The organism is Castellaniella denitrificans (assembly GCF_042653765.1).
Lineage (GTDB): Bacteria > Pseudomonadota > Gammaproteobacteria > Burkholderiales > Burkholderiaceae_B > Castellaniella > Castellaniella denitrificans.
Window position 1 is genome coordinate 166,072 of the sequence record NZ_JBHSEZ010000001.1, and the last position, 113,030, is coordinate 279,101.

Here is a 113,030-nt window from a genome sequence, read left to right on the forward strand (position 1 = left end):
CGGGGCGACCCAGGCGCTGGACATCGTCATCCGCACCCTGCTGCGCCCGGGCGACCACGTGGCCGCCGAGGCGCCCTGCTACGCCAACCTGCTGCAGATCCTGGCCCTGAACCGCATCACGGTCCACGCGGTGCCCAGGACGGCGGAAGGCGTCCACGAAGAAACGCTCGAAGACCTGGCGCGCAGGCATCCGATCCGCGCGATGTTCGTGACGACGGTGCTGCAGAATCCGACCGGCGCCAGTTTCTCGATGGCCGGGGCATTCCGGCTGCTGCGGCTGGCCGAGCGCCATGCCTTCCTGGTCGTGGAGGACGACACGTCCCGCGATCTCCTGCCCGAACCCGCGCCCATGCTCGCCGCGCTGGCGGGTCCCAGCCGGGTGATCTACGTCTCCGGCTTCTCGAAGAGCGTGGCGCCCTCCATCCGCGTGGGCTACCTAGCCTGCGCCAGGCCCCTGGCGGACCCATGCGCCCGCACCAAGATGTCGCTCGGCCTGACCTCGGCCGAAGTGATGGAGCGGGCTGTCCATCACGTCCTGCGGGACGGCCGCCATGTCACCTACCTGCGCGGCATCCGCGAACGCCTGCGCCTGGCCCACGACCAGGTCGCCGCGGCCATGCGCGCCCACGGATTCGAGATCTGGGGGGAACCGGGCGCCGGGCTGTTCCTGTGGGCCAGGCCGCCATCCCCGCGCGCGTCGGGGGACGGCATGATCGAACTGACCTCGCAGGCGCTGAAGGCCGGCATCTGGCTGGCCCCCGGCAGCTACTTCGACCCGGACGGCCGTGAGGAAGGCTGGCTGCGCTTCAATGTCGCGTACTCCGGCGATCCTCGCCTGTGGAGTTTCTTCCGGGAAGCGCTGGGTCTCCCCGCTCCCGGGGCATAGCCTCGAAGCGGCCGGCCGACGCGCCCGGCGAGGAATCCGGCGGAATCCGGGCGCTCCCGGGCCACCATGCGTTAATGTTATGGCTCACGCACATTCACCCATGGATTTTCCTGAGACCATGTCCCGGCTGAAACCCCTGCTCTTCCCGCTTCTCGCCTTCTGCCTGCTGACGGCGCCGATCCCGCCCCACGCCGCGCACGCCGCGCCGGCGGCAGCCTCCCCGGCCGCAACCGCCTCCGGCCCCGCCCTCGCTCCCGCAACCGCCCCCTCCCCCGCCCTGCCCGCGGGCGTGCGCCAGGTCGTCATGATCGAGGGCGTGGCCGAATACCGCCTGGACAACGGCCTGCAGGTGCTGCTGGCCCCGGACGATTCGCGCGCCCAGACCACGGTGAACATGAGCTACCGCGTCGGCTCGCGCAACGAGGGACCGGGCGAGACCGGCATGGCGCACCTGCTGGAGCACCTGCTGTTTCGCGGCAGCCCGAAGTACCCGGACGCCCTGGCCGAATTCGCGCGCCGGGGGCTGGCGGCCAACGGCTCGACCACCGCCGACCTGACGAACTACTACGCGACCTTCGCCAGCGACCCGGAGACGCTGCGCTGGTACCTGGCCTGGCAGGCCGACGCCATGCTGAACGCGCGCATCGCCCGCGCGGACCTGGACGCGGAAATGCCGGTGGTGCGCAACGAGATGGAGCGCGGCGAGAACAGCCCGTTCAGCATGCTGATGCAGCAGGTCGCCTCGGCCGCCTACGTCTGGCACCCCTACGGCCGCAGCGTCATCGGCGCGCGCTCCGACGTGGAGCACGTCGGCATCGAGCCGCTGCGCGCGTTCTACCATCGCTACTACCAGCCCGACAACGCCACGCTGATCGTCACCGGCCGCTTCGACGCGCGGCAGGCGCTGCAATGGATCGCACGGGAGTTCGGCCCCATCGCCCGGCCGGCCCGCGCGCTGCCGCCCGAATACACGGTCGAGCCCGTCCAGCAGGGCGCGCGCAGCGTCACCCTGCGGCGCATCGGCGGCAGCCCCATCGCCCTGGCGCAATACCACCTGCCGGAGGCCGCCAGCGATGCCTACACGGCCCTGTCCATCGGCAGCGCCATGCTGGCCGACACTCCGGCCGGCCCGCTCTACCAGGCCCTGGTGGCCAAGGGTCTGGCCAGCAGCGTGTTCGGCTTCGCACGGCCCATGAAGCAGCCCGGCTACGCGGTATTCGGCGCGCAGGTCCAGCCCGGCGCGGATCCGCACGCGGCGCTGTCCGCCCTGGAACACGTGCTGGAAGCCGGGGGGATCGGCCAACTGGACCAGGCCGCCCTGGACCGCATCCGCACCGCCTGGCTGAACGACTGGAAGCAGACCTTCAACCAGTCCGGCGCGCTGGCCCAGGCCCTGTCCGACGCGGTCGCCTGGGGAGACTGGCGCCTGTTCTTCATCGAACGCCTGCGGGTCCGGGCGCTGACGCTGGACACGGTCCGCGCGCAACTGGGCGCCTGGCTGCTGCCCAGCAACCGGACCAGCGGGCTGTACCTGCCGACGCCCGACCCGAAGGACGCGCCCGCGCCCGCTCCGGCCGATCTCCAGCCCTGGATCGGGCGGCTCGACACCGGCACGGAACGTCCCGCCGTGGCCGCCTTCGACACCCGCCCCCTGGCCATCGACGCCGCCACCCGGCGCAGCGTCCTGGCCCTGCCCAACGGGCCGGTCGACCTGGCCCTGCTGCCCAAGGCAACCGCTGGAGAGCAGGTCCATGCCGTGCTGCGCATGGGCTTCGGCGACGCCGACGAGTTGCGCGGCCAGGGCCTGACGCCCTTCGCCACCGGCGCCATGCTGCTGCGCGGCGCCCGCGACATGAGCCGCCAGCAGATCGAGGACCGCCTGAACGAACTGGACTCCGAACTGTCGTTCGGCACCGACGGCAACGTCCTGAACGTCTCCCTGCGCAGTTCCCGCGAGCACCTGTCCGACGCGCTGGACCTGGTCTTCCACCTGCTGCGCGCGCCCGCGTTCCCGGAAAACGAGCTGGAACGGCTCAAGCGCAGCCTGCGCACCCGCGTGGAGGACGACGCCTCGAGCCCGGCCTACCTGGTGCGCAACACGCTGCGGCGCCACGACCAGCCCTGGGCTCCGGACGACATCCGCTACACCCCCACGACCGCCGAGGTCCTGGCCCAGGTCGGGGACCTGAGCCGCGACCGGCTGCGGAAGTTCCACGACCGGTTCTACGGCGCGGGCCATCTATCCCTGGCGGTGGTCGGGGACTTCGATCCCGCAGACGTGGAACGGCGCCTGCGCGCCGGGCTGGATGGCTGGCGCGCGGCGCCGGCCTACGAGCGCCTGCCGGACCCCTGGTACGCCATGAAGCCCGAACTCTTCCGCATCCCCGCTCCCGGCAAGGCCAATGCGGAATACCGGGCCGTCCTGCCCCTGAAGCTGCGCGACACCGATCCGCGCTGGCCCGCGCTGATGCTGGCCAACTACCTGATCGGGGGTTCGGAGGATTCCAGGCTGTGGCAGGGCATCCGGGTGCGCGGCGGCCTGTCCTACGGCGTGGGCAGCGCCGTGAGCGCCTCGCCCTTCGAGGACTCCGGCGCCTGGACGCTGTTCGCCAGCACGGCCGCCCGCAACGCCGGGGCGCTGCGGGACGCGATGCGCACGGTCCTGGACGAAACCCTGAAGACCGGCTTCACCCAGGCCGAGGTCGACCAGGGCGTCCAGTCCCTGGTGAACTACCTGGAGCTGGGACGTTCCGACGACGCCTACCTGGCCGGCCGCTGGATCGACTACCTGGACACGGACCGCAGCTTCGCCTGGCAGCAGCGCGTCATCGACCAGTTGCGCGGCCTGAAGGCCGGACAGGTCAACGCCGCGATGCGCGACCTGCTGAAACCCGACGCGCTCAGCATCGCCGTGGCCGCGGATCCCGATCCGAAGCCTTGAACGGACCGCTGGCGCAAAAAACCCCGCGGCCGGCCGATGCCGGGGCGCGGGGTCGCGAGCGGAAGCCGGGCCGGCGTCAGGAGAAGAAGTTCTTCACCTTGTCGGTCCAGGATTCGCTCTTGGGCGAATGGCGGTCGCCGCCGCTGTTCAGGGAGGCTTCGAACTGGCGCAGCAGCGCCTTCTGCTCATCGTTCAGGCGCACCGGGGTTTCCACCACGATGTGACAGTACAGGTCGCCGGGGTAGCTGGAACGCACGCCCTTGATGCCCTTGCCGCGCAGCCGGAAAGTCTTGCCGGTCTGGGTGCCTTCGGGGATGGTGATTTCCCCGCGCCCCGACAATGTCGGGACTTCCTGCACGCCGCCCAGCGCCGCCTTGGTGAAGGGGATGGTCAGCTCGCAGTGCAGGTCCTCGCCCTGGCGCTCGAAGATGCCGTGCGGCTTGATGCGAATTTCGACGTACAGGTCGCCCGGAGGGCCGCCGTTCAGGCCCGGCTCGCCGTTGCCGGTGGAACGGATGCGCATGCCGTCGTCGATCCCGGCCGGGATCTTGACCTGCAGGGTCTTGTTCTTGCGCACGCGGCCCACGCCGTCGCAATCGCCGCAAGGATCGGTGATTTCCTGGCCGGTGCCGTGGCAGGTCGGGCAGGTCTGCTGGACGCTGAAGAAGCCCTGCTGCATGCGCACGGCGCCGCTGCCGCCGCAGGAGCGGCAGGTGCGCGGCGAGGTGCCGGGCTTGGCGCCCGAGCCATGGCAGGTGTCGCAGGATTCCCAGCTGGGGATGCGGATCTCGGTGTCGAAGCCGTTGGCCGCCTGTTCCAAACTGATTTCCAGGGAATATTTCAGGTCGGCGCCGCGATAGACCTGCGGACCGCCACCGCCCCGGCGGCCCGCGGCGCCGCCGAAGATTTCCCCGAAGATGTCGCCGAAGGCATCGGCGAAACCGCCCGCCCCGCCGTTCATGCCCGCGCCGGCCGCCGCGTTCGGATCCACGCCCGCGTGGCCGAAGCGGTCATAGGCCGCGCGCTTCTCCGCGTCGGACAGTATCTCGTAGGCTTCCTTGGCCTCCTTGAACTTGTCCTCGGCCTCCTTGCTGTCCGGATTGCGGTCCGGATGGTATTTCATGGCCAGCTTGCGGTAGGCCTTGCGGATGTCGTCGTCCGAGGCGTTCTTGGCTACGCCCAGGACGTCGTAAAAATCTCGTTTTGCCATGGATTCGGGTTGCCTGTGCTAGGCGCTGCAGATTGAAGGACGCATGCCCGGCCCGGCGAAAGACCGGTTCCGGGCAAGCTTGCTGTTCCACCGGGCGGCTTGCAAGCCGCCCCCCGGACTCGCCACACGGCGCGGCCCCTGGAGGCCGTTCCGTGTCCTGGCTCATCCGGCGGAGGCTCAGTCGCGCTTCACTTCCTTGAAGTCGGCATCGACGACATCGTCTTCCGCCGGCTTGGCGCCATCGGCCGCGGCCGCGCCCTCGGCCGCCTGCTTGGCCTGCATGTCGGCGTACATCTTCTCGCCGAGCTTCTGCGAGGCGGTGGACAGGGCCTCGACCTTGGCGTCGATGGCGGCCTTGTCATCGCCCTTGATGGCTTCTTCCAGGTCCTTGATGGCCGACTCGATCGCTTCCTTTTCGGCGGCTTCGAGCTTGTCGCCGTATTCCGTCAGGGACTTGCGCGTGGCGTGGACCAGGCCGTCGGCCTGGTTGCGCGCCTGCGCCAGTTCCGCGATGCGGTGGTCTTCCTCGGCATTGGCCTCGGCGTCCTTCACCATGCGTTCGATCTCGTCCTCGGTCAGGCCGGAGCTGGCCTTGATCGTGATCTTGTTTTCCTTGCCGGTGCCCTTGTCCTTGGCCGACACGTGCAGGATGCCGTTGGCGTCGATGTCGAAAGTGACCTCGATCTGCGGCAGGCCGCGCGGGGCCGGCGGGATGCCTTCCAGGTTGAACTCGCCCAGGGCCTTGTTGCCCGCGGCGACCTCGCGCTCGCCCTGGTAGACCTTGATGGTCACCGCCGGCTGGTTGTCGTCCGCCGTGGAGAACACCTGCGAGAAGCGCGTCGGGATGGTGGTGTTCTTCTTGATCATCTTGGTCATGACGCCGCCCAGGGTCTCGATCCCCAGCGACAGCGGCGTCACGTCCAGCAGCAGCACGTCCTTGCGGTCGCCCGACAGCACGGAGCCCTGGATGGCGGCGCCGGCGGCGACGGCCTCGTCGGGGTTCACGTCCTTGCGCGGTTCGCGGCCGAAGAATTCCTTGACCTTTTCCTGCACCTTGGGCATGCGGGTCATGCCGCCGACCAGGATCACGTCGTCGATGTCGGAGACCTTGACGCCGGCGTCCTTGATCGCCACGCGGCAGGGCTCGATCGTGCGTTCGATCAGTTCCTCGACCAGCGCTTCCAGCTTGGAGCGGGTGATCTTCAGGTTCAGGTGCTTGGGACCGGAGGCATCGGCCGTGATGTAAGGCAGGTTGATCTCGGTCTGCTGCGTGGAGGACAGCTCGATCTTGGCCTTTTCGGCGGCTTCCTTCAGGCGCTGCAGGGCGAGCACGTCCTTGGAGAGATCAACGCCGGATTCCTTCTTGAACTCGGCGATGATGTACTCGATGATGCGCTGGTCGAAGTCCTCGCCGCCCAGGAAGGTGTCGCCGTTGGTCGACAGCACCTCAAACTGCTTTTCGCCGTCCACGTCCGCGATTTCGATGATGGACACGTCGAAGGTCCCGCCGCCCAGGTCATAGACGACGATCTTGCGGTCGCCGCGCTCGGACTTGTCCAGGCCGAAGGCCAGGGCCGCCGCAGTGGGCTCGTTGATGATGCGCTTGACTTCCAGGCCGGCGATGCGGCCGGCGTCCTTGGTCGCCTGGCGCTGACTGTCGTTGAAGTAGGCCGGCACCGTGATCACGGCCTCGGTGACTTCCTCGCCCAGGTAATCCTCGGCGGTCTTCTTCATCTTGCGCAGGATGTCGGCGGACACTTGCGGGGGGGCGAGCTTCTTGTCCTGGGCTTCGACCCAGGCGTCGCCGTTGTCGGCCTTGATGATCCTGTAGGGCATCAGGTCGATGTCCTTCTGCACGGCCTTTTCCTCGAACTTGCGGCCGATCAGGCGCTTGACCGCGAAGATGGTGTTCTTCGGATTGGTGACGGCCTGGCGCTTGGCCGGGGCGCCCACCAGGATTTCGCCGTCCTGCATGTAGGCGACGATGGAAGGCGTGGTGCGCGCGCCTTCGGAATTCTCGATGATCTTCACCTTGGAGCCGTCCAGCACTGCGACGCAGCTGTTGGTCGTACCCAGGTCGATGCCGATGATCTTGCTCATGTTGGATCCTGTCGATGTTTGAATGAGTGGACGGGCCTCGCGCCCGCCGATGAGTCGAATATGGGGCCGCCGGACCCGGTTTCAAGGTCCGGGCGGGCGCTTCAGGCCGGGCCGGCCGACACCATGACCAGCGCCGGACGCAGCACGCGGTCGGCGATCAGGTAGCCCTTCTGCAGCGTCTGGGCGACGGCGCCCTGGGGATGTTCGGAGGGCACGTTGGAAATCGCCTGGTGGCGGTGCGGGTCGAAGGGGTCGCCGGGCACCGGGGCGATCTCGCTCATCTGGTTGCGCTCGAAGGCGCTGTTCAGCTGCCGCAGGGTGGCCTCGACACCCAGGCGCCAGTCCTCGGCGGTCTGGTTTTCCTGGGCCAGCGCGGCCTCCAGGCTGTCGCGCACGGGAATCAGGCTCTCGGCGAAGGCTTCCGTGCCGAACTTGCGGGCCTTGGCCACGTCTTCCTGGGCGCGGCGGCGGACGTTCTCGACCTCCGCATGGGCGCGCAGCAACTGGTCGTGATATTCGGCGACCTGCTTCTGGGCCTCGTCGAGCAGCGCGGCGAGGTCTTCGCCCGGCTGGGCGGCGGCGGGTTCGGCGCCATCGGCCGCGCCCTGGCTGGCGGGTTGATTTTCGGCGCTCGGCGCGGCTTGCGGATCCAAGTCTTCCTGGGGTGCCGACATGGTGAAATCTCCAATGCTGAAATAGGTGAACAAGTTGGTAAATGGGGATGGCGGGGGCGTTCTTCAAGGCCCCAGGCGGCGGACCGGGAAGGCCGGATCCCGGCCCCGGACGGCGGGCCGCCCGGGTGGATGAGTCCGTCCGGCGGCTACGTCCAGCCGGCCAGGTTGTCGGCGATCAGTCCGGCGAAATCCCGCGCCCAGTCCGGGTCGGCGTTCAGGCAGGGAATATAGCGGAACGCCCGCCCGCCCGCCGCCAGGAAGGCCTCGCGGCAGCCCATGTCGATTTCTTCCAGCGTCTCCAGGCAGTCGGCCAGGAAGCCGGGGCACATCAGGTCCACCGTGCCAACGCCTTCCCTGCCCCAGGCCTCCAGCGTGGGCTGGGTGTAGGGCTGCAGCCAGGGCGCCGCCCCGAAGCGGCTCTGGAAGGTCACGTGCAGGCGCGCGCCGTCGGCGCCCAGGCGGTCGCGCAGGGCTCGCGCGGTCTGCTGGCAATCGCGGAAATAGGGATCGCCCTGGCGCACCGACCGCTGGGGCAGGCCGTGGAAGCTGAGGAGCAGCCGGTCGGGCTTGCCCGACCGTTCCCAATGCGCGCGCACCGCGCGGTGCAGCGCCTCTATATAGGCGTCGGACGTATGGAAGCGGTCCAGGAAGCGCAGCGTGGGCTGGTGACGCAGCCGCGCCAGGCGCGCGGCCACCGCGTCCACGGCCGTGGCCGTGGTGCTGGCGGCGTATTGGGGGTACATCGGCACCGCCAGGATGCGGCCGCAGCCGGCCGCGCGCAGTGCATCCAGGGCGCCGTCCAGGGCCGGACGGCCGTAGCGCATGCCCAGCTCGACCCGGACGTCCAGGCCGCGGCCGCGCAGGGACGCCGCCACGGCGTCGGCCAGGTCCTGGCTGTGCACCAGCAGGGGCGAGCCCCGATCGAGCCAGATCTGGGCGTATTTCGGGGCGATGGCGGCCGGCCGCCGCGTCAGCACGAACAGGCGCAGGATGAGCTGCCACAGCGCGGCGGGCAGTTCCACCACGCGTGGGTCGGACAGGAACTCGCCCAGGTAGCGGCGGACCGCCGCCGGGGTCGGCGCATCGGGCGTGCCCAGGTTGATCAGCAGGACGCCCAGCGGCCCGCGGCCGGGCCCGGGCGCGTCCGGGTCGAGCGCCCGGGGATCGGGCGCTTCGGGGAGGAAACGGCTCATGGTCGGGACACAGGAAAAGGCGGCATCAGGACGCCGCCTGGCCGAGGACGTTGGAGAGCATGCGTGCGGTGATGTCGACGATGGGGATGACCCGGTCATAGGCCATGCGGCTGGGGCCGATGACGCCCAGCGTGCCGATCACCTGGCCGTCGACCCCGTAGGGGGCGGTGATGACCGACACGTCCTCCAGCGGCACCAGGCGGGAATCGCCGCCGATGTAGATCTGCACGCCCTGGGCGCGGCTGGAGACGTCCAGCAGGTGCAGCAGGTCGGTCTTCTGCTCGAACAGCTGGAACAGGCGGCGCAGCCGGTCCATGTCGGCCGTCATCTCGGACACGCCCAGCAGCTTGCCCTCGCCGGAGATGACCACGGCCTCGTCGTCCGTGTCCGGCGAATCCAGGCCGGCGTCCACGGCCTGCTGCATCAGGCGGGAGATGTCGGTGCGCAGCGAGGCGAGCTCGTCGGTCAGCGCCAGGCGGACCGCGTGGAAGGACTTGCCGGAGAAATGCCGGTTGAAGAAATTGGAGGCTTCCAGCAGCTCGGCTTCCGAGTATTCGCGCGGGACGAACAGGATGCGGTTCTGCACGTCGCCGTTGGGCGTGACGATGATCAGCAGCACGCGCCGGTCCGACAGGCGGATGAATTCGATGTGGCGGAACACCTGGGTGCGCTTGGGCGTGAGCACCACGCCCGCGAATTGCGACAGGTTCGACAACAGCGAGGCCGCCGCGGTCACGGCGCGGCCGGGTTCGGCCGCCGGCAGGCAATCCTCGATCCGCAGGTCGGGGCTGAGTTCGTAGGGACGCGCGGTCAGCAGGCTGTCGACGAACATGCGGTAGCCGCGCGGCGTGGGCACGCGGCCCGCCGAGGTGTGCGGGCTGTGGATCAGGCCCAGGTCTTCCAGGTCGGCCATGACGTTGCGGATCGTGGCCGGAGAGAGATCAAAGACCTTTGACAGCGTGCGCGACCCCACGGGCTGGCCGTCCGCGATATAGCGTTCGACCAGCGCCTTCAGCAACGTCTTGGCTCGATCATCCATGTCCATTTCATCCAGCATGCGGGATGGAAACGGCCCGCCCGCATCGGCAGCCGCGCCCTCCTCCCCTATAATCGGATACGCCTATTATTCCATTAATTCCGGGAGACCCCCCGCCCATGCACTTCAAGACCGTCGCCCTGATCGGCCGCCACCAGGACAGCGGCATGGACGCGCCCCTGCGCCGATTGGGCCAGGTCCTGTCCGCGGCGGGATGCGACGTCCTGATCGAGGCCGACACGGGCCGCAACACCGGCGTCGCCGATTTCCCTCTGGCCTCCTACGAGGACATCGGCGCGCGCGCCGACCTGGCCATCATCATGGGCGGCGACGGCACCATGCTGGCGGCCGCTCGCCAGTTGGCCACGTCCGGCGTGGCCATGATCGGCATCAACCACGGCCGCCTGGGCTTCATCACCGACATCCCCCTGGGCAGCGCCGACGAGGCCATCACCCGCGTCCTGAACGGCGCCTTCGTCCAGGACGAACGCATCCTCCTCGAAGGCCGCGTCATGCGCGGCGAAGAAACGATCTTCTCCGGCATGGCCCTGAACGACGTGATCATCAACCGCGCCGGCCGCGGCGGCATGATCGAACTGCGCGTCGAATGCAACGGCGCCTTTATGCACAGCCAGCGCGCCGACGGCCTGATCATCGCCACGCCCACGGGATCGACGGCCTACGCCCTGTCGGCCGGCGGGCCGATCCTGCACCCCCAGGTCGACGCCCTGGTGCTGGTGCCCGTCGCGCCGCAGACCCTGTCTAACCGGCCCATCACCCTGCCCGACGACAGCGTGCTGAACATCACCATCAGCGCCCTGGGCCGGGTGGAATCGGGCGCCAGCGTGCACTTCGACATGCAGGCCCTGTCCAACTGCCAGGAAGGCGACCGCATCGACGTGCGCCGCAGCCCCCACCGCGTCCGTTTCCTGCACCCCCAGGGCTACAGCTATTTCGCCACCCTGCGCAGCAAGCTGAACTGGAACCGCATGCTGCACCCCTGGGACGAACCCGACCAATAGGGCCGACGGCCCCAGCCACCATACTAGCCATGCTGCGCGCGCTGCACATCCGCGACTTCGTCATCGTCGACCAGGCCGACATCGCCTTCGACGCCGGCTTCACCGTGTTCTCCGGCGAGACCGGGGCCGGCAAGTCGATCCTGATCGACGCCCTGGCGCTGGCCCTGGGCGGCCGGGGCGACGCCGCGCTGATCCGCCAGGACGCCCCGCGCGCCGACATCAGCGCCGTCTTCGACGCGCCCGAGGCCGCCGCCGGCTGGCTGGCCGAGCAGGCGCTGGAAGGCCCGGAACTGATCCTGCGCCGCGTCATCGACCCCCAGGGCCGCAGCAAGGCCTGGATCAACGGCGTACCGGCCACCCTGGGCCAGTTGCGCGACCTGGGCGCCCTGCTGGTGGACATCCACGGCCAGCACGCCCACCAGAGCCTGCTGCAGCCCGCCAGCCAGCGCGAACTGCTGGATACCCAGGGGGGCCACGCCGACCAGGCGCGCGCCCTGCAGCAGGCCTGGGCCGACTGGCGCCAAGCGCAGGCCGCGCTGGACGCCGCCCGCAGCGACGCGGCCGGCCAGGCGGCCCGGCTGGAACAACTGGCCGCGGACGTGGCCTGGCTGGACGAACTGGCGCCCGAGCCCGGCGAATGGCCGGACCTGTGCGCCCGCCAATCCCGCCTCGCGCACGCGCAGGCCCTGCTGGCCGGCGCCGGCCAGGCCGTCGAGGCGCTGGACGGCGAATCCGGCTCGGCGGCCCAGGCCCTGCACGCCGCGATCCAGTCCCTGCAGTCCCTGGTGCGCCACGATCCCTCTCTGGAAGAACACTGCCAGGCGCTGGAATCGGCCCGCATCCTGTGCGCGGAAACCGTGTCCGGCCTGAACGCCTATGCCGATCGGCTGGAGCCCGACCCGGACGCCCTGGCACAGGCCGACGCCCGCATGGGCCGCATGTTCGAAGCGGCCCGCCGCTTCCACGTCGAGCCCGACGCCCTGGCCGAGCACCACGAAACGCTGCGCGCCCGGCTGCGCCAGGCCGAGGCCGGCCAGGACCTGAAGGCGCTGGAACAGGCCTGCCGCCAGGCCGAATCGCATTACATGGAACTGGCCCGCGTCCTGAGCGCCGCGCGGCGCGCCACGGCCGTCCAGCTCGCGGCGCAGGTCACGGCCGCCATGCAGACCCTGTCCATGGACGGCGGCGTCTTCGACATCGCCCTGGCGGACTGCAAGCCTTCCGCGCATGGACTGGAAACCGTGGAATTCCTGGTGGCCGGCCATGCCGGCGTCCCGCCCCGGCCGCTGTCGCGCGTGGCCTCCGGCGGTGAACTGGCGCGCATTTCCCTGGCCCTGTCGGTGATCGCCAGCCAGGCGGCCCGGGTGCCGACCCTGATCTTCGACGAGGTGGACGCCGGCATCGGCGGCGCCGTGGCCGAGGTCGTCGGCCGCCTGCTGCGCGAACTGGGCGCGCGCCACCAGGTCCTGTGCGTCACCCACCTGCCCCAGGTCGCGGCCTGCGCCGCCCGGCATTTCCGGGTCAGCAAGGCCACCCGCGCCGGCCGCACGCTGTCGGCCATCCGGCCGCTGGACGAGGAATCCCGCACGGAGGAAATCGCCCGCATGCTGGGCGGGCTGAAGATGACCGACGCCACGCGCACGCACGCCCGCGAGATGCTGGCGTCCGGGCAGACTGGCTAAGGGGCCGGCCGGCGCGCCGCCCCGACGGCCGGCGCGCGGCGGATCAGGTCCGTTTGGCGGCCGAGCACTTCGGGCAGATGCCGTAGAGCATCATGTTGTGGCTTTCCAGGGTGAAGCCATTGTCCTTGGCCACCCGGTGCTGGCGCTTTTCGATTTCCGCGTCGGAAAATTCCACCACCCGGCCGCAGTTGGTGCAGATCAGGTGATCGTGATGATCGCCGTCGTTCAGCTCGAACACCGCCTTGCCGCCGTCGAACTGGCTGCGCAGCAGGATGCCCGCCTGCTCGAACTGGGTCAGCACGCGATACACGGTGGCCAGGCCGATGTCCACGTCTTCGGCGATCAGGGCGCGATAGACGTCTTCGGCGCTGTGGTGACGGGTTTCCGCCTTGCGGAATACATCGAGGATCTTCAGGCGCGGAAAAGTCGCCTTCAGGCCCATGGTCTTGAGTTCGATCTGGTCGTTCATGATTGAAGTATCCCGGGGAATGCGGCGAAAGGCAAGCGGGCCGGAACCCCCCGCATTCAGCCGCGCGCATGCGCAAATCCGAATTCCCTTTATGATAGCGGTTTTAGCGGCCGCGGACTGCGCGGCCATCGAATCCACCACGAGGGGCTTTCGTGCACATCCGATCCAGCGCTCATTCCCACAGGCTGACCTTATGCCTGGCCGCCAGCGTCATGGCGCTGGGCCTCGCGGGCTGCGGCTCGACCAATTGGGGCTTCCCCTACCGGGCCACCATCCAGCAAGGCAACTGGATCACCGCCGAGCAGGTCGCCAAGCTCGAAACCGGCATGACCCGCGACCAGGTGCGCTTCATCCTGGGCACGCCCACGCTGCAGGACATCTTCCACGCCGAGCGCTGGGACTACCCCTACTACAACCAGCCCGGCTACGGCCAGGACGAACTGCGCAAGTTCACCGTCTGGTTCGAGAACGACCGGCTGACGCGCTGGACGGGCGACGAGCAGCCCGACCGCCAGCCCTTCCAGAAGGCCGACAGCGGCAAGGAAGCCATCCAGTCGGTCGACGCCGAACGCGCCGCGCAACGGTCGGCTTCCCCCGGCCTGGGCTCGTCCGCCTCCCCCAGCGGCCAGAACGTCGTGCCGCAGGCCACCATCGAGACCGCCCCCATCGGCACGTCCAGCCAGGAAGAGCGGAAATAATGCGCATCGCCATCGCGGGCGCCTCGGGCCGCATGGGGCGCATGCTGATCCAGGCCGTCCTGGAATCCCAGGACCTGACCCTGGCCGTCGCGCTGGACCGCCCCGGCAACGAGGCCATCGGCCAGGACGCCGGCGCGCCCCTGGGCATCGACACGGGCGTGCGCATCACCGACAGCCTGGATGCCCTGGCCGGCGCCGATTGCCTGATCGACTTCACCCGTCCCGAAGGCACCCTGGCCCACCTGGACGCCTGCGTCGCGCACCACGTCAAATGCGTCATCGGCACCACCGGCTTCGACGCCGAGGGCAAGCAGGCCATCCGCGCCGCCGCCCAGAAGACCGCCATCGTCTTCGCCCCCAACATGAGCGTGGGCGTCAACGCGACGCTCAAGCTGCTGGACATGGCCGCCCGGCTGCTGAACAGCGGCTACGACGTCGAAGTCTTCGAGGCCCATCACCGCAACAAGGTCGACGCGCCCTCCGGCACCGCCCTGGCCATGGGCGAGGCCGTGGCGCGCGCCTGGGGCAAGCCGCTCGACGAGATCGCCGACTGGGCGCGCCACGGCGACACCGGCCCGCGCGAAACCGGCCACATCGGCTTTTCCGTGCTGCGCGGCGGCGACATCGTCGGCGACCACACCGTGTACTTCTGCGGCACGGGCGAGCGCATCGAGATCAGCCACCGGTCCAGCAGCCGCGCCACCTACGCCCAGGGCAGCCTGCGCGCCGCCCGCTACCTGGCGCGCCGCGAGTTCGGCCTGTTCGACATGCAGGACGTGCTGGCGACCTGAACACGGCGCCGTCCGAATGGCGAGAAGGGCCTCCGCTCAATCCGGAGGCCCTTCGTCTTTTCATGCCGCATACCGGCCTGAACGGCCCGGCCGCGCTCAGTCCAGCACCACGGGCTCCCGCTCCAGGTCCACCCCGAATCTTTTTTCCACGTCGGCGCGCACGGCCCCGGCCAGCGCCAGGACATCCGCCGCCTGCGCACCGCCGTGGTTCACCAGCACCAGCGCCTGGCGCTCGTGCATGCCCACGGGGCCCAGGCGCCGCCCCTTCCAGCCCGCCTGCTCGATCAGCCAGCCCGCCGCCAGCTTGACCCGGCCATCGGCCTGGGGATAGGTCCGCAGGCCCGGAAACCGCCGCGCGAGTTCAGCCGCCTGGCTGGCGCCGATCACGGGATTCTTGAAGAAACTGCCCGCGTTGCCCAGCACCGCCGGATCCGGCAGCTTGCGGCGGCGGATGTCGCACACGGCGTCGAAGATCCGGCGCGGGGACGGCGTCCTCGGCGCTCCGCGCGCCGCGCCGCCAGCGCCGAATCCCCCGCCCTCGTCCCGCAGCCCAGGATGATCGCGCAGGTCCGGATAGCCCAGGCGTGGCGTCCAGGCCTTGGGCAGCGCGAAACGCACCCGCACGATCAGCCAGCGCCCCGCCCCGTCGCGCTTGAACAGGCTGTCGCGGTAGGCGAAGCCGCACTCGTCCGGACGCAGTTCGTATTCGCGGCCCGCCCGCAGGTCCCAGGCCACCACCGAATGCAGGCGCTGGTCCAGTTCCAGCCCGTAGGCGCCGATGTTCTGCACCGGCGCCGCCCCCACCGTCCCGGGAATCAGGGCCAGGTTCTCCAGCCCCGGCCAGCCCTGCGACAGGCAATGATCCACGAAACCGTGCCAGGGTTCCCCCGCCGCCGCCTCGACGATCCAGTGGCCGGCGGTTTCATCCCACAGGCGGATGCCGCGCAGCGCCACGCGCAGGATGCGATGATGCGGCCGGGCCTCGATGACGACGTTGCTGCCGCCGCCCAGGACGAACAGCGGCGCATCGGCTTCCCGACCTTCCGGGCCGTTCCGGCCGGCAGCTAGGGCCTCGCACAGGGCCGGAATGGCGGATTCGTCTTCCAGCACCGCCACGGCCGCCCGCGCCGGCAGGCCCAGGGTGTTGCGGGCTTGCAGGTCCTGATCGGAAAAGACGGGGGGCTGGGCGGGCATGGGGCGAGAGGGTCGGACAAGAAGGCGTAAGCATACCGCGCGAGGTGCCGGCAGGCGCGCGGAACGGTTTCAGGGTTGGCATTTGAGTGGGCCCCAACAGGACCCCAGGCCGATTTGACAGCCTTCGATGTCATGTTTTATAGTTTCGCCTCTTGCTTGATTGCGTATCGGCAACAGCGCCCTGACGGGCCTGAAGTCCAGGCGGAAAGATCCGATGATTTGACAGCCTGAAAAATACACAATACAATGCATGGCTTAGCTGAACAGCTAAACAACGCGGGAATAGCTCAGTTGGTAGAGCGCAACCTTGCCAAGGTTGAGGTCGCGAGTTCGAGACTCGTTTCCCGCTCCAGGTTTTAAAAAGGCCCAAGCTTCGGTTTGGGCCTTTTTGCGTTCGCGCCCACGTCAAGCTCGGCGCATCACACGGGCTACGACATAGTCAAAAAGAAAGCCCAGGGATAGGTTCTTTACCTTCCCGTCCATAAATTTCGCTATACCCATCAGATCTCATTGCCCTGTCTATTGCAGACAGGTGCTTTCTTATGATCCCAACAAAAGGTCTTTTGGGGTTAATTTTCGGCCCCGGCCTCAATGTGATAGCCTCAAATTTTTTAATGTACGGAGCCTGAGTAATTTCCCATACCAGACCGAACATATCGGCAAGAAAAAATAACACTCTTCCATATTCGTCGAATCGCGGTTGCGCATGCAACACCTTAACCTGCTCATCCTCGATAGTTATAAACTCAAAATGACTCGAGTAGTCAATATGAGTTTTTTTGCTCAGAAACCCATACATCCTACCAACACGACTATCTAATGACTTTAACTGAGATATGGCCTGGGTCGCTCCAAGTTTTGAAACAACATCCAGATCGTCGTGCTCATATGCCGCATAAGCCCATGCAATTTGTTCCAAAACCAATCTTGCAACAGCATGCCCCTCATAATTATTTCCGAGCCGATACAATATATTCACCGCAAAAAAACTGGCCAGCAAGCGCTCTAAAGCCAAAGATGCACCATATGCGCCATTACTCGGATCAGGGCACCCTTCCGAGTTGAACTTTTCCATCATACCAACTACATATTTTTTTGTTTCTTGATAAGCAGATAGATAAGCGCCAAGAGCTTTTTTTCGCCCCCTGATCTGGCTGTTATCTTTGCCGTATCTCTTTTTTGCGTAGTCCACACTTTTAAGCCCCAGTGTGGAGGCGATAGCTGCTGCCCGGACATCCTCACGAAAGCCTTCCATATGAGCACCTCTCGGAACCATTGCCACATGCAATTGCGTAGTCCACACTTTTAAGCCCCAGTATGGAGGCGATAGCTGCTGCCCGGACATCCTCACGAAAGCCTTCCATATGAGCACCTCTCGGAACCATTGCCACATGCAAGTGAGCAACTAGTTCGAAATTTTCGAGCAATGCGCGCGCAGCCCATGTAGCATTGGATAAAGAATCAACCATTAGAGCCTTCCAGGAAAACTAAAAATTAAATAATCCTCACATAGCCCCACCAAAAAGACCATGCAATCCCACTAATATTCTGAATAGACACTCTAATATCTACAGACCATGCGGCCACGCTGACAAGTCAATAGCCTATCAGGAGGCGAAGACCCTACGTTTTTCGACGCAGTCCTAGCAGCTCCGACCTTCCAATCACCTCTCGCCCCCTCTCTACCTTCTCAGGTTCCGAAAACCCCGCCTGCGCAATCGCCTCATCCAACCCGCTGAAGGCAACCGAACGCTTCGGACTGCGCAACGAACCCATCCCCTCATTCCAGGCATACACCATCTGCTTGGCAACGGTATGCCAGCGCGGCTCATTCTTGGCGGCCTCGATCACTTCCCGCCCCACCGCCACCGCCGACTCGCACAAGCGTTCCACCATCTCCGCATACCGCTTCGGCGCAATTCCCAACCTGGCCTTGAAGAACCGCTCCAAGGTTTTTCCCACCGCCCAAGTCTGCCGTCCCTCCACCGACAAGCCCGGCGGATTGGACGCATAGCGTGGATACGCCTGAGTCGTGACGAGGTCATAAACCGGCGTATAAGCGACATCTTTCAAACTGGTGTAATGGAGCGCAATGTTCTTGGCATGGCAATCGGCATTGCGCACCACATAGTTGGTCAGCAAGTGCCAACCGAACTGCTCCAACTGCCTCCGCATCGCCGGAGCAGACACATACGCACAGGTCGCATTCAGCACGCGCTCGGTCGTCGTCGCATATTTCTCATGCGGCGGCAGACCCAGCAGGCCGCAAGCATCTTCGACTCCATGCGTGGCAACACCCTGCGTATCCACGTCGAACCGGTCCACGACTAGGACACGTCCGTCCTCCGACATTCGTGTCTTGGCGACTGGCACGACATTCAGGCGCTCCAGGACCCGCATGGTGTAGAACTCGTTGAACCCGAGATAAGGCGTACTGTCGTCCGAGCCCTTGATGATGTGCAGACTGGTGCGCAGTGTCGGTTTGCCCAGAACCAGGGCAAACTCATCCGCCCCCTCTTCCGGCGCAATGAACTTGGGCACCATGCCGGAGATGGACGCGCGGGCATATCGACGCACCAGGCTGGCAAAATGCGCTGTGGTGTTCTCGGCTTTGAGCAAAGTCTCGATCTGCAACGGCTCCAGGTCACCGACCGGTCCACCGCTCTCCGGCGTAACGGTGACACGTCCAATCCCCATCCCGCCGACGATCGCCAATAAAGAAAGATCCGTACCATCCAGCAAAGGCCCGAATTCTTCACGGATGATGCTCAGGAGATAGCCTTCAGGCAGGTTCTGCCGAAAGAAAGGATGGAGGTCGCGCGGCCAACGCCAGGGGTCCGCACGCACCGGCATCGTCAGGCTGACGAAATCGGCGGGATCGGTATCCGGCAGATAGCTCAGGACATACTCGTCACGCTCCCGATAGAGCGTGGCGACCGCTCTTCCGCACACACGTACATCGAGCTTCATGACGCTTCACCCCGACGCTGCTCGGCCAGGATATCCTCAATCGTCCGGGCATGGCCCTGCTTGACGGGCTTGAGATCATAGCCTGCAGCCTCCAGCAGTCGCAGCAAGGCAGAGACACTCATATCGCCTTTGGCAAGCGTTTCCATGCGGGCAACGGTCGTACGGGAAACCCCGGCTCGTCGAGCCAAAGCATCCTGGCTCAGGCCAGCTTCCCGGCGCACGTTACGCAGCAGATCTGCGACGTCAGCAAGTGTTGTCACTGTATCTCCTGGGCATCAAAAAACCACTTTAATACTAAAAATGTATCCCATAAGACACATCACTACAACAGAGGCATTCGAACACCCCTGTCCCAATCGACAGAAATCGCTATCCCAGAGTATTTTGTAGCCCATAAGCATCAAATCAGCCCATACCGACTCGGTCTGGTGCTTAAGGGCCACAGGCGGATGATGTTGCCGAGGGCGAAGAACAAGGCTACAGTTGAGGAGCCTGTAGCTCATTGCGGTCAAGGAAGTATTTTCGAAACAACCACTTAAGGCACTAAGTCGAGTCCCGTTTCCCGCTCCAGATTCCAACAAGGCCCAAACTTCGGTTTGGGCCTTGTTGCTTTCTGCGCCGGAACCAACGACAGTCCGAAGACCGGATCAACAGGCCAGCCGATGGCATCGATGAGCACCCGGACGGCTACTTCGCCGCGAATCGCTCGAAGACCTGCTTTCCCGTCATCTTCCGCGTCTGGTTCTTCAGTTCGTAGAAAGCAGGCTTCTCGTCGGTGAAGATCTCATCGACGAGCCGGAACGACCGGTCCTGGAAGAGCCCGGCGGGCAGGATGTATTCGTTGCCGGACACCAGGCGATAGAACAGATGGGTGCCGCACGTCGGGCAGAAACCGCGCTCGGCCCAATCGGACGAACGGTAAACCTGCGCCTTGCCGCCGGAGAACTCGACGCCGGTGCCGCAATGCACGGCGAACAGGGGGCCGCCCGACCAGCGCCGGCACATGGAGCAATGGCACAGCCCGATCTGCTCGCGATCCGGCGCCGTCACTTCGATGGAACCGCAGAGACATTTTCCTTTCATGACAAACTCCTGTCGGAACGGGAAACCAATCGAGAAACACCACTATGATAGAGTGGTCTTCATGCTTTCGTGCGCAAGGATGACGCCCATGAACACGACCAGTCCTCACAGGACCACGTCCCAGACCATCGGCTGGGTGGTGCTGATCCTGATCGCGCTTTATTCGCTGCTCGGTGGAATCTGGCTGTCGGCGCTGGGCGGCTCGTGGTACTACGCCGTGCTGGGCGTGGCATTGCTGGCGAGCGCTTGGCTGCTGCGGCGGCAACGGACGGCGGGACTGTGGCTGTACGCACTGATCCTGGCGGCCACGCTGGCCTGGGGCCTGTGGGAAACCGGCCCCGACTTCTGGGCGCTGGCGCCGCGCTACGACCTGCTGTTCCTGCTGGGCCTGTGGCTGCTGCTGCCGCCCGCCACGCGCGGTTTCGCCGCCCCGGGGCCCGCCAAGGCCGCCGTGGGCGTGGCGATGCTGGGCATGCTGGCGGTGCTGGGCTACGGCCTGTTCAATGATCCGCAGGAAATCGACGGCACGCTCGCCCGCGCCCAGCCGGTCCAGGCGCGGCCGGTGCCCGGCGTGGCGGACGAGGACTGGCCGGCCTACGGCCGCACGGAAGGCGGCGTGCGGTATTCGCCGCTGGCGCAGATCAACGACGGCAACGTCAAGAACCTGCGCGTCGCATGGACCTATCGCACCGGCGACTTCCGCACCGCGAACGATTCGGGCGAGACCACCAACGAGGTCACGCCGATCAAGGTCGGCGACAAGCTGTTCCTGTGCACGCCGCACCAGTTCCTGGACGCGCTCGACGCCGCCACCGGCCGGCGCCTGTGGCGCTACGACCCGAAGCTGAAGGCCGACAGGACTTTCCAGCACCTGACCTGCCGGGGCGTGGCCTATCACGACGCGCACAATGCGGCGCGTTTTCCGGCCAGCGCCGCCAAGGCCGATGGCCAGGCGTCGGACCAGTGCCCGCGCAAGGTGCTGCTGCCCACCAACGACGGGCGCCTGATCGCGGTGAATGCCGACAATGGCCAGCAATGCGGCGATTTCGGCAAGGACGGCGAGATCGACCTGCAGCAAAGCATGCCCCACGCCTACCCGGGCGGCTACAACCCGACGTCGCCACCGGTGGTCACCGCGTCGACCATCGTCATCGGCGGCTCGGTGACGGACAACTTCTCCAACAAGGAGCCGTCCGGCGTGATTCGCGGCTACGACGTGCGCACCGGCGCGCTGAAGTGGGTGTTCGACACCGGCGCGGAGGACCCCAACGCCATGCCGGGCGAGCACACGAAGTTCGTGCACAACTCGCCCAACGCCTGGGCGCCCCTGGCCTACGACGCGCGGACCGACGTGGTCTACGTCCCCACCGGCGTGGGCACGCCCGACATCTGGGGCGGCGACCGCGATGCCTTGAAAGAGCGCTACGCCAATTCCATCCTGGCGCTGGACGCTTCCACCGGCCGCCTGATCTGGCACTTCCAGACCACGCACCATGATCTGTGGGACATGGACGTGCCGGCGCAGCCCTCGCTGATGGACGTGACGACTGACGATGGCGAGATCGTGCCGGCCATCTACGTGCTCACCAAGACCGGCAACGTGTTCGTGCTGGACCGCCGCGACGGCCGGCCCATCGTGCCGGTGACGGAAAGAGCCGTGCCGCAGAGCGTGGCGCGCGGCCCGCAGACCCGGGGCGAACATTACGCGCCGACCCAGCCATTCTCGGCGCTGGACCTGGCCCCCCAGGGCAGGCTCACCGACAAGGACATGTGGGGCGCCACGATGCTGGACCAGCTGATGTGCCGCGTGATGTTCAAGCGCCTCAACTACGACGGCATCTACACGCCGCCGTCCGAGAACGGCACGCTGGTGTTTCCCGGCAATCTGGGCGTGTTCGAATGGGGCGGCATGTCGGTGAACCAGGATCGCCAGGTGGCGCTGGCGAACCCGATCGGCCTGCCGTTCGTCTCCCGGCTCATTCCCGAAGATCCGGACCGCGCCATCGGTGTGAAAGGCGCCGGCACGGAAAGCGGCGTGCAGCCGATGTACGGCACGCCGTACGGCGTGGAGATCAACCCCTTCCTGTCGCCGCTGGGCCTGCCGTGCAAGGCGCCGGCCTGGGGCTATGTGGCCGGGGTGGACTTGCGGAACAACCAGGTGGTATGGAAGAAACGCATCGGCACCATCCGCGACAGCCTGCCGCAGCTGTTCCAGCTGCCGCCGCTGAAGATCGGCGTGCCGGGCCTGGGCGGCCCCATCTCGACCGCCGGCAACGTGATGTTCGTGGCGGCCACCCAGGACGATTATCTGCGCGCGTTCGACGTGAGCGACGGCAGCTTGCTGTGGGAAGCGCGCCTGCCCGCCGGCGGCCAGGCCACGCCGATGACCTATGCGGCCGGCGGCAAGCAGTACGTGGTGATCATGGCCGGCGGCCACGGCTCGTTCGGCACCCGGATGGGGGATTACCTGGTGGCCTACGCCCTGCCGGATTGAGCGCCGCATGCGCCAGGGGGACTCGCGGGCATCACGCTGGCGTCCTTCGTGAAAACCCGCGCGCCCCCGCTACCGGGCCGCTGATTCCCCGCGGGGAAGGCGGCGGCCCCCGGCATTCTTCGGAATGCGCCTTGAGCGTCAGAGGCCTTCCGCCGCCTGCACGTCCTTGTGATAGGTCGTGTAGACGATCACCGGAATGTCCAGGTCGCCCAGGTACTGGTCGACCAGCGGCTTGACGGCCGCCCATTCCAAGCCACCCACGCCGGTCGCCAGCCGCGGCAACGCGACGCTGGAGATCTTTTCGGCGCGGATGTACTGGACCAGGTTCTGCAGCGCGCGGCGCACGTTTTCAATGCTGGCCTTGCCCGGCTTGGCGCTCGGCCCCTGGCCCAGGGTGTCCTGCGTCACCAGATTGATGATCTTGCGCACGCCGCCATGTTCCTGCACGCCCGTCCAGCCCCATACGTCTCCCGCGCCGATGGCCTTGGAGCGTGTATCGTGGCGGTAGTCCTTGACCAGCGAAGGCCACCGCTCACGCAGGGCCAGTGCCAGACCGCTGTCGAACGGATCCTGCGCCGAAATGCCATGCGCGAGCAAATCCGCCTTGCTCAACAGGATATCGCCGGAAACTTCCTTGATCATGTAATTCCCTCTTTCAAGAAACAAGTACAGCAAGCAACATGATCGCCATACGTATAAACCCTACTTTATGTAATTTTATCCTAATAGCCAGTACGATATCCCCGCGGCCGGGACGCGCGGCAAGCCTTGGCGCATTTCCAAAGCCGCACGGGCGGGACCCATTCCGGTCCGGGCAACCATCCTTCCGAAACACGTCAATGGACATCGCATCGACCCTGTTGATCGCCGCCGCGGCATGGCTGGCGCTGCGCATGCGCTACCAACGCGCGCGCATCGCCCTGCTCGGGCGCCACCTGGCCGGCCTGCAGCTCGAGCGCGGCATGGAAACCCTGACGCAGGGCTACACCCGCGCCATTCACGAGGCGTCCGAGGCACGCCAGATCCAGGTGCTGGAATCCTTCGCCCAGACCGAACGCACGGTGGCGACGCAGGCGCAATCGCTGGCCGACGCCATGCGACAGGAAAGCGGACAGGCCACCCGCATGAGCATGCTGCCGTTCTGCGTGCCCTACGCCGAGCGTTTCCTGCCCGTGCCGACACGGGACTTCCGCGCGCTGCTGCGGATCCACGCGGCCGGCCTGCGCCACGTCGTGGACAATGAAAGCCGCCTGGATCCGAAGGACCGCGCCTACCACCTCTCGGCGGAGCTCTATCTGCTGCAGCACAGCTGCCACTGGTATTGCAAATCGCGGGCCGTGGCCGATGCGCGCCTGACGCTGCGGCATCAAGTCAGGCACCAGCAGGCGCTGGACGCGGTGTCCGACGTGACCCGCTCGGCCTATCTGCGGTGGCTGCGGGACGCCGGCTAGCGCAGCGCCGCCACGCCGACCACCTTCGCCCCGCAGGCCCGCACCAGTTCGGCGTCATGGCTGGCGAACAGCACCACACGGTCCCGGGACCAGGTCCGGAACTGCTCGGCCAGCGCGGCGCGGGCCTGCGCGTCCAGCCCGTTGCTCGGACCGTCCGCGACGATGACGGCCGGATCGCCCAGCGCGGCGGCCGTCAGGAAAACCTTGCGGCGCGTGCCCGTCGACATCTGCTCGAAGCGCTTGTCCAGGTGCGGTTCCAGCCCCAGCCGGCGGGCCAGGTCGAACACGGCATCGTCCAGGGCGGCGTTCTTTTCCACAGCGATCTGCTCGAGCAATCCGCGCCCCGTCCGCGACGGAAACGCCAGGCAGTCGTCGGGCACGCAGGCCAGGCGGGCCTTGGCGAGCAAGGGTTCGCGGACCATCGAATGCCCGTCGATCCAGACCTCGCCCGCGTCCGGCGCGATCGCGCCCGCGACGATGCCCAGCAGAGTGGATTTGCCGGTGCTTTCTTCTTCGCACAACGCCACGCACCCTGGACCGAACGTCTGGTTCAGCCCCTGGAAGACAGAATGGCCGCCGTAGCGCTTGGTGAGATTGTCGATGCGCAGCATGCCGGGGAGTGTACCAGCGGGGCGCACACGCCCACCAGGAAATCCAGGAGCGCCCGGATCCGGGGCGACCGGCGGCTCGGGTAGATGGCGGTCAGGCACGCGCTGTCCGACGAGGGCAAGGACCTGATCCGCAACCGCAAGCGTCCCTCGGGGGCCGGGCCGCATCCGGTATTTCAGCAGCCCTCGCGCACGGCCCGCATCCAGCATCCCGTGAGCACGAAGCGGGGGAACGTCACCCACTGCTCCGCAAGAATACGCAGGACCGCCTCGGCCGGCCCGGCGAAGCGCTCGGGCGGCGTCGCCTCCCACCGGTGCCCCCTGCCCTGGGCGGCCAGGGAAGCCGCCATCGCCGCGACGGCCGCGACGGCGATCCGCCAGTCGCCCCGCGCCAGCCCGGCGGCGAGCGAAACATTCGCGGCCAGGAAAACGGGCACCGCGACGATGTGCAAGAGCAGGTTGGCGCGTGCCCGATGGGTCCCGGGGTAGCCGCTCCACTGGCGCGCCAGCAGGCTTTCGGCGTGTCGAGTGCTCATGAATGTCTCCTTCGCATGCGGCGCGCCGCCGCCATCCGGCCATCGGCGCATATGTTGACAGTGTCACTATAGACACTTGATATTGACGATGTCAATATTTAGGCGATGAGCACCAGGACCACTCGCATGAAACACCCCGGACCGGACAGGTACCACCACGGCGATGCGCGCAACGCGCTGCTGGCGGCGGCGGCATCGATGATCGAGGAAACCGGCGCGCAAGGCCTGTCCCTGCGCCAGGTCGCGGAAAGGGCCGGGCTTTCCCGCCAGGCGCCCTACAACCACTTCGCGGACAAGGAAGCGCTGCTCGCCGAATTGGCGCTGGCGGGCTTTCGCGACCTGGAATCCCGGATCCGGCGCACCCGGGGCTACCCGGCGGATCCGGCCGCGCTGGAGCACGCGGCGGCGGCCTACATCGGTTTCGCGCAGCGGCGCCCGGCGCTGTTTCGCCTGATGTTCTCTTCCGAACTGGTGGAGCTTGCCCGCTTCCCCGAGGCGCAGGCCGCCGGCGCCGCGTGCCTTGCGAGCCTCGAGGCCATCGTCGCCGCATGGGTCGATCCCGATCGCGTCGAAGCGGTCAGCCTGGCCGCCTGGTCCCTCGTGCATGGCTACGCGACGCTGTGCATCGAGACCCGCCGGGAAGGCGCAAGCCTGCGCGGGCGGCGCGCACGGCTGTTTGCGCGGATCATCCGCGCGGGCGCCGGCGCCGCATAGGAAGACACGCCGCACGAGCGCCGCCGGTCCGCCGCATGGGCGGACGTCCGGGCCCGCGAGCCGGCGCGCCAGCCGGCGGATTTCTGGATTCGAAATGTTATAACATTTCTATTGTTATGTTATAACATACGTTTTCCGCTCAACCCACGAGAGAACCTCATGTCCGCCCTCATATCCAAACCCATGTCCACACGGAACAGGCTGGCCGTCCTGGCAAGCGCCGCGATGCTCGCACTGATCGGCCCGGCGCAGGCCGGCGCCAGGGAACTTCGGGTCGTCTCGACGTTCTCGATCATCGGCGATCTTGCGAAGAACGTCGGCGGCGACAGGATCGCCCTGACCACGCTCGTGGGGCCGAACGGCGACGCGCATACGTACGAGCCCAGGCCGGCCGACCTGAAGGCCATCGGCGCGGCCGACGTGATCCTGTCCAACGGCCTGCAGCTCGAAGGCTTCCTGCCGGGCCTGGTCCAGGCCAGCGGCGCCAAGGCCGCCGTGACGGCGCTGACCGACGGGATCACACCGCGGCTCAGCGAGGAGGAAGACCATGACCACGATGAGCATGAACATGGACACGCGAACGGGCACGCGCATGAGCACCACGGCAAGTACGATCCCCATGCCTGGCAGGCCGTGCCCAACGCCCGGATCTATGTGAACAACATCGCCAAGGCGTTCTGCGCGGCCGACAAACAGGGATGCCCGGCCTACGAGGCCAATGCCCGGACGTACGACGGGCAGCTTGCAGCCCTGCAGACGGAACTCAAGGCCGTCTTCGCCGGGATCCCGGCCGACAGGCGCAAGATCATCACGCCCCATGACGCGTTCGCCTATTTCGGCCAGGAGTACGGCTTCGAGTTCGAGGCGCCCCAGGGCATGAGCACCGACTCGGAAGCGTCGGCCTCGGGCGTTGCCGCGCTGGTCAGGCAAGTCAAGGAGGAGAAGGCGGCGGCGTTGTTCCTGGAAAACGTCAGCAATCCGCGCCTCGTCGAGCAGATCTCGAACGAGACCGGCGTCAAGCTCGGCGGCAAGCTGTATTCCGACGCGCTCTCCGGGTCGGACGGACCGGCGGCCACGTACATCGACATGATGCGCCACAATGCCGAGACGATCCGCGACGCCATCCTCGCCAGATAGCGGGCGATGCGCGCGCCCGCCCCACCGGACCGGCGGCCCGGGCCGCGCGTTACATAAATTCTGAAAGAACGCTGGTTCCTGTGCGATTTTGTCAGCGGAGCCTACGGCCCCGGCCCGCGCCGCCCCCGCCCGCGGCAGAGGGGCGCGGTGCCGATCCCGGCGGCGACGGCCGTTTTTCCTTGTCCGACCTGCTTACAGTCGATCCCGGAATGCCTTGATAAGGTGCCCATGAGACCATTGTTTTCAGGAGGCGCTCATGACCAAGACGATACTCGCATTCCTTGCCATCCTCGCGAGCGGCAGCATCCTCGCCGCCTGCTCGACCCCTTCCACCGTAACCACGCAGGACGGACGGACCGACTACTCCGCCGATGCGCCGAACACCGACACGGACGATGGCTTCGTCACCTACGAGAAGGGCGGCCGCGAGGTCAAGGTCAACAAGTCCGAAGTCAAGCGGATCGAGGAAGTGGACTAGCCGGGCCGGCGTGGCCCCGCGGCCGGCCTTGCATTCCGCGCCCGCCTGCATAAAATGAATCGCAATGGGTTGTCGCCATGGGGCTCGGCATGAGGATCCTCGAAACGATTCAATCGCAGGTGGATGCGATGGGCCTGCCGCTCTACGCGGTGACCCTCAGCGCGGTCGCCAAGCCGGACGCGCCGCCTGTCCTGATCCTGCACTGGCACGGCTTCAGGCGCCGCACGGCCGTCCAGGTGCCCGGGATCGAGATTCCGCCCCGGCCGGTGCCGGGCTCGGCGATGCAGATCGACGTGCGCTGGCGCCAGGTCGAGACCCTGGACGAAGCCATGCTGGAGGCCGCCTGGCGCCTGGGCGCCTGGGACCTGGAGCGCTGCAACCACCGCCCCTGGTGGCGGCTGAACGCCCCGGTCAGCGAAACCATGGCCTGCCACCGCGCGTTCGGATCCTATCCGGGCGAGCCCGACGGACGCGTCGCCATCGTGGACGCGCCCGACCTGGATACCCTGCTGGAACTCGCCTCCATGAAGGGATACGTGCGCTGGCTCTTCCGGCCGCGCGCGGCCGGCGTCTGGGGCGACCTGGACGAGGACGACGCCACGCTGCGCGATGGCCGCTCGCGCGAGGACTCCTGTCCGGTTCCACCCATGCCCTACGACCGCCACCGCAGCGGCCGCGACGTATACCGCCTGGGCCGGGGCGGCCGGCTGCTCCACGAGTAGGCCGATCTCCGGAAATACAGTTTCATTTTGTTTCAATTTAGTTCTTGAATCCGCCCAGCCCGGCCATCATCTGAACCGACGCAGCACACCGGCTGCCTGGAACGGCGCGTCCCGGAGACCGCGCTCCGCAAGCCCGCGCCGTTTCCTGATTCCTTTTTGGTGATCTGCAATGAGGAGATTGATCATGAAGATTCGTCCCCTTCACGACCGGGTCGTCGTCAAGCGAATCGAACAGGAACGCACGACGGCATCCGGCATCGTGATTCCCGACTCCGCCAAGGAGAAGCCCGAGCAGGGCGAAGTCATGGCCGTGGGCAATGGCAAGCGGCTCCAGGATGGAACCCCCCAGGCCCTGGACCTCGAAGTCGGCGACCGCGTCCTGTTCGGCAAGTATGCCGGCCAGGCCGTCAAGGTCGATGGACAGGAATACCTGGTCCTGCGCGAGGACGAGGTACTGGCGGTCGTCGAGCCCGCCCCCCAGGCCGCCAGGAAGGCCGCCTGAGCTTTTCTTCACCGATTCAAGGAGTATCGAGATGAGCGCGAAAGAAGTGCTTTTCCATGATAACGCCCGCGATCGCGTGGTCAAAGGCGTCAACATCCTGGCCAATGCCGTCCGCGTGACGCTGGGCCCCAAGGGACGCAACGTGCTGCTCGAACGCAGCTTCGGCGCCCCGGTCATTACCAAGGACGGCGTGTCGGTCGCCAAGGAGATCGAACTCGAGGACAAGTTCGAGAACATCGGCGCGCAAGTCGTCAAGCAGGTCGCCTCCAAGACCGCCGACGTGGCGGGGGACGGCACCACCACCGCGACGGTCCTGGCCCAGGCGATCGTGCAGGGCGGCCTGAAGTACGTGGCCGCGGGCATCAACCCGATGGACCTGAAGCGCGGGATCGACAAGGCCGTGGGCACCGTGGTCGACGAGCTCAAGTCCCTGTCCAAGCCGATCTCCACCGGCAAGGAGATCTCGCAGGTGGCGGCCCTGTCGGCCAATTCCGACCCGTCCGTCGGCAAGATCATCGCCGACGCCATGGACAAGGTCGGCAAGGAAGGCGTGATCACGGTCGAGGACGGCAAGTCGCTGGACAACGAGCTCGAAGTCGTCGAGGGCATGCAGTTCGACCGCGGCTACCTCAGCCCCTATTTCATCACCGACCCCGAGAAGCAGGTGGCGGTCCTGGAAGACCCGCTGGTGCTGCTGCACGACAAGAAGATCTCCAGCATCCGCGACCTGCTGCCGGTGCTGGAAGCCGCCGCCAAGGCCGGCAAGCCGCTGCTGATCGTGGCCGAGGACGTCGAGGGTGAGGCCCTGGCCACCCTGGTGGTCAACACGATGCGCGGCGTGCTGAAGGTGGCCGCGGTCAAGGCGCCGGGCTTCGGCGACCGCCGCAAGGCCATGCTGGAAGACATCGCCATCCTCACCGGCGCGACGCTGATTTCCGAGGAAACCGGCAAGCAGCTCGAAAAGGCCGAGCTGGCCGACCTGGGCGGCGCCAAGCGCATCGAGGTCCACAAGGAAAACACGATCATCGTGGGCGGCGCCGGCGAGCAGGAGCGCATCGACGGCCGGGTCAAGGCCATCCAGGCGCAGATCGAGCAGGCCACCAGCGACTATGACCGCGAGAAGCTGCAGGAGCGCGTGGCCAAACTGGCCGGCGGCGTGGCAGTGATCAAGGTCGGCGCCGCGACCGAGGTCGAGATGAAGGAAAAGAAGGACCGCGTCGACGATGCGCTGCACGCGACCCGCGCGGCCGTCGAGGAAGGCATCGTCCCCGGCGGTGGCGTGGCGCTGCTGCGCGCCGGCAAGGCGCTCGCCAAGCTCAAAGGGGCCAACAGCGACCAGGACGCGGGCATCCAGCTCGTGGCCCGGGCGATCGAAGAGCCCCTGCGCGCCATCGCGTCCAATGCGGGCGACGAGCCCTCGGTCGTGATCGCCAAGGTGGCGGCCGCGGAAGGGAACTTCGGCTACGACGCGGCCAGCGGCCAGTACGGCGACCTGGTCGAGCTCGGCGTCGTGGATCCCACCAAGGTGACCCGCACCGCCCTGCAGAACGCCGCCTCGATCGCCAGCCTCATCCTGACCACCGAGGCCTGCGTCGGCGAACTGCCCAGGAAGGAAAAAGTCCCGGCCGCCGCGAGCGGCGGCATGGACTTCTGATCCAGCAGCAAGTCTGGCGCTGATGGCCCATCCCGGCGGGCGTCCGCCCGCCGGACCCGCTTCCCCCTCCCGTCCGTCGAGGCGTAAACTGTCCATGGAGGTGGTTTATGTCTCAACGAAATAAGGTGCCCGGGGTCCGCCCCTATGACGGTCCGGCAGGCGGCTGGGGCGCCCTGAAGGCCACCGCCCAGGCCGTACGCCGGCAGATGGACGTCGTCGAGGCCCCGGGTCTGCTGTTGCGCACCAACCAGCCCGCGGGCTTCGACTGCCCGGGCTGCGCCTGGCCCGACAAAGAGCATCGCTCGACCTTCCAGTTCTGCGAGAACGGCGCCAAGGCCGTGACCTGGGAGGCCACGAGCAAGCGCGTGACACCCGAATTCTTCCAGCAGCATACGGTGTCCTCGCTGCTGGAGCTGCCCGATTTCGATCTCGAGAATTTCGGCCGCCTGACGCACCCGATGGCCTACGACGCCGCGACGGACAAGTTCCTGCCGGTTCCCTGGGAGACGGCCTTCGCGCGCATCGGCGAAGCGCTGCGCGGCCTGGATTCGCCCGACGAGGCCGAGTTCTACACGTCGGGACGCGCCTCGAACGAGGCGGCCTACCTGTTCCAGCTCTTCGCGCGCGAACTGGGGACGAACAACTTTCCCGACTGCTCGAACATGTGCCACGAGGCGACCAGCGTCGGCCTGCCGCAGTCGATCGGCATCGGCAAGGGCACGGTTTCCCTGGAAGACTTCGACCTCACCGATTTCGTGATCTCGATCGGGCACAACCCGGGCACCAACCACCCCCGCATGATGGGCACGCTGCACGAAGTGGCGCGCCGCAAGGTGCCGATCATCGTGTTCAACCCCCTGCGCGAGCGGGCGCTGGAGCGCTTCGCCGACCCGCAGAACGTCGCGGAGATGGCCACCTACGGCTCCACCGACATCGCCTCGTCCTACTACCAGGTCAAGGCCGGCGGCGACGTGGCGGCGCTCAAGGGCATCATGAAGGCGCTCCTGGCGCTGGACGCCCGGGACGGCGGCGCACTGGACCACGCGTTCATCGCGGAGCACACGCTCGGCTTCGACGCGCTGGCCGCCGACCTGGCCGCGACCGGCTGGGACGACATCGAACGGGAAAGCGGCCTGAAGCGCGCGGACCTGGAACGGGTCGCCGGAGCCTATGCGAAATCGACGGCGGCCATCGTGACCTATGGCATGGGGATCACGCAGCACAACACGGGCACCGCCAACGTCAAGCTGATCGCCGACCTGCTGCTCCTGCGGGGCAACATCGGCAAGCCCGGCGCCGGCATCTGCCCGCTGCGCGGCCATTCGAACGTGCAGGGCAATCGAACGGTCGGCATCACGGAAAAACCCGGTGCGGACTTCCTGCGCCGCCTGGAGGAAGTCTTCGGCTTCACGCCGCCCCGGGAGCACGGCCACGATGCGGTCCAGGCGATGCAGGCCATGGTCCGGGGCACGGCCAAGGCGCTGATCTGCCTGGGCGGGAACCTGGCGGTGGCGATGCCCGACCCGGAACTGTGCTTCACGGCGATGAAGCGCCTGCGGCTGAGCGTGCACCTGGGCACGAAACTGAACCGCTCGCACCTGCTGGTGGGCGAGGAAACCTTCCTGCTGCCGGTGCTGGGCCGCACCGAGATCGACCTGCAGGCCGGCGGCCCGCAATCGGTCACGGTCGAGGATTCCATGTCCATGGTCCACGCCTCCGCCGGCAAGCTCAAGCCGGCCTCGGAGTTCCTGCGCTCGGAGGCGGCCATCATCGCCGGCATGGCCCGCGCGACGCTGCCGGACAGCAAGGTGGACTGGCTGGAACTGATCGACGACTATGACCGCATCCGCGATCTGATCGAACGCACGATTCCGGGCTTCGACGACTACAACCGGCGCATCCGCGTGCCCGGCGGTTTCCGCATGCCGCTGCCGGCGACCGGGCGTACGTGGAACACCCCGAGTGGGAAAGCCGAGTTTTCCGTCTTTCCGGGCGTGCGCGAACGCTACGAACCCTGGCCGGACGACGTGCTGCGGCTCGTGACGATCCGCAGTCACGACCAGTACAACACCACGATCTACAGCCTGGACGATCGCTACCGGGGCGTGTTCGGCCGGCGCGACGTGCTGTTCATGAACGCCGAGGACCTGGCCGCCCACGGCCTGGCCCACGGCGACCGGGTGGACATCGAAACGGTCTCTTCGTCGCGCAGGCTGCGCCTGGAGAACATCACCGCGATCGAATACAACATCGCGCGCGGCTCGGTGGCCGCCTACTACCCCGAAGCCAACGTGCTCGTCCCGCTGGACTACATCGACAAGGAATGCGGCACGCCTTCCTACAAGTCCATCCCGGTGCGGATCCGCCGGGCCGGGGCCCGCGCCGCCGTCACTTGAAACGCGGCGACTCGCGCAGCAGGCTCAGCGCCTGCCGCGCGCCATGGAGCTGGTCCATCAGGTGCAGGATCAGCTCGATGCCCGCGTCGTTGACTTCGAAATCCCGCTGCAGATCCCGGATCAGGCTCGCCCGCGCGATGTCGCATTCGGAAAAACGGACCTCGGGCGCGGTTTCATCCGGAATGAGCCACCGCCGCTCCAGCCAGAACTCCAGGGTCTGTTCCCGGATGTTCGCGCTGACCAGGAATTCCTGCTTGGTCATGATCATGATGATGCACCTCCGCGCGGATCGTGGGCCTTGCCCTTTTCCCACCGGGACACGAACGCGTCGAGCTCGGGATCGGGCGACTTCGGCAGCACGATCCTCAGCTTGACGAGCTCGTCCCCGAATCCTCCCTCGCGGCGCGGCGCGCCCTTGCCCTTCAGACGCAGCGTGGTGCCGCTGTTGGAATGCTCCGGAATCGTCAGCATCACGTCGCCCGTCGGGGTCGGAACCCGTACCTCGCCGCCCAGGACCGCCTCGGACAGGGACACCGGCAATTCCACGATGACGTTGGCGCCATCCAGCCGGAAGCGTGGATCGGGCAGCACCTCGATCTGGATGAGCGCATCGCCCGGCCCACCGGTGCCCCGGCCCGGCGCGCCCTTGCCCTTCAGGCGCAGCATCTGGCCGTCGAGCATGCCGGGCGGGATCGTGACGTCCAGCGTGCCGCCGTCGGGCAGCGTGATCCGCTTTTCCGCCCCCGTCACGGATTCGACGAAGCGGATGGACAGGCCATAGCGCAGGTCCTCGCCGCGCCGGTTGGCGCGGGCCTCGCGGCCGCGGCGCAGGATCTCGGCGAACACGTCGTCGTCCGCGAAATCCGCGTAGCCCGCGTCGCTGGTGTAGGGGTTCCGGCCGTGATCGGCCGAGGCGAAGTCGCGATAGAACTGCCGTTTGGGCTGTTCCGCGCCGCTGGCGTCGATCTCGCCCGCATCGAAGCGCCTGCGCTTTTCAGGATCGCCGAGCAGCCCGTAGGCCACCGTGACGTGCTTGAATTTTTCCTCGGCCGCCTTGTCTCCGGGATTCAGATCCGGATGCAGCTTCTTGGCCAGGCCCCGATAGGCCTTCTTGATCTCGCCGGGCGACGCGGTTCGCGCCACGCCGAGCACCTGGTACGGATCCTGCATGATCAGCCTCGCAAAGCGCATCACGACAAGGATCAGATTACCACGGCGCGGAAGGCCGCCGGGCCCCCGTTGCCGGGCACGGCCCGGCCGCGCCGGCACGCGGCGCGCCGGCCGGGAGCCCTTATTTCGCGGACGGCGTCAAGGCCACGGCGGCCTCGGGGGCCAACAGCCGGAAGGTGAAGCTTTCCTGCAGGTACAGGCGCACGACGCTGTCCGTGTGCGACTGATAGCCGATCGAGATGTCCTGGCCGAGATGCAGGGAAAAATCCCCGCCCCGGGTGCTGAGCAGCACGCCGCCTTCGATGCCGGGCGCCCAGACGATGTCGCCGTCCAGCAGCGGCCGGATGTGCTTGAGCAGCGGATAGCCTTCATCGCTGGCGCCGCTGACGGCGGCGTAGGCCTTCTCGCCCAGGACCAGGATGTACGGGCCGTTGACGCCCGCCAGGCGCAATTGGCTCAGGGCCTGCGCCACGATGGCGGGATAGCGCCTGATGTCGGCCGGCAGCTTCGCCGCCGGGTTGCCGGCGCCCGGGCGGATGCCCTGGATCCCCGCGGCCGCGTAGCCGTCGAACACGGCCCGGTCCTCCGCATAGGCGATCTTGCGCGCGGCGTCCTTGAGCGGCTGCAGGTCGGGATCGTCGGAGCCGCGCTCGACGCCGTCGAGTGCCTGGCGCGACAGTTCGAACGGCACGCGCAGTTCCACCAGGGACTGGACCTGGTGCTGCCCGGCCAGGACGCCGGTGTCCGGCGCCTCGATGGCCTTGAGGTGGCCAGTGCCGACGGCGGCCAGGGCGGCCCCCTGCGGATCGGCGACGTCCACGACGCGCCGCGCGGCCAGGTAGCGCTTGAGCGTCCGGGAGGCCTCTTCCTCGATCTGGGCCCACGCCGCATCCGAAATCGGCGCCAGTGCACGATGCAGGTTATTCATGCGGGGATTCTCCTTTGAGTGAACCGATGCCCAGCGAGCCGTCGGGCGCTCCGGCGCCCGGCGAGGATGCGTCGGGAGTTTGCGGCGCCCCGAAACCGGGCGCGTCTTCGAGAAAACCGGCCGAGGGCACGAAGAACAGCGAACCCGTGACGGCGCGGCTGTAATCCAGCAGCCGGTCGTAGTTGCCGGGCGGGCGGCCGATGAACATGTTTTCCAGCATCCGCTCGATGCGGCTCGGGGACCTGGCGTAGCCGATGAAATAGGTGCCGAATTCGCCCTTGCCCACGTCGCCGAAAGGCATGTTGGCGCGCACGATGTCCAGCTCTTCGCCGTCTTCCTCGATCACCGTCAGCGCGTTGTGGGCCCAACTGGGCTTGACGTCGTCGGCCAGCTCGATGTTGGTCTGCTTGGTGCGGCCGATGATCTTTTCCTGCATTTCCACCGGCAGCGCGTTCCAGCCGGCCAGGTCATGCAGGTACTTCTGCACGATCACGTAGCTGCCGCCGGCGAAATCGCCGTCCTCGTCGCCGATGACCGTGGCGGCGACCGCGTCGGGGCCGTCGGGATTCTCCGTGCCGTCCACGAAGCCGACCAGGTCGCGGGCATCGAAATACCGGAAGCCATGCACCTCGTCCACCACGGCGGCCGCGCCGCCCAGCCGCGACGTCACCTGCGTGGCCAGCTCGAAACACAGGTCCATGCGCGTGGCGCGGATGTGCAGCAGGATGTCGCCCGGCGTGGAAACCGCATGGTGCACGCCCTGGATTTCCTTGAAGGGATGCAGTTCCCTGGGCCGGGGCGAGCCGAACAGGCGGTCCCAGGCGTCGGAGCCGAAGCCCATGACGCAGGACAGGCGGCCGTCGAGGTCGCGGAATCCGACCGAGCGCAGCAGCCCGGACAAATCCGCGCAGAGCGCGCGCACGGCGTCCAGGGGCTCGGGCCCAGGATTGATGGTCAGGACCAGGTACATGGCCGCCTGCGTGAGCGGCGCGTCCACGGGCTGATGCGTCACGGAAGGCAAATCGTTCTCCTTGCGGGCTCGGGAAGCCCAGGCGGATAGTTTACCTTGCGATCGCTCCCCGCTTCGGGGCGCCGCCCGCCAGCATCCGGACGGACCGGCGTTCGTTATAATGCGTTCCTGCATTGCCTCCATCCATGGGTTCCCTCACCCCATCCATCAAAAAGGCCCACATGACATCCCCATCCGCTCCGCAATCGCGGACCCCGTTCTATCTCGCCCTGCTGGTCGCGTTCCACATCCTGGTCATCATCGCCAGCAACTACCTGGTGCAGCTGCCCATCGAACTGTTCGGCTTCCACAGCACCTGGGGCGCCTTCAGCTTTCCCTTCATCTTCCTGGCCACCGACCTGACCGTGCGCCTGATCGGCAAGGCCCCCGCGCGGCGGGTGATCCTGCGCGCCATGATCCCGGCGCTGGTCGTCTCCTACGTCGTGTCGGTGCTGTTCCACGAAGGCGGCTTCAACGGCCTCGCCGCGCTGGGCGAATTCAACACCTTCGTCTTCCGCATCGCCTTCGCCAGCTTCGCGGCCTACGTCCTGGGCCAGTTGCTGGACGTGCACGTATTCGACCGCATGCGGCGCGGCTACGTGCAATGGTGGGTGGCGCCGGCCGCGTCCGCCGTGCTCGGCCAGGCGCTGGACACGATTGCCTTCTTCGGCATCGCCTTCTGGCGCAGCAGCAACCCCTTCATGGCCGCGCACTGGGGGGAAATCGCCGCCGTGGACTACGCCATCAAGCTGGCCGTCAGCCTGCTGTTGTTCGTGCCGATGTACGGCGTCGCCCTGAACGCGATCGTGCGCGCCATGCGGCGGCGCGAGGCCCTGCCGGCCGCGGCATGAGCGCGGCGGACGAGCCGATGAACGCGGTCCCCAAGCCCCGCCGCGCCCTGGTCCTGTTTTCCGGCGGCCAGGACTCCACCACCTGCCTCGCCTGGGCGCTGGCGCGTCACGACCACGTCGAGACCATCGGCTTCGACTACGGCCAGCGCCACCGCGCCGAGCTGGACTGCCGCGCCGCGCTGCGCCAAAGCCTGGCCGGACTGCGCCCCGAGTGGGCGTCGCGCCTGGGCGAAGATCACCTGCTGGACGTGGACGTGCTGGGCCAGCTGGGCGCTTCGGCCATGACCGACGACATCGCCATCGCCCTGCAGGCCGACGGCCTGCCCAACACCTTCGTGCCGGGCCGCAACCTGCTATTCTTCACCCTGGCTGCCGCGCTGGCCTACCGGCGCGGGCTGGACGTGCTGGTGGGCGGCATGTCGCAGACGGACTATTCCGGCTACCCGGACTGCCGCGACAACACGCTCAAGGCGCTGCAGGTGGCGCTGAGCCTGGGCATCGACCGCCCCCTGACGCTGGAAACCCCGCTGATGTGGCTGGACAAGGCCGACACCTGGGAACTGGCGCGGCAACTGGGCGGCGACCCGCTGGTCGAACTGGTGCGCACCGATACCCACACCTGCTACCTGAACCGCCGCGACACCCTGCACGCCTGGGGCTACGGCTGCGGCGAATGCCCCGCCTGCCTGCTGCGCGCGCAGGGGCACCGGGCATGGGCGGCACGGCGACGGGCCGGCTGAAGCGGCGCCCCTTCACACGCATCCGCCTTCCATCCGACGCGGTTCCCGCCCGTTCGCCGAAGGCGAAGCCGCCGACATCGCTATAAAGTGATGTATATTTCGATAGCCGCAACCCGGGCCATCCGGCCGCCGCGGCGCGATCCGATCGCCCACCCACCGGAACCGGAACCATGGACGAGGCCCCCGTCTTTTTCGAAACCTCGATGCTGGACGCCTGGCTGGCGGAGGACGTCGGCTTCTTCGACCTGACCAGCACGCTGCTGGAGATCGGAACGAGACCGGCCCGGATCTCGTGGGTGGCGCGCCAGCCCATGACCCTCGCCTGTACCGAGGAAGTCGCGCGCATGGTCGGCATGCGAGGCGGCTGTGCGACGGACTGCCTGCCCAGCGGCCGGCGTGTGGAACCCGGCACGGAGATCGTGACGGCGCGGGGCGCGGCCCAGGCCCTGCTGGACTGCTGGAAGGTCGGCCAGAACCTGCTCGAATACGCCTGCGGCGTGGCGACGCGCACGCGCGCCATGGCGGACGCCGCGGCCCAGGCCAACCCCGACGTGTGCGTCCTGGCCACCCGCAAGCACCCGCCGGGGCTGCGCCGCGTGGCGCAGAAGGCGGCGCTGGCCGGAGGCGCGTTCCCGCACCGGCTGGGCCTGTCCGAGACCGTGCTGGTCTTCCCCCAGCACCGCGCGCTGTTGCCGAACGGCTGGAAGGACCTGCGCCAGATACTGGCCCGGCGCCGCAAGCATCTGGTCGAGAAGAAAATCGTGATCGAGGCGAACTCCTACGAAGAGGCCCGCGAAGCCGCCCGCTGCGGCGCCGACGTCGTGCAGTTCGACAAGGTCGAGCCCGAACGGCTGGCGCAATGGTGTCCACACCTGCGCGCCGAATGGCCGCGTCTCGGCCTGCTCGCCGCCGGCGGCATCCGCCCGGACAACGCAGCCGCCTACGCCGCCACGGGGGTGGATGCGCTGGTCACCAGCAGCCTCTACTTCGGCCCGCCGGCGGACATCGGCGTACGGATCAAGCGCGATCCGCCTCGCGAAACCACCACGGAAGGACACTCGCCATGACGACCCCGCTACTCGACGACATCCTCCAGGAAGCCCGCCAGCGCCTGGGCGCCGAACTGGACACGCTGACCCTGGAGCGCGCCGTCGCCGGCATCTTCTTCACCGGGGTCGAACTGAGCAATGGCTGCCGCGGACTGGCCGCCACCCCCATCAAGGAAATTCCCGCCGCCGTGTGCTGTTCGAGCTCGCTGAGCGCCCTGCCCTCTCCCGGCAAGCTGCGGGGGCGCCCCGCCGCCGACGCGCTGGAAGACCTGGCCCCAGGGACGGGTCCCATGCGGCGCGCCATGGCGATCGCCACGCTGAACGCGCTCATCGAAACCCTCTGGCAGCGGGACGGCGCGCCCCGGGATGCCCGGGTTTCCAGCGGGGACGCCGCCCAGGCGCTGGCGCTCCGCCCCGGCGAGCGCGTCGTGCTGGTGGGCGCATTCGCCCCCTACATGCGCGCCTTCCGCAAGGAAGGGCGCGACTACCGCGTGCTGGAAATGGACCCGGCCACGCTGCGGCCCGATGAATTGCCGCATTACGCTCCGGCCTCCGCAGCGCCACGGATCGTCCCCTGGGGAGACGTGCTCATCAGCACCGCCACCACACTGATCAACGGCTCGCTGGACGCGCTGCTGAGCCATGTCCGCCCCGGCACGCGCATCGCCATCGTCGGCCCCACCGCGCCGCTGCTGCCCGGCCCCTACCGGGCGCGCGGAATCCAGGTGGTGGGCGGCACGCGGGCGCGCCAGGCCGGACCGCTGCTCGACCTGCTGGCGGAGGGCGCATCCGGCTACCATCTGTTCGAAAAATCGGTGGACAGGGTCAACCTGGTCATGGACTAGGACGGGCGGCGGAACCGGCGCCCGCTACAGCGTCACCGTCCCCTCGACGCAGGTGACGACCTCGCCACCCACCCAGATGTCCGGCCCGGATCGTTCGACATGCACGCGCCCCGCCCGGCTCAGCGCCGTCCCCTGGGAGGCCACGTAGGATCCGGGCGCCCGGCCGCTGCCGATCAGCCACTGGGCCACTCCGGCGTTCAGGCTGCCCGTGACCGGATCTTCCGGAACCCCCAGGCCGGGCACGAAGGCCCGCACCTCGAATTGCGCCTGCTCGCCATCGACCGCCGGATCCCAGGGGGCGACCACGCCCACCTTGAGATCGCCGAGGATGGCCGGATCGGGACGCAGGTCCAGCACCCGCCGGCGCGTGTCCAGCAGCACCGCCAGCCAGCCCGGACCATTGTCCACCCACTGCGCATCGCGGATCTCGCCGCTGGCCAGGCCCAGCCCGGCGGCGATGCGCGGCAGCAGGTCGGCCTCGACCGGGCCGGAGCGCTCCAGGGGCGGCGCGGCGAACGCCACCCGTGATCCGTCGCGGCGCAGCGTGATCAGGCCCAGCGGACATTCCTGGACGATCGTCTCGCCGCGCGGCCGGCCCCCGCCGGCCAGCCACACCGCGCAAGCGCCCAGCGTGGGATGCCCGGCGAACGGCAGCTCGCCACGCGGCGTGAAGATCCGCACACGGTAGTCCGCGCGCGGCGTCGTCGGCCGCAGCAGGAAGATCGTCTCGCTCAGGTTCGTCCAGCGGGCGAACGCGGCCATCCGGTCGTCCGCCAGCCCGTCGGCGGCGATCACCACCGCCAGCGGATTGCCCTTCAGGGGCTCGCTGGCGAAGACGTCCACTTGCTTGAAATCGAAGATCGGCATGGTGCTATGCGGCAATCAGGGAGAGGGTTTTCAATTCTCGCATCAAGGCGGGTCTGGGTGCATCCAGCACGTCGGCCTGGATACGGAAAATCACCGCACGGATCACATCGGACTGGGACATCCCGGTGTCCTGGGCCAGTTCCCTCAGATCCTGCGACGTCCGGGGCGTGACCTTGAGGGACAGGCGACGGCGCGCGGCGCCCCGTTGCTCCTTGTAGGCTCGCCTGGCGCTCAAGCAGGCCTCCCGGAGTTCCTCAGCCGGGGATTCACCTGAAGCATACCGATGCAGATACAAGGCCATCAGGGCTTTCCGGAATGCCGTCGTACTGTGCCGGTCGATCTCGTATGCGGCAAGGTCCAGCACATCCAGATAGATCGCGGGCAACTGCGCTTCGATCGGTTTGACCGCCCGCTTCCGCGCATCCTGAATGGCCGGGGTGGACTGAGCCGGCGTGGCGACCACGGAATCGCACTCGTCGCACACCGCCACCAGCAGGTCTTTCACAGTCCCCCTGCCGTCGCTGAACGGCACCGTGCGGCGGGCGAAGGTCGTCCCCACCCGCTTTCGGCAATGAGGGCAGATGGCCTGGCTCTTGTCGCCTTCATGGAACAGTCGGATCGTCATGGCTTGTGGACGTGATGGACACTGATGAACAGGGTATCGGGGTCTCCGACGAAGTAGAACTTGATGTACCAGCCCTGCGTCTTGATGACATGGACATCGATTTCCGGAGAGGGGAACAGGCATGCTCGGTCCCCGTGGAACGCCGGATCAGCGCCTCGACCTCCGCCGCGCTGATCTCGCCGCATTGCAGCAGGTTCTTCAAATCGATCTGGCTGCGGACCTCGTGCTGAAAGGCCCCTGATTGCAACGCCGCGATCACCATCCGCTTGACCGCCCTGAAGCCCTTGATCATGCCTGTCTTCCACAGATTTTACGATATTCATCGTATTAATCAATATGGAAGAGGATAAAACGAGCCAGCCGGCAGGCCATGGCCAGAGCACATCCACACCGATATAATACTGTTCATACATACAGTAATTCACTTGCCATGGACACCCCCGCCCTCCTCTCCCCGCAGCCCGTCGTCTGCCGGCACGTCGAAGCCCCGGCGCGCTGCGGCTTTCCCAGCCCGGCCGAGGACCACGCGCAGAAGCGGATCGACCTGAACACCGTCCTGATCCCACATCCCGAAGCCACCTTCTACATGCGCGCCCGGGGCGAATCCATGCGCGACGCCGGCATCGGCGACGGCGATTCCCTGATCGTGGACCGCGCCCTGGAAGCCCGGCATGGCGACATCGTCGTGGCCGTCGTCGACGGCGACTTCACCGTCAAGACCCTGCACCGCCAGGACGGCCGGATACGCCTGCGGGCGGCCAACCCCGCCTTCACGGACATCGTGCCGCGCCACGGCCAGGAACTGGCCATCTGGGGAGTCGTCACATGGGTGCTCAAGCCCGTCGGCCGCCACCACGCATCGCGCTGATCGACGGCAACAGCTTCTATTGCGCCTGCGAGCGGGTCCTGCGCCCCTCGCTGGAAGGCAGGCCCGTCATCGTGCTGTCCAACAACGACGGCTGCGCCATCGCCCGCACGGCCGAAGCCAAGGCCATGGGCATCCCCATGGGCGCTCCCTGGTTCAAGATCCAGCACCTGCAGGCCCGGGGGCTAGTCGCCATTTCCGCCAACTTCGCCCTATATGGCGACATGAGCGACCGCATGATGCGCGTCATCGGCCAGTTCTCCCCCGCCCAGGAAATCTATTCCATCGACGAATGCTTCCTGGACCTGACCGGCCTGCCCGGCACGGGCCGCGACATCGGCACGCAAATCCGCCAGCGCGTGCTGCGCTGGGTCGGCATCCCCACCTGTGTCGGCATCGGCGCCACCAAGACCCTGGCCAAGCTCGCCAACCACCTGGCCAAGTCCCTGCCGCGCCTGCAGGGCATCTGCGACCTGTCCGGCCTGGGTCCCTCGGAACTGATGCGCGCCATCCGCCACGTGCCCATCAGGGACGTCTGGGGCGTCGGCCGCCGGCTGGCGCCCAGCCTGGAGGCGCAGGGCATCCGCACGGCCGCCGACCTGGCGCTGGCCGACCGCCACGCGCTGCGGCGTCGATACTCCATCATCCTGGCCAAGACCGCCCAGGAACTATGCGGCGAACCCGCCATCGACTGGGAAGACGCGCCGCCCCCGAAGCAGCAGGTCATGTCCACCCGCAGCTTCGGCCTGCCCGTGCGCGACCTGGCCGAACTGGAACAGGCCGTCAGTCTCTTCACCAGCCGCGCCGCCGAGAAACTGCGCCTGCAGCATTCCCATGCGGCCGCCGTGCAGGTTTATATTCGGACCAGCCGTTTCGGCACCGGGCCGCGGCACGCGGACAGCGCCGTCGTGCCGCTGGATTCGCCCACGGACAGCACCCCCGCGCTGCTGCGGGCCGCACTGAGCGGGTTGCGGTCGGTGTTCCAGCCGGGATTCGACTATGCCAAGGCAGGGGTGTGTCTGCTGGACGTACGGCCGGCGGCGCCGGTTTCGATGCAGGGGGAACTGTTCGGACTGGATCCCCTGGCGGACGATGCCGCCCGGGCGGGGCGGGCCATGGCGGCGATGGATGCGCTCAACCAGCGGTTCGGGAGCCGGATGATCCAGCTGGCCAGCGCCTTGCACAAACCGGATGCGCGGTGGTTGATGCGACAGGCGCACCGGTCGCCGAGTTATACGACAGAGTGGAGGGATGTGGTGGAGGCGGGGTGATGAAAAGACACCTCCTCACCCCCTCAACGCCCGCTCCACCCCCGCCACATCGATCTTCCCCATCTTCATCATCGCCTCGAACGCGCGCCGGGCCGCCGCGCGGTCCGGATTCTTCAGCGCGTCCGTCAGCACCCGGGGCGTGATCTGCCAGGAAATCCCCCATTTGTCCTTGCACCAGCCGCAGACGCTTTCCTGGCCGCCATTGCCGACGATGGCGTTCCACAGGCGGTCGGTCTCGGCCTGGTCGTCGGTCGCGACCTGGAACGAAAACGACTCGTTGTGGCTGAATTCCGGACCGCCGTTCAGCCCCAGGCAGGGGATGCCCATGACGGTGAACTCGACCGTCAGGACGTCGCCTTCCTTTCCGGAAGGATAGTCGCCGGGGGCATGCACGACGTTGCCCACGGCGCTGTCCGGAAAGGTCTCCGCATAGAACCGGGCCACCTCCAGGGCGGCACCGTCATACCAGAGGCAGATCGTGTTCTTGCTGGCCATCTCTCGCTCCTGATCAATCGCGCGCCTGATCCACACATGCCGCGGCGGCGTGTCGCCGGGGCAGAACCCGCCTCACGCCCACTCGCGGCATGCCGCACAAGCGACGCACGGCCGGCTTGAAAACCTAACACCCGGCCGCCCCGCTCCCCGACGCATGCCGCGCCTGCAGCGTCAGGATCCTGGCCACCGCCGCGTGGTCGGCGACGGCGGCATCCATCATGGCCGCCACGTCGGCCTTCAGGGCCGTGCGCGACCCGCCGTCCAGGTAGATCATGTGCCCGGAGGGGTAGCAGCGCGTCGTCAGGTTCCCGCGCAGGGCCGGATCGACCAGGGGCATGTCCCGCAGGTCCATCTCGGTCTGGAAAAAGGGCGTGACGAAGTCGTAATAGCCATTGGCGGACAGTACCTTCAGGTCCACGTTCAGGCTCATCGTCGCCGCCAGGTCGCCGGCCGTGTACAGCACGACGTTCCCCTGGTCGTCCATGCCCTTCTGCGCGCCCGTAGGGTCCACGTGATGGAAGTCCCAGTGCTGGAACGCCTGGTCGTTGAGGTCGGTGAAGGACGAAGCGGATGTGAATTTCAATTCATCATTCAGGTAGTGGTGCCACATGGCCGTGTACACGCCCGATACGGCCGTCATGGCCGGATCGTTGCCGCCCGAGTTGGGCGAGATGTGGCGGGCGATCCCCGTGTCGATGCCGGTCGCGCGGCCGTCGTACGCGCCGATCGCGCGGCCCTGGGCGCGCAGCAACTGGAGCAGGAACAGGGTGCGGCCCTCGCCATCCCCGGCGGCGATGTCCAGGTGCCAGGACATGAGCGTCGGCTTGTCGATTCCGGTGTACTGGCTCAGCCGCTCCAGCGTATCCGCCGCCACGTCGGGATAGGCCCGCAAGGCCTTGGCGTAATCGCCCTGCGCGAAGGCGCGGACCGCGTCCATCAAGGCGGGGAGTTCATCCGGCGCGGGCCGCAGGCCCAGCCTGTGGTGATACCAGGCATCCGCCGCCGCGGTCGGCAGCGCCCCGACGGGATTGCCGGCGCGCGTGTAGTCCAGGATCGAGGACTGCAGGGTCACGCCGTTGAGGTCCACGCCATCCTCGTGCAGGGCATAGGACAGCACGGCGCTGCGGGCCGTGCCGTAGGATTCGCCGAACAGGAACTTGGGGGAGTTCCAGCGGTCGTACTCGGTCAGGTAGCGCTTGATGAACTGCTTCAGCGAGGCGGCGTCCTGGTCCACGCCCCAGAAATCGCGGTTCTTCCACGGCGCGATGGCCGCCGAATAGCCCGTCCCGACCGGATTGATGAACACCAGGTCGCTGCGGTCGAGCAGGCTGTCGGTATTGTCTTCCAGCGTGTAGGGCGCGGGCGGCGTGAAGTCCGGCATGGACGTCCGGATGCGCCGGGGCGCGAACGAGCCCAGCAGCACGAAGACCGACGACGAGCCCGGCCCGCCGTTGTAGAAGAAGGTGACCGGCCGCTCGTGCGCCGCGTCGCCGTCCAGGGTGAAGGCGACGTAGAAGATCTTCGCGCTGGGGCGCGAACTGCCGGAGTCCACGGCGACCAGGTGGCCGGCCCGGGCCGTGTAGGCCAGCGTCCGGCCGTCCAGGCGCAGTTCGTGATGGGTCACCGCGGCGCGTTCCGTCGCATCCGTCACGGAATCGTCCGGGCCATTGCCGTAGGCCGTCGGATCGAAATAGGGCTGGGCTTTCATTTCGCACCCCCTGAGAGCGCCTTCCCCGCTTTTCATCCCCTCGGCCCATTTAACCGCGGGATCCCGGACGAGGCAAGCGCGGCAATGGGGGCATGGGCCTCTTCGGTCCTCGCATCGGGCCGGACAGGGCTGCTACATTGGGCGGCGCGTCACGGACAAGAATGCCGCGACGCCGGAGCCGGACACAAGGCCCGCCGCATGCCCGGATCGTCCAGTCCTCCGAGGACGACCCATCCAACCCCTCGCAGAGAAACATCAATGTTCATCGTCTCGATCACCTACACCGCCCCGCTCGAAGCCATCGACGCCGCCCTGCCGGAACACGTGGCGTTCCTGGACCGCCACTACGCGGCCGGCGTCTTCATCGCCTCAGGCAGAAAAGTCCCCAGGACGGGGGGCGTCATCCTGGCCGCCACGTCCGGCAAAGACGCGCTGTCCGCGATCCTGGCCGAGGATCCGTTCTCCCGGAAGGACCTCGCCACCTACCGGATCGAAGAATTCATTCCTTCCAAGTCGAGCCCGGAGATCCAGAGGTTCTTCGATTCCGGAAACTGACGGAGGGGCATCGGCTCGGCAAGCAGCCGGGCAGGCTACGTCGTACGTCGCCGATACCGACGGCTATCTCGTGGAAAGCTGCTCGCCGGTCCTGTAGCCCCAAGAAAGCCTATGACCAGGCCAAACGGCCGGCCCATGGGTTTCATGGCCTGAACATGGTGCCGCGGGGCGCGGGATATCGCCCGACAGGGGCAAAAAAAACCCAACCGCCAAGGGTTGGGTTTCAGGTGACTGGTGGAGCCGGGGGGAATTGAACCCCCGTCCGCAAGCCCTCCGCAAGTAGCTCTACATACTTAGTCGGCCTATTTTGAGTTTTAACCTTGGATCATGCCGGACGACAGGCCCTTCCTCGGCGATTCGCACTGATTTAAGATCCGACCCAGCGACCTGGTCGAACCCGATTCCCTGTAGATGACGCTGCTGTGGGTTTGACCCCACCCGACCCAGGGACCAGTCGGTGCAGCGGCTCACCGCTTAAGCGGCCAGAGCGAAACGCTCGTCGTTGGCGTTTGTAGTTTTCCAGTGGATTTACGAGCGTACTGGTGCTCGGTATGCACTATCCTGTTTTGCGACCCACGTCGAAGCCAAATCGGCCCCAGGACTCTTCATTGTACCGGCATTTTTCGGATAATGAAATTACAATCGGGGCCCATGAGGACGTTTCACCACACTCCCCCCGCCCCGCCGGCCGCCCCATCCAGGATCCCGCCATGCTGCGCTGGCTGATGGGGCGCGACGCCCATGACCGGGAACTGGACCAGGTCCTGGAATCGCTGGACACGCGCGTCTGGCCGCCCCTGCTGGCGCGGCATGGATTCCTGCGCGGCCTGGACGAGCGGGAAACCGAGACGCTGCGCCGGCACACGGCCTGGATCCTGGCGAACAAGTCCTTCCACGGCGCCCACGGCCTGCGGGTGACGCCCGACATGCGCCGCTCGATCGCGGTCCAGGCCGCCCTGCCGATCCTCGGGCTGGACACGTCGCTGTACCGGGGCTGGACGCAGATCGTGGTCTACCCGGGTGGCTTCCTGGTGCCGCGCGCGGAAACCGACGAGGCGGGCGTGGTCCACGAATACGTGCAGGAAACGTCAGGAGAATCCTGGGAGGGCGGTCCGGTGATCCTGTCCTGGGAAGACGCGCGCGCCGGGACGGACGCGCAGGCGAACGTGGTGATCCACGAATTCGCCCACAAGCTCGACCAGCGCGACGGGGGCGCGGACGGCATGCCGGGGCTGCGCGCGCATCGGGACCTGGATCCGCGCCATTGGCGCAAGGTCCTCGACCGGACCTTCGACGATTTCAGCGACTGGGTGGACGAGGTGGAATCGCTCATCCCGCCCGACGTGGATCCGGAATCCGACGAGGCCGCCGGATGGTACGCGGAACTGCCGCTGGATCCCTACGCGGCGCAGGATCCGGCGGAATTCTTCGCGGTCAGTTCGGAAAGCTTCTTCATCGAGCCCTGGGCCATGGCGGCGGCCTGGCCGGACTGGTACGCGCTGCTGGTGCGGTATTATCGGCAGGATCCCCTGCGGCGCCTGGAAGGCGCTGGCGTACCGCGCCCCGTGCGCCCCTGACGCCGGCAAGCCGGCCGGCGGGCCCGGGGCGAAACGAACGCCCCGCCCGGGGCGCTCCCTCATCGGAAGGACCCCGAACATGGACATCACGCTCACGGCCGCCGACGGCCATTCGTTCACCGCCTACCTGTGCGGCCCGGAAGACGCCCGGGTCGGCGTCGTGGTGCTGCCGGAAATCTTCGGCATCAACGCGCACATCCGCCAGATGGCGGACCGCTTCGCGGCCCAGGGCTACCGGGCGATCTGCCCGTCCTTGTTCGACCGGGCGACGGACGGCGAGGCCGGCCTGCGGCTGGACTACGACGCCGCGGGGCGGGATCGCGGCCTGGCCCTGCGCAAGCGGATCGAGGACGCGGACGCCCTGCTGGACATCGAGGCGGCCGCCGCCGCGTTGAAGGGCCAGGCGGTGCGCCTGGTAACCGGCTATTGCTGGGGCGGCTATCTGTCCTGGCGCGCCGCCTGCCTGAGCGACACTTTCGCCGCCGCCTCCTGCTGGTACGGCGGGGGCATCGCGCGCCACGCCCACGATACGCCCCGCATCCCGGTGCAGATGCACTTCGGCGGCAAGGACGGCTCGATCCCGATGTCGGACGTGGAGGCGATCCGGGCGGCGCAGCCCGGCCTGCCGATCCACGTCTACCCGGAAGCCGGCCACGCGTTCGGGCGCGAAGGCACGGCGGCCCACCACCCGGCCTCGGCGGCGCTGGCCTGGGAACGGACGCTGGCGTTCTTCGCCGATCATTCGGCGTGAAGCGGCCCGGGCGCCCCGGGCCGCGATCCGCAGTCCCGACGCCCTTGCGCAACAAACGTGAACAGTTGTTCCCACAAGGCCGCAAAGCCGCGCGCCCGTAGCCTTTTGAATCGACTGTCCGCGATGCATCCACAATCCCGCCGCCCGGACGGGCCACAATGGGGCACCTCGATCCGCAGGACAATCACATGAAAAATAGCCCCTACGCTGCGCCTTCGGCTTGCTGCCCCCCGAGGGGGCGCTTTTCATCTTGGGGCGGCCCGGCGATGAAAAAAAGCATCGTTGCGGCAGCCCTGATCGCCGGCGCGCTGATGGCGGGCCCCGCCGCCCACGCGGGCGACGTGGACGTCGGCATCTCCATCGGCATCCCCGGCTTCATCTGGGGCGGTCCGGCCTACTACCCGCCTCCGCCGCCGCGCTACTACCACCGCCCGCGCGTGGTCGTGGTGCCCGAACCCGTCTACGTGCCCGGCCCCGGCTACCGCCAGGGCTGGGTGGATCGCGGCCATTACGACCGCCATCAGCGCAAGTACTGGAAGGAAGGCTGGAAACACGACCGGGGCCATCGCGGCCGCGGCTGGGACGACTGACTCAGGCGGCCTCGGCAACGGTCTCGGCCGCCCGCAGGCGCCGCGCATGGACGGCCAGCGCGGCCAGCAGCTTGTCCAGCCCCTCGCGGACGACGCCGTCCGTCAGTTCGCCGTCGGCGGAAAACTTCTCGTGGGCGGCGGAAACGAACAATTCGGGCTTGTTCAAGGGGTGCAGGTCCAGATAGACCAGCACCTGGCGCAGGTGGTATTGCGCCCGCGCGCCGCCCAGGCCGCCCATGGACGCGCTGGCGATGGCCGCGGGCTTGCCCTGGAAGGGCGCCTCGGGCACGCGCGACAGCCAGTCGATGGCGTTCTTCAGCACGCCCGGGATCGAGTAGTTGTATTCCGGCGTGGCGATCAGGAACGCATCGGCCCGGGCCGCCTGGGCGGCCAGGCGCTGGACGGACGCCGGGAAACCCTGGGCCTGCGTGTCGCCGTTGTACAGCGGCACGTCGGACAGGTCGGCGATCTCGATGTCCATGCCCTCCGGGGCCTGCCGCCGCGCCTGTTCGAGCAGCAGATGATTGTAGGAACCCTGGCGCAGGCTGCCGCCGATGGCGAGAATGCGAATGGACATGATTGACTCCTATGGTCGATGAAGTGCGTCGAGACCCCGCCCGTCCGGAGCGGGGCCGATGAAAATAGGGAGGAATCGGCGGCCGGTGCGGAAGCCCGGCCGCCATGCGGCTCACTGCGCCAGCACGCCGTCCCGGTAATCGCGCAGGGCCTGCTCGATTTCCTCGGGGGTGTTCATGACGAAGGGGCCGTACTGGACGACGGGCTCGTTCAGCGGCTTGCCGGCCAGCAGCAGGACCCGCGCGCCGTCGGCGCCCTTCGGCACCGCGGCAATATGCAGGGTGTCGCCCTGCGCGCCGAACCAGACGGTGTGCCCTGGTTCGACGGCCCGGCCGCCGGCATCCAGCCGCCCTTCGAACACGTACAGCAGGACTTGGTGGGTCGCCGGGATCGGGATGTCCACCGGCTGCCCCGCCATGACGCGGACGTCGGCGATCAGCGGCTGGGTGGCGGGATTCGCCTGGCCCGGCCCCCGCAGCGGGCAGGTCGCCCAGGGAATGGTGCCGGCGATCACCTTGATGAAGCCGCCTTCGGGCAGTTCGGCCGCCGCGAGCGAATCGGCCGGAATGTCGCGATAGTGCGCGGGCTGCATCTTGTCCGCGGCCGGCAGATTCAGCCAGATCTGGAAGCCGCGCAGCAGGCCGTTTTCCTGCTGGGGCATTTCCTCGTGGACGATGCCGCGCCCGGCGGTCATCCATTGCACGCCCCCGGCCTTCAGGTCGCCTTCGTTGCCCAGATGGTCGCGATGGCGCATGTGGCCGTCGACGATGTAGGTCACGGTCTCGAAGCCGCGATGCGGATGCGGCGGAAAACCCGCGACGTAGTCGTCCGGATCGTCGGAGGAAAACGCGTCCAGCATCAGGAAGGGATCCATGCGGAACTGCCGCTGCTGCCCCAGGGCGCGCAGCAGGCGCACGCCCGCGCCGTCCTGGGTGGGCTGGGCGGGAAGGATCCGGGTGACGGCTCGATGGGACATGATCGGCTCCAATGATGGGTTGCCGTCATTATGAGATCATATAATTGGATTAACAACAGTAAAAATCCAGGCTTTTTGATCTATAAATTCGATATGAATGACATCATCCCGATCGCCTGGTGGCAGGCGCTGCTGGCCGTGGTCGACCAGGGCGGCTACGCGCAGGCCGCCGAATTCCTGGGAAAGAGCCAGTCCGCCGTCAGCTATTCCATCCAGCGGCTCGAAGACCACCTGGGCCTGCGCGTATTCCGGACGGAGGGCCGGCGCGCCGTGCCCACTCCGGCCGGCCAGGTCCTGCTGCGGCGCGCCCGTTTGCTGGTCGACCATGCCCAAAACCTGGAATCGGCGGCGCGCGAACTGGCCGCCGGCCGCGAATCGCTACTGCGCCTGGCGGTAGACGCCCTGTTCCCGGAATGGCTGCTGCTGCGGGCCCTGGCCGTGTTCGGCGCGGACTGCGGTTCGACCCGGATCGAAGTCCTGGAGACCGTCCTCAGCGGCACCGACGAGGCCCTGGCGCGCCGCGAGGCCGACCTGGTCGTCACGCCCCGCATTCCCCAGGGCTTCAGCGGCGAACCCCTGCTGCGGGTCCGCTTCGTGGCGGTCGCCGCGCCCGGCCATGCCTTGCACGCCCTGGGGCGGCCGGTCGAATGGGCCGACCTGCGCCAGCACCGGCAACTGGTGGTGCGGGATTCGGGAACGCGGCGCCAGGACGCCGGCTGGCTGGATGCCGAGCAGCGCTGGACCTTCGCCCACATGGCCGGATCCATCCGCGCCGCCTGCGCTGGCCTGGGCTTCGCCTGGTACCCCGAACTGCGCATCCGCGAAGAACTGGCCGACGGTCGGCTGCGGCCCCTGCCGCTGGCCGAGGGCCGCCACCGCTACGCCACGCTGTACCGGGTGTTCGCCCGGCCGGAATTCCCCGGCCCGGCCTGCCGGGAACTGGCCGACGTCCTGGAGCGCCTGACCCGGGAACAGGCCGGAGACGCGGCGATCCTGGAATGACCGGGACCGCGCCCGGGACCGCGGATCAAAGCCCGACGTTGTCCTTTTCCAGGACCTGTTCGGCGCGGTAGCTGGACCGCACCAGCGCGCCGGAGACGACTTCGCGGAAGCCCTTGGACAGGCCCAGGTCGCGGTAGGCGCGGAACTGCTCGGGCGTGACGAAGCGGCGCACCGGCAGGTGGTTGGCCGTGGGCCGCATGTACTGGCCGAAGGTCAGGATGTCGACGTGGGCGGCGCGGATGTCATCCATCGCCTGCTCGATTTCCTCGTCGGTCTCGCCCAGGCCCAGCATGATGCTGGTCTTGGTCAGGGTGTGCGGCGCGTAGGCCTTGGCGTGGGCCAGCACGTCCAGGGTCTGGCGGTAGCCGGCGCGCGCGTCGCGCACCACATGGGTCAGGCGTTCCACGGTTTCCACGTTCTGGGCGAAGGTGGTCAGGCCGGCGTCCAGGATCTTTTCCACGCAGCCGTGGTCGCCCCGGAAGTCGGGGGTCAGGGCCTCGACCGCCGTCTTCGGCGAACGTTCGTGGATGGCGCGGATACAGGCGGCGTAGTGGCCCGCTCCGCCGTCGATCAGGTCGTCGCGGTCGACCGAGGTGAGCACCACGTATTTCAGCTGCATCAGCGCCACCGCGTCGGCCACGCTCTCCGGCTCGCCGTGGTCCAGCCAGCCGTGGGGATTGCCGGTGCTGACGGCGCAGAACTTGCAGGCCCGCGTACAGACCGAGCCCATCAGCATCAGGGTCGCCGTGCCCCGCCCCCAGCATTCGGCGATGTTGGGGCACTTGGATTCGGCGCAGACCGTGTTCAGCTTGTGCGTCTCGACGATCTCGCGGACTTCCTGGTAGCGCGCGCCCGACGGGATGCGCACCCGCAGCCAGGAAGGCTTGGGCGCGGAATCGGGGATTTCGGTGAGCTCGCTGGGCCGCATGCCGTCCTTGACGGCCTTGGTGCCTTGCGGACTGATGAATTTCGACCCCGAACGGGCGCGGATGATGGGGACTTCGGTCGTCATGGAAAACCTGCGGGAAATGGTCGGAATCGGGCGCCCGTCACCCCCGGCGGACGCCTGTGCGGATAGTACCACGCGCCCCCGCGAGAACCGCCGCACCCGACCCGGCGATGCGGCCATAGGGATTATTCCGGACTGTTTCGGACTGTTTCGCAACACTGCCCGGCCCGGTATACTCCCCGCCATGTTGCCGGCCCCGCCCCCGAAGATCCCCCTGCTCGCCCGCCCGCCCGGCACCGCCCTGGCGCTGCTGTGCCTGCTGGGCATGGCCGCGCTCTGGACGACGCTGTGCGCCCTCAGCCATTCCGCTCCCGACCTGGACGGGATGGAGGAACTCGTCTGGGCGGCCAGCCTGGAACTGGGCTATCCCAAGCATCCGCCCCTGCCCTCGTGGTTCATGCACGTGGCCACGGAACTGCTGGGCCGGCCCGTGTGGCTGCCTTTCCTGATGGGGCAGGCCTTCTCGGCGCTGGGGCTGTGGTTCGTGTGGAAGCTGGGCCGCGACATCACCACGCCCCACCGGGCGCTGATCGCCACCCTGCTGGTCTCGGTGACCGCCTATTTCTCGCTGCGCGGCACGATCTACAACCACAACACGGCGCAGCTCTGGTCGATCGCCGCCTCGATCTGGCTGTTCCACCGGGCGCTGCGCGGCGGCCGGATGCGCGACTGGGCGCTGCTGGGCGCGGTCGGCGGCCTGGCGATGCTGACCAAGTACAGCGCCCTGATCCAGTTCGCCGCCTTCTTCCTGTATGCGCTGCGCAGCGGCGCCCTGCGCCGCCCGGACACCTGGCGCGGCATCGCCGTCGCCGCCCTGGCCTTCCTGGTCGTGCTGAGCCCGCACCTGTGGTGGCTGGACCAGCACCGGTTCGAGCCGCTGCGCTACGCCGACGCCTCGCTGCAGGCGGGCGGCCGGCTGGCCGCCCTGAAGGACCTGCTGGACTTCACCCTGGACCAGGCCGGGCGCCTGGCGCCCATGGCGCTGGCGCTCGCCGCCTGGACCCTGTGGCGCAAGCGCCGGGGCGACCGGGCCCCGGGCCACGCGGCCAACGATGAATGCTTCGCGGGGACGGTCGCCGCCCCGCGCTACTGGCACGATCTGGCCCCCGAGGACCGGCAATTCCTGCTGTGGGTCGGCCTGGGACCCTTTCTCAGCACGGTGCTGGTCTCGGTGGCCCTGGGCTCGCGGCTGGAGGCTTCCTGGGCCAGCACCTTCTTCGTGCTGTTCGGCTTCTACGGACTGGGCTGGCTGCGCGGCCCCGAGGCGGTGCAGCTGCGCCGCATCCTGATCCTGGCGGCGGCGCTGCATGTCCTGATGGCCGTCGGCTACGCCGCCGCCCGGGGGCCGATCGCCCACCTGACGGGCTACGCCGCCCGCTCCACCTACCCCGGACCGGAGCTGGCTGCGCACGCGCTGCGGCACTGGCGGGATCATCAGCCGGGAAGGCCCCTGCGCGTGGTGGTCTCGAACACCTGGCTGGGCGGCAACATCGCCGTGCACATCGGCCCCGAGGCCCAGGTCTGGATCGACGCCAGCGACGAGCACTCCCCCTGGTTCGCGCCGGGAACCGCCCTGCGCTGCGGCGCGCTGGTCGCCTATAGCGGGAATGGGCGCGCCGTGCCTGCCCCCGCCGTGCGGGCGCTGGTCGATGCGGCGCCCTGGAAAGGCGTGGACGAAGTGCCCTGGTCCGGCCCCAAGGGGCCGGTGATCGACCTGCATTGGGCCGTGCTGCCCGCCACACCCGACTGCCTGAAGGGCGACCAGGCGGGCGCCGAATAACCGGACAGCGGGCGGGTCAGAAGGCGAAATGCCCGCCCGGCCGCAAGTCCGTGCCGTTGGCCAGCAGCGGCTCGAAATCGATGGGCGCCAGGGGCCGGGCGAACAGGTAGCCCTGGCCGTAGTCGCAGCCGGCGGCGGCCAGCAGCTCGTACTGCTCGCGCGACTCGATGCCTTCGGCCACCACGCGCAGGCCCAGCTTGTGCGCCAGCAGGATGACAGCCTCGCACAAGGCCAGGTCGGGGCCGTCCGGACTGAGATTGGCCACGAAGGACTGGTCGATCTTGAGGAAATCGATGTTGAACTTGCGCAGGTAGGACAGCGAGGAATAGCCGGTGCCGAAGTCGTCGAGCGCGACCTGCATCCCGGCGTCGCGGAAGGCGTCCAGTTGGCGCTGAATGCGCACGTCGCCGGAATCGATCAGCAGGCCTTCGGTGATTTCGACGATGACCTGGCGCGGCGACAGGCCCAGGGTGTCCAGGTGGCTGCGCCAGAAGGCGTGGTCCAGGCCCTCGTGGCGCAGCTGCGCCGGGGAGATGTTGACGCTGACCTGGATGTCCAGCCCGTACTGGCGGCGCCATTCGGCCACCTGGCGGGTGGCCTCGCAGAACACCCAGTCGCCGATGGGGCGGATGATGCCGGTTTCCTCGGCCAGGGGAATGAATTCGCTGGGCGACACCAGCCCCCGCACTGGATGATGCCAGCGCAGCAGGGTCTCGGCCTTGACGATGCGGCCGCTGGCCAGGTCGACGATGGGCTGGAAATCCAGCGAGAACTGGCTCTGGTCCAGCGCCAGGTGCAGGTCGTTGACCAGCCGCATGCGGGTCTGGGCCTGCTCCTGCATCGACAGCGTGAAGTAGCAGCTGCGGTTGCGGCCCTCGGCCTTGGCGGCATACATGGCCTGGTCGGCATTGTTCAGCAGGGATTCGGCGTCGGCGGCGTCGTCGGGGTAGAAGGTGATGCCGATGCTGGTGGAAATGAAGACGGTCTCGACCCCCAGGCGGAAGGGCTCGGCCAGCCTGCGCAGGATGTTGCGGGTCAGGCGCTCGACGTCGCGCGGTTCGCGGATGTCGTCCAGCAGGACCGTGAATTCGTCGCCGCCCAGCCGGGCCACGGTGTCGCTCTGGCGCACGCAGCCGCTGAGCCGCCGTGCGGCTTCCTTGAGCAGTTCGTCGCCCATGGCGTGGCCCAGGGTGTCGTTGATTTCCTTGAAGCGGTCCAGGTCCAGGAACAGCAGCCCCGTGCGGCTGCCGGTGCGCCGCGACTTGCGGATGCTCTGTTCCAGGCGGTCGTGGAACATCTGCCGGTTGGGCAGGTCGGTCAGGCGGTCGAAATTGGCCTGCTTCCAGATGATGGCTTCGGCCTGCTTGATCTCGGCGATGTTGGAGAAGATCATCACCCGGCGGTGGACCTCGCCGTCCGCGCCGTAGGACGTGTTGATGCTGAGCCACTCGGGGTAGAGCTCGCCGTTGGCGTGCTGGCCCCAGTGCTCGCCCTGCCAGCTGCCGGTCTCCATCACCGTGCGCCACATGGTCCGGTAGAACTCCCGGTCGTGGCAGGGGGAATTCAGGCAGCGGACGTGCCGGCCGATGACCTCGGATTCGGGACGACCCCGCAGCTTCACGAACGCCGGATTGACGTCCAGGATGAAGCCCTTGGGGTCCAGCACCAGCATGCCTTCGCTGGTGCTGCGGTAGACGAGCGAAGCCAGCTCGGCCTGGCGGTCGGTGTCGGGCAGGCCCGCCTTGCGCGGACGCATGACGTACAGATGGCTGTGGCCGGTGGGCGACGGGATGTGCGTGGCGGCGCCCGCCAGCATCATGGGCTGGCGCTGGCGGTCCAGGCCCTGCCCCCGCCACGGCAGGGTGTTGCGCGTGCCGGGCTGGCGCAGCCGCAGGTTGATTTCGCCGACGTCGGGCAGCAGGGCCTCGACGCCCAGCCCGATGGCCGCGCCCTTGCGGTAGCCGAACAGGCGCTCGGCGCTGCGGTTCATGTAGACGATGACGCCGTGCGTGTCCGTCGCCAGGAAGGCGTCCTGGGAATAGTCCCCCAGCCGGATCAGGGCCAGGATGTGGGAACGGTCGGCGTGTTCGGACGGTAGCAATGCGGCGACGTCAGGACCGGGTTCCTGGACATAGAGGGGGACGGGGGGCTTGAGCAGGGGGAACATCACACGGGCGGGAGTGGATGTAGGTCAGTCGTCACGATGGAGTCCGCTGAAAAACCTGCAACTTATCGAGTTTTAACACGTCGGCATGGTTAGTCACCATCGGTATTATCCATGAGGGCGGCCGCGAATGCACGCCAACCCCACCCGCGTCAGGGGGCTTCGCCGAAGTATTCCTTAAACCGGTGGCCCAGCTTGCGCGCCTTGGTGCGCAGGTACTGCTCGTTGTAGGGATTGCGGTTGACCTGCAGCGGAATGTGCTCGGCGACCTGGATGCCCAGGTCCGCCAGTACGCGCTCCTTGCGCGGATTGTTGGTCATCAGGCGCACGCTGCGGATGCCGAAATGGTCCAGCATGGGCCGGCACAGGTCGTAGCGGCGCATGTCGGCCGGAAACCCCAGGCGTTCGTTGGCCTCGACCGTGTCGGCGCCCTCGTCCTGCAGCTGGTAGGCGCGGATCTTGTTCAGCAGCCCGATGCCGCGGCCTTCCTGGCGCAGGTACAGGAGGATGCCGCGTCCCTCTTCCGCGATGCGCTGCAGGGCGGCCTCGAGCTGGGCGCCGCAATCGCAGCGCTGGCTGAACAGGGCGTCGCCCGTCAGGCACTCGGAATGGATGCGCGCTAGCACCGGCTCGTCCCCGAACGGCTCGCCCAGCGTCAGGGCCACGTGCTCCTTGCCCGTGGCGGGCTCGGCGAAAGCGTGGATCCGGAAGACGGCCCAGGGCATGGGCAGCTGGCTGGAAGCGACATATTCGAGGATGCCGCCGTCCGCGGCGGGCGCGGAACCGGAAGGGGTGGACATGGGGAACGCGTCGTGGAGGGAATGGAACGGGCTATAGAGTAACACCCCGGCCACGCGCGGCGGCCCGGTACCGGCCCGGCGTGAGGCCGGTGGCGCGCAGGAACGCGCGGCTGAGGTGGCTGGCATTGCCGAAGCCGCATCGCGAGGCCACCCCGGCCAGATCGTCCCGGGACCGGGCCAGCAATGCGCGCGCGTGCGCCAGCCTGCGCCCCAGCACCCAGGCATGGGGCGGCTCGCCGAACGAGACGCGGAACATGCGCGCGAAATGATAGGTGGACAGGGCCGCCACGCCCGCCAGCTCGTCCAGCGTCAGGGCTTCGTCCAGGTGGGCGTCGATGTAATCCCGCACCCGGCGCCGCACGGCCGGCGCCAGCCCGCCCGAGCCGGCGGCCTCGCCGGAACGGCCGGTATCCCGCGCCAGCAGATGGTGCAGCACGGCCTCGGCGGCGCCGCTGGCGGCCAGCCGCCCGGCCGGCACGCCCCAGTCCGCGGCCAGCAGCGCGCGGCATGCCTGTTCCAGGAACGGGTCCCGGATGTACGTGCGATCGCGCAGTTCCAGTTCGCGGGGCTCACGGTCCAGCCGCATGACGGCTTCGCGCGCCAGGCGCCGGGGCGCGATGTACAGATGCAGGAAACGCACGTCCTCGTTCATGCTCCAGCGCGAACGATGCCGGTCGGGCAGCACGCAGAACTTGCCCGCCCCGCCGCGCAGATCGCGGTGGCCCAGGCGAAAGCAGGTCTCGCCGCCGCGCAGGTACAGCGACAGGGTATGGTGGCCGGGCATGTCGTAATCGATCAGGCCGCTGCCGACGCGCTGGTCGCGGCTCCACTGGGCCGCGGCCAGGCCTTCGCCCAGCGTGGCGGCGCGATCCAGCCCGACCCGGGCGTTCCGCAGTCGGTGGAACAGGATGAAATCGGACGGATCCGAGGCGAACGCGTTCATGATCCGCCCATCGTACGCCAGGCGGCGGGCCCGCGCGCGGGCCCTGGCCCCCCGGTCCGACAAATGCGCAAGAAACGGCAATCGGAAGGCCGGCCGCGCGACTAGACTACGACGCTCGGGGGACCGCGCCCCATCCGACGACGACCGCCATCATGAACGCATTCCTGTACCTGCTGACCGTACTGATCTGGGGCACTACCTGGATCGCCATCAAGCTGCAACTGGGGGTGGTCGCCATCCCGGTGTCGATCTTCTACCGCTTCGGTCTGGCCTCGGCGATCCTGCTGGCCGCCCTGTTCGCGCTGGGCCGCCTGCAGCGGCTGGACCGGCGCGGCCATGCGCTGTGCCTGGGCCAGGGCCTGTGCCTGTTCTGCCTGAACTTCCTGTGCTTCTACAGCGCCACGCAGTGGATCTCCAGCGGCCTGGTGTCGGTGGTGTTCTCGGCTTCCACCTTGTGGAACGCGCTGAACGCGCGCCTGTGGTTCGGCACGCGCATCGCGCCGCGCGTCGTGCTGGGCGGCGCCTTCGGGCTGGCCGGCCTGGCGCTGCTGTTCCAGCCCGAACTGGCCGGCCAGGCCGCCTCCCATGAAACGCTGCTGGGCCTGGGCCTGGCGCTGCTGGGCACGCTGTGCTTTTCCACCGGCAACATGCTGTCGTCGGTCCAGCAGCGCGCCGGCATCGGTCCGCTGACGGGCAACGCCTACAGCATGCTGTACGGGTCGCTGATCCTGCTGGCGGGCTGCGTGCTGACGGGCCAGCCCTTCGATTTCGACCCCTCGCCGGCCTACGCGGGGGCGCTGCTGTACCTGGCCATCTTCGGATCCGTCGTGGCGTTCACCGCCTACCTGACCCTGGTGGGCCGCATCGGGCCGGCGCGCACGGCCTACTGCACGGTGCTGTTCCCGGTGGTCGCCCTGAGCATCTCCTCCGTGGCCGAAGGATACCGGTGGACGCCGTACGCCGTGGCGGGGCTGGCGCTGGTGATCCTGGGCAACGTGCTGGTGTTCGCACGGCGCAAAAGAGAGGACGGACGCGGAACCCGCAAGGGCGGCATGGACAATGCGTCGTGAATGAAATTGAAACGCGCTATGGATCGACGTCCCCGGCGCCACCCCCCAGCGCCTTGTAGAGCGTCACCCGGTTGGATGCCTCCTGCAGCCGCAAGGCAATCAGGCCCTGCCGCGCGCCGTACAAGGAGCGCTGGGCATCCAGGGCCTCGAGATAGCTGGACATGCCGTTGCGGAAACGGGCTTCGGCCAGCGTATGGCTCAGCCGCGCCGCTTCGACGTAGGCCCGCTGGGCGTCGAGCTGCTCTTCCACGTGCGCGCGCAGGGCCAATGCATCGGCGACCTCGCTGAAAGCCGACTGGATCGCCTTCTCGTATTCGGCGACGGCGACGTCGGCCGAAATCCTGGCGGCATCCAGGGATGCCCGGAGCGCGCCGGCCTGGAAGATCGGCACGCGGATGTCCGGCACGAAGGACCAGGTCCGCCCGCCGGCGCCGAACAGGCTGGACAGGGAATCGCTGGCGCGGCCGGCGGAGGCGGTCAGCGAGAGGGTCGGGAAGAATGCCGCGCGCGCCGCGCCGATATCGGCATTGGCCGCTTTCAGGGCATGTTCGGCATACAGCACGTCGGGACGCTCCAGCAGCACGGCCGAGGACAGGCCGGCCGGCAGCGGCGCCAGCGCCACCGCCTCCATTCCGCCGTCAGGATCCGGCAGCAGATCGTCGTCCAACGGCGCGCCGACCACCAGTTCCAGGGCATTGCGCGCCTGCGCCAGCGCGCTGCCGTAGCTGGCGACGTCGGCGCGTGCGCTCTCGACGCTGCCCCGCACCGAAGCCAGGTCCACGCCCGACACGGCGCCCAGGGCATGCTTGCGCTCGGTCAGTTCGAGTGTCTTGCGCTGGCTTTCCAGGGTCTGCCGCGCCAGGGCCAGCAGTTGCCGGTCGGCCGCCACGGCGAGCCAGTCGTCGGCGACTTCCGCGATCAGGCTCATGCGCACGCCGCGCCGGGTCTCGGCGGTGGCCAGCCAGGTTTCCAGGGCCTGATCCTTCAGGCTGCGGATGCGCCCGAACAGGTCCAGCTCCCAGCCGCTCAGCCCGACATCGGCGCTGAAGCCGCGGCTGACCTGGGATGCGCCCCCGGCGCTCACGCTGCGCTGCGCGGTCTCGCCGGCGCCGGCATTCACGCCGGGCAGCAAATCGGCGCGCTGGATGCGGTACTGGGCGCGCGCCTTCTGGATGTTGAGCGCGGCGATGCGCAGGTCGCGGTTGTTTTCCAGCGCCAGGCCGATGGTTTTCTGGAGCCGCCGGTCGAGGAATACCTGTTGCCAGTCCAGGGTCGCGACCGGCGCGGCCGCGGCATCGCCGGCCGGGGCATCGCGGAAATGCGCCGGCACCGGCGGCGCCGGCCGTTCATAGTGCGGCGCCATGCTGGCGCAGCCCGCCAGCAGGAGGACGCTTGCGCCCACGGCGATGAGGCCCGGGCGGCGGCAACGGACGCGCATCATCATGGCGCGAGCTCCGGCGAATCGGCCTGCTGCCCGCGCCGTCCGGAGTATCCGGATCCCTGGCGAGCCCTGCCCGGGAAGAGGCTGCGCACGATGACGTAGAACAGCGGGACGAAGAAAATACCCAGGATGGTCGAGACCAGCGTGCCGCCGAATACGCCGGTGCCCAGCGAGTGGCGGCCGCCGGAGCCGGCGCCCGTGCTGACCACCAGCGGCAGCACGCCCAGCATGAATGCGAACGAGGTCATCAGGATGGGTCGCAGGCGCAGGCGCGCGGCTTCCAATGTGGCCGCGATCAGCGGCTTGCCGCGTTCTTCGAGCTCTTTGGCGAACTCCACGATGAGAATGCCGTTCTTGGCCGCCAGGCCCACCGTCGCCAGCAGGCCCACCTGGAAATACACATCGTTGCTCAGGCCGCGCACGGAAGTGAACAGCAACGACCCCACGACCCCGATCGGCACCGCCAGCATGACGGAAAACGGGATGGACCAGCTTTCGTACAGTGCCGCCAGGCAAAGGAACACGAACAGCAGCGACACGGCATACAGCAGCGGGGCCTGCGCGCCGGCCTGCTGCTCCTGGTAGGACAGGCCGGACCAGGCATAGCCGAAACCGCCCGGCAATTGCCGGACCAATGAGGCCATTTCGCTCATGGCGGCTCCGGAACTGACGCCGGCGGCCGGCTGGCCGCTGATCTCCATGGCCGCCGAACCATTGAAGCGCGCCAGCGAGGCCGGCGCACGGCTCCAGCCGGTGCGGGTGAAGGCCGAGAACGGCACCATCTCGTCGTGGTCGTTGCGCACCGACCAGCGGCCGATGTCCTGCGGCAGCATGCGCGCTTCGGGCCTGCCCTGGACATAGACCTTCTTGATCCGGCCGCGATTGATGAAGTCGTTGACGTAGGTGCTGCCGAGCGCGGTCGACAGGGTGCTGTTGATGTCGGACAGCGACAGGCCCAGCGCGCCGGCCTTGGCATCGTCGATATCGAGGTCGAAGGTCGGCGCGTCTTCCAGGCTGGAATAGCGCACCGATGCGAGCCTGTTGTTCCTGGAGGCCAGATCCAGCAACCGATCGCGCGCGGACACCAGCGCCTCGTGCCCCGCACCGCCCAGATCCTGCAGTTCGAACGTGAATCCCGCGCTCTGTCCCAGCCCGGGAATGCCGGATGGCGCCATGGCGAAGACCTGCGCATCGCGAAACTTCCGCGCCATGTCGCCGGTGATGCGCATGCCGATCGAGGCGGCATCGGCCTTGCGATCGCCCCAGTCCTTCAGGCGGATGAAGCCCATGCCGGAATTCTGCCCGCTGCCGCCAAAGCTGAAACCCGCCACCGCCATGATCGAACCGACCTCCGGCTGCTGGCGCACGTATTCGGACAATTGATCCATGACCTTCAGCGTCTGCTCCTGGGTGGCGCCGGGGGGCAGCTTGACCTGCACCATCAGCATGCCCTGGTCCTCTTCGGGCAGGAACGAGGTCGGCAGGCGCCAGAACAGCGCGCCCAGCGCCACCAGGATCGCCGCGTAGACGAGCATGCCGGACTTGCGGCGGTCGGTGACGAGACGGGCCACACCGCCGTGATAGCGCTGGCCGGCGCGGTCGAAGCGCGTATTGAACCAGGCGAAGAAACGGCCGAGCACGCCCTTCGGGCTGCCATGGCCGCCCTTTTCGACCGGCGTCAGGATCGTGGCGCACAGGGCCGGGGTCAGGGTCATCGCCACCAGCACCGACAGGATCATCGCCGAAGAAATCGTCACGGCGAACTGGCGATAGATCGCGCCGGTGGAACCGCCGAAGAAAGCCATCGGCAGGAACACCGCCGTGAGCACCAGGGCGATGCCGACCAGCGCGCCCGTGATCTGCCCCATCGACTTGCGCGTGGCTTCGTAGGGGGACAGGCCTTCCTCGCTCATCACGCGCTCGACGTTTTCGACCACCACGATGGCGTCGTCCACCAGCAAGCCGATGGCCAGCACCATGGCGAACATCGACAGGGTGTTGATCGAATAGCCCAGCAGGGACAGCACGCCGAACGTGCCCATCAGCACCACCGGCACCGCGACCGCGGGGATCAGCGTCACCCGCCAGTTCTGCAGGAACAGGAACATGATCGCGATCACCAGCACGATCGCCTCGATCAGGGTCTTGACCACTTCCTCGATCGAGATTTTCACGAAAGGCGTGGTGCTGTAGGCGATGTTGTAGCTCAGGCCGGTCGGGAAGAACGGCGACAGCTGGGCAAGCCGCGCCTCGACCGCCGCCGCGACATCCATGGCATTGGCGCCCGAAGCCAGCTCGATGCCCATGCCGGCGGCCGGCTTGCCGTTGAAGCGGCCCACCGTGGCATACGATTCGCTGCCGAGTTCGACACGCGCGACGTCGGACAATCGCACCACCGCGCCGCTGCTGTCCGACTTGAGGATGATCGCCTCGAACTGCCCGACCGTCTGCAGCCGGCTGCGCGAGGTCACCGTCGCACTCAGCGCCTGCCCCCCGATGGCGGGCAATGCGCCCAGCGCACCGGAGGAAACATCGGCATTCTGCGCCTCGATCGCCCGCGTCACATCCGAGGGCATCAGCGAAAAGGTGCGCATCTTTTCCGGATCGAGCCAGATGCGCATGGCGTACTTCGATCCCATCACCTGCACGTTGCCGACGCCGGAAACCCGGCTGATCGGATCCTGGATCGTGGAGGCCATGTAGTCGGCGATATCGGTGCCGCCCATGCCGCCGTCATCGGAAGTGAAGGCCAGCACCATGAACATGCTGCCGGAGGACTTGGTCACGGTGACACCATTGTCCTGGACGGAGTCGGGCAGCAGCGGCTCGGCCTGGCGCATCTTGTTCTGCACCTGCATCTGCGCCACGTCGGGATCGGTCCCCGAGGCGAACGTCAGGGTGACCTGGGCACTGCCCGAGGAACTGCTGCTCGAAGACATGTACAGCAGGCTGTCCAGGCCGGTCATCGCCTGTTCGATCACCTGGGTGACCGAGTTCTCGGTGGTCTCGGCCGAGGCCCCGGTGTAAGTGGCGCGGATCGTGACGCTGGGAGGAGCGATGTCCGGGTACTGCTCCACCGGCAGGGTAAAGATCGCCAACGTGCCGGCCAACGTGATGACGATGGCGATGACCCAGGCGAAGATGGGCCGGTCGATGAAGAAACGGGCCATGGCGCGCCTACCCCGCCTGGGTGGAGGACGCCACGGACGTCGCCCGCGCGGCCTCTTCGACGGTCACCGCCTGGCCGGCGGCGGCCTTGCTGCCGCCTTCGACGATCAGCCGTTCGCCGACTTCCAGGCCGCCGCTGACGATCCACTGATCCCGGAGCGCATCGCCGAGCCGCACGATCCGCTCGACCACCTTGTCCCCGTCGCCGGCGAGCTTCACCATGGCTTCTCCCCGGGTGTTCCGCGTGACCGCGCTCTGCGGAATCAGGATGGCGCGGTCATTGATCGCCATCGGCAGCACCGCGCGCACGTAGGCGCCCGGCAGCAGCAGGCGGTCCGGATTGGGCACCACCGCGCGCAGGACGACGTTGCCGGTGCTGGTGGACACGGACGTGCCGACGAACGTCAGCGTGCCTTCCTGGCCATAGGCGCTACCGTCCTCGAGAATGATCTCGACCTTGACCTTGCCGTCCACGGCCCTGAGCGCGCCGCTGTCGAGCTGCCTGCGCAGCGCCAGCAGCTGCGCGCTGGTCTGGGTCACGTCCACGTAGATGGGATCGAGCTGCTGGATGGTGGTCAGGGCGCCGTCCTGCCCGGCGGACACCAGCGCGCCGGGCGTGTAGGCCGAAGTGCCGACGCGGCCGGAAATCGGTGCCGTCACGCGGGTGTAGTCGAGGTTGATCCGCGCCGTCCGCAGCGCGGCCTTGGCGACGGCGACTTCCGCCTCGGCCTGGCGCAAAGAGGCCTCGGCGTCTTCGGTATCCTGGCGGCTGACCGCGTCGATCGCCGCCAGTTCGCGGTAGCGCCGGGCCTTGGGCCTGGCGGCCAGCACCGCGGCCTCGGCCTGCGCAAGCGCGCCCTTGGCGCTGTCGTAGGCGGCCTGGTAGCTGGCCGGATCGATCTGGTAGAGCACCTGGCCCTCATCGACCTCCTGCCCTTCGGTGAACAGGCGCTTCTGGATGATGCCGCCGACCTGCGGACGCACGTCCGAGATCATGTGGGCGACGGTCCGTCCGGGCAGGGACTGCCGGACCGCCAGAGTCTGCGTCGTGACCGGCTGGACGGTGACGATGGCCCGCGCGGGAGGCGCCGGAGGCGTCTCGGACTTGCAGGCCGCCAGCGCAAGGACGAACGAACATGCGAGCACGCCCCGCAGACTGCGGGCGGCGATTGGGCGAAAACCGGCGGAGGACATGCGAACGGCTTGGGAAAATCAAGACTTCCGCATGGTGCGCTCAAAATGTGCAGGAAATCGTAAGAAACCGCCCGCGCCGGCGAGAACGGGCAAAAAAGGCTCCCACGCCGCGCTTTCGGCTTGCTGCCCCCCAAGGGGGCGCTTTTTGCCTTGGGACGGCCCAGCGGCAAAAAAACCCGGGATTTCGGTCTTCGCCCACGTCGCGGCCTGCATGCCGCTCCGATTCGCTAGGCATGAAATGATCCTCAGGGATCATTTCATGTCCGACCTCATCCCGGGAATCGCCCGCTGGACCGGGCACGGATACGGTCAGGCCTTGACGCCGAGATAGCGTTCGATGATCTCACCGTTTTCGTGCAGGTCCTTGGGCGTACCCTCGTACACCACATGGCCGTTGTTGACGATATAGGCGCGGTCGGCCAGCGACAGCGCGGCGCGCACGTTCTGCTCCACGATCACGATCGTCTGGCCGGCGTCCGCCAGCTGGCGGCACACCGACATCAGGTCGCGCACGATCAGCGGGGCCAGGCCCTCGAAGGGCTCGTCGAGCAGGATGATGTCGGCGTTGCGGATCATGGCCCGCGCGATCGCCAGCATCTGCTGCTCGCCCCCGGAGAGCTGCTTGCCCCGGTTGCGCTTGCGTTCGGCCAGGCGCGGGAAGGTCGCGTAGATCTCGTCCAGGGTGCGCGGCCTGGGCGCCGTCATGGCCGCCAGCTGCAGGTTTTCCTGCACCGAGATCGAGCCGAACACGCGGCGTTCCTCGGGCACCAGCTGGATGCCCAGCGCCGCGCGGCTGTAGGGCGGCAGGTGCTGGATTTCCACGCCCCGGTGGCGGATCGCCCCGGACTTGACATCGACCATGCCCATCAGGGACTTCATCGTGGTGCTCTTGCCGGCCCCGTTGCGCCCCAGCAGGGCCACGACCTCGTGCTCCTCGATCCGCATCGAGACGTCGAAGAGGATGTGCGAATCACCGTAATAGCTGTTGATCTTGTCGACTTCAAGCAGACTCATCGTCCATCCCTCCAAGGTAGGCGGCCTGGACCGACGGATCCCTGCGGATCTCGTCCGGCGTGCCCTCGGTCAGTTTGCGGCCTTCGTACAGTACCGTGATGCGTTCGGCCAGTTCGAACATGGCGTCCATGTCGTGTTCGACGATCACCATGCTGCGACCCTGGCGGATCGACTTGAGCAGCGACACCACCAGGACGCGCTCCTCGGGTCCGAGGCCGGCCAGCGGTTCGTCGAACAGCAGCACGTTGGCGCCCGTGGCCAGCGCCAGGCCGATTTCCAGGCGCCGCTTCTCGCCGTAGGACATTTCCGAGACCTGCGTGTCGGCATGGTGGCTGAGGTCCACCAGGGCGATGGCCGCGTTGACCTGGGCATCCAGATGCTCGGAATGCAGGTTGCTCAGCAGGTCGGCGCGATAGCGCCCGCGCAGCCGCGCCAGGACCGGGATCATGACGTTCTGGCGCACGGTCAGGTGCTCGAAGAGCTGGTTGATCTGGTAGCTCTTGCTCATGCCCAGCTGGCAGACCGAGGTCACGCCGATGCCGGTGATTTCCTGGCCGCGGAAGAAGACCTTGCCCGTCGTCGTCGGCAGCTCGCCCGCCAGCATGGCGAAGAAGGTCGACTTGCCGGCGCCGTTGGGGCCGATCACGCCGTGCAGCTCGCCTTCGCGCAGGGTGAAGTCGATGTCCGAGTTGGCCTTCAGGCCGCCATAGTGCTTGCTGACGCCGCGCGCTTCCAGGACGGGGGCGCCGGGCCGCGTCGTGGCCAGGGGCGGCACGATGTCCAGGGACCCGGCCACACGCGTGCTGGCCCCGTCGTCGACGTCGGCCGGCAGTTGCCGGCGGCGGCGGAACAGGCTGATCAGCGCGCCCGCCACCCCGTGGCGGAACACTGTCACCAGCACGACGAAGACGATGCCCAGGATCAGCTTCCAGTACGGCCCCAGGCTGCCGACCTGCTGCAGGCCCTCGTACAGATAGAGCCAGATGGTCGCGCCCAGCAGCGGACCCAGCAGCGTGCCGGCCCCGCCCATCACGGTCTGGATGACCAGTTGGGCCGAGGTGTCCAGCGCGAAGGCGTCGGGCGGCATGTAGGACTGGAACAGGCCCAGCAGGCCGCCCGCCAGGCCGCCATAGGCGGCGGCGACCACGAAGACGATCAGCTTGTAGGACTGGATCGAGTGGCCCAGCGCCATGGCGCGCTTGGGATTGCCCTGGATGGCCTTGAGCACGGCGCCGAAGGGCGAGCGCACGATCCGCCGGGCGACCAGGTAGCCCAGGAAGAAGAGCACCGCCACGAACCAGTACATGGGCCAGCCGCTGGAGATGTGGATGTTGATGAAGCCCAGGGACAGCTCCGGCGGCGGTACGCCGGCGATGCCGTTTTCGCCGCCGGTGTAGTCCTTGAAGACCGAGTTCTCCATGAAGTAGAACATCTCGCCGAAGGCCAGCGTGCTCATGGCGAAGTAGATGCCGGTGCGCCGCAGGGTGAGGTAGCCGATGATCAGGCCCATGACGGCGGCCGCCACCGTGCCGATGACCAGCGCCAGCAGCATGTTGGGCACCACCCCGTCGGTCAGCAGGTACGCCGTGACGAAGCCGCCCGTGCCGTAGAAGGCCGCCTGGCCGAAGGACAGCAGGCCGGTGTAGCCGAACAGCAGGTCGAAGCCCAGCCCGAACAGGCCCCAGATCAGGATGCGGGTGAGCAGGTCCGGGCTCATGCCCAGGGCCGGCAGGATGAACGGGGCCACCAGCAGGCCCGCCCCCACCAGCATTTCCGGAAGCTGTCTGCGCATGGCGCCTCCCGTGTTGTGCGCGGCCGGCCGCCGCGTCGCGGTCCCCGTGCCGGCCGTCGCCGTTGTCGATTGAGCCGAGTTCATTCCCGTCCCTCCTGTCCCATCAGGCCCTGCGGGCGGAAGATCAGCACCAGCGCCATGGCGATGAACAGCATGACGTCGGAATACTGCGGATTGATCATGGCGGTCAGGCTGAGGATTTCACCCGCGATGATGCCGCCGATGATCGCCCCCGGGAACGAGCCCACCCCGCCGATCACCACCACCACGAAGGACTCGACCAGGTAGCGGAATCCCATGTCCGGCGTGAGCGCGACGATGGGCGAATTGATCACCCCGGCGAAGCCGGCGGCCATGGCGCCGATGCCGAACACCAGCAGGAAGGTGCGCTTGACGTTGATGCCCAGCGCGTTGACCATCTGGGCGTCCTCGATGCCGGCGCGCACGATCAGCCCCAGGCTGGTGCGGTACAGCACGAAATACAGCAGCAGCAGCGTGGCCGCCGCGATGCCCAGGGTCTCCAGCCGGTACAGCGGATAGATCAGGGTGCCCAGGCGGGCGATCCCCTGGCCCCATTCGGGCGGCGTGACCGACAGGCTGACGCCGCCGTACAGGCCGCGCACGATTTCCACCAGGATGATGCTGATGCCGAAGGTGACCAGGATCTGGTCCTCCGGCGGCCGGCTGTAGTACTTGCGCATCAGGCCGCGTTCCATGACCAGCCCGCACGCGAGCGCGACGGCCGAACCCCCGGCGACCGCCAGCACGAAAGAATCTGTCAGACCATAAACCGTGTATCCCGCATACCCTCCGACGACGAACAGCGCGCCGTGGGCGAAATTGATGACACCGAGCGTGCCGTAGATGATCGTCAGGCCGGTACTGATGAGCGCCAGCAACAGGCCGGTGGCCAGCCCGTTGAATAGCTGCGAAAGAAACAAAGACATGCTCGGCATCGAGTTGCCTCCTGTGAGAGTCCCGGAACTCGCTTCCGGCCACTTCCCCGGAAGCGGGGAAATGGCCGGAAACCCGTGCTTAGACGTAATCGCCCATCTTGCAGCCCAGCAGGCCCAGCGGGGGCAGGACTTCTTTGCCGCTGACGACCTGGACGATCTCGAAGAAGTCCTCCGGATTCTTCATGTCGGCGGGCTTCTTGCCGCGCAGGATCGGGAAGTCGACGATGCCCTGGTGGTCCTCGGCGCGGAACGTGACCTTGCCCACCGGGCTGTCGCGCAGTTCGCCGGCCTCCAGGGCCTTGACCACGTCGATCGGGTAGAAGCTCTTGGCGCGTTCCACCGCGTCGGCCCACAGGACCAGGGCCAGGTAGGCGTACATGGCCGAATCCCGCGGCTTGCCGCCGAACTTCTTCTCGTAGGCCTCGACGAAGTCCTTGGCGACGGGATTGTGGTCCTCCATGGTCCACCAGAAGCCCTGGGCGGCGTAGACGCCCTGCATGACGTCGGCGCCGACTTCCTTTTCCAGGTAGGCGGACATGTAGGGAATGACGATCTTCATCTTGTCGAGCAGGCCGAACTGCTTGGCCTGCTTGATGGCGTTGGCGGCGTCCGCGCCGTAGGCCACGACGACCAGCACGTCGGCGTCGGTGTTGGCGATGTTGATCAGGTAGGAGCTGTAGTCCTTGGCGCCCAGCGGGTGGACCTGGTTGGTGACCGTCTTCCAGCCTTCCTTCTCGGTGAACTCCTTCATGGACTGGGTGGTGGTGTGGCCGTAGGTGTAGTCCGGCGTCAGGTAGGCGGCCTTGCGGTTCTTGCCGAGTTCCTTGGCGACCACCGGGGCGATGGCCTTGCAGGCCATGTAGGCGAAATAGCACAGGCGGAAGCCGTAGCGCTGGCAGTCCACGCCGGTCGTTTCGTTGGAGCCGGAAATAGCCGTGAAGTATGGGGTGTGCTCGCGGTTGCAGACCTTCTGCAGCGCGATGGCCACCGCGCTGCTGGTGCTGCCGGCGATCATCATGGCCTTGTTGTCATGGATGAAGCGGGTGGCCGCCTGCACGCCGGTGTTGGGCTTGGTTTCGGCGTCGGCCGAGCCGAGCACCAGTTTCTTGCCCAGGATGCCCTTCTTGATCAGCGGAGAGATCTTCTGGACCTGGGGCGCCCCGGCGTTGATCTGCTCGGCGGCCAGCTCGTAGCCGTTCTTCTGCTCGGCGCCCTGGGCCGAATACGGCCCCGTCAGGTCGACGGTCAGGCCGACGAACACGGAGTCGCCATCGGCGCCGGCGGGCCAGGCCCCCAGGGGCTTCTTGTCGTCGGCCAGCGCAACCCGGGCGGTGCCGGGCAGCAGCATGCCGCCGGCCACGCCCGCCGCGCCCGCTTTCAGCACGGAACGGCGCTTGACCTGCGTCTGCATGGCTTGTCCCAAAGTCTTTTTGTCCTTCATTGGTTTGTCTCCTGTCGAGTGGCCCCGGGCACTGGATGCGCCCGGCTGAAACACGGTAATTCCAGCAAAACCCCGCGATTTTTTTATGCGGCACAGCTTTGTTTTTATCCCTGCAGGAAATCTCGGACCGGATTTTCAAAAGGCCTGATTTCTGCGTGATGCTATTAGTAAAATTTGAAACTTACGCAAAACTTACGCTGCCGCAGAAGGCATGGGAGCGGCCCCGCGAAGGGAAGGCAAGACCCCGCCCCCACTGGAGAAAGCGGATGCGCATCCCATTGATTCAGCGCGAAAATTTGTTTTAATGTTGAATGATGCAATGCAATATGATCAGGGTTATTGCTTAAGGGAAAACCGCAGTTATGACTTACCCTTAATATTGCGCCGCACCATGAAAAACGGGGCCCGAAGGCCCCGTTCATTCAAGCTCAAACTATCTGGTTCAGCGCAGCCGAATGCGCGCGGCATATTCCCGCAGGACCTCGATGCCCGGATCCTTGCGCGGCCAGACCAGGCCCACGCCGTCGTTCTCGTGACGCGGCAGCACGTGGATGTGGGCGTGCGGCACGGTCTGCCAGCCGGCCGGGCGGTTGGCCTGCAGCAGCGTCAGCCCTTCGGGCCGGAAGGCGTCCTGGACGGCGCGCGCCACGCGATGGGCCAGGCGCATCAGATCGGCCGCCAGGTCCTCGTCCATGTCGAGCAGGGTGGCGTAGGGCTCACAGGGAGCGACCAGCACGTGGCCCGGGTTCAACTGGCCGGCGTCCATGAAGGCGAAGACGCGGGCGTCGCGATGGACGATGGCGGCCGGGATCTCGCCGGCCAGGATGCGGGTGAAGACGGTTTCCATGGGGGTGCGCGCTCCGGAAAGGCCCGTTGCCGGGCCGGGGGTCGGGTCCGGCCACGGTAGCACATCGGCAGGCCGAAGCCTACGGGGATGCCGTGCCCAGGTCCTGTTCGACGGCGAAGCAGGCCACCTGCCACCCGCCTTGCGGCAGCAGGGCCGGCAGGCGCTCGCGGCACACCGGCATGACCCGGTGGCAGCGTGAGCTGAACGGACAGCCCGGCGGGGGGTTCAGCGGGCTGGGCAGCTCGCCCGACAGCTTGATGCGTTCGCGCCGGGCCGCGTCGTTCAGGCGCGGCGTGGCCGACAGCAGCGCCTGGGTGTAGGGATGCAGGGGCTGGCCGAAGATCGCCTCCTTGGCGCCCTGCTCCACCACCCGGCCCAGGTACATGACCATGACCTCGTCGGCCAGGTGCTCGATCACCGACAGGTCGTGGGAGATGAACACGTAGGACAGGCCCAGGTCGCGCTGCAGGTCCTGCATCAGGTTCAGCACCTGGGCGCGCACCGACACGTCCAGCGCGGAGACGGCCTCGTCGGCGACCAGGATCTCGGGATCCAGCATCAGGCCCCGGGCGATGGCGATGCGCTGGCGCTGGCCGCCGGAGAACATGTGCGGATAGCGGCTGTAGTGCTCCGGCCTCAGGCCGACCCGCTCCATCATGGCCTGGCCGCGCGCCCGGCGAGCGCGCGCATCCAGGCCGGTGTTGATGATCAGGGGCTCTTCCAGGATGTCGCCGATGCGCTTGCGCGGATTGAGCGAGGCATAGGGATTCTGGAAGATGATCTGGATCTTGCGGCGGCGCAGCTTCGCCAGGGCCGGGTCGGCGCGCGACACGTCCTGGCCCCGGTACAGCAACTGCCCGGCGGTGGGCGGCTCGATCATGGTCAGCACCCGGGCCAGCGTGGACTTGCCGCAGCCCGATTCGCCGACGACCGCCAGGGTGCGGCCTGCCCGCAGGCTGAAGGACACGCCGTCCAGGGCCTTGACGGACTTCGCCGGCTTGAGGAAGCCGCCGTCCACGGCATAGTGACGCTTGAGGTCGATGGCCTGGAGGACGGAGGCTCCGCTGGTGTCAATAGGCAGCACTGGGATCTCCATTAGGTGTTGGCAGGCTGTTTTGCCGCCGGGCCGCCCCAAGGCAAAACGCGCTCCCCCGGGGGGCAGCAGGCGGCCGCAGGCTGCGCGGCATCGGGGCTCTTATCCTTCGTCGGCAGGCCGGCGTCGTCCAGCGGGGTATGGCATTTGACCTGCCGGCCCTCCGGCCCGGCCGGTTCGGGCTCGCGGGCGCGGCACAGGTCGGTGGCGTAGGGACAGCGCGGGCTGAGCAGGCAGCCCTGGGGCCGGTCGTAGCGCCCCGGGACCACGCCCGGCAGCGACACCAGGCGCTCGGCGCCGCGGGAAAATTCCGGCAGCGCCCGCAGCAGCGCCTGGGTGTAGGGATGGCGCGGATGGCGGAAGATGTCCGACGCGGGGCCGGATTCGACGAGCTGGCCGGCGTACATGACAAGGATCCGGTCGGCGGCCTCGGCGACCAGGGCCAGGTCGTGGGTGATCAGCACCAGCCCCAGCCCCTCGCTGCGCTGCAGCGACAGCAGCAGGTCCATGATCTGGGCCTGGATGGTCACGTCCAGGGCCGTGGTCGGCTCGTCGGCAATCAGCAGGCGCGGCTTGCAGGCGATTGCCATGGCGATCATGACGCGCTGGCTCATGCCGCCCGACAACTGGTGCGGATAGGCCCGCAGGCGCGATTCGGGGTCGGGGATGCCGACCTGCTCCAGCAGCTCGATCACCCGGGACCGCAGCGCGCGCCGCGAACCGCCGCCGTGGGCCCGCAGGGCCTCGGCGATCTGGTATTCGACCGTGTAACAGGGGTTCAGGCTGGTCATCGGATCCTGGAAGATCATCGAGACGTCCGATCCGATCAGCGAGCGGCGCTGCTTTTCCGGCATGCGCAGCAGGTCCTGGCCGTCGAAGCGCAAGGCGTCGGCGCTCACCCGGCCGGGAAAGTCGATCAAGCCCATCAGGGCCAGGGAACTGACGGATTTCCCCGAGCCGGACTCCCCCACCAGACCGACCACCTCGCCCGCCTCGACACGGTAGCTGATGCGGTCCACGGCCTTGAAGGGCGCGGCTTCGTCGCCGAAATGGACGGACAGATTCTGGATTTCGAGCATGTTCCGTCCTCCTACACTTTCAGGCGCGGGTCGAGGGCGTCGCGCAGGCCGTCGCCCATCAGGTTGAAGGCCAGCACGGCCAGCAGGATGGCCAGGCCCGGGAAGGTCACGACCCACCAGGCGCTCTGCGCGAACTGCAGCACGTTGGCCAGCATGGTGCCCCATTCCGGGGTGGGCGGCTGCGCGCCCATGCCCAGGAATCCCAGCGCGGCCATGTCCAGGATGGCGTTGGAAAAGCCCAGGGACGCCTGCACGATGAGCGGCGCCAGGCAGTTGGGCAGGATGTTGACGAACATCTGCCGCCAGGCGCCCGCCCCGACCACGCGCGAGGCGATCACGTAGTCGCAGGTCATCTCGCGCAGCACCGCCGCGCGCGTCAGGCGCACGTAGTGCGGCAGCGCCACGAAGCTGAGCGCCAGGGACGCGTTGACGATCGACGGCCCGAAGATGGCCACCAGCACCAGCGCCATCAGCAGGCTGGGCAGGGCCAGCATGATGTCGACCACGCGCATGATGGCGATGTCGATGATGCCGCCCATGTAGCCCGCGATGACGCCGAAGAAGATCCCCAGCACCAGCGAGACGCTGACCACCAGGAAGCCGACCAGCAGCGACAGCCGCGCGCCGTAGATCAGGCGCGACAGGATGTCGCGGCCCACGTCGTCGGTGCCCAGGATGAAGCGCCAGGAACCGCCGTCGAGCCAGGCGGGCGGCTGCAGCAGGGCGTCGCGGTATTGCGCGGCCGGGTCGTGCGGCGCGATCAGCCCCGCGAAGACCGCGATGAGCAGCATGGCGGCGATGTAGCACAGGCCGGTCAGCGCCCCGCGATTGCGGCTGAAGTCCTGCCAGAAGGACTTGAACGGCCCCGGCGGCGCCGGGATGGCCGTGGTTGCGGTCGTGGACATGTCAGTTCCTCCCCCGGCGATGGCGGATGCGCGGATCGGCCAGCCCGTACAAGATATCGACGCACATGTTGACGATGATGATGAGGGTGGCGACCATCAGCACGCCGCCCTGGACGATCGGATAGTCGCGCTGCTCCAGGCCGTGGATCAGCCAGCGCCCGACGCCCGGCCAGGAAAAGATGGTTTCGGTCAGGATCGCCCCGACCATCAGCACGCCGACCTGCAGCCCGATCACCGTCAGCACCGGCAGCAGCGCGTTGCGCAGGGCGTGCACCACGACCACCCGCAGGCGCGACAGGCCCTTGGCGCGCGCGGTGCGGATGTAGTCCTCGTTCAGGACCTCCAGCATCGAGGAGCGGGTCATGCGCACGATCACCGCCAGCGGGATCGTCGCCAGCACGAAGGCCGGCAGCAGGATGTGGTGCAGGGCATCCAGGAAATTGCCCTCTTCGCCGAACAGCAGCGTGTCGATCAGCATGAAGCCGGTCAGCGGATTGTCGGGGTCCAGGAACACCGCGGCGCTGACGCGTCCGGACACCGGCATCAGGTCCAGCTGCACGGACACCAGCATGATCAGCATCAGGCCCCACCAGAACACCGGCATGGAATAGCCGGTCAAGGCGGCTGTGATGGCGGCGTGGTCGAAGAACGAACCGCGCTTGACGGCGGCCAGCACGCCCACCGGGATGCCGATCAGCAGCGCGATCGTCATGGCGACGGCGCTGAGTTCCAGCGTCGCCTGGAAGCGCGGCACGAACTCGGACCAGATCGGCTCGCGGGTGGTCAGCGAGGTGCCCAGGTCGCCGTGCAGCACGTTCCAGACGTAATGGCCGTACTGCGCCCACAGCGGCTGGTCCAGGCCCAGCTGGGCCATCATGGCCGCGTGGCGTTCGGGAGACAGGCCGCGTTCGCCCGCCATGATCATCACCGGGTCGCCGGGAATCAGGTGGATGAACGCGAAAGTCAGCAGCGTGATGCCGACGAACGTCGGGATGGCCAGGCCGACGCGTTTGAGAATGAAGGAAAGCATGGCGCGCAAATATCCCCCCTGGACAGGGGGATCTCGGGTAAGGAATGACGATCCGCGCCCCGGCGGGGCCTGTCGGACAGGCGCCGGGGCGCGGATCGCGGGTCGGCGGGCTTACTTGCCGAGGCTGACGTGGTCGAAGATGTGGCGGCCCACGGGCGACACGGTGTAGCCCTTGACGTCCTTGCGCAGCGGCTCGAACACCGTGGAGTGCGCGATCATGACGGCCGGGGCCTGCTCATGCATCATGACCTGGGCCTGCTTGTACAGTTCGACGCGCTTGGCGTGGTCGGACGTGGTGCGGGCCGGCTGGATCAGGTCCTCGAAGGGCTGGTAGCACCAGCGGGAATAGTTGGAGCCGTCCTTGGCCGCCGCGCAGCTGAACAGCGTCGCCAGGAAGTTGTCCGGGTCGCCGTTGTCGCCCGTCCAGCCGATCAGCATGGTCTGGTGCTCGCCGGCCTTGGTGCGCTTCAGGTATTCGCCCCATTCGTAGGTGACGATCCTGGCCTTGACGCCGATCTTGGCCCAGTCGGACTGGATCATCTCGGCCATGCGCCGCGCGTTGGGGTTGTAGGGGCGCTGCACCGGCATGGCCCACAGGTCGGTCTCGAAGCCGTCCGGGTAGCCCGCCTCGGCCAGCAGGGCCTTGGCCTTGGCCACGTCGTACGGCCAGTCCTGAACCGCGTCGTTGTAGCCCCACATCGTCGGCGGCAGCAGGTTCTTGGCCGGCTGGCCGGCGCCCTGGAAGACGGCGGCGATGATGGCGGGCTTGTCGATGGCCATGGACAGGGCCTGGCGCACGCGCACGTCGGTATAGGGCTTCTTCTCGGTGTTGAAGGACAGGTAGCCGACGTTCAGGCCGGCCTGTTCCAGCAACTGGATGTCCTTGTTCTTGCGCATCGAATCCAGGTCGGCCGGATTCGGGTACGGCATGGACTGGCACTCGTTCTTCTGCAGCTTGGCGTAGCGCACCGAGGCGTCGGGCGTGATGGCGAACACCAGGCGGTCGACCTTGGGCTTGTCGCCCCAGTAGGCCTTGAACGCCTTGTACAGGATGCGCGCGTCCTTCTGGTAGGTGACGAATTCGAAGGGGCCTGTGCCGATGGGGTCGGTGTCGACCTTCGACGGCGTGCCGGCCTTCATCATGGCGTCCGCGTATTCGGCCGACTGGATGGAGGCGAAGTCCATGCCCAGGTTGGCGATGAACGGGGCTTCGGGACGGGTCAGGACGAAGCGGACGGTGTGGTCGTCGACCTTTTCGATGCGGTCGATGAGCTTGCCCATGCCCATGCCGTCGAAGTACTGGTAGGAGCCGTTCGAGACCTTGTGGAAGGGATGGTCGGCGTCCTTCTGGCGCAGGAACGAGAACAGCACGTCGTCGGCGCCGAATTCGCGGGTCGGCTTGAAGAGCTTGCTGGAATGGAACTTCACGCCCTTGCGCAGGTGGAAGGTGTAGGTCTTTCCGTCCTCGCTGACGTCCCAGGATTCGGCCAGGCCCGGCACGATCTCGGTGGTGCCGGCCTTGAATTCGACCAGGCGGTCGAAGATGGGATGGGTCGCGTCGTTGGTCGTGCCCGCCGTGAAGAACGCGGCGTTGAAACCTTCGGGAGAGCCTTCGGAACAGTAGACGTAGGTCGTGTCGGCGGCCTGCGCAGTCGCCATGGCCATGGACACCAGGGCCAGGCCCAGCGATCGCTTGAAGATCTTGTTCATCGTTACCTCTTTGAGTGTGACCACGAGTGGCGGAAAGACTCGGCGGCAGGGTCGGATTGCTTCCCTGCCGTAAATTTTTTGAAACATAGCACGGAACACCACGCATATTCCAGCATCCGGGCATCAAGGATTACCCGAGTGTCGATTCGCGCAATTTCGTGAAATATCTTCCGCGCCGCGTGGCCCGCGGCCGTCCGCCGTCCGCCGCGCGGCCCGCAAGCCGCCCGGAGGAGCCCCGTTCGTCCCGGGGCGGCCCGGGCAGCAAAGCGGGCTTACTGGCCCAGGCCCGCCAGGTCGCCGAACTGCGCGGCGAACTCGGCCGGCGACATCGTGCGGCCGTTGGCCGTGACCTGGCCGTCGGCATAGCGGTAGTCGGCCTCGGTGGCGTCGCCCCGGCGCTGCGCCAGGCCCTGGCGCTCCAGCCGGCCGGCATACTGGTCGAACAGCATGCTCGTCAGCGCCACGGCCATGTCGGCGCCCTCGCCGTGCTGCGTCTGGCGTACCACCTGCAGCAGCATGGGCTTGGACAGGCTCAGGTGCGCGGAGAGCTGGCGGATGGCGCTTTCGATCAGCCCGCCCAGGTCCTGCGGAGCGTCCTCGGGCGCCGGCCGGAATTCGGCCAGGGCCTTGAGCTCGCTCGTCCCCTGCGGGGTTTCCCAGCGCAGGGCGTCGAGCGTCAGGCGCGGGCCGGCGGCGAGCACGGGCACGGCCAGGGCACACAGGCGCTGCCGGTCCTGCTCCGACAGTTCCTCGTCCGGGTCCTCGCGGCGATTGAGCTGTCCCAGCGCGTCGGCCAGGGCCTGCAGTCCGGCCACGTCGAGGTGCTCGGCGGTCAGGGCCAGCGTGATCCGGCCCAGGTCCTGGCGATCGACCTGCAGCTGGCCCAGGTCGTAGGCCAGGCGGCTGTCCAGCAGGCCGCCGATGCGGACGGTGTCCGAACTCAGCGACGGCCCGATGAACGCCACGGGAGGCGCATCGGGGACATCGACGCGGACCTCTCCGAACCGGGCGTGCTGCCGCGACTGCAGGTCGGTTTCGCCGCTGCGGGTCGTGCGGCCGTCGAAATCCAGGCCCTCGAACCGCGCCCGGACGCCGGAATCCGCGTCCACCGCGGCCAGCCGGTCGATGCGCCCGGACACGGCCGTCTCGCGTGTTTCGGGATCGTAGTCGATGCGCACCAGGCCGCCGCTGAAGTCCAGCCGGTTGTCGGCCAGACGGACCGGTTCCAGGCGCCATTGCGCGGCGACCCGGCCGTCGAATCCGATCCGGGACCGCAGCGTCCAGGGCGCCGTGCCGGCCGGCTGGGCGTCGAACCAGGGCTGCCACAGCCCGCCCGGCAGAGGCTCGATCAGGCTCCAGGCCGCCGCGGGCCGCCATTCGCCCTGGCGGACGGCCGCCCAGGGCCAGGGGCCATGCGCTAGGGCGTCATGCAGGCCCAGGGTCTGGTCCCGGCCGTCCTCGTCGCGGAACTGGAAGCCGTAGCGGATGTCCGAGGAAAACACGCCGCGCCGGTACGCCTGGATCGTCAGGACGGGGCGCGGATCGGCGGACGCCCATTGCGCGGCGATTTCCTGGTTGGCCTGCTCCACCCAGTCCTCGACGCGGTCCTGGGCCAGGCGCCCGGCATACCAGGAGGCGCCCGTGTAGGCGAGGGCCAGGGCGGCCACCAGGCCGGCGGCGGTCTTCAGGGAGCGGTGGCTCATCGGGGATCTTCTCCATCGGGGCGCCCGGGGGCGCGGTCATACAGCCTGATCAGTTGCGAGGCGTCCTGCGCCCCCAGGCCCTGGCGGCTGGCCAGGCGGTAGCTTTGCCCGGCGGCCGCGGCCACCGGCATGGCGGTGCCCTGGGCGCGCGCCAGCGCCGCCACGGTGTCCAGGTCCTTCAGCATGGTGTCCAGGGTGGCCTGGGCGGGCCCGGGCGCCTGGGTCATGCGCGGCACGAAGATCCGCAGCAGCGTGGAATCGGCCCAGCCGCCGGCCAGGGCTTCGTCCAGGCGCGCCGCGTCCACCCCGGCGTCCCGCGCCAGGACGACGGATTCGGCGATGGCGGCGATCGTGGCGGTCACGATGGTCTGGTTGCAGAGCTTGGTGACCTGGCCGCTGCCCACCGGCCCCATGTGGGTCACCCGGCTGGCGTAGGCCATCAGCAGCGGCGTCGCGCGGGCGCAGGCGTCGGCCGGGCCGCCCGCCATGATGGCCAGGGTGCCGGCCGCCGCGCCGCCGGTGCCGCCGGACACCGGGGCGTCCAGCCAGACGGCGCCGTTGGCCCGGGCCAGCCGCCCGGCGAATTCGCGCGTCTCGGCCGGCGGGATGGAGGAATGGTCGATCAGCAGCTCCAGGGAGCCGGCCTGCGCCAGCCCGTCCGCGCCGAACACCACGTCGCGCACCGCGTCCGCGTCGAACAGGCACAGGGCGACCCAGGCGCATCGTTCGCCCAGCTCGCGCGGGCTCGCGCAGACTCGGGCGCCGGCCGCCTGGATGTCCCGCAGGGGGCCTGGGGAGCGGTTCCAGACGTGGACCTCGTGCCCGGCCCGCAGCAGACGGTTCACCATGGGCACGCCCATGCGGCCCAGCCCGCAGAATCCGATCTTCATGGCCATCCGGTCCGTTCGAGGGGTCATTCGGGCCGCTTGCGGGACAGTTCGCGCGGCAGGGGGAAGGCGACCTGCTCGCGCACCCCGTCCAGGGGGCGCACGGAGCGCGCGCCCAGTTCCTTCAGCCGGTCGATCACCTGCCGCACCAGGACTTCGGGCGCGGAAGCCCCGGCGGTCACGCCGATGCGCCGGGCGTCGCGCAGCCACGCCGGATCGATCATGTCGGGATGGTCCAGCAGGTAGGCGGTCACGCCCTTGCGCTCGGCGACTTCGCGCAGGCGGTTGGAGTTGGAGCTGTTCGGGCTGCCGACCACCAGCACCAGGTCGCATTGCGGCGCCATGACGCGCACCGCGTCCTGGCGGTTCTGCGTGGCGTAGCAGATGTCGCTTTTCTTGGGCTCGGCGATGCCGGGAAAGCGCGCGCGCAGGGCGGCGGCCACCTGGGCGGCATCGTCGATGGACAGCGTGGTCTGGGTCACGAAGGCGAGGCGGTCCGGATGGCGCACCTGGAGGGCCTGGACGTCTTCCACCGACTCGACCAGGTACATGCCGTCGTCGGCCTGGCCCAGGGTGCCCTCGACTTCGGGGTGGCCCCGGTGGCCGATCATGACGACCTCGCGGCCTTCCTTGCGCATGCGGGCGACTTCGACGTGGACCTTGGTCACCAGCGGGCAGGTGGCGTCGAAGATGCGCTGGCCGCGCCGGGCGGCCTCGTCGCGCACGGCGCGCGAGACGCCGTGGGCCGAGAAGATCACGATCGCGCCCGAGGGGGCGTCCTCGAGTTCGTCGATGAAGACGGCGCCCTTGGCGCGCAGGTCCTCGACCACGTAGCGGTTGTGCACGATCTCGTGGCGCACGTAGATCGGCGCCCCGTGGATTTCCAGGGCGCGCTCGACGATCTCGATGGCCCGGTCGACGCCGGCGCAGAAGCCTCGCGGCTGGGCCAGGACGATCTCGGCACCCGGCGCGTCCGTGGAACGGTCCTGGATCACAGCACCCCCAGAATCTTGACCTCGACCTGCAGGTCGATGCCGGCCAGGGGATGGTTGAAGTCGAACAGGGCGGCGTCGTCGCGCAGGGTCTTGAGCACGCCGGAATAGCGGCCGCCGTTGGGCGCCACGAACTCGACCATGTCGCCCGCCTCGAACTCGGTGTCGGGCGGGGCGTTGCGCGCCATTTCGTCGCGCCCGACCCACCGCAGCAGGTCCGGGTTGCGCTCGCCGTAGGCCTGGGCGGCCGGCAGGTCCGCCGTGAAGTGCTCGCCCTCCGGGCGGTCGAGCAGCAGGGCCTCGATGCCCGGCGCCCATTGGCCGATGCCCATCTGCAGGGTGGCGGGCCGATCCAGGAAGGTATCGACGAAGACGGTGCCCGCGCCGGGGCCCGTCAGCAGTTCGATGCGGTAGTGCAGCGTGACATAAGAGTCTGGCCGGACATGCTGCGCGGCTTGAGTTGAGGTCAAAATGCCCCCGTGAAGGATTCAATGCAAACCCATACATTTTAGGGCCTATCATGCCACAAGACACCCGATCTCCCTGTTTCGAACGTCCCCGGGAACGCCTGCTGCGGCACGGCGCCCAGGCGCTGACGTCGGCCGAGCTGCTGGCGGTCCTGCTGCGCACCGGCACGCGCGGCCGCGACGCCGTGGACATGGGGCGCCGGATGATCGAGCATTTCGGCGGACTGCGCCGCCTGCTGGCGGCGGAATCCTCGGCCCTGCTGGCCTTTCCGGGCATGGGCGCGGCCAAGACCTGCGAACTGATGGCGGTCCAGGAACTCAGCCGCCGCGCGATCGAGGAGCCGCTGCGCAACGGCCGCGCCCTGAGCCAGCCCGACCGGGTCAAGCAGTTCTGCGCCCTGCGCCTGGCGCACCTGCGGGTGGAGCACTGCATCGCCCTGTTCCTGGACAGCCAGCTGCAGCTGATCGAATGCGCCGAGGTCGCGCGCGGCACGCTGTCGCATGCCTCGATCTATCCGCGCGAGGTCGTGAAGGCCGCGCTGGGGCACCACGCCGCCGCCCTGATCCTGGCCCACAACCACCCCTCGGGCCTGGCCGAGCCCAGCCCGGCCGACATCGCCCTGACGCGCCAGTTGAAGCAGGCCCTGGCCCTGGTGGACGTGCGGCTGCTGGACCACCTGATCGTCGGCGCCACCGAGGTCACGTCCCTGGCGGAACGGGGGCAGGTCTGAGTCGGATGCCCACACCGGGATACCCGCGCGCGCCCCTGGACCTCGCACCGCCCGCGTAGTAGAATGGTGGGCTTATCTTGGATACGTTGCCAGGGTTCTGATGCGGATCGCTTCCCTTTTCGAAGGGGCCCCGCGTCCATCCGGCTGGCGGTCCCTAATCACCCACCCACGGATTCCATCATGAAAGAAGGCATTCATCCCGAGTACCGCGAGGTCGTGTTCCTCGACCTGCAGACCGGCAACAAGTTCATCTCGCGTTCGTCGCTGAATTCGCGCGAGACGACCGAGATCGACGGCAAGACCTACCCGCTCTTCAAGTGCGACGTGACCTCGGAATCGCATCCCTTCTACACCGGCGCCCAGACCCGCATCGTCGAAACGGGCCGCGTGGAAAAGTTCCGCGCCCGCTTCGCCCGCACCGCCGGCACGGTAAAGAAGTAAGGGCCCCCACGCTGCGCAAGCTGCGCTTGCTTGCTGCCCCCCAAGTGGGCGCTTTTTGCCTCGGGACGGCCCGGTGGCAAAAAACATACTAAGCAGCACCCTCTTCCCGCAGCAGTAGTCGCCCTAAAAGGCAGCCGTCAGGCTGCCTTTTTCATTTAACATGGGTGCATCCATCCGCCCCCTTTTTCCTGGTGCTTCCCCGGTGCTGCCCCAAGACCTGCGATCGACGCCCGCCCGCCTGACGGCCACGGCCGCCGCCAAACTGTCCAGACTGTTCCTGCTGTGCGTCGGCCTGGTCTACATCCTGGCCGGCCTGTTCTATCGCGACCCCTGGAAGACCGACGACGTCACCGGCCTGGCGACCATGCTCACGGCCCTGACGGGCCAGGACCACGCCTGGCTGCTGCCCCAGGTCGGCCACCTGGCCCAGGCCCAGGACGGGCCGCTCGTCACCTGGGTCGGCGCCCTCTCCATCTGGGCGCTGCGCGCCCCGCTCGAACTCTTCTACAGCCCCCTGGACGCCGCCATCATCGCCTCGCGCGTGCCCAACCTGCTGTGGTTCGCCCTGCTCACCGGGTCGATCTGGTACGGCACCTACCTGCTGGGCCGGCGCCCGGAATCCCAGCCGCTGGCCCTGCCCTTCGGCGGCGAACCGAACCCCCGCGACTATGGCCGCATGCTGGCCGACGCCGCCCTGCTGCTGATCGTGGCCACGGTCGGCATCGTCTGGCGCATGCACGAGACCTCCGAGGTCCCCGCCCTGATCGCCTGCCAGGCCCTGGCCTTCTACGCCGTGGCCCGCATGCTGGACCACCCGGTGTCGGGCGCCATCACCCTAGGCATCGCCATGGGGCTGTCCTTCCTGGCGCGCGGCTGGCTGGGCTGCCTGCCGCTGATCCTGGCCTTGCCCGTCGCCTTCCTGCCCGGCCGCGCCCTGGCGGCCGAGCGCAAGTGGCTGGCCGCCAGCGCCCTGATCGCCGCCACGCTGATCCTGCTCTGGTGGATTCCCGCCCGGGCCTTCGGCCCGTACTGGACCGAAAGCTGGCTGCTCTGGACGCGCAATGCCTTCGACTGGCCCGGCGCCCGCGCCTGGGGCAGCATCCTGCGCGACCTGCCCTGGTTCCTCTGGCCGACCTGGCCGCTGGCCCTGCTGGCGCTGTGGCGCTGGCGCGGCTGGTTCGGCGCGCCCCACATCGGCATCCCGCTGGGCTTCGCCGTCGGGGCGCTGCTGACGCTGCTGGCCAGCGCCGACCCCTTCGAGCCCGAATACGCCACCCTGGCCGTGCCCTGCGCCGTCCTGGCGGCCTTCGCCCTGCCGACCTTGCGGCGCGGCGTGGTCAACACCCTGGACTGGTTCGCGGTGATGTGCTTTTCGCTGACGGCCGCCACCGTGTGGCTGGGCTGGGTGGCCCTGCAGACCGGCTGGCCCGCCCAGATCGCCGCCAACATCACCCGCCAGACCCGCGGCTTCGAGCCCCACGTCGCCTGGCCCGCCACGGCCTTCGCCATCCTGGGCACCCTCGCCTGGATCGCCCTGGCGCGCTGGCGCCTGCGCAGCCATCCGGCCGGCCTCTGGCGCGGCACGGCGCTGTCGGCCGGCGGCCTGATCACCACCTGGCTGCTGCTGGCCACGCTGTGGATGCCCGCGCTCGACTACGTGCGCAGCTACCGCGACGTCTCGGCCTCCCTGGCGGCCGCCCTGGCGCAATACCGCCAGCCCGGCGAATGCGTCCGCACCCAGGGCCTGGGCAGCGGCCAGCGGGCGTCCTTCCTGGTCTTCGACGGCATCGAATTCAGCTTCGACGGCAACTGCCCCCTGCTGCTGCAGCAGCTCAGCCCCCGCAGCCTGGAGTCGGGCGAGGCCTGGCTGGCCGACCATCCCGCGCTCTGGGAAGGCCGCCGCAAACCCGACCGCCATGAAATGTTCCGCCTGCTGCGCCTGAAACCCTAGCATCCCGTTGGACCCATCCGTGCATTCCATGACCGACGCCCCCCTCGCCGGCCGTCCCGCCGCCCCCTGGCGCACCATCCTGCGGCAGGCCTGGCCGATCCTGGTCAGTTCCTGGGCCGGAATCGTCTTCGCCGTCCTGGACACGGCCATGGTGGGCCACGCCAGCGCCGCCGACCTCCAGGCGATGTCGCTGGGCGCCTCGATCTACATCACGATCTTCGTCGGCCTGATGGGCGTGGTGCACGCCCTGATCCCGATCATCGCCCAGCACTTCGGCGCCAGGCGCCTGGACGAGGCCGGCCGGGCCTGGGGCCAGGGCATCTGGCTGGCCCTGATCCTGTCGGCGCTGGGCGGCGCCTGCCTGCTGTTTCCCGACGCCTGGCTCAGCCTGTCCGGCGACGTCGAGCCCGAAGTGCGCCGGCGGGTGGCGGGCTACCTGGTCGCCCTGGCCCTGGCCCTGCCCTCGGCCCTGCTGTTCCGCACGATCTACGCCACCTCGACGGCCATCTCCCAGACCCGCGAAGTCATGGCGATCAACGTCGGCAGCATCGCCTTCAAGCTGCTGTTCAATGTCTGGTTCATCTTCGGCGGCCTGGGCCTGCCCGCGATGGGCGCGGTCGGCGCGGGCATCGCCACCCTGGTGGTGGACTGGATGATGCTCGCGGCCGGGCTGTGGATGATCCGCCATCGGCAGGCCTTCCGCGCCCTGTCCCTGACGCTGGGCCGTCCGCGCTGGGCCGACCAGAAGGAACTGCTGCGCCTGGGACTGCCCATGGGCGGGTCCTACCTGATCGAAGTCTGCGCCTTCAGCTTCATGGCCCTGCTGATCGCCCGCGACGGCCTGTACGTCAGCGGCGCCCAGCAGATCCTGGCCAACCTGGTCGCCCTGGCCTACATGCTGCCCATGTCCCTGAGCCTGGCCACCGCCTCGCTCACGGCGCAGGCCGTGGGCGCGCGCGACCCGGTCCTGGCGCGGCGCACGGGGTTGAACGGCATCGGACTGGTGGCCCTGGGCGCCCTGGCCACCGGCGCGATCCTGGTCACGGGCCGGGAAGCCATCGTGCGCGCCTACACCGACGAGATCCAGGTGGCCGCGATCGCCCTGGCGCTGCTGCAGATCGCGCCCTGGTTCCACTTCTGGGACTCCATGCATTGCATCGGCGCCTACATTCTGCGCGCCTACAAGATCGCCATGGTGCCGCTGATCCTGCAGGTCTCCGCGCTGACCGGACTGGGCCTGGTGGGCGGCTGGTGGCTGGGCTACGGCCCGGCGGCGGGGTCGCTCGCCCCCGTGGCGCACCGGCTGATGCCGGGCGCGCCCATCGGCGCCGCCACCATGTGGATCATGGCGATGTTCGGGCTGCTGCTGTCCGCCCTGCTGCTGTTCGCCTGGTACGGCCACGTGCTGCGCCGGCAGGCGCGCGGCGCCTGAGCCGAGGCCGGCCCGGGGACGCCGGCCCCGGGACGCGAGGCTCCGCGGGCGATCAGGCGGCCTGCCCGGATCCGGCGGCCTGCTCGGCCGGCTCCGGGTCCGGCCCCGCTTCGCCCGAACCGCTGGCGGTGGCGGTGGTCACCAATTCCACCACCTTGCTGCGCGACAGCACGCCGATGAACTCGCCCTGCTCGCCCGTCACCGCCAGCGGCTCGGGCGTGCGCAGCAGCCGCGCCAGGACTTCGTCCAGTCCGGCCGAGGCCGGCACGGACGCCATGTCGCTCAGATGCCGGGAAATGTCGCGCGCGCCCGCCTGCGCGGCGCGTTGCGCGTCGGCGCGCATCAGCACGCCCGCCAGGCGCTTGCCGTCCAGCACGGCGGCGTAGTCGTAGTCCCGGGCGGCCAGGCGCTCCAGCGCATGCGCCGGGTGCGTGCGCATGGTCAGCGTCAGGGGGCGCTCGTTGCAGGCATGGGACGCGTTCAGGACCTTGCCCCGGTTCACGTCCTGCAGGAAGGACTCGATGTAGTCGTTGGCGGGCGACAACAGGATGTCCTCGGGCGTGCCTTCCTGGATCAGTTCGCCGTCCTTCAGGATGGCGATCCGGTTGCCCAGGCGCAGGGCCTCGTCCAGGTCGTGGGTGATGAACACGATGGTCTTGTTCAGCTTCGCCTGCAGGGCCAGCAGCTGGTCCTGCATCTCATGGCGGATGAGCGGATCTAGGGCGGAGAACGCCTCGTCCATCAGCAGGATCTCGGCGTCCGTGGCCAGCGCCCGGGCCAGGCCCACGCGCTGCTGCATGCCGCCGGAAAGCTGGTGGGGATACTGGGCCTCGAAGCCGGACAGGCCGACCTGCTCCAGCCAGTGGCGCGCGCGCTCGTTGCGCTCGTCGCGGCGCACGCCCTGCACCGCCAGCCCGTAGGCGGCGTTGTCCAGCACCGTACGGTGCGGCAGCAGCCCGAAGCGCTGGAACACCATGCTCATCTTGCTCTGGCGGAAGCGTTCCAGTTCGCGCGGCTTGAGGCTGACCACGTCCACCCCGTCGACCAGGATCTGCCCGGCGCTGGGCTCGATCAGGCGGTTGAAGTGCCGGATCAGCGTCGATTTGCCGGACCCCGACAGGCCCATGATCACGTGGATGTGGCCTTCCTCGATGGACAGGCTGATGTCGCGCAGGCCCAGGGTGTGGCCGCTGCGCTCCAGCAGGGTTTCCTTGGACAGGCCCTCGCGGGCGGCGGCCAGCCAGCGTTCCGGGTGCGGGCCGAAGATCTTGTAGATGTTGCGGACTTCGATTTTGCTCATGTCAGTGCCCCCTGACCTGCCAGCGGCGGCCGAAGCGCTGGGTGATGCGGTCGAAGATGATGGCCAGGATCACGATCCCCAGGCCGGCCAGCAGGCCGCGCCCGACCTGCAGGCGGTTGATGCCCTGCAGGACCTCGTAGCCCAGGCCGCGCACGCCGATCATGGAGGCGATCACCACCATGGCCAGCGCCATCATGGTGGTCTGGTTGATGCCCGCCATGATGTTGGGCAGCGCCAGCGGCAACTGCACGCCGAAGAGCTGGCGGCCGCGGCTGGCGCCGAAGGCGCGCGAGGCCTCCAGCACCTCCGCGTCCACTAGGCGGATGCCCAGGTCGGTCAGGCGGATGACGGGCGGCACGGCGTAGATCACCGTGGCGAACAGCGCCGCCAGCTTGCCCAGGTTGAACAGCATGACCACCGGGATCAGGTAGACGAAGCTGGGCATGGTCTGCATGACGTCCAGGACCGGCAGCATCACGGCGCGCACCCAGCGGAAGCTGGCCATGGCGATCCCCACCGGGATGCCGATGATCACCGAGAACGCCACCGCCACGATCATCAGCGACAGCGTCTGCATGGCGGCTTCCCAGAGGCCGATGGCCCCCACCAGACACAGCAGCGCGCCCATGGCCACGCTGAAGCGCCAGGCGCGGCTGCTCAGCCAGGCCAGGCCCATGATGACGGCCACGACCGCCCACCACGGCGAATGCCGCAGCAGGTTGTCGGACCAGATCAGCAGATCCAGCAGGGGCTGGGTCAGCGCCCGCAGCACGTCGGAATACTGCGTCACCAGCCCATTGACGAACTCGTCGATGGGCCGCTGCAGATCCCGGGCCGCAATCAGTTCGGGAAACATGCGGGCCTCCTTACAGGGCGGCCTTGACACGCTCCGTCACGTCGGCGGGCAGCCATCCGGTCCAGACGTCCTGGTGGTTCTTCAGGAACCACGTCGCCGTCGGCTGGGGTTCGGCCTCGTTCTTTTCCATGTAGGCCATGGTCTGGTTCATCACGTCCAGGGGCACCTTCACCTTGGACAGGAACGCGGTCAGCTTCGGCGCGTCCTGGGTGAATTTCGTCGTGACCGCCGTGAACACCGGGTTCTCGGGATAGTCGGAGGCCTGGGGGTTCTCGCAGTTCGGGTCGGTCAGGCATTTCTGCTTGGCGGCGTCGTACGGCGGCAGTTCCAGCTTGACCAGGTCCATGGAACCCACCAGCGGGGTCGGGTACCAGTAATAGAAGACGACGTTTTCCTTGCGCTGGTAGGCCGACGTCAGGGCCGCCTTCTGGGTCGCGCCGGTGCCGGGGGAAAACAGCGTGAACGTATCGCCCAGCCCCAGGGCGTTGAACAGGTTGGTGCTGACGACCTCGCAGGCCCAGCCGGCCGGGCAGCCGTAGAAGCGGCCCTTGGAGGGCTCTTCGGGGTCCTTGAAGGCGTCCTTGAATTTCGGCAGGTCGGCAGCCTTCTTCAGTCCGGGCAGGCGTTCGGCCGTGTATTTGGGGATGAACCAGGCTTCGCCGCCCATGTAGAGGTCGCCGATGCGCTTGACGCGGCCGGAGGCCTCGGCCTTGGTCCAGGGCTCCAGGGTGCTGTTCAGCCAGATCTCGCTGTTGATGTCCAGGTCGCCCCGTTCGAGCGCCGCCAGGGCCGGCAGGGTTTCCGTCGGCAGGACTTCGGAGTCGCAGCCGTAGCCGTGCTTGACGATGAAGCGCTCGACCTCGACCAGGACCAGGTTGGATTCCCAGTTCATGCCGCCGAAGCGCATGGGGCGGTCGAGTTCGCACTGCGGCGCGTCGGCCGCCCGGGACACGGACGGGGCCAGCGACAGGCCCGCCAGCGCGGCCGACAGGGCGAGGCCCAGCACGGTACGGGACAGGCGGGGGGAACGGGTCGCGACCGGCGACGGGAAAGCGGAGATAGACATGGATGCCTCCTTTGGGTTACGGAGACGCCGGATACGCCATGCGTGGCCGGCGCCATAGCTTAGGGGAGGGTGTGCGGAAGACGGCCGCGGGCCGCCAATACATACCAGCACTGCAGGCGCGCAAGCGCCCTGGACAGACAGGGCCGCGTCAGGCGGACACGGACGCTGTCAGGATTGAAAAAAAGAACTACAGAAGAAGCGTCATTTTACACGCCGGATGACAGAAAATAAAGCCGGTTGACGAAAACCGCCTCTGGCCAGGGCGGAAAGCCCCGGGATCTCCGGGCTGAAAACCCGCGCCGGATGCCTGCGTGCGGCAGGCGTCCGGTGCGGGGCGGCGGGCGGGCTCAGCGGTCCCGGTAGATGTAGTCGCGCCGCCAGGGATAGGCCTGCCCCGCCGGGTAGTCCAGCTCGTCGGAGCGCCCCGTCGGCTGGGGCTGGGCGATGATCTGGTGCAAGGCGATCCAGCCATGCTCGAAGCCCATCGCGCAGCCCGCCAGGTACATGCGGTAGGCCCGCAGAGAACGTTCTCCCTGGGGCGTGTTCAGGATGGCGCGCGCCTCGTCCAGGCGGGATTCCAGGGCGTCGCTCCAGGCCCAGAGCGTGCGCGCGTAGTGCGGACGCAGGTTTTCGACGTCTAGGTCTTCCAGGCCGGCCTCGGCCAGGGTCTGCTGCACGTAATGGATGTGGGACAGCTCGCCGCCGGGGAAGATGAATTTTTCGATGAAATCCCCCATGCCGGCGCCCAGTTCGCTGTTGTCCAGCCCGCCCGCCGTGATGCCGTGGTTCAGGATCAGCCCGCCGGGGCGCACCAGCCGGCGCAGCTTGGAGAAATAGCCGGTCAGTTGGGCCCGCCCCACGTGCTCGAACATCCCGACCGAGGCGATCTTGTCGTAGGGCCGTGATTCGTCGAGCTTGCGGTAGTCCAGCAGTTCCATGCGCACGCGCCCGGACAGGCCCTTTTCCTGGATCAGGCGGTTGACGTAGGCATGCTGGTTGTTCGACAGGGTGATGCCGGTGACGTCGACGTCGTAGTTTTCCGCCGCCCACAGCATCAGGCCGCCCCAGCCGCCGCCGACATCCAGGAAACGCTCGCCCGGCTTCAGGGCCAGCTTGCGGCAGATGTGGTCGAGCTTGGCCTCCTGGGCCTGGGCGATGGTGAAGCCGGGTTCGCGGTAGTAGGCGCAGGAATACACCCGGCGCGGATCCAGCCACAGGGCGTAGAAATCGTCCGACAGGTCGTAGTGGAATTCGATCTGCCGCGCGTCGCGCTCGATCGAATGGCGCCAGACCGACACCAGCCGCTTCACCAGGCTGGTGAGCCAGCCCGAGCGGGCCAGGTCGACGGGCGAGCCGGGCAGGATGCCCGCCGCCAGGCGCATCAGGTCCTGCATGGAACCATCGAATTCGAACTTGCCCTCGACGTAATCCTCGCCCAGGACGCCGACTTCGCCCGCCGCGAAATGCGCCAGGACGGCCGTGTCGCGCACGCGCAAACGGATCGCGGCGTCGGAGGCGCCGATCTTCTGTCCATCCGGCAGTTCCATGGAAACCGGCATGGGCAATGATCCAAGTTTGTTCTCGATGATGGATGCGATTGCAGTCAACGGGGCCTCCCTCAGTCATATGAAAGACCTTGTTATAGTAGCGCCAATCCCCGCCGCTTCAAGCACCCCCTTCCGGCGCTTTCCCGCTCCCATGGCCTCCCGTTCCTCCTCGCCGCTGCTGCCTCCCTGGCTGATCCTGATGGGCGCGCTGGCCGCCCTCGGCCCCCTGGCCATCGACATGTACCTTCCCGCCTTCGGCGCCATGGCGATCGATCTGGGCGTCCATCCGGGACAGGTCGAGCGCACCCTGGCCAGCTACCTGCTGGGCCTGGCCCTGGCCCAGCTGGCCTACGGCCCCCTGGCCGACCGCTACGGCCGCAAGCCGCCGCTGCTGCTCGGCCTGACGCTGTTCTCGATCGCCTCCGTCGCCTGCGCGCTGAGCCGGGACATCGACCACCTGATCCTGTGGCGCGTGATCCAGGCTTTCGGCGGCGCCGCCGGCATGGTCATCCCCCGCGCCGTGATCCGCGACCACCTGGACACCCGCGAGGCCGCCCAGGCCCTGTCCCTGCTGATGCTGGTGATGGGCGTGATGCCCATCCTGGCGCCCCTGCTGGGCGGCCAGGCCGTGACGCTGGGATCCTGGCGCACCGTGTTCTACCTGATGGGCCTGGCCGGCGTCGGCCTGTGGCTGACCGTGGCGCTGCGCATGCGCGAGTCCCTGGATCCCGAGCGGCGCTCGCCGCTGGCCGCCGGCGCCATCGCCGCCCACTTCCGCCTGCTGCTGACCCACCGGCGCTTCATGGGCTACACCCTGGCGGGCGGCTTCGGATCGGGCGGCCTGTTCGCCTACATCTCGGGCTCGCCCCAGGTCTTCATCACGATCTACGGCATCGACCCGCGCTGGTTCGGCCTGCTGTTCGGCCTGAACGCCGTCGCGCTGATCGTGGCCTCGCAGGTCAGCGCCCGCCTGCTGAACCGCCACCTACCGATCCGCCTGCTGGCCCACGCCCAGGGCACGCTGGTGCTGATGACGCTGTGCGCCCTGGCGCTGACCCTGCTGGACTGGATCACCCTGCCCCTGCTGATGCTGTGCCTGATGGGCTTCATGGCCAGCCAGGGCTTCGTCGGCCCCAACGCCGCCGCCCTGGCCCTGGCCGAACAGGGTCCCCGGCTGGGCGTGGCCTCGGCGCTGATGGGTTCGATGCAGATGCTCTGCGGCGCCCTGGCCGGCTTCGCCGTCAGCGCCTGGCACACCGGCACCCCCCTGCCCCTGACCGCCGTGCTGGCGGCCTGCGCGGCCCTATCGTGGCTTTCCGGCCGCATCGCCATGCGATCGCCCCGGGAACCCGCTTGATCTGCCTGGCAATTTAAGTATAGAATGCAAGGCTTTCCCGATATACATATACAGAGGTGAGACCATGGCACGCGTATGCCAAGTAACCGGCAAAGGCCCGATGGTGGGCAACAACGTCTCGCACGCGAACAATAAAACCAAGCGTCGTTTCCTGCCCAACCTGCAATCGCGCCGGTTCTGGGTCGAATCCGAAAACCGCTGGGTGCGCCTGCGCGTATCCACCAAGGCCCTGCGCACCATCGACAAGAACGGCATCGACGCCGTCCTGGCCGACCTGCGTGCCCGTGGCGAACTGGCCTGATCGGCCGCGCATAGGAGCACATCATGGCTAAAGGCATCCGCGAGAAAATCAAGCTCGAATCGACCGCCGGCACGGGTCATTTCTACACGACCACGAAAAACAAGCGCAACATGCCGGAAAAGATGCTGATCAAGAAATTTGATCCGGTCGCGCGCAAGCACGTCGACTACAAGGAAACCAAGCTGAAATAATCCGGGATCGCCTCTCCCGGACCGTCTCACCGGTTTCCGCAAATCCCCGCCCCGAGCGGGGATTTTTCTTTGAGGGCGCATGATCCACGACCCTCTATAATGTCGGGCTGGCCCTTTCCACTCCCATTTCCCAGACAGATCCATGCAGGAACGCTACCTCCCGAACCAGGTCGAAACCGAAGCCCAGGCCCACTGGCGCGCGGGCGACGTCTACCGCGTCACCGAACACGCCACCCTTCCGGACGGCTCGCCCAAGCCCAAGTTCTACGCCTGCTCGATGCTGCCCTACCCCAGCGGCAAGCTCCACATGGGTCACGTGCGCAACTACACCATCAACGACATGATGACCCGCCAGTTGCGCATGCGCGGGTACAACGTCCTCATGCCCATGGGCTGGGACGCCTTCGGCATGCCGGCGGAAAACGCCGCCATGAAGTCCGGCGTCCCCCCGGCCAAGTGGACCTACGACAACATCGCCTACATGAAGAAGCAGATGCAGGCGATGGGGCTGGCGATCGACTGGTCGCGCGAAATGTGCGCCTGCGACCCGGCCTACTACAAGTGGAACCAGTGGCTGTTCCTGAAGATGCTGGAAAAGGGCATCGCCTACCGCAAGACCCAGACCGTCAACTGGGACCCGGTCGACCAGACCGTGCTCGCCAACGAGCAGGTCATCGACGGCCGCGGCTGGCGCTCCGGCGCGCCCGTGGAAAAGCGCGAGATCCCCGGCTACTACCTGCGCATCACCGACTACGCGGGCGAACTGCTCGACACCCTCCAGGACGGCCTGCCCGGCTGGCCGGAACGCGTGCGCCTGATGCAGGAAAACTGGATCGGCAAGAGCGAGGGCGTGCGCTTCGCCTTCCGCCACGACATCCGCGACGAACAGGGCCGGCTGATCCAGGACGGCCTGATGCACGTCTTCACGACGCGCGCCGACACCATCATGGGCGTCACCTTCTGCGCCGTGGCGCCGGAACACCCGCTGGCCGCCCGCGCGGCGCGCGGCAACCCCGAGCTGGCCGCCTTCATCGAGGCCTGCCGCCAGGGCGGCACCACCGAGGCCGAACTGGCCACGCGCGAAAAGGAAGGCCTGCCCACCGGCCTGTCCGTCATCCACCCCCTCACGGGCGAACCCGTGCCGGTGTGGGTCGGCAACTACGTCCTCATGAGCTACGGCGACGGCGCCGTCATGGGCGTGCCCGCCCACGATGAGCGCGACTTCGCCTTCGCGCGCAAGTACGGCCTGCCCATCCGCCAGGTCATCGCCGCCGAAGGCAAGACCTACTCCACCGAGGCCTGGCAGGACTGGTACGCCGACAAGCAGATCGGCCGCACGATCCAGTCCGGCAAGTATGATGGCCTGAGCACCGCCGAGGCGATCCAGGCCGTGGCCGCCGACCTGAAGGCCCAGGGCCTGGGCGAGCTGCGCACCACCTGGCGCCTGCGCGACTGGGGCATTTCCCGCCAGCGCTACTGGGGCACCCCGATCCCCATCATCCACTGCGCCGATTGCGGTCCGGTTCCCGTCCCTGAAAAGGACCTGCCCGTGGTGCTGCCCGAGCACCTCGTCCCCGACGGCACCGGCAACCCCCTGGCCAAGGACGAGGCCTTCCTGTCCTGCCATTGCCCGTCCTGCGGCAAGCCGGCGCGGCGCGAAACCGACACCATGGACACGTTCATCGACTCGTCCTGGTATTTCATGCGCTACACCTCGCCGGGCAACGACCAGGCCATGGTCGACGCCCGCAACGACTACTGGATGCCGATGGACCAGTACATCGGCGGCATCGAGCACGCCGTGCTGCACCTGCTGTACGCGCGCTTCTGGACGCGGGTGATGCGCGACCTGGGCATGGTGAAGTTCTCCGAGCCCTTCACGCGGCTGCTGTGCCAGGGCATGGTGCTCAACCACATCTATTCACGCAAGAACGCCCGGGGCGGCATCGAATACTTCTGGCCCGACCAGGTGGAAAACATCACCGACGAGAAAGGCGGCATCGTCGGCGCGCGCCTGAAATCCGACGGCTCGCCCGTGGACTACGGCGGCATCGGCACCATGTCGAAGTCCAAGAACAACGGCGTCGATCCGCAGTCCCTGATCGACGGCCTGGGCGCCGACACCGCCCGCCTGTTCGTCATGTTCGCCAGCCCCCCGGAACAGACCCTGGAATGGTCGGACTCCGGCGTCGAGGGGGCGAACCGCTTCCTGCGCCGCCTCTGGGCCTTCTGCCACGGACACCACGACGCCATCCTCCGGAACGCCGCCGTCCCCGTCGACGGCGCCGCGCTGGACGAGGCCGCCGCCGGCCTGCGCCGCCAGATCCACGGCCTGCTGCGCCAGGCGGACTACGACTACCAGCGCATCCAGTACAACACCGTGGTCTCCACGGCCATGAAGATGCTCAACACGCTGGAATCGGCCGCCCAGGCGGGCGTTTCCGGCCCGGCGCTGGCCGAATCCGTCTCCATCCTGCTGCGCGTCCTGTATCCCGTGGTGCCGCACATCACCTGGCAGCTGTGGCGAGAGCTGGGCCTGGCCGACGCGCTGGGCGACCTGCTGGACGCGCCCTGGCCCCTGGTGGACGAATCCGCCCTGCGAGCCGACACGGTCGAGCTGGTGCTGCAGATCAACGGCAAGGTCCGCGGCCAACTGAGCGTGCCCCAGGAAGCCGACAAGCCGGCCATCGAGATCCTCGCCCGCGCGCACGAGGCCGTCGGCCGCTTCCTCGAAGGCCGCGAACCCAAGCGCGTCGTGGTCGTGCCGGGCCGGCTGGTCAACGTCGTCGGATGATGCTCATGGCCTCCCCCGCCTCCCTGCCTCGCATCCTGCGCCTCGCCCTGGCCGGCCTCGCCCTGCTGGTGCTGGGCGCCTGCGGCTTCCACCTGAAGGGGGCGACGCCGCTGCCCTTCCGGTCGATCTACACCAACATCAACCTGGATTCCGAGTTCGGCGCCCGGCTGCGCCGCACCATCGCGGCCAACTCGCCGGGCACCCGCTTCACCGAGCGCCGCCAGGACGCCGACGTCTACCTGCACCAGATCACCGAATCCCAGAACCTGCGCCAGCTGTCCCTGGACGCCGACGGCCGGGTCGAGGAATACGAGCTGAACCTGGACTTCCAGTTCGAGCTGCTGGACCGCGCGGGCCACGTGCTGCTGCCCCCCACGACCCTGCTCAGCGTGCGCGAACTGCCCTACAACGACCGCATCGTCCAGGCCAAGGAAGGCGAGATCGACCGCACCTTCAAGGACATGCGCAACGGCCTGATCGACCAGATCATGCGCCGCATGAGCTCGCCCGAAGTCCGGGCCGCCTACGCCAACGCCGCCGACCGCCCCGTCGTGCCCATGCCCGACGACAGGGTCCGCGACGCCTCCCCCCCGGCCGGCCCGGCCTCGATCCGGCCCTAGCATGGGCAGGCCCTAGACCATGGCACGCGCGTCGGCCGCGGACCGCCTGACCGAGCACTATGCCGGCGCCTCGGAACTGCCGGCCTGCACGGTCCTGAGCGGCGACGAGATCCTGCTGCTGACCGAGGCGGCCGACGCCTACCGCGCCGCCGCCGTCCGGCTGGGCTGCGTCGAACGCACCCACCTGGTGATGGACGCCCGCAGCGACTGGGGCGCGGCGCTGGCGGCCTCGCAGAACTCGTCCCTGTTCGGCGACCTGCGCCTGCTGGAAATCAGCCTGCCCACCGGCAAGCCGGGCAAGACCGGGGCCGACACCCTGCAGAAGCTGGCGACGATGGCCGGCGACGGGCATCTGCCGGACGTGCGGATCCTGATCCGCCTGCCGCAGCTGGACCGGGCCACCCAGCAGGCCAAGTGGGTCCAGGCCTTGAAATCCCGCGCCGTCTGGACCGAGATCCCGTCCATCCCGCGCACGGCGCTGGCGGACTGGATCGCCGCCCGGCTGGACCGCCAGGGCCACACGGCGGACGCCGAGACGCTAGCCTGGCTGGCCGACAAGGTCGAGGGCAACCTGCTGGCCGCCCACCAGGAACTGCAGAAGCTCGCTCTGCTGCATCCGGCCGGAACGCTCAGCCTGGAACAGGTCCAGGCCGCCGTGCTGAACGTGGCCCGCTACAATCTCTATGATCTGCGCGACGCCATGCTGCTGGGCCAGGCGGACCGGGCGCTGACCGTGCTGCGGGGGCTGCAGGCCGAAGGCGAGGCCCTGCTGCTGGTCCTCTGGGCCGTCGGCGAGGAAATCCGCATCCTGGCGCGCCTGGCGCCCCATGCCCGCAGCGGCCTGGACGCTGCGCTGCGGTCCCAGCGCCTGTTCGGCGCGCGCGAAAAGCTGGCGCGCCAGGCCCTGGCCCGCGTGCCCGCGGCGGCCTGGCCCCCCGCCCTGCGCCACGCCCACGAAATCGACCGTATCATCAAGGGAATCCCGGTGGACGGCCTCCTGCGCGATCCATGGGACGAACTGGAGCGGCTGGTGATGCGCGTCGCCACGGCCGGAGCGCCGCGGCGATGAACGCCCCCTCTTTTGCCGGCGGACCACCCCAGGGCAAGAAGGACTCTTTCCACAGGCATTGACATGAACGACACATCCACCGGCTTTTCCATGCAGACCTTGGGCCGCCAAGCCCGCCAGGCGGCGCGCATCCTGCGCTCGGCCTCCGGCGCCGCCAAGGCCGCCGCCCTGCGGTCCATGGCCGACGGCCTGCGCGCCCGCCGCGCCTGGCTGCAGGCGGAAAACGAGCACGACCTGCGGGCCGCCGCCGAGCGCGGGCTGGATGCGCCCATGATGGACCGCCTGCGCCTGTCCGACCGGGCGCTGGACCTGATGATCGAAGGCCTGCTGCAGATCGCCGCCATGCCCGACCCCGTCGGCAGCCTCAGCGAAACCACCACCCGGCCCAACGGCATGCGCGTGGCCCGCATGCGCGTGCCGCTGGGCGTGATCGGCATCATCTACGAATCACGGCCGAACGTGACCATCGACGCCGCCGCCCTGTGCCTCAAATCCGGCAACGCCACCATCCTGCGCGGCGGCAGCGAGGCCTTCCAGTCCAACCGCGCCCTGGGCGCGATCATCCAGGCCGGCCTGGAAGCCGCCGGCCTGCCCCCACACGCGGTGCAGGTCGTGGACACCACCGACCGCGCCGCCGTGGGCGAGATGATCACCCACCCGGAATGGATCGACGTCATCATCCCGCGCGGCGGCAAGGGCCTGATCGCCCGCCTGGCCGACGAATCGCGCGTGCCCCTGATCAAGCACCTGGAAGGCAACTGCCACGTCTACGTAGACAAGGCGGCCGACCTGGACCGCGCCCTGGACATCGCCATCAACGCCAAGACCTACCGGACCGGCATCTGCGGCGCCATGGAAACCCTGCTGGTGCACTCGGACGTCGCCGACGCCTGGCTGCCACGCGCCGGCGCCCGCTTCGCCGAACTGGGGGTCGAACTGCGCGCCTGTCCGCGCGCGGCCGCGCTGCTGCCCGGCTCGGTCCCGGCCACGGAGGCGGACTGGGCCACGGAATTCCACGCCCCCATCCTGGCCGTGCGCGTGGTGGATTCCCTGGACGAGGCCATGGACCACATCGCCCGCTACAGTTCCGAGCACACGGAATCCATCGTCACCGAGGACCTCTCGGCCGCCCAGCGATTCCAGCGCGAGGTTGATTCCAGTTCGGTCTACGTCAACCTGCCCACCTGCTTCGCCGACGGCTACGAATACGGCCTGGGCGCGGAGATCGGCATTTCCACCAACCGCCTGCACGCCCGCGGCCCGGTCGGCCTCGAAGGCCTGACCATCCAGAAATGGGTGCTGACCGGCGAAGGCCAGCTGCGGGGATGAGCCCGGACATGGAGCAGTCCCTGCGGACTGCTCCGTGCCTGGCGAATCCAAGCGGCTTGCAAGCCGCGCGGTGGACAGGCAAGCCCGAAGATCGTAGCGCAGAGGCTTTTTTAATTACACAGCGTGCATCAAGGATTCTCATGCTCTGGGTCAAGGCTTTCCACATCCTGTTCGTCACGTCCTGGTTCGCCGGGTTGTTCTACCTGCCGCGCATCTACGTCAACCTGGCCCAGGCCGGCGACCCGGCCGTGCGCGCCGCGCTGCTGGGCATGGCGCGGCGCCTGTACCGCTTCATGACCCCGCTGGGCATCCTGGCGCTGGCGCTGGGCCTGTGGCTGTGGCTGGGCTACGGCATCGGCCAGGGCCAGGGCTGGATGCACGCCAAGCTGCTGGCCGTGGCCGGCCTGCTGGCCTTCCACCTGGCCTGCCGTCACCACCTGCGCGCCCTGACCGCCGGCACCTGCCGGCATTCCCACCGCTACTTCCGCTGGTTCAACGAAATCCCGGTCCTGCTGCTGCTGCTGGTCCTGATCCTGGTGGTCGTCAAACCCTTCTGATCGCATGAACGATTCCACGACACGCAAGACCCTCGGCCTGAAGAAAAAGGCCGCCCCCGCCGGCGGCGGAACGGGCGAGGAGCCCCGCAAGCGCTCGGGCGCCCGCGCGCGCCAGGCCGCGCTGCGGGAACACGCCCGGCAGATCCGGCCGGAGGACGGCGCCGAGGCCGAGTCCCCGAAGAAGGCCGGGACCCGGCGCCCGGCCCGCCCGGACCAGCCCGCCCGGCACACGGACTCCGAACGGACCGCCCGCCCGAAGTCCGGCGCGCCCGCCCGGGCCCGCGCGGACCAGCCCTACGCCGACCGGCCCCGACCGGACGGCCCTCGCAAACCACGCGCCGACCGGCCGGACGCCCGCCCTCCCCGGCGCGCGACGCTGGACGCGCGGCCCTTCGCGCGCCGAGATGCCGGCACCGACGCCCGCCCGGACGCCCCCGACACGGAAAAGCCGCGCGTCCAGCGCCTGCCCCGGGCGCCGCGCCAGCCGCGCATCGCCGAAACCTTCGAGGTCTTCGCCCCCTGCCCGCACGGCCTGGAGGAAGCCCTGGCGCTGGAACTGCAGGCCCTGGGCCACGAGGCCGTGCGCGCCGGGCGCGCCGGCTGCCACTTCCAGGCGGACTGGGCCGGCGTGCTGCGCGCCAACCTGTATTCCCGCCTGGCGACCCGGATCCTGGTCCAGGTCGCCCGGGCCGAAGTCCGCGACGAGGACGACATCCTGGCCCTGGCGCGCGACACCGAATGGGAGCGCTGGTTCGGTCCGGAACAGTCCCTGCGCGTGGACACCTCGGCCATCCGCAGCCCCATGCGCAGCCTGCAATACTGCAACCTGCGGGCCAAGGACGGCATCTGCGACCGCCTGCGCGAACGCGAAGGCGCACGGCCCGACATCGACACGGTCCGCCCAGACGCCCGCGTCCACCTGTTCCTGGACGAACGGCACGCCACCCTGTACCTGGATGTCTCGGGGGAATCCCTGTTCAAACGCGGCTGGCGGCTGGACAAGGGCGAAGCGCCGCTGCGCGAGAACCTGGCGGCCGGCCTGCTGGCCCTGTCCGACTGGCCACCCGACGCCCCCCTGCTGGATCCCTTCTGCGGCAGCGGCACCCTGCTGATCGAGGCGGCCTGGATCGCCCTGGGCGTGCCGCCGGGCATCTGGCGCCCCTTCGGCTTCGAGCGGCTGCGCGCCCACGACGTCCGCCTGTGGCGCGACCTGAAGGAAGACGCCCGCGCCCGGATCGCCCCGCGCCTGGAACAGCCCCTGGTGGGCTGCGACATCCACCCGGGCGCCATCGAGGCGGCGCGCGCCAACGCCGAGCGCGCCCACCTGAGCCCGGACACCATCCGCTTCGAGATCTGCGACGCGCGCCAGATGCCGCCCCCGGCGCCGGCCGGCTGGATCGTGACCAATCCGCCCTACGGGGAACGGCTGGCGGACGAGGACAGGGACCTGTGGCCCGAATGGGCGAGCTGGCTGAAGCGCCACTACGGCGGCTGGTGGCTCAATGTCATCACCAGCGATCTCGACCTGCCGGGCCGGATGCGGCTGAAGGCCCGTCGGCGCCACCCCCTGCACAACGGCGCCCTGGACTGCCGCCTGTTCCAGTTCGAACTGGTGGCGGCGGGCTACCGGAACAAGGCGTAGGCTTTTCGCCACGGAAATCGCGGGGCCGGCCGGGGGATCCGGTCCAGGGGCTTGCATACGACTTAGGGTTTTCCCTATAATAGGGTTAACCCGAGCGAAACGCTCTTTCTCAAGCAAAGAGGCTTGCTATGAAGACCCTGCAGAATACCGACATCCGCCTGACCGACGCCCTGGAACGCCAACTGCTGCAAGAAGCCATCGAGGCCCAGCAGGAATACGCCCTGGATCACGCCATCAAGCATCTGTTCCGCAAGGTCGCCGGCTTCTTCAAGGCCCCCGAAGGCCGCGTGCACCACACGGTCCGCGCCGCCCACTGATCTCCTTCGGCAGGATCTCCGGGCCGCCCCATCGGGCGGCCTTCGTGTTTCTGTCCCGCCGCCGGATCCGGCGCCGGGGCCCTTCGTTTTCAGCGATAATGGACGGTTTCCGAGTCCATCCGCCGCACATGTCCGATCCCGCACCGGCCGTACCCGCCGCCCCGCCGCGCCTGCGCCGCTTCGCCTGCATGATGTACGAAGGCGTGCTGCTCTTCGGCGTGGTGTTCCTGGCGGGCTACCTGTTCGACACCCTGACCCAGAGCCGCAGCGGCCTGATGCTGCGCCATGGCCGGCAGGCGTTCCTCTTCCTGGCCATCGGCGTCTATTTCATCGCCTGCTGGCGGCGCGGCGGCCAGACCCTGCCGATGAAGACCTGGGACATCCGCCTCACGGACCGGGGCGGCCGTCCCCTGCGGGGTTCGCGCATGCTGCTGCGCTACCTGCTGCTGTGGCCGCTGCCGCTGCTCGCGGCCCTGGCGATCGGCGGCCTGTCGCGCGCCACCGGCTGGGCCTCGTTCGACCTGCTGATCGTCTGCGCCCCGTTCTCGATCTTCCTCTGGACCTGGATCGACCCCCAGGGCCAGTTCCTGCACGACCGGCTGCTGGGCACCGAACTGCGCGACCTGCGTACCGCCCCCGCCGCCTGAACCTCCCGCGCCCGGCCGCATCCCACCGGAACCCCGCATGAGCGACATCCTGAAGAAATACCTGACCGCCGACCGCGGCACCCGCATCCAGGCCCTGCGCCTGACCCGGGCCTGGCGGACCGGACTGGCCCACCAGGACCTGCCCCCCGTCCTCGTCGGCCTGCTCGGCGAACTGGCCGCCGCCAGCGCGCTGCTGGCCGGCAACATCAAGTTCGACGGTTCGGTCATCCTGCAGCTCCAGGGCAACGGCCCCGTGCGCCTCATCATGGTCGAATGCACCTCCACGCTGGACCTGCGGGCCACCGCGCATCTGCGCGAAGACGCCGCGCCGCCCGCCGACGCCACCCTGCAGGACCTGCTCAACGCCGACGGCCAGGGCCGCTTCATGGTGATGCTCGACCCCTCGGGACGCCAGGCCGGCGCCACGGCCTACCAGGGCATCGTGCCGCTCGAAGGCGACACGGTCGCCGCCGTCCTCGAACACTACATGAAGCACTCGGAGCAGCTGGACACCCGGCTCTGGCTCGCCGCCGACGCCCAGGCCTGCGCCGGGCTGCTGCTGCAGCGCATGCCCGGCGAATCGGCCCCGTCCGGCGCGCCGGAGCGGTCCGACGCGGCCGACGCCGCCTGGGCGCACTGCGCCACCCTGGCCGACACGCTGGGGCGCGAGGAACTGCGCACGACCGACACCGACACGCTCATCCGCCGCCTGTTCTGGGAAGACGACCTGCTGGTCTTTCCGGAACAGCCGGTGCGCTGGCACTGCCCCTGCAGCCGCGAGCGGGTCGCGGGCATGCTGCGCACGCTGGGCCGCGAAGAGGTCGAGGACATCCTGGCCGAACAGGGCCACGTGCACATCGCCTGCAACTTCTGCGGCCGGCCCTACGATTTCGACGCGGTGGACTGCGCCGCCCTGTTCGCGGACGGCCCCGACACGCTGCAGGCACCCGGCTCGGACACGCTGCACTGAAGGCACAAGACGGCGGCGCCCCGTGCGGCCGTTCCGGAAGGCCGCCGGCGCGCGACATCCGGATCACGGCGTAATTCCCACACTACCCGGCCCGGCGGATCGGTCGCATACTGCCGCGCATGCCGAATCCATGCCATGCCGCCCCCGAATCGTTCCACGCCCGGCTCGCCCGCCAGCGATGCGCGCACGCCTCTTGCGCCGCCGCGCACCGCCGCCAGCGCGGCGCGGGCATGGCCGGCTTCCTGCTGGCGTCCGTTCCGGTCCTGACGCTGGGGCTGGGCGGGGTGGAGGCCGCCCACTGGTCGGGCCTGCGCCAGACGCTCAGCCTGGCCCTGATGGAAGCCGCCCGGGCGGGCGCCACGCGCCAGGCCCGGCCCCAGGCCATCGCCCAGGCCTTCGAGCACGGGCTGCGCATGGCCTACCCCGATCCCCGCGCCGCCGGCCGGGCGCTGCGCGAACGCCGGGCCGCCCTGGGCGCGCCCTGGCGCATCCGCATCGCGCGGCCGTCCCCCGATGCGTTCCTGGACCACGCCGACCCGGATCTCCGGGGGCCGCGCGACCATCCGGGCCAGCCGCTGATCCGCAACGACTACCAGGCACGGCAGCAGGCCCGCCGGCTGGCCCAGGGCTGGCCCGGGGGCCGCGGCCCCCGCTCCGGCCTCACCATCCATGAGGCCAACACCCTGGTCCTGGAGCTATGGTGGCCGCATCGCCCCCTGGTGCCGGGCGTGGCGGCCATCGTGCGCGCCCTGGCGCCCCTGGCCGGCGACCCCGCCCAGGCCCGCCTCATGGCGGCGGGCTACCTGCCCTTCCGCCGTCGGGTCGGCGTCGCCATGCAGTCGCACCCGGCCGCCTGGCCCGACCTGGCGGACGGGCGGGTGACGCATGACACGGCACCGGCCCCGCCGCCGGTTCGGGAAGCCGGCCCCTCCGAATGGACCGGCGGATCGGACCCGGCGGGACCGCCGACGGCGGACGCCGGTGCGCCCGCGGCCGGCGCGGCGCCGGGCGGAGGACTGGGGAACGAACGGGAACCGCCCGATCCGGACGCGCTGGAAGACCCGGACGGGACCGCCGCGGATCCGGGCGGGGGCGTGGATGCGGGGCCGGATCCCGCGGCCTGCGCGCCGGCGCCCTGAACGCGGCGGTCCACCCCGCCGGCGGCGCATCCGGCACGCACCGCCGGAACGGCGGAGCGCGGCCCCGGCATTACTGCCGGGGCAGGACCTGGACGAAGTATTCGCCCTCGCGGATCATGTTCAATTCGCTGCGGGCGCGCTCTTCGACCGCCGAGATCCCGGTCTTGAGATCCTGGACTTCGGCCTGCAGGGCGTTGTTGCGCGCGGTCAGGGCCTCGTTTTCCTCGGTCTCCGCCTGCACCTGCGCCTGCAGGCCGCGCAGGCTGAGCCAGCCGCCCTTGCCCCACCACAGCGGGTACTGTGTCGCCAGGGTCAGGGCCAGCAGGACGAGGCTGAGCAGGCGCATGGGTGCGGGGCGCGGGTCAGCGCAGGTTGTAGAAGGCCGACACGCCGGGGTAGGAGGCGACTTCGGCCAGCTCTTCCTCGATACGCAGCAACTGGTTGTACTTCGCCATGCGGTCGGAACGCGACAGGGAGCCGGTCTTGATCTGCATGGCGTTGGTGGCCACGGCGATGTCGGCGATGGTGGAGTCTTCCGTTTCGCCGGAACGGTGCGAGATCACCGCCGTGTAGCCGGCGCGCTTGGCCATTTCGATGGCGGCGAAGGTTTCCGTCAGGGTGCCGATCTGGTTGATCTTGATGAGGATCGAATTGGCGATGCCCTGCTGGATGCCCTTTTGCAGGATCTTCGTGTTGGTGACGAACAGGTCGTCGCCCACCAGCTGCACCTTGCGGCCCAGCTGTTCGGTCAGCAGCTTCCAGCCTTCCCAGTCGTCCTCGGCCATGCCGTCCTCGATGCTGACGATGGGATATTTGTCGCACCAGGACGCCAGCAGGTTGACGAAGTCCTGGGAACCCAGGGCGATGCCGCCTTCGCCGGCCAGGTGGTACTTGCCGTCGCGGTAGAACTCGGAACTGGCGCAGTCCAGGCCCAGCACCACCTGGGAGCCGGCCTCGTAGCCGGCTTCGCCGATGGCCTTCAGGATCAGCTCGATCGCGGCCTCGTGGTTGGCCACGTTGGGGGCGAAGCCGCCCTCGTCGCCGACCGCCGTGGACATGCCGCTGGCGCCGATGATCTTCTTCAGGGCGTGGAAGACTTCCGCCCCCATGCGCAGGGCCTCGCGGAAGCTGGAGGCGCCCACCGGCAGGATCATGAATTCCTGCAGGTCCAGGGTGTTGTTGGCGTGCGCGCCGCCGTTGATGACGTTCATCATCGGCACCGGCATCTGCATCGGGCCGCTGCCGCCGAAATAGCGGTACAGCGACAGGCCGGCGTCGTCGGCGGCCGCGCGGGCCACCGCCATGCTGGCGGCCAGGATCGCGTTGGCGCCCAGGCGGCTCTTGTCTTCGGTGCCGTCCAGGTCGATCAGGGTGCGGTCGATGAAGGTCTGTTCCTGGGCGTCCAGCCCCATCAGGGCCTCGGAGATCTCGGTGTTGACGTGCTCGACGGCGCGCAGCACGCCCTTGCCCAGGTAGCGGGACTTGTCGCCGTCGCGCAGCTCGATGGCCTCGCGCGAACCGGTGGACGCGCCCGACGGCACCGCGGCCCGCCCCATGGCGCCCGATTCGAGCAGCACGTCGCATTCCACGGTGGGGTTGCCGCGCGAATCGAGGATTTCGCGTCCGATGATGTCTACGATTGCACTCATGGTCTGACAGTCCTGCCTGTGTAGGGGTGGGTGAAAGAGGGAATCCCGCCATTTTAACGGGATGCCCGTGGGGCCAGTCTACCCCGGGACTCCGGCCGGCCGCACGCGGCGGCGTTTATAACGACTATTCAGCGGCCTCACAGGCCGCCGTCGCGCAGCGCGCCGGACTGCTTGACGCAGCGGTCCAGCCCGGCCAGGCATTCCAGCAGCCCGCGCATCCGGTCCAGCGGCACGGCGTTGGGACCGTCGGACAGGGCCTGGTCGGGGTTCGGATGGGTTTCCATGAACACCCCCGCCACGCCGGCCGCCACGGCCGCGCGCGCCAGCACCGGCACGAATTCGCGCTGGCCGCCGGAATGCGTGCCCTGCCCGCCCGGCAGCTGGACCGAATGCGTGGCGTCGAACACCACCGGGCAGCCGGTGCCGCGCATGATCGCCAGCGAGCGCATGTCCGACACCAGGTTGTGGTAGCCGAAGGACGCGCCGCGCTCGCAGACCAGGATGTTGCCGCCGTCGCCGCCGGCCTCCAGGGCCGCCGCGCGCGCCTTGGACACGACCTGGACCATGTCTTCCGGCGCCAGGAACTGGCCCTTCTTGATGTTGACGGGCTTGAGCGTCGCCGCGCAGGCCTGGATGAAGTCGGTCTGGCGGCACAGGAAGGCCGGCGTCTGCAGCACGTCCACCACGGCCGCGACCTCGCGCACCTGACCGGTCTCGTGCACGTCGGTCAGCACCGGCACGCCCAACTGGCGGCGCACGTCGTCCAGGATCTTCAGGCCCTCGTCCATGCCCGGGCCGCGGAACGACTTGCCGGAGCTGCGGTTGGCCTTGTCGAAGGAGCTCTTGTAGATGAAGGGGATTCCCAGCGCCCGGGTCATTTCCTGCAGGATGCCGGCCGTCTCGAAGGCCAGCTCGCGCGACTCGATGACGCAGGGGCCGGCGATCAGGAACAGGGGATGTTCGATTCCGGCCTGGAAGTGACACAGCTGCATGGGGGCTCCTTGAACGGTGCGGCCGGGCTCAGGCCTTTTGCGCCTGGGGCTTTTGCGCCTCGGGCTTTTCCGCCTGGCGTCGCTGGCGGGCCAGCGCGGCCTGGATGTAGCTGGTGAACAACGGATGCCCGTCGCGCGGGGTGGAGGTGAATTCCGGATGGAACTGCACGCCCATGAACCACGGGTGCGAGGGGATTTCCATGATTTCCGGCAGGTTTTCGGTGGGCGTGCGGGCGCTGATCACCAGGCCGGCCTCTTCCAGGCGGTGGACGTAGACGTTGTTGACCTCGTAGCGGTGGCGGTGGCGCTCGTTGACCTCCGGACCGTAGATTTCATAGGCGCGGGTGCCCGGCTTGACGGGGCAGCGCTGGGCGCCCTTGCGCATCGTGCCGCCCAGGTCGGACGAGGCGTCGCGCCGCTCGACCTTGCCCTCGCGGTCCTGCCATTCGGTGATCAGCGCCACCACCGGGTGGGCCGCCGAGGGATCGAATTCGGTGCTGTTGGCCCCGCCCAGGCCGGCGACGTGGCGGGCGAATTCCACCACGGCCAGCTGCATGCCCAGGCAGATGCCCAGGTAGGGGATGCCGTGCTCGCGGGCGTAGCGGATGGCCTTGATCTTGCCCTCGGTGCCGCGCTTGCCGAAGCCGCCCGGCACCAGGATGGCGTCCAGGCCGGCCAAGCAGGCCGTGCCCTGGCTCTCGATTTCCTCGGAATCCAGGTATTCGATGTTCACGCGGGCGTGCGTATGGATGCCCGCGTGGACCAGGGCCTCGGACAGGGACTTGTAGGATTCCGTCAGGTCGACGTACTTGCCGACCATGCCGATGGTGACGGACCCGCGGGGGTTTTCCAGGTCGTGCACCAGGCGGTCCCAGACCGTCAGGTCGGCCGGCGGCGGGGTCAGGGCCAGCGCGTCGCAGACCAGGCTGTCCAGGCCCTGCTGATGCAGCATGGCGGGGATCTTGTAGATCGAGTCCGCGTCCCAGACCGAGATCACGGCGTCCAGGGGCACGTTGGAGAACAGCGAGATCTTGGCGCGCTCGTCGTCGGGCACGGGCCGGTCGGCGCGGCACAGCAGCGCGTTGGGGTAGATGCCGATTTCCCGCAGCTTCTGCACCGAGTGCTGGGTCGGCTTGGTCTTGAGTTCGCCGGCCGAGGCGATGAAGGGCACCAGCGTCAGGTGCACGAAGGCGCACTGGTTGCGGCCCAGGCGCAGGCTCATCTGGCGCGCGGCTTCCAGGAAGGGCAGCGATTCGATGTCGCCCACCGTGCCGCCGATTTCCACGATGGCCACGTCGGCCTGGCCGTCGAAGGCCGCCTTGGCGCCCCGGGCGATGAAATCCTGGATCTCGTTGGTGATGTGCGGGATGACCTGGACGGTCTTGCCCAGGTAGTCGCCCCGGCGCTCCTTGCGCAGCACCGATTCGTAGATCTGGCCGGTGGTGAAGTTGTTGACCTTATGCATCCGGGCGGACACGAAGCGCTCGTAGTGGCCCAGGTCCAGGTCGGTTTCCGCGCCGTCTTCCGTGACGAAGACCTCGCCGTGCTGGAAGGGGCTCATGGTGCCCGGATCCACGTTGATGTAGGGATCCAGCTTGAGCATCGTGACCCGCAGCCCGCGGGATTCCAGGATCGCGGCCAGGGAGGCCGCGGCAATGCCCTTGCCCAGGGAGGAGACCACTCCCCCCGTGACGAATACGTATTTGGTCATTTCGGATAGATGCCCGGTGTGGACGGGCGCAGCGGGAAATTTGGATTATAACCGCTCGGTCCGGGCCTTCGGGCCGTCCCCGCCCGTCGGATTGCGCCGCTTTACCGCGCCGCCCGTCTCGCCTACCATGGTTTCCGGACCCACTCATGGAAGCCTCCGGGGGGACATCATGTCCAGGCTGACCGCAAAAGACTTCGCGCCGGAACTGCTGGAACTCTACGACTTCTACGCGCACGGCCTGATCGACCGGCGCGAGTTCCTCGACCGGGCGTCCCGCTACGCCGCCGGCGCCCTGGGCGCGGCCTCGGTCCTGGCCGCCCTGTCGCCCGACTATGCGCTGGCCGAGCAGGTGTCCTTCACCGACCCGGGCATCCACGCCGAATACGTGACCTACCCCTCGCCCAGGGGCAACGGCGCGGTGCGCGCCTACCTGGCGCGGCCGGCCAAGGCGCCGGGCGACGTGCCCGGCGTCGTGGTGGTCCACGAGAACCGCGGCCTGAATCCCTACATCGAGGACGTCGCCCGGCGCCTGGCGAAGGCCGGCTTCATGGCGCTGGCGCCCGACGGCCTCAGTTCCAAGGGCGGCTATCCCGGCAACGACGACCGGGGCCGCGAACTGCAGCAGCAGGTCGATCCGGAAAAGCTGATGAACGATTTCTTCGCCGCGATCGAATTCCTGCCCTCCGTGGCCGGCGCGACCGGCAAGGTCGGCATCGTCGGCTTCTGCTACGGCGGCGGCGTCGCCAACGCGGCCACCGTCGCCTACCCCGAGCTGGCGGCGGCCGTGCCGTTCTACGGCATGCAGCCGCGCCCCGAGGACGTGCCCCGCATCCGGGCGCCCCTGCTGCTGCACTATGCCGGGCTGGACCAGCGCGTCAACGCCGGCTGGCCGGCCTACGAGGCCGCCCTGAAAGCCGACGGCAAGACCTACGAGGCCCACATCTACCCGGGCGTGAACCACGGCTTCCACAATGATTCGACCCCGCGCTACGACAGGGAAGCCGCCGAGCTGGCCTGGGGCCGCACCCTGGCCTGGTTCAGGCGCTGGCTGGCGTAGGGCGGTCCCGCGCGCCGCCTGCCTTGGATCCCGGGAGCGGTCTTCCGCGACGGCGGCGCCGCCACGGCCCACCGGCCGGACTACAGCGCTTCCGTCCGCGCCAGCAGCCAGTCCCGCGCCGCGCCGTCCACCAGGGGCAGCAGGCGCTCGCGCACGCGGGCATGATAAGCGTCCAGCCACGCGATCTCGTCGGCTGACAGCCGTTCGCGCACCACGCAGCGCGTGTCGATGGGGCACAGGGTGACGGTCTCGAATTCCAGGAAGGCGCCGAATTCGCTCCGCCCGGCCGGCACGGCCAGCACCAGATTTTCGATGCGGATGCCCCATTGCCCGTCGCGGTACAGGCCGGGCTCGTTGGAAGTCAGCATGCCGGCCTTCATGCCCTGGTGGGGCCGCGCGTGGCCGCGCACGGAAATCGACTGCGGACCTTCGTGGACGTTCAGGAAGTAGCCCACGCCGTGGCCGGTGCCGTGGCCGTAGTCCAGGCCCCGGCGCCACAGCGGCATGCGCGCCAGGGTGTCCAGCACGGAGGACGGCGTGTCTTCCGGGAAGCGCGCCCGCGCCAGGGCGATGTGGGCCTGCAGCACGGTGGTGTAGTCGGCGCGCTGCGCGTCCGAGGGCGCGCCGATGGGCACGACCCGGGTGATGTCGGTGGTGCCGCCCAGGTACTGCCCGCCGGAATCGATCAGCAGCAGGCCGTCGCCCTGGATGACCGCGTGGGACGATTCGGTGGCGCGGTAGTGCGGCATGGCGCCGTTGGCGTTGAAGCCGGCGATGGTGGCGAAGCTGAGGCTGACGAACCCCTGGCGCCGGGCGCGCGCCGCCGACAGGCGGGTATCGACGTCAATCTCGGTGATGCGTTCGCCCGCCGCCAGGGCGGCCTCGAACCAGGCGAAGAATTCGCACAGGGCGGCGCCGTCCTGGGCCATCGCGGCCCGGATGTTGTCGGCCTCGGCGGCGTTCTTGACGGATTTGAGCAGTTGGGACGGGTTGATCGCCTCGATGCGCCGCGCCTGGGGCGCGTGCGACAGCGTGCCCGCCGTGACCCGCGCCAGGTCCACCAGCAGGGCGGTGCCGGCCGGAAGGGCCGCCAGGTCGGCGGCCAGCGCGGCGTAATCGCGCAAGTCCACCCCGTCGGCCGCCAGGCGGCCGGCCAGTTCGCCGTCGATCTTGCCGGACGCCACATACAGGCGCACCCGGGCCGCGTCCAGCAGCGCGTGCGCCAGGAAGACCGGGTTGTAGTCCACGTCCGCGCCGCGCAGGTTCAGCAGCCAGGCAATGTCGTCCAGCGAGGACAGCAGGTGCCAGGCCGCACCGTGATCGCGCATCGCGGCCCGCACGGCGGCCAGGTTCTCGGCCCGCGCGCGGCAGGCATGCGGCGGCCGGTGCTCGAATACCTTGGCCGCGGGCAGGGCCGGCCGGCCGGTCCAGATGGCGCCGACCGGGTCCTGGTCCAGGATCAGGGCCATGCCGGCCTCTTCCAGGCCGGTTCGCCAGCGCCGTTCCGACGCCAGGTCCAGCACCCGGCCGTCGGCCCCGACCCGGTCGCCGCGCGCCAGATGCGCCAGCACCCAGTCCAGGGGATCCAGCACGTCCGGCGCGCCAGTCCGCATCAGCACGATCCCGGAGCCCCGCAGCTGGGCTTCGGCCTGGACCCAGTAGCGGCTGTCGGTCCACAGCCCGGCGAAGTCCGCCGTGACCAGCAGGCTACCCGCCGAGCCGTCGAAGCCCGACAGCCAGGCGCGCGCGGCCCAATGGTCCGGCAGGTATTCCGACAGGTGCGGATCGGCGGTCGGCACCAGGCAGGCGGCCAGGCCCGACCGCGCCATCTGCCCGCGCAGGGCTGCGACGCGCTCGGCGGGCGTCGCCGGGGAATGCGGCAAGGTCACGGCGATTTCCTTCAGGCGACGGCCGACACGTCCAGCCTGGCCGACGTCTTGGCGCGGATCTCGTCGACCGTCACGCCCGGGGCCAGTTCAGTCAGGCGCAGACCGCCGTCGGTGACTTCCATCACGCCCAGGTCGGTGATGATGAGGTTCACCACCCCCACCCCGGTCAGCGGCAGCGTGCATTCGGGCAGCAGCTTCAGGGACTCGGTGCCGTCCTTGGCCTTCGCGACATGTTCCATCAGCACCACGACCCTGCCCACGCCGGCCACCAGGTCCATGGCGCCGCCCATGCCCTTGATCATCTTGCCGGGAATCATCCAATTGGCCAGGTCGCCCTTTTCGGACACCTGCATGGCCCCCAGGATGGCCAGGTTGATCTTGCCGCCCCGGATCATGGCGAACGAATCCGCCGAGGCGAAGATCGAGGAGCCCGGCAGCGTCGTCACGGTCTGCTTGCCGGCGTTGATCAGGTCGGCGTCGACTTCGTCGTCCGTGGGGAAGGGGCCGATGCCCAGCAGGCCGTTTTCCGACTGCAGCCAGACTTCCATGCCCTGCGGCACGTAATTGGCGACCTTGGTGGGCAGGCCGATGCCCAGGTTGACGTAGTAGCCGTCCCGCAGTTCCTGCGCGGCGCGCGCCGCCATCTGTTCGCGATCCCAAGCCATGATCTGCCTCCTTATTGACGAATGGTGCGTTGTTCGATGCGCTTTTCGGGATGCGCGTTCAGGACGATGCGGTGCACGTAGATGCCCGGCAGATGGACTTCGTCCGGGTCGAACGCGCCGGTGGGCACGATTTCCTCGACCTCGACGATGGTGATGCGGCCCGCCATGGCGACGTTGGGATTGAAGTTGCGCGCCGTGCGGCGGAATTTCAGGTTGCCGCTGCGGTCGGCCTTCCAGGCCTTGACCAGGGACACGTCCGGCACCAGGGAGCGTTCCATGATGTAGGTGCGGCCGTCGATCTCGCGGGTTTCTTTACCCTCGGCCACCACGGTGCCCACGCCGGTGGCGGTGAAGAACGCCGGAATGCCGGCGCCGCCCGCGCGCAGCTTTTCGGCCAGCGTGCCCTGCGGCGTGAATTCCAGCTCCAGCTCTCCGGCCAGGTACTGGCGTTCGAATTCCTTGTTCTCGCCCACGTAGGACGCGATCATCTTGGTGATCTGGCGGGTGGACAGCAACTGCCCCAGGCCGAAGCCGTCGACCCCGGCGTTGTTGCTGACGCAGGTCAGGTTGCGCACGCCCGAATCCCGCAGGGCCGCGATCAGGGCTTCGGGGATGCCGCACAGCCCGAAACCGCCGACGGCGATCATCTGGTTGTCGGCCACGACGCCGCGCAGGGCGGCCTCGGCACTCTCGTAGACTTTATCCATACAACGGTTCCTTCGTAGATGAACAGAAATCGATGGCGCGTCAGGCGGCGAAACAGCGATCCAGCGCCTGCCGGTCGGCGTCGGTCCAGGGCAGGGGCCGGCCGGTGGCGGCGTCGGTGCACACCAGCACGTTGCGGCCGCGGGCATGCAGCGTCCCGGGGTCTCCGGCGTCCGCGACCCAGCAGTCCAGCTCGAGGCTGCTCCGCCCGACGCGCACGAGCTTCATGCCGACGACGACACGGGCAGGATACATCAGCGGTTTGAGAAAATCACACGAGGCGTGGGCCAGCACGCCGTAGCGGCCCGCGGCGCCGTCCAGTCCCATCGCGGCGAACAGCCGGACCCGGGCTTCCTCGAAGTAGGAGAAATAGACCGCGTTGTTGACGTGGCGCAGGGCGTCCATGTCGCCCCAGCGGACGTCGACCGGAGTTTCAAACGTCCCGGAGGCGGATTGCGTGGCGGAGGGGTCCGAAGGCATGAAGGGGCTCGCTCGTGGAATGACCGGATGGCCGCGGACGCTCCCGCCCGCGGCCGAGGTATGGTACCACCGCGATCCGCCGGTCCCCGCCCCGGCGCATGGCCTCAGCCGTAGAAGGCATGCAGCGAGCCAGGATCGAAATTCGCCCAGACGCGGTCCCCCGCGGCCAGTTCCGAAACGATCCGGTTGCCGAAGGGAATCCGGATCTTGACGGGCTCGTCCCGATCCGTGACGGAGCTCACTTCGACCATGTTGCCCAGGAAGGTCAGGTCCCGGATCGTCACGGGCACGCCGCATTCCTGCCGCGAGAGCGAGACGGAGATCCGTTCCGGCCGCAGCAGCAGCGACGGGCGGTCCGAGTCCGCGGAACGCCCCTGGACCGGGACGCCGTCGATGACGATGCCGTCGCAGATGGACAGCTTCGCCTTGTCCGCCGCCACGGAAAGGATGTCGGCCGCCAGGAAATTGCTGTCGCCGATGAAGCCCGCCACGAAGCGGGTCGCGGGCTCCGCATAGAGCTCCTGGCCGGTTCCGATCTGCTCGATCCTGCCCTGGCTGAAGACGGAAATGCGATCGGACAGGCGCAGGGCTTCCTCCTGGTCGTGGGTGACGTAGAGGATCGTGACGCCCGTTTCCTGGTGGATCCGCCGGATCTCGAACTGAAGCTCCTCGCGCAGCTTCTTGTCCAGGGCCGAAAGCGGCTCGTCCATCAGCAGCAGCGGCGGGTCGTAGACCAGCGCCCGCGCCAGCGCCACGCGCTGCTGCTGGCCGCCGGACATCAGCGCGGGCTTGCGGCCGGCGAAATCCTCGAGGTGGACGAGCTTGAGCGCCGCGTGGACCCGGTCCTCGATCTCGGATTTCGCGCAGCGGCGCACCCGCAGGGGAAAGGCCACGTTTTCCCCGACGCTCAGGTGCGGGAACAGCGTGTACCGCTGGAACACCATGCCGATGTTGCGCTTGTGGGAAGGCACCGGGAGCAGGCTCTCGCCGTCGAGCAGGATGTCGCCCTCGGTGGGGTCCTGGAATCCGGCCAGGATGTACAGGGTGGT

Annotated in this window: 104 protein-coding genes, 1 tRNA gene, 1 other RNA gene and 1 pseudogene (2 of these 107 only partly in view); 47 read left to right on the top strand and 60 right to left on the bottom strand. The window is 68.3% G+C overall.

What is annotated here, in order from left to right; translation table 11 throughout:
- Positions 1–886 carry the 3' portion of an aminotransferase-like domain-containing protein gene (locus tag ACFO27_RS00845; protein WP_376815585.1) on the top strand. 548 nt of this gene lie to the left of the window's left edge, so only the last 886 of its 1,434 coding nucleotides appear in the window; the start codon falls outside the window, past its left edge; the stop codon is at positions 884–886.
- Positions 887–1,004: 118 nt separating this feature from the next.
- Complete coding sequence (locus tag ACFO27_RS00850) at positions 1,005–3,827, top strand: M16 family metallopeptidase (protein WP_376815586.1); 2,823 nt, start codon at positions 1,005–1,007, stop codon at positions 3,825–3,827.
- 76 nt (positions 3,828–3,903) lie between these two features.
- On the opposite strand, the gene dnaJ is transcribed toward ACFO27_RS00850, so the two are convergent.
- From dnaJ to hrcA, 5 genes are all read right to left on the bottom strand, one after another.
- Entirely contained in the window at positions 3,904–5,037 is a 1,134-nt protein-coding gene (gene dnaJ / locus ACFO27_RS00855) for a molecular chaperone DnaJ (RefSeq protein ID WP_376815587.1), read from the bottom strand.
- 177 nt (positions 5,038–5,214) lie between these two features.
- The gene (gene dnaK, locus ACFO27_RS00860) at positions 5,215–7,137 is read right to left on the bottom strand and encodes a molecular chaperone DnaK (protein ID WP_376815588.1); all 1,923 of its coding nucleotides are present in this window, start codon (positions 7,135–7,137) and stop codon (positions 5,215–5,217) included.
- A gap of 101 nt (positions 7,138–7,238) precedes the next feature.
- Positions 7,239–7,811 carry a nucleotide exchange factor GrpE gene (gene grpE / locus ACFO27_RS00865; RefSeq protein ID WP_376815589.1) on the bottom strand — a complete coding sequence of 191 codons (573 nt, stop codon included), beginning with the start codon at positions 7,809–7,811 and terminating at the stop codon, positions 7,239–7,241.
- Between the two features lie 146 nt (positions 7,812–7,957).
- Positions 7,958–9,004: a ferrochelatase gene (hemH, locus tag ACFO27_RS00870; RefSeq protein WP_376815590.1), complete on the bottom strand. Its 1,047-nt coding sequence runs from the start codon at positions 9,002–9,004 to the stop codon at positions 7,958–7,960.
- Between the two features lie 25 nt (positions 9,005–9,029).
- Entirely contained in the window at positions 9,030–10,043 is a 1,014-nt protein-coding gene (gene hrcA, locus ACFO27_RS00875) for a heat-inducible transcriptional repressor HrcA (protein WP_376815591.1), read from the bottom strand.
- 116 nt (positions 10,044–10,159) lie between these two features.
- Between hrcA and ACFO27_RS00880 the strand changes: the two genes are divergently transcribed.
- The gene (locus ACFO27_RS00880) at positions 10,160–11,062 is read left to right on the top strand and encodes an NAD kinase (protein ID WP_376815592.1); all 903 of its coding nucleotides are present in this window, start codon (positions 10,160–10,162) and stop codon (positions 11,060–11,062) included.
- A 29-nt stretch (positions 11,063–11,091) separates the two neighbouring features.
- Positions 11,092–12,744 (top strand): DNA repair protein RecN, encoded by a 1,653-nt coding sequence (gene recN, locus ACFO27_RS00885; RefSeq protein WP_376815593.1) that lies wholly within the window; start codon positions 11,092–11,094, stop codon positions 12,742–12,744.
- 43 nt (positions 12,745–12,787) lie between these two features.
- Here the strand turns inward: recN and fur are convergent, their stop codons facing one another.
- Positions 12,788–13,213 carry a ferric iron uptake transcriptional regulator gene (gene fur / locus ACFO27_RS00890; RefSeq protein WP_376815594.1) on the bottom strand — a complete coding sequence of 142 codons (426 nt, stop codon included), beginning with the start codon at positions 13,211–13,213 and terminating at the stop codon, positions 12,788–12,790.
- A 212-nt stretch (positions 13,214–13,425) separates the two neighbouring features.
- Between fur and ACFO27_RS00895 the strand changes: the two genes are divergently transcribed.
- Entirely contained in the window at positions 13,426–13,911 is a 486-nt protein-coding gene (locus ACFO27_RS00895; RefSeq protein ID WP_376816370.1) for an outer membrane protein assembly factor BamE, read from the top strand.
- Positions 13,911–14,702 (top strand): 4-hydroxy-tetrahydrodipicolinate reductase, encoded by a 792-nt coding sequence (gene dapB, locus ACFO27_RS00900; RefSeq protein WP_376815595.1) that lies wholly within the window; start codon positions 13,911–13,913, stop codon positions 14,700–14,702. Before ACFO27_RS00895 ends, dapB begins: the two co-directional genes overlap by 1 nt.
- Positions 14,703–14,798: 96 nt before the next feature.
- Here the strand turns inward: dapB and murB are convergent, their stop codons facing one another.
- Positions 14,799–15,896, bottom strand: a complete 1,098-nt coding sequence (murB, locus tag ACFO27_RS00905) for a UDP-N-acetylmuramate dehydrogenase (RefSeq protein WP_376815596.1) — start codon at positions 15,894–15,896, stop codon at positions 14,799–14,801.
- 276 nt (positions 15,897–16,172) lie between these two features.
- Between murB and ACFO27_RS00910 the strand changes: the two genes are divergently transcribed.
- A tRNA-Gly gene (locus ACFO27_RS00910) sits at positions 16,173–16,248 on the top strand.
- Between the two features lie 87 nt (positions 16,249–16,335).
- Here the strand turns inward: ACFO27_RS00910 and ACFO27_RS00915 are convergent.
- The 4 genes from ACFO27_RS00915 to ACFO27_RS00930 all read right to left on the bottom strand — a co-directional run bounded on the left by ACFO27_RS00915 (position 16,336) and on the right by ACFO27_RS00930 (position 19,949).
- Entirely contained in the window at positions 16,336–17,151 is an 816-nt protein-coding gene (locus tag ACFO27_RS00915) for a hypothetical protein (RefSeq protein ID WP_376815597.1), read from the bottom strand.
- A gap of 368 nt (positions 17,152–17,519) precedes the next feature.
- Positions 17,520–18,866, bottom strand: a complete 1,347-nt coding sequence (locus ACFO27_RS00920) for a type II toxin-antitoxin system HipA family toxin (protein WP_376815598.1) — start codon at positions 18,864–18,866, stop codon at positions 17,520–17,522.
- A complete protein-coding gene (locus tag ACFO27_RS00925; RefSeq protein ID WP_376814400.1) occupies positions 18,863–19,126 on the bottom strand; it encodes a helix-turn-helix domain-containing protein in 264 nt (87 codons plus the stop codon). The genes ACFO27_RS00920 and ACFO27_RS00925 overlap by 4 nt, the downstream gene beginning before the upstream one ends.
- Positions 19,127–19,553: 427 nt before the next feature.
- On the bottom strand, positions 19,554–19,949 hold the full coding sequence (locus ACFO27_RS00930; RefSeq protein WP_376815599.1) for a GFA family protein: 396 nt from the start codon (positions 19,947–19,949) through the stop codon (positions 19,554–19,556).
- A gap of 88 nt (positions 19,950–20,037) precedes the next feature.
- Between ACFO27_RS00930 and ACFO27_RS00935 the strand changes: the two genes are divergently transcribed.
- Complete coding sequence (locus tag ACFO27_RS00935) at positions 20,038–22,443, top strand: glucose/quinate/shikimate family membrane-bound PQQ-dependent dehydrogenase (RefSeq protein ID WP_376815600.1); 2,406 nt, start codon at positions 20,038–20,040, stop codon at positions 22,441–22,443.
- Positions 22,444–22,581: 138 nt separating this feature from the next.
- Here ACFO27_RS00935 and ACFO27_RS00940 read toward each other — a convergent pair whose 3' ends face one another.
- Entirely contained in the window at positions 22,582–23,085 is a 504-nt protein-coding gene (locus tag ACFO27_RS00940) for a macro domain-containing protein (RefSeq protein ID WP_376815601.1), read from the bottom strand.
- 197 nt (positions 23,086–23,282) lie between these two features.
- On the opposite strand from ACFO27_RS00940, the gene ACFO27_RS00945 reads away from it, so the two are divergent.
- Positions 23,283–23,894, top strand: coding sequence for a hypothetical protein (locus ACFO27_RS00945; protein ID WP_376815602.1), 612 nt, complete (start codon positions 23,283–23,285; stop codon positions 23,892–23,894).
- Here the strand turns inward: ACFO27_RS00945 and ACFO27_RS00950 are convergent.
- Both ACFO27_RS00950 and ACFO27_RS00955 read right to left on the bottom strand, forming a co-directional pair.
- Positions 23,891–24,505, bottom strand: a complete 615-nt coding sequence (locus tag ACFO27_RS00950) for an ATP-binding cassette domain-containing protein (protein ID WP_376815603.1) — start codon at positions 24,503–24,505, stop codon at positions 23,891–23,893. The two genes, ACFO27_RS00945 and ACFO27_RS00950, sit on opposite strands and share 4 nt — an antisense overlap.
- A gap of 173 nt (positions 24,506–24,678) precedes the next feature.
- Positions 24,679–25,038 (bottom strand): terminase, encoded by a 360-nt coding sequence (locus tag ACFO27_RS00955; RefSeq protein WP_376815604.1) that lies wholly within the window; start codon positions 25,036–25,038, stop codon positions 24,679–24,681.
- A 126-nt stretch (positions 25,039–25,164) separates the two neighbouring features.
- Here ACFO27_RS00955 and ACFO27_RS00960 point away from each other — a divergent pair, with 126 nt between their 5' ends.
- From ACFO27_RS00960 to ACFO27_RS00990, 7 genes are all read left to right on the top strand, one after another.
- Positions 25,165–25,752 (top strand): TetR/AcrR family transcriptional regulator, encoded by a 588-nt coding sequence (locus tag ACFO27_RS00960; RefSeq protein ID WP_376815605.1) that lies wholly within the window; start codon positions 25,165–25,167, stop codon positions 25,750–25,752.
- A 159-nt stretch (positions 25,753–25,911) separates the two neighbouring features.
- Positions 25,912–26,889, top strand: a complete 978-nt coding sequence (locus tag ACFO27_RS00965; protein ID WP_376815606.1) for a metal ABC transporter solute-binding protein, Zn/Mn family — start codon at positions 25,912–25,914, stop codon at positions 26,887–26,889.
- A 256-nt stretch (positions 26,890–27,145) separates the two neighbouring features.
- Positions 27,146–27,367, top strand: coding sequence for a YgdI/YgdR family lipoprotein (locus ACFO27_RS00970; protein ID WP_376815607.1), 222 nt, complete (start codon positions 27,146–27,148; stop codon positions 27,365–27,367).
- Positions 27,368–27,456: 89 nt separating this feature from the next.
- A complete protein-coding gene (locus ACFO27_RS00975; protein ID WP_376815608.1) occupies positions 27,457–28,089 on the top strand; it encodes a diguanylate cyclase in 633 nt (210 codons plus the stop codon).
- 184 nt (positions 28,090–28,273) lie between these two features.
- A complete protein-coding gene (gene groES / locus ACFO27_RS00980) occupies positions 28,274–28,591 on the top strand; it encodes a co-chaperone GroES (protein WP_376815609.1) in 318 nt (105 codons plus the stop codon).
- 31 nt (positions 28,592–28,622) lie between these two features.
- Positions 28,623–30,245 carry a chaperonin GroEL gene (gene groL / locus ACFO27_RS00985; protein ID WP_376815610.1) on the top strand — a complete coding sequence of 541 codons (1,623 nt, stop codon included), beginning with the start codon at positions 28,623–28,625 and terminating at the stop codon, positions 30,243–30,245.
- Between the two features lie 107 nt (positions 30,246–30,352).
- Positions 30,353–32,641, top strand: coding sequence for an FdhF/YdeP family oxidoreductase (locus ACFO27_RS00990; protein ID WP_376815611.1), 2,289 nt, complete (start codon positions 30,353–30,355; stop codon positions 32,639–32,641).
- Here ACFO27_RS00990 and ACFO27_RS00995 read toward each other — a convergent pair.
- From ACFO27_RS00995 to ACFO27_RS01010, 4 genes are all read right to left on the bottom strand, one after another.
- Entirely contained in the window at positions 32,634–32,909 is a 276-nt protein-coding gene (locus ACFO27_RS00995; protein ID WP_376815612.1) for a chaperone modulator CbpM, read from the bottom strand. The two genes, ACFO27_RS00990 and ACFO27_RS00995, sit on opposite strands and share 8 nt — an antisense overlap.
- A complete protein-coding gene (locus ACFO27_RS01000) occupies positions 32,906–33,811 on the bottom strand; it encodes a DnaJ C-terminal domain-containing protein (RefSeq protein ID WP_376815613.1) in 906 nt (301 codons plus the stop codon). Before ACFO27_RS01000 ends, ACFO27_RS00995 begins: the two co-directional genes overlap by 4 nt.
- Before the next feature lie 121 nt (positions 33,812–33,932).
- On the bottom strand, positions 33,933–34,739 hold the full coding sequence (locus ACFO27_RS01005; RefSeq protein WP_376815614.1) for a family 1 encapsulin nanocompartment shell protein: 807 nt from the start codon (positions 34,737–34,739) through the stop codon (positions 33,933–33,935).
- Entirely contained in the window at positions 34,732–35,760 is a 1,029-nt protein-coding gene (locus tag ACFO27_RS01010; protein WP_376815615.1) for a Dyp-type peroxidase, read from the bottom strand. Before ACFO27_RS01010 ends, ACFO27_RS01005 begins: the two co-directional genes overlap by 8 nt.
- Before the next feature lie 170 nt (positions 35,761–35,930).
- Between ACFO27_RS01010 and ACFO27_RS01015 the strand changes: the two genes are divergently transcribed.
- The 4 genes from ACFO27_RS01015 (at position 35,931) to ACFO27_RS01030 (ending at position 39,233) form a co-directional block, all read left to right on the top strand.
- Positions 35,931–36,599: a 7-cyano-7-deazaguanine/7-aminomethyl-7-deazaguanine transporter gene (locus ACFO27_RS01015; RefSeq protein WP_376815616.1), complete on the top strand. Its 669-nt coding sequence runs from the start codon at positions 35,931–35,933 to the stop codon at positions 36,597–36,599.
- A 17-nt stretch (positions 36,600–36,616) separates the two neighbouring features.
- The gene (gene queC / locus ACFO27_RS01020) at positions 36,617–37,339 is read left to right on the top strand and encodes a 7-cyano-7-deazaguanine synthase QueC (protein WP_376815617.1); all 723 of its coding nucleotides are present in this window, start codon (positions 36,617–36,619) and stop codon (positions 37,337–37,339) included.
- Positions 37,340–37,509: 170 nt separating this feature from the next.
- Positions 37,510–38,406, top strand: a complete 897-nt coding sequence (gene modD, locus ACFO27_RS01025; RefSeq protein ID WP_376815618.1) for a ModD protein — start codon at positions 37,510–37,512, stop codon at positions 38,404–38,406.
- Entirely contained in the window at positions 38,403–39,233 is an 831-nt protein-coding gene (locus ACFO27_RS01030; protein ID WP_376815619.1) for a Rossmann-like domain-containing protein, read from the top strand. The genes modD and ACFO27_RS01030 overlap by 4 nt, the downstream gene beginning before the upstream one ends.
- A 24-nt stretch (positions 39,234–39,257) precedes the next feature.
- On the opposite strand, the gene ACFO27_RS01035 is transcribed toward ACFO27_RS01030, so the two are convergent.
- From ACFO27_RS01035 to ACFO27_RS01045, 3 genes are read right to left on the bottom strand one after another with little or no spacing between them, the layout of a single operon-like run.
- Positions 39,258–40,100 (bottom strand): PhzF family phenazine biosynthesis protein, encoded by an 843-nt coding sequence (locus ACFO27_RS01035; RefSeq protein WP_376815620.1) that lies wholly within the window; start codon positions 40,098–40,100, stop codon positions 39,258–39,260.
- A gap of 4 nt (positions 40,101–40,104) precedes the next feature.
- Positions 40,105–40,725 carry a hypothetical protein gene (locus tag ACFO27_RS01040; protein ID WP_376815621.1) on the bottom strand — a complete coding sequence of 207 codons (621 nt, stop codon included), beginning with the start codon at positions 40,723–40,725 and terminating at the stop codon, positions 40,105–40,107.
- A complete protein-coding gene (locus ACFO27_RS01045; RefSeq protein ID WP_376815622.1) occupies positions 40,722–41,138 on the bottom strand; it encodes a hypothetical protein in 417 nt (138 codons plus the stop codon). The genes ACFO27_RS01040 and ACFO27_RS01045 overlap by 4 nt, the downstream gene beginning before the upstream one ends.
- 17 nt (positions 41,139–41,155) lie before the next feature.
- Here ACFO27_RS01045 and ACFO27_RS01050 point away from each other — a divergent pair, with 17 nt between their 5' ends.
- Positions 41,156–41,593, top strand: coding sequence for a LexA family protein (locus ACFO27_RS01050; protein WP_376815623.1), 438 nt, complete (start codon positions 41,156–41,158; stop codon positions 41,591–41,593).
- Positions 41,551–42,861: a Y-family DNA polymerase gene (locus ACFO27_RS01055; protein ID WP_376815624.1), complete on the top strand. Its 1,311-nt coding sequence runs from the start codon at positions 41,551–41,553 to the stop codon at positions 42,859–42,861. Before ACFO27_RS01050 ends, ACFO27_RS01055 begins: the two co-directional genes overlap by 43 nt.
- A gap of 15 nt (positions 42,862–42,876) precedes the next feature.
- Here ACFO27_RS01055 and ACFO27_RS01060 read toward each other — a convergent pair whose 3' ends face one another.
- A complete protein-coding gene (locus ACFO27_RS01060) occupies positions 42,877–43,356 on the bottom strand; it encodes a VOC family protein (RefSeq protein ID WP_376815625.1) in 480 nt (159 codons plus the stop codon).
- A gap of 124 nt (positions 43,357–43,480) precedes the next feature.
- Positions 43,481–45,055, bottom strand: a pseudogene (locus ACFO27_RS01065) (S10 family peptidase); the annotation flags it as partial.
- Positions 45,056–45,322: 267 nt separating this feature from the next.
- Here ACFO27_RS01065 and ACFO27_RS01070 point away from each other — a divergent pair.
- Complete coding sequence (locus ACFO27_RS01070) at positions 45,323–45,619, top strand: YciI family protein (RefSeq protein ID WP_376815626.1); 297 nt, start codon at positions 45,323–45,325, stop codon at positions 45,617–45,619.
- Positions 45,620–45,851: 232 nt separating this feature from the next.
- Here ACFO27_RS01070 and ssrA read toward each other — a convergent pair.
- Positions 45,852–46,216, bottom strand: a transfer-messenger RNA (tmRNA) gene (gene ssrA, locus ACFO27_RS01075).
- A gap of 113 nt (positions 46,217–46,329) precedes the next feature.
- Between ssrA and ACFO27_RS01080 the strand changes: the two genes are divergently transcribed.
- The 3 genes from ACFO27_RS01080 to ACFO27_RS01090 all read left to right on the top strand — a co-directional run bounded on the left by ACFO27_RS01080 (position 46,330) and on the right by ACFO27_RS01090 (position 48,537).
- A complete protein-coding gene (locus tag ACFO27_RS01080) occupies positions 46,330–47,196 on the top strand; it encodes a M90 family metallopeptidase (protein ID WP_376815627.1) in 867 nt (288 codons plus the stop codon).
- Between the two features lie 79 nt (positions 47,197–47,275).
- Positions 47,276–47,947: a dienelactone hydrolase family protein gene (locus ACFO27_RS01085; protein ID WP_376815628.1), complete on the top strand. Its 672-nt coding sequence runs from the start codon at positions 47,276–47,278 to the stop codon at positions 47,945–47,947.
- Positions 47,948–48,213: 266 nt separating this feature from the next.
- On the top strand, positions 48,214–48,537 hold the full coding sequence (locus tag ACFO27_RS01090) for a hypothetical protein (RefSeq protein WP_376815629.1): 324 nt from the start codon (positions 48,214–48,216) through the stop codon (positions 48,535–48,537).
- Position 48,538: 1 nt separating this feature from the next.
- Here the strand turns inward: ACFO27_RS01090 and ACFO27_RS01095 are convergent, their stop codons facing one another.
- Together ACFO27_RS01095 and ACFO27_RS01100 are read right to left on the bottom strand one after the other, a co-directional pair.
- The gene (locus ACFO27_RS01095; protein ID WP_323023838.1) at positions 48,539–49,114 is read right to left on the bottom strand and encodes an NADPH-dependent FMN reductase; all 576 of its coding nucleotides are present in this window, start codon (positions 49,112–49,114) and stop codon (positions 48,539–48,541) included.
- 111 nt (positions 49,115–49,225) lie between these two features.
- Positions 49,226–50,089: a pirin family protein gene (locus tag ACFO27_RS01100; protein ID WP_376815630.1), complete on the bottom strand. Its 864-nt coding sequence runs from the start codon at positions 50,087–50,089 to the stop codon at positions 49,226–49,228.
- Positions 50,090–50,182: 93 nt separating this feature from the next.
- Between ACFO27_RS01100 and ACFO27_RS01105 the strand changes: the two genes are divergently transcribed.
- Positions 50,183–51,091 carry a LysR family transcriptional regulator gene (locus tag ACFO27_RS01105; RefSeq protein ID WP_376815631.1) on the top strand — a complete coding sequence of 303 codons (909 nt, stop codon included), beginning with the start codon at positions 50,183–50,185 and terminating at the stop codon, positions 51,089–51,091.
- A gap of 25 nt (positions 51,092–51,116) precedes the next feature.
- Here ACFO27_RS01105 and lipA read toward each other — a convergent pair whose 3' ends face one another.
- On the bottom strand, positions 51,117–52,103 hold the full coding sequence (lipA, locus tag ACFO27_RS01110; protein WP_376815632.1) for a lipoyl synthase: 987 nt from the start codon (positions 52,101–52,103) through the stop codon (positions 51,117–51,119).
- A gap of 181 nt (positions 52,104–52,284) precedes the next feature.
- Between lipA and ACFO27_RS01115 the strand changes: the two genes are divergently transcribed.
- A complete protein-coding gene (locus ACFO27_RS01115) occupies positions 52,285–53,880 on the top strand; it encodes a glycosyltransferase family 39 protein (protein ID WP_376815633.1) in 1,596 nt (531 codons plus the stop codon).
- Between the two features lie 16 nt (positions 53,881–53,896).
- Here the strand turns inward: ACFO27_RS01115 and ACFO27_RS01120 are convergent, their stop codons facing one another.
- The 3 genes from ACFO27_RS01120 to ACFO27_RS01130 form a co-directional block, all read right to left on the bottom strand.
- Positions 53,897–56,047: a putative bifunctional diguanylate cyclase/phosphodiesterase gene (locus ACFO27_RS01120; protein WP_376815634.1), complete on the bottom strand. Its 2,151-nt coding sequence runs from the start codon at positions 56,045–56,047 to the stop codon at positions 53,897–53,899.
- A gap of 149 nt (positions 56,048–56,196) precedes the next feature.
- Positions 56,197–56,844, bottom strand: a complete 648-nt coding sequence (gene ribA, locus ACFO27_RS01125; protein ID WP_376815635.1) for a GTP cyclohydrolase II — start codon at positions 56,842–56,844, stop codon at positions 56,197–56,199.
- Positions 56,845–56,875: 31 nt separating this feature from the next.
- Complete coding sequence (locus ACFO27_RS01130; RefSeq protein WP_376815636.1) at positions 56,876–57,787, bottom strand: AraC family transcriptional regulator; 912 nt, start codon at positions 57,785–57,787, stop codon at positions 56,876–56,878.
- Positions 57,788–57,939: 152 nt separating this feature from the next.
- Here ACFO27_RS01130 and ACFO27_RS01135 point away from each other — a divergent pair, with 152 nt between their 5' ends.
- Positions 57,940–58,857, top strand: a complete 918-nt coding sequence (locus tag ACFO27_RS01135; protein WP_376815637.1) for a DMT family transporter — start codon at positions 57,940–57,942, stop codon at positions 58,855–58,857.
- A 16-nt stretch (positions 58,858–58,873) separates the two neighbouring features.
- Here the strand turns inward: ACFO27_RS01135 and ACFO27_RS01140 are convergent, their stop codons facing one another.
- The 17 genes from ACFO27_RS01140 to ACFO27_RS01220 form a co-directional block, all read right to left on the bottom strand.
- A complete protein-coding gene (locus ACFO27_RS01140) occupies positions 58,874–60,301 on the bottom strand; it encodes an efflux transporter outer membrane subunit (RefSeq protein ID WP_376815638.1) in 1,428 nt (475 codons plus the stop codon).
- A complete protein-coding gene (locus ACFO27_RS01145) occupies positions 60,298–63,468 on the bottom strand; it encodes an efflux RND transporter permease subunit (protein WP_376815639.1) in 3,171 nt (1,056 codons plus the stop codon). The genes ACFO27_RS01140 and ACFO27_RS01145 overlap by 4 nt, the downstream gene beginning before the upstream one ends.
- A 7-nt stretch (positions 63,469–63,475) precedes the next feature.
- Positions 63,476–64,612, bottom strand: a complete 1,137-nt coding sequence (locus tag ACFO27_RS01150) for an efflux RND transporter periplasmic adaptor subunit (protein ID WP_376815640.1) — start codon at positions 64,610–64,612, stop codon at positions 63,476–63,478.
- A gap of 357 nt (positions 64,613–64,969) precedes the next feature.
- Positions 64,970–65,674 (bottom strand): ABC transporter ATP-binding protein, encoded by a 705-nt coding sequence (locus tag ACFO27_RS01155; protein ID WP_376815641.1) that lies wholly within the window; start codon positions 65,672–65,674, stop codon positions 64,970–64,972.
- Positions 65,661–67,466, bottom strand: coding sequence for a branched-chain amino acid ABC transporter ATP-binding protein/permease (locus ACFO27_RS01160; protein ID WP_376815642.1), 1,806 nt, complete (start codon positions 67,464–67,466; stop codon positions 65,661–65,663). Before ACFO27_RS01160 ends, ACFO27_RS01155 begins: the two co-directional genes overlap by 14 nt.
- An 80-nt stretch (positions 67,467–67,546) precedes the next feature.
- Positions 67,547–68,413, bottom strand: a complete 867-nt coding sequence (locus ACFO27_RS01165; protein WP_376815643.1) for a branched-chain amino acid ABC transporter permease — start codon at positions 68,411–68,413, stop codon at positions 67,547–67,549.
- Between the two features lie 88 nt (positions 68,414–68,501).
- Entirely contained in the window at positions 68,502–69,863 is a 1,362-nt protein-coding gene (locus ACFO27_RS01170; RefSeq protein WP_376815644.1) for a substrate-binding protein, read from the bottom strand.
- Between the two features lie 442 nt (positions 69,864–70,305).
- A complete protein-coding gene (locus ACFO27_RS01175; protein WP_323029779.1) occupies positions 70,306–70,710 on the bottom strand; it encodes an HIT family protein in 405 nt (134 codons plus the stop codon).
- 79 nt (positions 70,711–70,789) lie between these two features.
- Complete coding sequence (locus ACFO27_RS01180) at positions 70,790–71,806, bottom strand: peptide ABC transporter ATP-binding protein (RefSeq protein ID WP_376815645.1); 1,017 nt, start codon at positions 71,804–71,806, stop codon at positions 70,790–70,792.
- A complete protein-coding gene (dppD, locus tag ACFO27_RS01185; RefSeq protein WP_376815646.1) occupies positions 71,806–72,882 on the bottom strand; it encodes a dipeptide ABC transporter ATP-binding protein in 1,077 nt (358 codons plus the stop codon). Before dppD ends, ACFO27_RS01180 begins: the two co-directional genes overlap by 1 nt.
- A gap of 11 nt (positions 72,883–72,893) precedes the next feature.
- Positions 72,894–73,787 carry a dipeptide ABC transporter permease DppC gene (gene dppC, locus ACFO27_RS01190; RefSeq protein ID WP_376815647.1) on the bottom strand — a complete coding sequence of 298 codons (894 nt, stop codon included), beginning with the start codon at positions 73,785–73,787 and terminating at the stop codon, positions 72,894–72,896.
- Position 73,788: 1 nt separating this feature from the next.
- Positions 73,789–74,817 (bottom strand): dipeptide ABC transporter permease DppB, encoded by a 1,029-nt coding sequence (gene dppB / locus ACFO27_RS01195; RefSeq protein ID WP_323029777.1) that lies wholly within the window; start codon positions 74,815–74,817, stop codon positions 73,789–73,791.
- Positions 74,818–74,928: 111 nt separating this feature from the next.
- Complete coding sequence (locus tag ACFO27_RS01200; RefSeq protein ID WP_376815648.1) at positions 74,929–76,527, bottom strand: ABC transporter substrate-binding protein; 1,599 nt, start codon at positions 76,525–76,527, stop codon at positions 74,929–74,931.
- Positions 76,528–76,799: 272 nt separating this feature from the next.
- Positions 76,800–78,230 carry a YdgA family protein gene (locus ACFO27_RS01205; protein WP_376815649.1) on the bottom strand — a complete coding sequence of 477 codons (1,431 nt, stop codon included), beginning with the start codon at positions 78,228–78,230 and terminating at the stop codon, positions 76,800–76,802.
- Entirely contained in the window at positions 78,227–79,120 is an 894-nt protein-coding gene (locus ACFO27_RS01210; RefSeq protein WP_376815650.1) for an NAD(P)-dependent oxidoreductase, read from the bottom strand. The genes ACFO27_RS01205 and ACFO27_RS01210 overlap by 4 nt, the downstream gene beginning before the upstream one ends.
- A 23-nt stretch (positions 79,121–79,143) precedes the next feature.
- Positions 79,144–80,112 (bottom strand): 4-hydroxy-3-methylbut-2-enyl diphosphate reductase, encoded by a 969-nt coding sequence (gene ispH / locus ACFO27_RS01215; protein WP_376815651.1) that lies wholly within the window; start codon positions 80,110–80,112, stop codon positions 79,144–79,146.
- Complete coding sequence (locus tag ACFO27_RS01220; RefSeq protein ID WP_323023818.1) at positions 80,109–80,579, bottom strand: FKBP-type peptidyl-prolyl cis-trans isomerase; 471 nt, start codon at positions 80,577–80,579, stop codon at positions 80,109–80,111. Before ACFO27_RS01220 ends, ispH begins: the two co-directional genes overlap by 4 nt.
- A 50-nt stretch (positions 80,580–80,629) precedes the next feature.
- Here ACFO27_RS01220 and radC point away from each other — a divergent pair, with 50 nt between their 5' ends.
- The 4 genes from radC (at position 80,630) to ACFO27_RS01240 (ending at position 85,131) form a co-directional block, all read left to right on the top strand.
- The gene (gene radC, locus ACFO27_RS01225) at positions 80,630–81,307 is read left to right on the top strand and encodes a RadC family protein (RefSeq protein WP_376815652.1); all 678 of its coding nucleotides are present in this window, start codon (positions 80,630–80,632) and stop codon (positions 81,305–81,307) included.
- Between the two features lie 180 nt (positions 81,308–81,487).
- Positions 81,488–81,748: a type B 50S ribosomal protein L31 gene (locus tag ACFO27_RS01230; protein ID WP_376812898.1), complete on the top strand. Its 261-nt coding sequence runs from the start codon at positions 81,488–81,490 to the stop codon at positions 81,746–81,748.
- A gap of 202 nt (positions 81,749–81,950) precedes the next feature.
- Entirely contained in the window at positions 81,951–83,699 is a 1,749-nt protein-coding gene (locus tag ACFO27_RS01235) for an ArnT family glycosyltransferase (protein ID WP_376815653.1), read from the top strand.
- Positions 83,700–83,727: 28 nt separating this feature from the next.
- Positions 83,728–85,131 carry an MATE family efflux transporter gene (locus ACFO27_RS01240; protein WP_376815654.1) on the top strand — a complete coding sequence of 468 codons (1,404 nt, stop codon included), beginning with the start codon at positions 83,728–83,730 and terminating at the stop codon, positions 85,129–85,131.
- Between the two features lie 52 nt (positions 85,132–85,183).
- On the opposite strand, the gene ACFO27_RS01245 is transcribed toward ACFO27_RS01240, so the two are convergent.
- The 4 genes from ACFO27_RS01245 to ACFO27_RS01260 all read right to left on the bottom strand — a co-directional run bounded on the left by ACFO27_RS01245 (position 85,184) and on the right by ACFO27_RS01260 (position 89,912).
- Positions 85,184–86,431, bottom strand: coding sequence for a quaternary amine ABC transporter ATP-binding protein (locus ACFO27_RS01245; RefSeq protein WP_376815655.1), 1,248 nt, complete (start codon positions 86,429–86,431; stop codon positions 85,184–85,186).
- 1 nt (position 86,432) lies between these two features.
- Entirely contained in the window at positions 86,433–87,287 is an 855-nt protein-coding gene (locus ACFO27_RS01250; protein ID WP_376815656.1) for an ABC transporter permease, read from the bottom strand.
- Between the two features lie 10 nt (positions 87,288–87,297).
- Complete coding sequence (locus ACFO27_RS01255) at positions 87,298–88,353, bottom strand: ABC transporter substrate-binding protein (protein ID WP_376815657.1); 1,056 nt, start codon at positions 88,351–88,353, stop codon at positions 87,298–87,300.
- Positions 88,354–88,700: 347 nt separating this feature from the next.
- Entirely contained in the window at positions 88,701–89,912 is a 1,212-nt protein-coding gene (locus ACFO27_RS01260; protein ID WP_376815658.1) for a class I SAM-dependent methyltransferase, read from the bottom strand.
- A gap of 139 nt (positions 89,913–90,051) precedes the next feature.
- On the opposite strand from ACFO27_RS01260, the gene ACFO27_RS01265 reads away from it, so the two are divergent.
- The 13 genes from ACFO27_RS01265 to ACFO27_RS01325 all read left to right on the top strand — a co-directional run bounded on the left by ACFO27_RS01265 (position 90,052) and on the right by ACFO27_RS01325 (position 102,833).
- Positions 90,052–91,257 (top strand): Bcr/CflA family multidrug efflux MFS transporter, encoded by a 1,206-nt coding sequence (locus tag ACFO27_RS01265; RefSeq protein ID WP_376815659.1) that lies wholly within the window; start codon positions 90,052–90,054, stop codon positions 91,255–91,257.
- A gap of 64 nt (positions 91,258–91,321) precedes the next feature.
- Entirely contained in the window at positions 91,322–91,558 is a 237-nt protein-coding gene (rpmB, locus tag ACFO27_RS01270; protein WP_043681023.1) for a 50S ribosomal protein L28, read from the top strand.
- Positions 91,559–91,581: 23 nt separating this feature from the next.
- Positions 91,582–91,749, top strand: coding sequence for a 50S ribosomal protein L33 (rpmG, locus tag ACFO27_RS01275; RefSeq protein ID WP_003810296.1), 168 nt, complete (start codon positions 91,582–91,584; stop codon positions 91,747–91,749).
- Between the two features lie 142 nt (positions 91,750–91,891).
- A complete protein-coding gene (gene leuS / locus ACFO27_RS01280; RefSeq protein ID WP_376815660.1) occupies positions 91,892–94,543 on the top strand; it encodes a leucine--tRNA ligase in 2,652 nt (883 codons plus the stop codon).
- Between the two features lie 5 nt (positions 94,544–94,548).
- Positions 94,549–95,163, top strand: coding sequence for an LPS-assembly lipoprotein LptE (locus tag ACFO27_RS01285; protein WP_376815661.1), 615 nt, complete (start codon positions 94,549–94,551; stop codon positions 95,161–95,163).
- 19 nt (positions 95,164–95,182) lie between these two features.
- Positions 95,183–96,232, top strand: coding sequence for a DNA polymerase III subunit delta (gene holA / locus ACFO27_RS01290; RefSeq protein WP_376815662.1), 1,050 nt, complete (start codon positions 95,183–95,185; stop codon positions 96,230–96,232).
- A gap of 63 nt (positions 96,233–96,295) precedes the next feature.
- Positions 96,296–97,561 (top strand): glutamate-5-semialdehyde dehydrogenase, encoded by a 1,266-nt coding sequence (locus ACFO27_RS01295; RefSeq protein ID WP_376815663.1) that lies wholly within the window; start codon positions 96,296–96,298, stop codon positions 97,559–97,561.
- Between the two features lie 140 nt (positions 97,562–97,701).
- Positions 97,702–98,118, top strand: coding sequence for a CopD family protein (locus tag ACFO27_RS01300; RefSeq protein WP_376815664.1), 417 nt, complete (start codon positions 97,702–97,704; stop codon positions 98,116–98,118).
- 4 nt (positions 98,119–98,122) lie between these two features.
- The gene (locus ACFO27_RS01305) at positions 98,123–99,760 is read left to right on the top strand and encodes a THUMP domain-containing protein (RefSeq protein ID WP_376815665.1); all 1,638 of its coding nucleotides are present in this window, start codon (positions 98,123–98,125) and stop codon (positions 99,758–99,760) included.
- Positions 99,761–99,888: 128 nt separating this feature from the next.
- Positions 99,889–100,077 carry a hypothetical protein gene (locus ACFO27_RS01310; RefSeq protein ID WP_376815666.1) on the top strand — a complete coding sequence of 63 codons (189 nt, stop codon included), beginning with the start codon at positions 99,889–99,891 and terminating at the stop codon, positions 100,075–100,077.
- A gap of 128 nt (positions 100,078–100,205) precedes the next feature.
- Positions 100,206–100,724: an RDD family protein gene (locus tag ACFO27_RS01315; protein ID WP_376815667.1), complete on the top strand. Its 519-nt coding sequence runs from the start codon at positions 100,206–100,208 to the stop codon at positions 100,722–100,724.
- 37 nt (positions 100,725–100,761) lie between these two features.
- Positions 100,762–101,694 (top strand): Hsp33 family molecular chaperone HslO, encoded by a 933-nt coding sequence (hslO, locus tag ACFO27_RS01320; protein ID WP_376815668.1) that lies wholly within the window; start codon positions 100,762–100,764, stop codon positions 101,692–101,694.
- A 119-nt stretch (positions 101,695–101,813) separates the two neighbouring features.
- The gene (locus tag ACFO27_RS01325) at positions 101,814–102,833 is read left to right on the top strand and encodes a TadE/TadG family type IV pilus assembly protein (protein WP_376815669.1); all 1,020 of its coding nucleotides are present in this window, start codon (positions 101,814–101,816) and stop codon (positions 102,831–102,833) included.
- A 70-nt stretch (positions 102,834–102,903) separates the two neighbouring features.
- On the opposite strand, the gene ftsB is transcribed toward ACFO27_RS01325, so the two are convergent.
- From ftsB to ACFO27_RS01345, 4 genes are all read right to left on the bottom strand, one after another.
- The gene (gene ftsB / locus ACFO27_RS01330) at positions 102,904–103,179 is read right to left on the bottom strand and encodes a cell division protein FtsB (RefSeq protein WP_323026512.1); all 276 of its coding nucleotides are present in this window, start codon (positions 103,177–103,179) and stop codon (positions 102,904–102,906) included.
- A gap of 16 nt (positions 103,180–103,195) precedes the next feature.
- A complete protein-coding gene (eno, locus tag ACFO27_RS01335) occupies positions 103,196–104,482 on the bottom strand; it encodes a phosphopyruvate hydratase (protein ID WP_376815670.1) in 1,287 nt (428 codons plus the stop codon).
- A 137-nt stretch (positions 104,483–104,619) separates the two neighbouring features.
- The gene (kdsA, locus tag ACFO27_RS01340; protein ID WP_376815671.1) at positions 104,620–105,474 is read right to left on the bottom strand and encodes a 3-deoxy-8-phosphooctulonate synthase; all 855 of its coding nucleotides are present in this window, start codon (positions 105,472–105,474) and stop codon (positions 104,620–104,622) included.
- Positions 105,475–105,502: 28 nt separating this feature from the next.
- A complete protein-coding gene (locus tag ACFO27_RS01345) occupies positions 105,503–107,185 on the bottom strand; it encodes a CTP synthase (RefSeq protein ID WP_376815672.1) in 1,683 nt (560 codons plus the stop codon).
- A 169-nt stretch (positions 107,186–107,354) separates the two neighbouring features.
- Here ACFO27_RS01345 and yghX point away from each other — a divergent pair, with 169 nt between their 5' ends.
- Entirely contained in the window at positions 107,355–108,242 is an 888-nt protein-coding gene (gene yghX, locus ACFO27_RS01350; RefSeq protein ID WP_376815673.1) for a YghX family hydrolase, read from the top strand.
- Between the two features lie 80 nt (positions 108,243–108,322).
- On the opposite strand, the gene ACFO27_RS01355 is transcribed toward yghX, so the two are convergent.
- From ACFO27_RS01355 to ACFO27_RS01375, 5 genes are all read right to left on the bottom strand, one after another.
- Positions 108,323–110,137 carry an aminopeptidase P family protein gene (locus ACFO27_RS01355; protein WP_376816371.1) on the bottom strand — a complete coding sequence of 605 codons (1,815 nt, stop codon included), beginning with the start codon at positions 110,135–110,137 and terminating at the stop codon, positions 108,323–108,325.
- A gap of 5 nt (positions 110,138–110,142) precedes the next feature.
- Positions 110,143–110,796, bottom strand: coding sequence for a CoA transferase subunit B (locus ACFO27_RS01360; RefSeq protein WP_376815674.1), 654 nt, complete (start codon positions 110,794–110,796; stop codon positions 110,143–110,145).
- 11 nt (positions 110,797–110,807) lie between these two features.
- Positions 110,808–111,503 carry a CoA transferase subunit A gene (locus ACFO27_RS01365; RefSeq protein ID WP_323026505.1) on the bottom strand — a complete coding sequence of 232 codons (696 nt, stop codon included), beginning with the start codon at positions 111,501–111,503 and terminating at the stop codon, positions 110,808–110,810.
- 40 nt (positions 111,504–111,543) lie between these two features.
- On the bottom strand, positions 111,544–111,981 hold the full coding sequence (locus tag ACFO27_RS01370) for an acyl-CoA thioesterase (protein ID WP_376815675.1): 438 nt from the start codon (positions 111,979–111,981) through the stop codon (positions 111,544–111,546).
- A gap of 104 nt (positions 111,982–112,085) precedes the next feature.
- On the bottom strand, positions 112,086–113,030 hold the 3' portion of the coding sequence (locus ACFO27_RS01375) for an ABC transporter ATP-binding protein (protein ID WP_376815676.1). The gene runs 135 nt beyond the window's last position; only the last 945 of its 1,080 coding nucleotides appear in the window; the start codon falls outside the window, past its right edge; its stop codon occupies positions 112,086–112,088.

Coding starts and splice junctions, on each gene's coding strand:
- ACFO27_RS00850 (WP_376815586.1), top strand. CDS start 1,005: ATGTCCCGGCTGAAACCCCTGCTCTTCCCGCTTCTCGCCTTCTGCCTG.
- ACFO27_RS00995 (WP_376815612.1), bottom strand. CDS start 32,909: ATGATCATGACCAAGCAGGAATTCCTGGTCAGCGCGAACATCCGGGAA.
- ACFO27_RS01085 (WP_376815628.1), top strand. CDS start 47,276: ATGGACATCACGCTCACGGCCGCCGACGGCCATTCGTTCACCGCCTAC.
- ACFO27_RS00920 (WP_376815598.1), bottom strand. CDS start 18,866: ATGAAGCTCGATGTACGTGTGTGCGGAAGAGCGGTCGCCACGCTCTAT.
- ACFO27_RS00950 (WP_376815603.1), bottom strand. CDS start 24,505: ATGCTGCGCATCGACAATCTCACCAAGCGCTACGGCGGCCATTCTGTC.
- ACFO27_RS01260 (WP_376815658.1), bottom strand. CDS start 89,912: ATGCCGGTTTCCATGGAACTGCCGGATGGACAGAAGATCGGCGCCTCC.
- murB (WP_376815596.1), bottom strand. CDS start 15,896: ATGCCCGCCCAGCCCCCCGTCTTTTCCGATCAGGACCTGCAAGCCCGC.
- ACFO27_RS01130 (WP_376815636.1), bottom strand. CDS start 57,787: ATGAACGCGTTCGCCTCGGATCCGTCCGATTTCATCCTGTTCCACCGA.
- ACFO27_RS01035 (WP_376815620.1), bottom strand. CDS start 40,100: ATGCCGATCTTCGATTTCAAGCAAGTGGACGTCTTCGCCAGCGAGCCC.
- ACFO27_RS01360 (WP_376815674.1), bottom strand. CDS start 110,796: ATGGCTTGGGATCGCGAACAGATGGCGGCGCGCGCCGCGCAGGAACTG.
- kdsA (WP_376815671.1), bottom strand. CDS start 105,474: ATGCAGCTGTGTCACTTCCAGGCCGGAATCGAACATCCCCTGTTCCTG.
- ACFO27_RS00915 (WP_376815597.1), bottom strand. CDS start 17,151: ATGGAAGGCTTTCGTGAGGATGTCCGGGCAGCAGCTATCGCCTCCACA.
- rpmG (WP_003810296.1), top strand. CDS start 91,582: ATGGCTAAAGGCATCCGCGAGAAAATCAAGCTCGAATCGACCGCCGGC.
- hrcA (WP_376815591.1), bottom strand. CDS start 10,043: ATGGATGATCGAGCCAAGACGTTGCTGAAGGCGCTGGTCGAACGCTAT.
- ACFO27_RS01080 (WP_376815627.1), top strand. CDS start 46,330: ATGCTGCGCTGGCTGATGGGGCGCGACGCCCATGACCGGGAACTGGAC.
- yghX (WP_376815673.1), top strand. CDS start 107,355: ATGTCCAGGCTGACCGCAAAAGACTTCGCGCCGGAACTGCTGGAACTC.
- ACFO27_RS01205 (WP_376815649.1), bottom strand. CDS start 78,230: ATGAGCCACCGCTCCCTGAAGACCGCCGCCGGCCTGGTGGCCGCCCTG.
- rpmB (WP_043681023.1), top strand. CDS start 91,322: ATGGCACGCGTATGCCAAGTAACCGGCAAAGGCCCGATGGTGGGCAAC.
- ACFO27_RS01210 (WP_376815650.1), bottom strand. CDS start 79,120: ATGAAGATCGGATTCTGCGGGCTGGGCCGCATGGGCGTGCCCATGGTG.
- ACFO27_RS01285 (WP_376815661.1), top strand. CDS start 94,549: ATGGCCTCCCCCGCCTCCCTGCCTCGCATCCTGCGCCTCGCCCTGGCC.
- ACFO27_RS00935 (WP_376815600.1), top strand. CDS start 20,038: ATGAACACGACCAGTCCTCACAGGACCACGTCCCAGACCATCGGCTGG.
- dppC (WP_376815647.1), bottom strand. CDS start 73,787: ATGTCCACGACCGCAACCACGGCCATCCCGGCGCCGCCGGGGCCGTTC.
- ACFO27_RS01175 (WP_323029779.1), bottom strand. CDS start 70,710: ATGGAAACCGTCTTCACCCGCATCCTGGCCGGCGAGATCCCGGCCGCC.
- ACFO27_RS01090 (WP_376815629.1), top strand. CDS start 48,214: ATGAAAAAAAGCATCGTTGCGGCAGCCCTGATCGCCGGCGCGCTGATG.
- ACFO27_RS00965 (WP_376815606.1), top strand. CDS start 25,912: ATGTCCGCCCTCATATCCAAACCCATGTCCACACGGAACAGGCTGGCC.
- ACFO27_RS01045 (WP_376815622.1), bottom strand. CDS start 41,138: ATGTATGAACAGTATTATATCGGTGTGGATGTGCTCTGGCCATGGCCT.
- holA (WP_376815662.1), top strand. CDS start 95,183: ATGGCACGCGCGTCGGCCGCGGACCGCCTGACCGAGCACTATGCCGGC.
- ACFO27_RS00990 (WP_376815611.1), top strand. CDS start 30,353: ATGTCTCAACGAAATAAGGTGCCCGGGGTCCGCCCCTATGACGGTCCG.
- hslO (WP_376815668.1), top strand. CDS start 100,762: ATGAGCGACATCCTGAAGAAATACCTGACCGCCGACCGCGGCACCCGC.
- ACFO27_RS01030 (WP_376815619.1), top strand. CDS start 38,403: ATGACGACCCCGCTACTCGACGACATCCTCCAGGAAGCCCGCCAGCGC.
- modD (WP_376815618.1), top strand. CDS start 37,510: ATGGACGAGGCCCCCGTCTTTTTCGAAACCTCGATGCTGGACGCCTGG.
- ACFO27_RS01100 (WP_376815630.1), bottom strand. CDS start 50,089: ATGTCCCATCGAGCCGTCACCCGGATCCTTCCCGCCCAGCCCACCCAG.
- ACFO27_RS01180 (WP_376815645.1), bottom strand. CDS start 71,806: ATGGAGATCCCAGTGCTGCCTATTGACACCAGCGGAGCCTCCGTCCTC.
- ACFO27_RS00945 (WP_376815602.1), top strand. CDS start 23,283: ATGGACATCGCATCGACCCTGTTGATCGCCGCCGCGGCATGGCTGGCG.
- ACFO27_RS01115 (WP_376815633.1), top strand. CDS start 52,285: ATGTTGCCGGCCCCGCCCCCGAAGATCCCCCTGCTCGCCCGCCCGCCC.
- ACFO27_RS00940 (WP_376815601.1), bottom strand. CDS start 23,085: ATGATCAAGGAAGTTTCCGGCGATATCCTGTTGAGCAAGGCGGATTTG.
- ACFO27_RS01040 (WP_376815621.1), bottom strand. CDS start 40,725: ATGACGATCCGACTGTTCCATGAAGGCGACAAGAGCCAGGCCATCTGC.
- ACFO27_RS01070 (WP_376815626.1), top strand. CDS start 45,323: ATGTTCATCGTCTCGATCACCTACACCGCCCCGCTCGAAGCCATCGAC.
- ACFO27_RS01300 (WP_376815664.1), top strand. CDS start 97,702: ATGCTCTGGGTCAAGGCTTTCCACATCCTGTTCGTCACGTCCTGGTTC.
- ACFO27_RS01365 (WP_323026505.1), bottom strand. CDS start 111,503: ATGGATAAAGTCTACGAGAGTGCCGAGGCCGCCCTGCGCGGCGTCGTG.
- ACFO27_RS01005 (WP_376815614.1), bottom strand. CDS start 34,739: ATGAATAACCTGCATCGTGCACTGGCGCCGATTTCGGATGCGGCGTGG.
- ACFO27_RS01000 (WP_376815613.1), bottom strand. CDS start 33,811: ATGCAGGATCCGTACCAGGTGCTCGGCGTGGCGCGAACCGCGTCGCCC.
- leuS (WP_376815660.1), top strand. CDS start 91,892: ATGCAGGAACGCTACCTCCCGAACCAGGTCGAAACCGAAGCCCAGGCC.
- ACFO27_RS00970 (WP_376815607.1), top strand. CDS start 27,146: ATGACCAAGACGATACTCGCATTCCTTGCCATCCTCGCGAGCGGCAGC.
- ACFO27_RS01050 (WP_376815623.1), top strand. CDS start 41,156: ATGGACACCCCCGCCCTCCTCTCCCCGCAGCCCGTCGTCTGCCGGCAC.
- groL (WP_376815610.1), top strand. CDS start 28,623: ATGAGCGCGAAAGAAGTGCTTTTCCATGATAACGCCCGCGATCGCGTG.
- ACFO27_RS01240 (WP_376815654.1), top strand. CDS start 83,728: ATGACCGACGCCCCCCTCGCCGGCCGTCCCGCCGCCCCCTGGCGCACC.
- ACFO27_RS01015 (WP_376815616.1), top strand. CDS start 35,931: ATGACATCCCCATCCGCTCCGCAATCGCGGACCCCGTTCTATCTCGCC.
- fur (WP_376815594.1), bottom strand. CDS start 13,213: ATGAACGACCAGATCGAACTCAAGACCATGGGCCTGAAGGCGACTTTT.
- ACFO27_RS00975 (WP_376815608.1), top strand. CDS start 27,457: ATGAGGATCCTCGAAACGATTCAATCGCAGGTGGATGCGATGGGCCTG.
- ACFO27_RS01155 (WP_376815641.1), bottom strand. CDS start 65,674: ATGAGTCTGCTTGAAGTCGACAAGATCAACAGCTATTACGGTGATTCG.
- ACFO27_RS01120 (WP_376815634.1), bottom strand. CDS start 56,047: ATGTTCCCCCTGCTCAAGCCCCCCGTCCCCCTCTATGTCCAGGAACCC.
- ACFO27_RS01105 (WP_376815631.1), top strand. CDS start 50,183: ATGAATGACATCATCCCGATCGCCTGGTGGCAGGCGCTGCTGGCCGTG.
- ACFO27_RS00930 (WP_376815599.1), bottom strand. CDS start 19,949: ATGAAAGGAAAATGTCTCTGCGGTTCCATCGAAGTGACGGCGCCGGAT.
- eno (WP_376815670.1), bottom strand. CDS start 104,482: ATGAGTGCAATCGTAGACATCATCGGACGCGAAATCCTCGATTCGCGC.
- ACFO27_RS00880 (WP_376815592.1), top strand. CDS start 10,160: ATGCACTTCAAGACCGTCGCCCTGATCGGCCGCCACCAGGACAGCGGC.
- recN (WP_376815593.1), top strand. CDS start 11,092: ATGCTGCGCGCGCTGCACATCCGCGACTTCGTCATCGTCGACCAGGCC.
- ACFO27_RS01170 (WP_376815644.1), bottom strand. CDS start 69,863: ATGAAGGACAAAAAGACTTTGGGACAAGCCATGCAGACGCAGGTCAAG.
- ACFO27_RS00895 (WP_376816370.1), top strand. CDS start 13,426: ATGGCGCTGGGCCTCGCGGGCTGCGGCTCGACCAATTGGGGCTTCCCC.
- ACFO27_RS01255 (WP_376815657.1), bottom strand. CDS start 88,353: ATGTCTATCTCCGCTTTCCCGTCGCCGGTCGCGACCCGTTCCCCCCGC.
- grpE (WP_376815589.1), bottom strand. CDS start 7,811: ATGTCGGCACCCCAGGAAGACTTGGATCCGCAAGCCGCGCCGAGCGCC.
- dppD (WP_376815646.1), bottom strand. CDS start 72,882: ATGCTCGAAATCCAGAATCTGTCCGTCCATTTCGGCGACGAAGCCGCG.
- ACFO27_RS01095 (WP_323023838.1), bottom strand. CDS start 49,114: ATGTCCATTCGCATTCTCGCCATCGGCGGCAGCCTGCGCCAGGGTTCC.
- ACFO27_RS01325 (WP_376815669.1), top strand. CDS start 101,814: ATGCCGAATCCATGCCATGCCGCCCCCGAATCGTTCCACGCCCGGCTC.
- dnaJ (WP_376815587.1), bottom strand. CDS start 5,037: ATGGCAAAACGAGATTTTTACGACGTCCTGGGCGTAGCCAAGAACGCC.
- ACFO27_RS01165 (WP_376815643.1), bottom strand. CDS start 68,413: ATGTCTTTGTTTCTTTCGCAGCTATTCAACGGGCTGGCCACCGGCCTG.
- ACFO27_RS01145 (WP_376815639.1), bottom strand. CDS start 63,468: ATGGCCCGTTTCTTCATCGACCGGCCCATCTTCGCCTGGGTCATCGCC.
- ACFO27_RS01305 (WP_376815665.1), top strand. CDS start 98,123: ATGAACGATTCCACGACACGCAAGACCCTCGGCCTGAAGAAAAAGGCC.
- radC (WP_376815652.1), top strand. CDS start 80,630: ATGCCACAAGACACCCGATCTCCCTGTTTCGAACGTCCCCGGGAACGC.
- queC (WP_376815617.1), top strand. CDS start 36,617: ATGAACGCGGTCCCCAAGCCCCGCCGCGCCCTGGTCCTGTTTTCCGGC.
- ACFO27_RS01200 (WP_376815648.1), bottom strand. CDS start 76,527: ATGAACAAGATCTTCAAGCGATCGCTGGGCCTGGCCCTGGTGTCCATG.
- ACFO27_RS01060 (WP_376815625.1), bottom strand. CDS start 43,356: ATGGCCAGCAAGAACACGATCTGCCTCTGGTATGACGGTGCCGCCCTG.
- ACFO27_RS01140 (WP_376815638.1), bottom strand. CDS start 60,301: ATGATGATGCGCGTCCGTTGCCGCCGCCCGGGCCTCATCGCCGTGGGC.
- groES (WP_376815609.1), top strand. CDS start 28,274: ATGAAGATTCGTCCCCTTCACGACCGGGTCGTCGTCAAGCGAATCGAA.
- dapB (WP_376815595.1), top strand. CDS start 13,911: ATGCGCATCGCCATCGCGGGCGCCTCGGGCCGCATGGGGCGCATGCTG.
- ACFO27_RS01230 (WP_376812898.1), top strand. CDS start 81,488: ATGAAAGAAGGCATTCATCCCGAGTACCGCGAGGTCGTGTTCCTCGAC.
- ACFO27_RS01055 (WP_376815624.1), top strand. CDS start 41,551: ATGGGTGCTCAAGCCCGTCGGCCGCCACCACGCATCGCGCTGATCGAC.
- ACFO27_RS01135 (WP_376815637.1), top strand. CDS start 57,940: ATGAACGCATTCCTGTACCTGCTGACCGTACTGATCTGGGGCACTACC.
- ACFO27_RS00955 (WP_376815604.1), bottom strand. CDS start 25,038: ATGAGCACTCGACACGCCGAAAGCCTGCTGGCGCGCCAGTGGAGCGGC.
- ACFO27_RS00960 (WP_376815605.1), top strand. CDS start 25,165: ATGAAACACCCCGGACCGGACAGGTACCACCACGGCGATGCGCGCAAC.
- ACFO27_RS01310 (WP_376815666.1), top strand. CDS start 99,889: ATGAAGACCCTGCAGAATACCGACATCCGCCTGACCGACGCCCTGGAA.
- ACFO27_RS01345 (WP_376815672.1), bottom strand. CDS start 107,185: ATGACCAAATACGTATTCGTCACGGGGGGAGTGGTCTCCTCCCTGGGC.
- ACFO27_RS01245 (WP_376815655.1), bottom strand. CDS start 86,431: ATGAGCAAAATCGAAGTCCGCAACATCTACAAGATCTTCGGCCCGCAC.
- ACFO27_RS01315 (WP_376815667.1), top strand. CDS start 100,206: ATGTCCGATCCCGCACCGGCCGTACCCGCCGCCCCGCCGCGCCTGCGC.
- dnaK (WP_376815588.1), bottom strand. CDS start 7,137: ATGAGCAAGATCATCGGCATCGACCTGGGTACGACCAACAGCTGCGTC.
- lipA (WP_376815632.1), bottom strand. CDS start 52,103: ATGACGACCGAAGTCCCCATCATCCGCGCCCGTTCGGGGTCGAAATTC.
- ACFO27_RS01160 (WP_376815642.1), bottom strand. CDS start 67,466: ATGCGCAGACAGCTTCCGGAAATGCTGGTGGGGGCGGGCCTGCTGGTG.
- ACFO27_RS01250 (WP_376815656.1), bottom strand. CDS start 87,287: ATGTTTCCCGAACTGATTGCGGCCCGGGATCTGCAGCGGCCCATCGAC.
- ribA (WP_376815635.1), bottom strand. CDS start 56,844: ATGTCCACCCCTTCCGGTTCCGCGCCCGCCGCGGACGGCGGCATCCTC.
- ACFO27_RS01265 (WP_376815659.1), top strand. CDS start 90,052: ATGGCCTCCCGTTCCTCCTCGCCGCTGCTGCCTCCCTGGCTGATCCTG.
- ACFO27_RS01295 (WP_376815663.1), top strand. CDS start 96,296: ATGAACGACACATCCACCGGCTTTTCCATGCAGACCTTGGGCCGCCAA.
- hemH (WP_376815590.1), bottom strand. CDS start 9,004: ATGAGCCGTTTCCTCCCCGAAGCGCCCGATCCCCGGGCGCTCGACCCG.
- ftsB (WP_323026512.1), bottom strand. CDS start 103,179: ATGCGCCTGCTCAGCCTCGTCCTGCTGGCCCTGACCCTGGCGACACAG.
- ACFO27_RS01370 (WP_376815675.1), bottom strand. CDS start 111,981: ATGCCTTCGGACCCCTCCGCCACGCAATCCGCCTCCGGGACGTTTGAA.
- dppB (WP_323029777.1), bottom strand. CDS start 74,817: ATGCTTTCCTTCATTCTCAAACGCGTCGGCCTGGCCATCCCGACGTTC.